Annotated in this window: 109 protein-coding genes (2 of these 109 only partly in view); 58 read left to right on the forward strand and 51 right to left on the reverse strand. The window is 60.2% G+C overall.

The window, feature by feature from the left end; translation table 11 throughout:
* Both FY152_22805 and FY152_22810 read right to left on the reverse strand, forming a co-directional pair.
* On the reverse strand, positions 1-216 hold the 5' portion of the coding sequence (locus FY152_22805; protein ID UXS34923.1) for an IS110 family transposase. Its footprint begins 720 nt before the window's first position; only the first 216 of its 936 coding nucleotides appear in the window; it begins with the start codon at positions 214-216; the stop codon falls past the left edge of the window.
* Positions 217-458: 242 nt separating this feature from the next.
* Positions 459-1352 (reverse strand): LysR family transcriptional regulator, encoded by an 894-nt coding sequence (locus tag FY152_22810; GenBank protein ID UXS34924.1) that lies wholly within the window; start codon positions 1350-1352, stop codon positions 459-461.
* 536 nt (positions 1353-1888) lie between these two features.
* On the opposite strand from FY152_22810, the gene FY152_22815 reads away from it, so the two are divergent.
* From FY152_22815 to FY152_22850, 8 genes are all read left to right on the forward strand, one after another.
* A complete protein-coding gene (locus tag FY152_22815) occupies positions 1889-3022 on the forward strand; it encodes a type III PLP-dependent enzyme (GenBank protein UXS34925.1) in 1134 nt (377 codons plus the stop codon).
* A gap of 248 nt (positions 3023-3270) precedes the next feature.
* The gene (locus tag FY152_22820; protein ID UXS34926.1) at positions 3271-3840 is read left to right on the forward strand and encodes an N-acetyltransferase; all 570 of its coding nucleotides are present in this window, start codon (positions 3271-3273) and stop codon (positions 3838-3840) included.
* 203 nt (positions 3841-4043) lie between these two features.
* Positions 4044-5285, forward strand: coding sequence for an MFS transporter (locus tag FY152_22825; protein ID UXS34927.1), 1242 nt, complete (start codon positions 4044-4046; stop codon positions 5283-5285).
* A 94-nt stretch (positions 5286-5379) separates the two neighbouring features.
* Positions 5380-5781 (forward strand): winged helix-turn-helix transcriptional regulator, encoded by a 402-nt coding sequence (locus FY152_22830; GenBank protein ID UXS34928.1) that lies wholly within the window; start codon positions 5380-5382, stop codon positions 5779-5781.
* 90 nt (positions 5782-5871) lie between these two features.
* Positions 5872-7167 (forward strand): MFS transporter, encoded by a 1296-nt coding sequence (locus FY152_22835; protein UXS34929.1) that lies wholly within the window; start codon positions 5872-5874, stop codon positions 7165-7167.
* A 322-nt stretch (positions 7168-7489) separates the two neighbouring features.
* Positions 7490-8188, forward strand: a complete 699-nt coding sequence (locus tag FY152_22840) for an OmpW family protein (protein ID UXS34930.1) — start codon at positions 7490-7492, stop codon at positions 8186-8188.
* Positions 8189-8392: 204 nt separating this feature from the next.
* Positions 8393-8836 carry a hypothetical protein gene (locus tag FY152_22845; protein UXS34931.1) on the forward strand — a complete coding sequence of 148 codons (444 nt, stop codon included), beginning with the start codon at positions 8393-8395 and terminating at the stop codon, positions 8834-8836.
* Between the two features lie 228 nt (positions 8837-9064).
* Positions 9065-10171 (forward strand): acyltransferase, encoded by a 1107-nt coding sequence (locus FY152_22850; GenBank protein UXS34932.1) that lies wholly within the window; start codon positions 9065-9067, stop codon positions 10169-10171.
* Between the two features lie 47 nt (positions 10172-10218).
* Here the strand turns inward: FY152_22850 and FY152_22855 are convergent, their stop codons facing one another.
* The 4 genes from FY152_22855 to ugpB all read right to left on the reverse strand — a co-directional run bounded on the left by FY152_22855 (position 10219) and on the right by ugpB (position 14402).
* Positions 10219-11280 (reverse strand): sn-glycerol-3-phosphate import ATP-binding protein UgpC, encoded by a 1062-nt coding sequence (locus FY152_22855; protein ID UXS34933.1) that lies wholly within the window; start codon positions 11278-11280, stop codon positions 10219-10221.
* On the reverse strand, positions 11280-12128 hold the full coding sequence (ugpE, locus tag FY152_22860) for a sn-glycerol-3-phosphate ABC transporter permease UgpE (GenBank protein UXS34934.1): 849 nt from the start codon (positions 12126-12128) through the stop codon (positions 11280-11282). The genes FY152_22855 and ugpE overlap by 1 nt, the downstream gene beginning before the upstream one ends.
* 10 nt (positions 12129-12138) lie before the next feature.
* Positions 12139-13020: a sn-glycerol-3-phosphate ABC transporter permease UgpA gene (gene ugpA, locus FY152_22865; GenBank protein UXS34935.1), complete on the reverse strand. Its 882-nt coding sequence runs from the start codon at positions 13018-13020 to the stop codon at positions 12139-12141.
* A 71-nt stretch (positions 13021-13091) separates the two neighbouring features.
* Positions 13092-14402, reverse strand: coding sequence for a sn-glycerol-3-phosphate ABC transporter substrate-binding protein UgpB (gene ugpB, locus FY152_22870; protein UXS34936.1), 1311 nt, complete (start codon positions 14400-14402; stop codon positions 13092-13094).
* Positions 14403-14876: 474 nt separating this feature from the next.
* Between ugpB and FY152_22875 the strand changes: the two genes are divergently transcribed.
* From FY152_22875 to FY152_22885, 3 genes are all read left to right on the forward strand, one after another.
* A complete protein-coding gene (locus tag FY152_22875) occupies positions 14877-15983 on the forward strand; it encodes a GTP-binding protein (GenBank protein UXS34937.1) in 1107 nt (368 codons plus the stop codon).
* On the forward strand, positions 15980-16255 hold the full coding sequence (locus FY152_22880; protein UXS34938.1) for a hypothetical protein: 276 nt from the start codon (positions 15980-15982) through the stop codon (positions 16253-16255). Before FY152_22875 ends, FY152_22880 begins: the two co-directional genes overlap by 4 nt.
* Before the next feature lie 97 nt (positions 16256-16352).
* Complete coding sequence (locus FY152_22885) at positions 16353-16790, forward strand: DedA family protein (protein ID UXS34939.1); 438 nt, start codon at positions 16353-16355, stop codon at positions 16788-16790.
* 197 nt (positions 16791-16987) lie between these two features.
* On the opposite strand, the gene FY152_22890 is transcribed toward FY152_22885, so the two are convergent.
* Positions 16988-18193 (reverse strand): GTP-binding protein, encoded by a 1206-nt coding sequence (locus FY152_22890; protein UXS34940.1) that lies wholly within the window; start codon positions 18191-18193, stop codon positions 16988-16990.
* A gap of 288 nt (positions 18194-18481) precedes the next feature.
* Here FY152_22890 and FY152_22895 point away from each other — a divergent pair, with 288 nt between their 5' ends.
* The 10 genes from FY152_22895 (at position 18482) to ugpC (FY152_22940) (ending at position 28202) form a co-directional block, all read left to right on the forward strand.
* Positions 18482-19309: a metal ABC transporter ATP-binding protein gene (locus FY152_22895; GenBank protein ID UXS34941.1), complete on the forward strand. Its 828-nt coding sequence runs from the start codon at positions 18482-18484 to the stop codon at positions 19307-19309.
* Complete coding sequence (locus FY152_22900; GenBank protein ID UXS34942.1) at positions 19302-20168, forward strand: metal ABC transporter permease; 867 nt, start codon at positions 19302-19304, stop codon at positions 20166-20168. Before FY152_22895 ends, FY152_22900 begins: the two co-directional genes overlap by 8 nt.
* A 29-nt stretch (positions 20169-20197) precedes the next feature.
* Positions 20198-21211, forward strand: coding sequence for a metal ABC transporter substrate-binding protein (locus tag FY152_22905; protein UXS34943.1), 1014 nt, complete (start codon positions 20198-20200; stop codon positions 21209-21211).
* Between the two features lie 117 nt (positions 21212-21328).
* Complete coding sequence (locus FY152_22910) at positions 21329-21802, forward strand: ribonuclease HI (protein UXS34944.1); 474 nt, start codon at positions 21329-21331, stop codon at positions 21800-21802.
* A 230-nt stretch (positions 21803-22032) separates the two neighbouring features.
* A complete protein-coding gene (locus FY152_22915) occupies positions 22033-22725 on the forward strand; it encodes a FadR family transcriptional regulator (GenBank protein UXS35164.1) in 693 nt (230 codons plus the stop codon).
* Positions 22722-23894 carry an aminotransferase class I/II-fold pyridoxal phosphate-dependent enzyme gene (locus tag FY152_22920; protein UXS34945.1) on the forward strand — a complete coding sequence of 391 codons (1173 nt, stop codon included), beginning with the start codon at positions 22722-22724 and terminating at the stop codon, positions 23892-23894. The genes FY152_22915 and FY152_22920 overlap by 4 nt, the downstream gene beginning before the upstream one ends.
* Before the next feature lie 38 nt (positions 23895-23932).
* Positions 23933-25192 carry a sugar ABC transporter substrate-binding protein gene (locus tag FY152_22925; protein UXS34946.1) on the forward strand — a complete coding sequence of 420 codons (1260 nt, stop codon included), beginning with the start codon at positions 23933-23935 and terminating at the stop codon, positions 25190-25192.
* A gap of 150 nt (positions 25193-25342) precedes the next feature.
* Positions 25343-26287, forward strand: a complete 945-nt coding sequence (locus FY152_22930) for a sugar ABC transporter permease (protein UXS34947.1) — start codon at positions 25343-25345, stop codon at positions 26285-26287.
* A 3-nt stretch (positions 26288-26290) separates the two neighbouring features.
* The gene (locus FY152_22935; GenBank protein ID UXS34948.1) at positions 26291-27121 is read left to right on the forward strand and encodes a carbohydrate ABC transporter permease; all 831 of its coding nucleotides are present in this window, start codon (positions 26291-26293) and stop codon (positions 27119-27121) included.
* 4 nt (positions 27122-27125) lie between these two features.
* Positions 27126-28202 (forward strand): sn-glycerol-3-phosphate ABC transporter ATP-binding protein UgpC, encoded by a 1077-nt coding sequence (gene ugpC / locus FY152_22940; protein ID UXS34949.1) that lies wholly within the window; start codon positions 27126-27128, stop codon positions 28200-28202.
* 436 nt (positions 28203-28638) lie between these two features.
* Here ugpC (FY152_22940) and FY152_22945 read toward each other — a convergent pair whose 3' ends face one another.
* The 5 genes from FY152_22945 to FY152_22965 form a co-directional block, all read right to left on the reverse strand.
* Complete coding sequence (locus FY152_22945; GenBank protein UXS34950.1) at positions 28639-29637, reverse strand: ABC transporter ATP-binding protein; 999 nt, start codon at positions 29635-29637, stop codon at positions 28639-28641.
* Positions 29638-29649: 12 nt separating this feature from the next.
* Positions 29650-30474 carry a carbohydrate ABC transporter permease gene (locus tag FY152_22950; protein UXS34951.1) on the reverse strand — a complete coding sequence of 275 codons (825 nt, stop codon included), beginning with the start codon at positions 30472-30474 and terminating at the stop codon, positions 29650-29652.
* Positions 30475-30486: 12 nt separating this feature from the next.
* Complete coding sequence (locus tag FY152_22955; protein ID UXS34952.1) at positions 30487-31359, reverse strand: sugar ABC transporter permease; 873 nt, start codon at positions 31357-31359, stop codon at positions 30487-30489.
* A 125-nt stretch (positions 31360-31484) separates the two neighbouring features.
* Positions 31485-32762, reverse strand: coding sequence for a D-tagatose-bisphosphate aldolase, class II, non-catalytic subunit (locus FY152_22960; protein UXS34953.1), 1278 nt, complete (start codon positions 32760-32762; stop codon positions 31485-31487).
* Positions 32759-33766: a sugar kinase gene (locus tag FY152_22965; protein UXS34954.1), complete on the reverse strand. Its 1008-nt coding sequence runs from the start codon at positions 33764-33766 to the stop codon at positions 32759-32761. Before FY152_22965 ends, FY152_22960 begins: the two co-directional genes overlap by 4 nt.
* 299 nt (positions 33767-34065) lie before the next feature.
* Between FY152_22965 and FY152_22970 the strand changes: the two genes are divergently transcribed.
* The 10 genes from FY152_22970 to FY152_23015 all read left to right on the forward strand — a co-directional run bounded on the left by FY152_22970 (position 34066) and on the right by FY152_23015 (position 44407).
* Positions 34066-35379, forward strand: a complete 1314-nt coding sequence (locus FY152_22970; GenBank protein UXS34955.1) for a sugar ABC transporter substrate-binding protein — start codon at positions 34066-34068, stop codon at positions 35377-35379.
* Positions 35380-35640: 261 nt separating this feature from the next.
* Positions 35641-36411 (forward strand): galactitol 2-dehydrogenase, encoded by a 771-nt coding sequence (locus FY152_22975; GenBank protein UXS34956.1) that lies wholly within the window; start codon positions 35641-35643, stop codon positions 36409-36411.
* Between the two features lie 16 nt (positions 36412-36427).
* Entirely contained in the window at positions 36428-37438 is a 1011-nt protein-coding gene (locus tag FY152_22980) for a D-altritol 5-dehydrogenase (protein UXS34957.1), read from the forward strand.
* 116 nt (positions 37439-37554) lie between these two features.
* Complete coding sequence (locus tag FY152_22985; GenBank protein ID UXS35165.1) at positions 37555-38568, forward strand: LacI family transcriptional regulator; 1014 nt, start codon at positions 37555-37557, stop codon at positions 38566-38568.
* A gap of 262 nt (positions 38569-38830) precedes the next feature.
* Positions 38831-40189 carry a flagellar biosynthesis protein FlgA gene (locus tag FY152_22990; protein ID UXS34958.1) on the forward strand — a complete coding sequence of 453 codons (1359 nt, stop codon included), beginning with the start codon at positions 38831-38833 and terminating at the stop codon, positions 40187-40189.
* A 17-nt stretch (positions 40190-40206) separates the two neighbouring features.
* A complete protein-coding gene (locus tag FY152_22995; protein ID UXS34959.1) occupies positions 40207-40509 on the forward strand; it encodes an antibiotic biosynthesis monooxygenase in 303 nt (100 codons plus the stop codon).
* Between the two features lie 12 nt (positions 40510-40521).
* Positions 40522-41424 carry an NAD(P)-dependent oxidoreductase gene (locus FY152_23000; GenBank protein UXS34960.1) on the forward strand — a complete coding sequence of 301 codons (903 nt, stop codon included), beginning with the start codon at positions 40522-40524 and terminating at the stop codon, positions 41422-41424.
* Positions 41425-41446: 22 nt separating this feature from the next.
* The gene (locus tag FY152_23005) at positions 41447-42442 is read left to right on the forward strand and encodes a DctP family TRAP transporter solute-binding subunit (protein ID UXS34961.1); all 996 of its coding nucleotides are present in this window, start codon (positions 41447-41449) and stop codon (positions 42440-42442) included.
* Between the two features lie 129 nt (positions 42443-42571).
* Entirely contained in the window at positions 42572-43123 is a 552-nt protein-coding gene (locus FY152_23010) for a TRAP transporter small permease (GenBank protein UXS34962.1), read from the forward strand.
* A gap of 3 nt (positions 43124-43126) precedes the next feature.
* A complete protein-coding gene (locus tag FY152_23015; protein ID UXS34963.1) occupies positions 43127-44407 on the forward strand; it encodes a TRAP transporter large permease in 1281 nt (426 codons plus the stop codon).
* A 24-nt stretch (positions 44408-44431) separates the two neighbouring features.
* On the opposite strand, the gene FY152_23020 is transcribed toward FY152_23015, so the two are convergent.
* Positions 44432-45328: a LysR family transcriptional regulator gene (locus tag FY152_23020; protein ID UXS34964.1), complete on the reverse strand. Its 897-nt coding sequence runs from the start codon at positions 45326-45328 to the stop codon at positions 44432-44434.
* Positions 45329-45413: 85 nt separating this feature from the next.
* Entirely contained in the window at positions 45414-46616 is a 1203-nt protein-coding gene (locus tag FY152_23025) for an MFS transporter (GenBank protein UXS34965.1), read from the reverse strand.
* Positions 46617-46739: 123 nt separating this feature from the next.
* On the opposite strand from FY152_23025, the gene FY152_23030 reads away from it, so the two are divergent.
* Entirely contained in the window at positions 46740-47594 is an 855-nt protein-coding gene (locus FY152_23030; GenBank protein ID UXS34966.1) for an AraC family transcriptional regulator, read from the forward strand.
* Here the strand turns inward: FY152_23030 and FY152_23035 are convergent.
* Positions 47591-48481: a helix-turn-helix domain-containing protein gene (locus tag FY152_23035; GenBank protein ID UXS34967.1), complete on the reverse strand. Its 891-nt coding sequence runs from the start codon at positions 48479-48481 to the stop codon at positions 47591-47593. The two genes, FY152_23030 and FY152_23035, sit on opposite strands and share 4 nt — an antisense overlap.
* Positions 48482-48573: 92 nt before the next feature.
* Between FY152_23035 and FY152_23040 the strand changes: the two genes are divergently transcribed.
* From FY152_23040 to FY152_23065, 6 genes are all read left to right on the forward strand, one after another.
* Positions 48574-49845, forward strand: coding sequence for a sugar ABC transporter substrate-binding protein (locus FY152_23040; GenBank protein ID UXS34968.1), 1272 nt, complete (start codon positions 48574-48576; stop codon positions 49843-49845).
* 514 nt (positions 49846-50359) lie between these two features.
* Entirely contained in the window at positions 50360-51220 is an 861-nt protein-coding gene (locus FY152_23045) for a sugar ABC transporter permease (GenBank protein ID UXS34969.1), read from the forward strand.
* A complete protein-coding gene (locus FY152_23050) occupies positions 51217-52053 on the forward strand; it encodes a carbohydrate ABC transporter permease (GenBank protein ID UXS34970.1) in 837 nt (278 codons plus the stop codon). Before FY152_23045 ends, FY152_23050 begins: the two co-directional genes overlap by 4 nt.
* 10 nt (positions 52054-52063) lie before the next feature.
* Entirely contained in the window at positions 52064-53149 is a 1086-nt protein-coding gene (gene ugpC, locus FY152_23055) for a sn-glycerol-3-phosphate ABC transporter ATP-binding protein UgpC (protein ID UXS34971.1), read from the forward strand.
* 45 nt (positions 53150-53194) lie between these two features.
* A complete protein-coding gene (locus FY152_23060; protein ID UXS34972.1) occupies positions 53195-55198 on the forward strand; it encodes a Gfo/Idh/MocA family oxidoreductase in 2004 nt (667 codons plus the stop codon).
* A 316-nt stretch (positions 55199-55514) separates the two neighbouring features.
* On the forward strand, positions 55515-56747 hold the full coding sequence (locus tag FY152_23065) for an aminopeptidase P family protein (protein ID UXS34973.1): 1233 nt from the start codon (positions 55515-55517) through the stop codon (positions 56745-56747).
* A gap of 10 nt (positions 56748-56757) precedes the next feature.
* Here FY152_23065 and FY152_23070 read toward each other — a convergent pair whose 3' ends face one another.
* The 3 genes from FY152_23070 to FY152_23080 form a co-directional block, all read right to left on the reverse strand.
* Positions 56758-57075 (reverse strand): cupin domain-containing protein, encoded by a 318-nt coding sequence (locus FY152_23070; protein ID UXS34974.1) that lies wholly within the window; start codon positions 57073-57075, stop codon positions 56758-56760.
* A gap of 41 nt (positions 57076-57116) precedes the next feature.
* Positions 57117-57854 carry a FadR family transcriptional regulator gene (locus tag FY152_23075; GenBank protein UXS34975.1) on the reverse strand — a complete coding sequence of 246 codons (738 nt, stop codon included), beginning with the start codon at positions 57852-57854 and terminating at the stop codon, positions 57117-57119.
* 134 nt (positions 57855-57988) lie between these two features.
* Positions 57989-58786, reverse strand: a complete 798-nt coding sequence (locus tag FY152_23080; protein ID UXS34976.1) for an NAD(P)-dependent oxidoreductase — start codon at positions 58784-58786, stop codon at positions 57989-57991.
* Between the two features lie 175 nt (positions 58787-58961).
* On the opposite strand from FY152_23080, the gene kduI reads away from it, so the two are divergent.
* From kduI to FY152_23125, 9 genes are all read left to right on the forward strand, one after another.
* Positions 58962-59786, forward strand: a complete 825-nt coding sequence (gene kduI, locus FY152_23085) for a 5-dehydro-4-deoxy-D-glucuronate isomerase (GenBank protein UXS34977.1) — start codon at positions 58962-58964, stop codon at positions 59784-59786.
* A complete protein-coding gene (kduD, locus tag FY152_23090; protein ID UXS34978.1) occupies positions 59783-60526 on the forward strand; it encodes a 2-dehydro-3-deoxy-D-gluconate 5-dehydrogenase KduD in 744 nt (247 codons plus the stop codon). The genes kduI and kduD overlap by 4 nt, the downstream gene beginning before the upstream one ends.
* A 113-nt stretch (positions 60527-60639) precedes the next feature.
* A complete protein-coding gene (gene kdgD, locus FY152_23095; GenBank protein ID UXS34979.1) occupies positions 60640-61551 on the forward strand; it encodes a 5-dehydro-4-deoxyglucarate dehydratase in 912 nt (303 codons plus the stop codon).
* A 35-nt stretch (positions 61552-61586) separates the two neighbouring features.
* The gene (locus FY152_23100; GenBank protein UXS34980.1) at positions 61587-62723 is read left to right on the forward strand and encodes a mandelate racemase/muconate lactonizing enzyme family protein; all 1137 of its coding nucleotides are present in this window, start codon (positions 61587-61589) and stop codon (positions 62721-62723) included.
* Positions 62720-63598, forward strand: coding sequence for an amidohydrolase family protein (locus FY152_23105; GenBank protein ID UXS34981.1), 879 nt, complete (start codon positions 62720-62722; stop codon positions 63596-63598). Before FY152_23100 ends, FY152_23105 begins: the two co-directional genes overlap by 4 nt.
* Positions 63599-63740: 142 nt before the next feature.
* Complete coding sequence (locus FY152_23110) at positions 63741-64718, forward strand: TRAP transporter substrate-binding protein (protein ID UXS34982.1); 978 nt, start codon at positions 63741-63743, stop codon at positions 64716-64718.
* A gap of 79 nt (positions 64719-64797) precedes the next feature.
* Positions 64798-65319, forward strand: coding sequence for a TRAP transporter small permease (locus FY152_23115; protein UXS34983.1), 522 nt, complete (start codon positions 64798-64800; stop codon positions 65317-65319).
* Positions 65320-66600: a TRAP transporter large permease gene (locus FY152_23120; protein ID UXS34984.1), complete on the forward strand. Its 1281-nt coding sequence runs from the start codon at positions 65320-65322 to the stop codon at positions 66598-66600.
* 110 nt (positions 66601-66710) lie between these two features.
* A complete protein-coding gene (locus FY152_23125) occupies positions 66711-67805 on the forward strand; it encodes a di-trans,poly-cis-decaprenylcistransferase (protein ID UXS34985.1) in 1095 nt (364 codons plus the stop codon).
* A gap of 215 nt (positions 67806-68020) precedes the next feature.
* Here the strand turns inward: FY152_23125 and FY152_23130 are convergent, their stop codons facing one another.
* The 5 genes from FY152_23130 to FY152_23150 all read right to left on the reverse strand — a co-directional run bounded on the left by FY152_23130 (position 68021) and on the right by FY152_23150 (position 74246).
* Positions 68021-70459, reverse strand: a complete 2439-nt coding sequence (locus FY152_23130; GenBank protein UXS35166.1) for a TonB-dependent receptor — start codon at positions 70457-70459, stop codon at positions 68021-68023.
* 148 nt (positions 70460-70607) lie between these two features.
* Complete coding sequence (locus FY152_23135; protein UXS34986.1) at positions 70608-71558, reverse strand: DUF4880 domain-containing protein; 951 nt, start codon at positions 71556-71558, stop codon at positions 70608-70610.
* Entirely contained in the window at positions 71555-72079 is a 525-nt protein-coding gene (locus tag FY152_23140) for an RNA polymerase sigma factor (protein UXS34987.1), read from the reverse strand. Before FY152_23140 ends, FY152_23135 begins: the two co-directional genes overlap by 4 nt.
* A 143-nt stretch (positions 72080-72222) precedes the next feature.
* Entirely contained in the window at positions 72223-73488 is a 1266-nt protein-coding gene (locus tag FY152_23145; protein ID UXS34988.1) for a HAMP domain-containing protein, read from the reverse strand.
* Positions 73485-74246, reverse strand: coding sequence for a response regulator transcription factor (locus tag FY152_23150; protein ID UXS35167.1), 762 nt, complete (start codon positions 74244-74246; stop codon positions 73485-73487). Before FY152_23150 ends, FY152_23145 begins: the two co-directional genes overlap by 4 nt.
* Before the next feature lie 173 nt (positions 74247-74419).
* Between FY152_23150 and FY152_23155 the strand changes: the two genes are divergently transcribed.
* From FY152_23155 to macB, 4 genes are all read left to right on the forward strand, one after another.
* Positions 74420-75010, forward strand: coding sequence for a hypothetical protein (locus tag FY152_23155; protein ID UXS34989.1), 591 nt, complete (start codon positions 74420-74422; stop codon positions 75008-75010).
* Positions 75011-75137: 127 nt separating this feature from the next.
* The gene (locus tag FY152_23160; GenBank protein UXS34990.1) at positions 75138-75383 is read left to right on the forward strand and encodes a hypothetical protein; all 246 of its coding nucleotides are present in this window, start codon (positions 75138-75140) and stop codon (positions 75381-75383) included.
* A 1-nt stretch (position 75384) separates the two neighbouring features.
* A complete protein-coding gene (locus FY152_23165; GenBank protein ID UXS34991.1) occupies positions 75385-76608 on the forward strand; it encodes an efflux RND transporter periplasmic adaptor subunit in 1224 nt (407 codons plus the stop codon).
* Between the two features lie 3 nt (positions 76609-76611).
* A complete protein-coding gene (macB, locus tag FY152_23170) occupies positions 76612-78570 on the forward strand; it encodes a MacB family efflux pump subunit (protein ID UXS34992.1) in 1959 nt (652 codons plus the stop codon).
* Between the two features lie 16 nt (positions 78571-78586).
* Here the strand turns inward: macB and FY152_23175 are convergent, their stop codons facing one another.
* Complete coding sequence (locus FY152_23175) at positions 78587-78823, reverse strand: acyl carrier protein (protein ID UXS34993.1); 237 nt, start codon at positions 78821-78823, stop codon at positions 78587-78589.
* 311 nt (positions 78824-79134) lie between these two features.
* Between FY152_23175 and FY152_23180 the strand changes: the two genes are divergently transcribed.
* Complete coding sequence (locus tag FY152_23180; protein UXS34994.1) at positions 79135-80232, forward strand: acyltransferase; 1098 nt, start codon at positions 79135-79137, stop codon at positions 80230-80232.
* A gap of 279 nt (positions 80233-80511) precedes the next feature.
* Here the strand turns inward: FY152_23180 and FY152_23185 are convergent, their stop codons facing one another.
* From FY152_23185 to FY152_23240, 12 genes are all read right to left on the reverse strand, one after another.
* On the reverse strand, positions 80512-80820 hold the full coding sequence (locus FY152_23185; GenBank protein UXS34995.1) for a hypothetical protein: 309 nt from the start codon (positions 80818-80820) through the stop codon (positions 80512-80514).
* Between the two features lie 12 nt (positions 80821-80832).
* Positions 80833-81075: a hypothetical protein gene (locus FY152_23190; protein UXS35168.1), complete on the reverse strand. Its 243-nt coding sequence runs from the start codon at positions 81073-81075 to the stop codon at positions 80833-80835.
* Positions 81076-81925: 850 nt separating this feature from the next.
* On the reverse strand, positions 81926-82204 hold the full coding sequence (locus tag FY152_23195; protein UXS34996.1) for a hypothetical protein: 279 nt from the start codon (positions 82202-82204) through the stop codon (positions 81926-81928).
* Positions 82205-82351: 147 nt separating this feature from the next.
* Complete coding sequence (locus tag FY152_23200; GenBank protein UXS34997.1) at positions 82352-82567, reverse strand: hypothetical protein; 216 nt, start codon at positions 82565-82567, stop codon at positions 82352-82354.
* A 35-nt stretch (positions 82568-82602) separates the two neighbouring features.
* Complete coding sequence (gene rpsU, locus FY152_23205; GenBank protein UXS34998.1) at positions 82603-82839, reverse strand: 30S ribosomal protein S21; 237 nt, start codon at positions 82837-82839, stop codon at positions 82603-82605.
* 27 nt (positions 82840-82866) lie between these two features.
* On the reverse strand, positions 82867-83154 hold the full coding sequence (locus tag FY152_23210) for a cold-shock protein (GenBank protein UXS34999.1): 288 nt from the start codon (positions 83152-83154) through the stop codon (positions 82867-82869).
* Between the two features lie 109 nt (positions 83155-83263).
* Entirely contained in the window at positions 83264-83473 is a 210-nt protein-coding gene (locus FY152_23215) for a cold-shock protein (GenBank protein ID UXS35000.1), read from the reverse strand.
* Between the two features lie 775 nt (positions 83474-84248).
* Entirely contained in the window at positions 84249-85484 is a 1236-nt protein-coding gene (locus tag FY152_23220) for a Gfo/Idh/MocA family oxidoreductase (GenBank protein ID UXS35001.1), read from the reverse strand.
* 19 nt (positions 85485-85503) lie between these two features.
* The gene (locus FY152_23225; protein UXS35002.1) at positions 85504-86325 is read right to left on the reverse strand and encodes a sugar phosphate isomerase/epimerase; all 822 of its coding nucleotides are present in this window, start codon (positions 86323-86325) and stop codon (positions 85504-85506) included.
* A 27-nt stretch (positions 86326-86352) separates the two neighbouring features.
* Positions 86353-87516: a dihydrodipicolinate synthase family protein gene (locus FY152_23230; protein UXS35003.1), complete on the reverse strand. Its 1164-nt coding sequence runs from the start codon at positions 87514-87516 to the stop codon at positions 86353-86355.
* Between the two features lie 10 nt (positions 87517-87526).
* Entirely contained in the window at positions 87527-88669 is a 1143-nt protein-coding gene (locus FY152_23235; GenBank protein ID UXS35004.1) for a Gfo/Idh/MocA family oxidoreductase, read from the reverse strand.
* 245 nt (positions 88670-88914) lie between these two features.
* Positions 88915-89613, reverse strand: coding sequence for a TetR/AcrR family transcriptional regulator (locus FY152_23240; protein ID UXS35005.1), 699 nt, complete (start codon positions 89611-89613; stop codon positions 88915-88917).
* A 118-nt stretch (positions 89614-89731) separates the two neighbouring features.
* Here FY152_23240 and FY152_23245 point away from each other — a divergent pair, with 118 nt between their 5' ends.
* The 4 genes from FY152_23245 to FY152_23260 all read left to right on the forward strand — a co-directional run bounded on the left by FY152_23245 (position 89732) and on the right by FY152_23260 (position 94011).
* Positions 89732-91021 carry a carbohydrate ABC transporter substrate-binding protein gene (locus tag FY152_23245; protein UXS35006.1) on the forward strand — a complete coding sequence of 430 codons (1290 nt, stop codon included), beginning with the start codon at positions 89732-89734 and terminating at the stop codon, positions 91019-91021.
* Between the two features lie 6 nt (positions 91022-91027).
* Positions 91028-91981 (forward strand): sugar ABC transporter permease, encoded by a 954-nt coding sequence (locus FY152_23250; GenBank protein ID UXS35007.1) that lies wholly within the window; start codon positions 91028-91030, stop codon positions 91979-91981.
* Positions 91974-92849 carry a carbohydrate ABC transporter permease gene (locus tag FY152_23255; protein UXS35008.1) on the forward strand — a complete coding sequence of 292 codons (876 nt, stop codon included), beginning with the start codon at positions 91974-91976 and terminating at the stop codon, positions 92847-92849. Before FY152_23250 ends, FY152_23255 begins: the two co-directional genes overlap by 8 nt.
* 88 nt (positions 92850-92937) lie before the next feature.
* The gene (locus tag FY152_23260; protein ID UXS35009.1) at positions 92938-94011 is read left to right on the forward strand and encodes an ABC transporter ATP-binding protein; all 1074 of its coding nucleotides are present in this window, start codon (positions 92938-92940) and stop codon (positions 94009-94011) included.
* Positions 94012-94053: 42 nt separating this feature from the next.
* Here the strand turns inward: FY152_23260 and FY152_23265 are convergent, their stop codons facing one another.
* From FY152_23265 to FY152_23290, 6 genes are all read right to left on the reverse strand, one after another.
* A complete protein-coding gene (locus tag FY152_23265) occupies positions 94054-94533 on the reverse strand; it encodes a hypothetical protein (GenBank protein UXS35010.1) in 480 nt (159 codons plus the stop codon).
* Entirely contained in the window at positions 94530-94790 is a 261-nt protein-coding gene (locus FY152_23270; GenBank protein UXS35011.1) for a DUF4160 domain-containing protein, read from the reverse strand. Before FY152_23270 ends, FY152_23265 begins: the two co-directional genes overlap by 4 nt.
* 99 nt (positions 94791-94889) lie before the next feature.
* Positions 94890-95666 carry a sugar phosphate isomerase/epimerase gene (locus FY152_23275; GenBank protein UXS35012.1) on the reverse strand — a complete coding sequence of 259 codons (777 nt, stop codon included), beginning with the start codon at positions 95664-95666 and terminating at the stop codon, positions 94890-94892.
* A complete protein-coding gene (locus FY152_23280; protein UXS35013.1) occupies positions 95663-96679 on the reverse strand; it encodes a hydroxyacid dehydrogenase in 1017 nt (338 codons plus the stop codon). Before FY152_23280 ends, FY152_23275 begins: the two co-directional genes overlap by 4 nt.
* Positions 96676-98553 carry a DUF2264 domain-containing protein gene (locus FY152_23285; GenBank protein UXS35014.1) on the reverse strand — a complete coding sequence of 626 codons (1878 nt, stop codon included), beginning with the start codon at positions 98551-98553 and terminating at the stop codon, positions 96676-96678. Before FY152_23285 ends, FY152_23280 begins: the two co-directional genes overlap by 4 nt.
* The gene (locus FY152_23290; GenBank protein UXS35015.1) at positions 98546-99610 is read right to left on the reverse strand and encodes a LacI family transcriptional regulator; all 1065 of its coding nucleotides are present in this window, start codon (positions 99608-99610) and stop codon (positions 98546-98548) included. Before FY152_23290 ends, FY152_23285 begins: the two co-directional genes overlap by 8 nt.
* A 112-nt stretch (positions 99611-99722) precedes the next feature.
* On the opposite strand from FY152_23290, the gene FY152_23295 reads away from it, so the two are divergent.
* Positions 99723-101015, forward strand: a complete 1293-nt coding sequence (locus FY152_23295) for a carbohydrate ABC transporter substrate-binding protein (protein UXS35016.1) — start codon at positions 99723-99725, stop codon at positions 101013-101015.
* Positions 101016-101087: 72 nt separating this feature from the next.
* Here the strand turns inward: FY152_23295 and FY152_23300 are convergent, their stop codons facing one another.
* The 9 genes from FY152_23300 to FY152_23340 all read right to left on the reverse strand — a co-directional run bounded on the left by FY152_23300 (position 101088) and on the right by FY152_23340 (position 112571).
* Positions 101088-103748 (reverse strand): AAA family ATPase, encoded by a 2661-nt coding sequence (locus tag FY152_23300; GenBank protein UXS35169.1) that lies wholly within the window; start codon positions 103746-103748, stop codon positions 101088-101090.
* A gap of 174 nt (positions 103749-103922) precedes the next feature.
* Positions 103923-105011, reverse strand: a complete 1089-nt coding sequence (locus FY152_23305; protein ID UXS35017.1) for a DUF917 domain-containing protein — start codon at positions 105009-105011, stop codon at positions 103923-103925.
* A 1-nt stretch (position 105012) separates the two neighbouring features.
* Complete coding sequence (locus tag FY152_23310; protein UXS35018.1) at positions 105013-106101, reverse strand: DUF917 domain-containing protein; 1089 nt, start codon at positions 106099-106101, stop codon at positions 105013-105015.
* Positions 106102-106111: 10 nt separating this feature from the next.
* A complete protein-coding gene (locus tag FY152_23315) occupies positions 106112-107653 on the reverse strand; it encodes a hydantoinase/oxoprolinase family protein (GenBank protein UXS35019.1) in 1542 nt (513 codons plus the stop codon).
* A 96-nt stretch (positions 107654-107749) separates the two neighbouring features.
* Entirely contained in the window at positions 107750-108808 is a 1059-nt protein-coding gene (locus tag FY152_23320; GenBank protein ID UXS35020.1) for an ABC transporter ATP-binding protein, read from the reverse strand.
* Positions 108809-108879: 71 nt separating this feature from the next.
* Complete coding sequence (locus FY152_23325) at positions 108880-109989, reverse strand: extracellular solute-binding protein (GenBank protein ID UXS35021.1); 1110 nt, start codon at positions 109987-109989, stop codon at positions 108880-108882.
* Positions 109990-110047: 58 nt separating this feature from the next.
* On the reverse strand, positions 110048-110851 hold the full coding sequence (locus FY152_23330; protein UXS35022.1) for an ABC transporter permease: 804 nt from the start codon (positions 110849-110851) through the stop codon (positions 110048-110050).
* On the reverse strand, positions 110851-111789 hold the full coding sequence (locus FY152_23335) for an ABC transporter permease (GenBank protein UXS35023.1): 939 nt from the start codon (positions 111787-111789) through the stop codon (positions 110851-110853). Before FY152_23335 ends, FY152_23330 begins: the two co-directional genes overlap by 1 nt.
* A 14-nt stretch (positions 111790-111803) precedes the next feature.
* On the reverse strand, positions 111804-112571 hold the full coding sequence (locus tag FY152_23340; GenBank protein UXS35024.1) for a hydrogenase expression protein HupH: 768 nt from the start codon (positions 112569-112571) through the stop codon (positions 111804-111806).
* 393 nt (positions 112572-112964) lie between these two features.
* Here FY152_23340 and FY152_23345 point away from each other — a divergent pair, with 393 nt between their 5' ends.
* Positions 112965-113839 carry the 5' portion of a nitroreductase family protein gene (locus tag FY152_23345; GenBank protein ID UXS35025.1) on the forward strand. It continues 133 nt past the right edge of the window, so only the first 875 of its 1008 coding nucleotides appear in the window; its start codon is at positions 112965-112967; its stop codon lies off the right edge, out of view.

Here is a 113839-nt window from a genome sequence, read left to right on the forward strand (position 1 = left end):
CTCAAGGCCTTCGGCATGAAGACCATCGGCCAGCCTGCTTTCATAACCGCCCGAGGCTTCGAGACCGATGGCGACCGGCCCCAGTCCCCTAAGGCGCCGGGCCAGCTGCGTGATCTCGTCCGGTGACGAGCCGCAACGAAAGCTTTTACCGGCGGGATGGGATATGGATGTCGAAGTACTGCTTGGAAACGTCGATGCCGACGACGGCGATATCATGTATCATGGCCTTGCTCCCAGGCTTGTGGTGCGGGCAAAAGCCCGATCAACCGTTCGGGGTCAAAGGGAGCAGGCAGGGCCTTGCTTGACCTCGGCTGTTTAAACCAGCCCGAAAAAACGGCCGCCTGCCTGCATCAGCCGGGCTTGCGCTGCCAGGCTGATGCATCCAGTAAACCACAAATCGTCCACACAAGCCCGAGGATGACGGAGGTGAGGGCTGTCTGTGGCCAACGCCCGCGTCCTCACCCATTCTTCCTGAACCACGCCGAGAGATAATCCACGAAGCTGCGCACCTTGGCGGGCAGGTAGCGGCGATGCGGATAGACCGCGTAAATACCGCGATCCTTGGAAATATAGTCATCGAACAGCGTCACCAGCTCGCCGGACTGGATATAGGGCCTGGCGATGAAATCCGGCACGAGCGCAATGCCGAGCCCGGCGCGGGCGGCGCGCAGCGTCGCCTGCGGGCTGTTGACCTCAATTGGCCCGCTGATGGCGACCGAGTTCGAGCCGCCATCCGGCTCGAGATAACGCACCGTATTGTGGAAGCGGGTGTTGGTGTCGATGATGAAGGGAACGCGGGAGAAATCCTGCGGCCCGTCAAGCGGTCCATGCTGGGCCACAAAATCCGCCGTCGCCACCGCATAGACCCGGAAATCGGAAAGCTTGCGGGCGATGAGGCCCGAATCTTCCAGCCGCGTGATTCGAACCGCAAGGTCGAAACCTTCCTCGATCAGATCGACGAATCGGTCCTCGGCGACGATTTCGAGCGACAGTTCCGGATTTTCCTTGGCGAAATCGATCAGGCTCTGACCGACATCGGCGTCGATGAAGGTGCGGGGAACCGAAATCCGGAGCTTGCCTTTCAGATCCGCATTCTTCTCACGCACCAGATCGGCAAGGTTGTCGATCTCCTTCAAAATGTCGGATGCGGTGCGGTAATAAGTGTGTCCGGCCTCCGTCAGGGAAAATTGCCGGGTTGTGCGATTGAGAAGCAATGCGCCGAGATCATCTTCCAGTTCCCGCACATATTTGGACAAAAGCGCCTTGGAACGCCCGGTCTTGCGCGCAGCGGCGGAAAAACCTTCCGCTTCGACAACATCGATAAAGGCGCGGATGCGGGTGAGCGTGTCCATGGGAATCCTCCGGTTCGTTCCATATAATTGAACGCTGGGGGCTGACTGTTCAACCCTAAATTCGCTGCCGAAAAAATCCGCGATTTGATGAAAAAATCCTCTTGATTATGACTGCGAATATTCTTATTTCACGGGCTGCCCAAAGTCGCACGTGCCCATGTGTGTCCGCCGATTCCTCGATGTGGTGAGGATTTAGGTAAGGTACCTGGAACTAACCCCTCCAGTCGCTATTCCGGCCAACCGGGAAATGCGAGGACATATGAAGCAACGACGGTGCGGGCCTTTCTGGTTCTCTGCCGGCTTTCCATCAGCCGGGGTACTGAAGAGGCACACCATCATTGCCTGAAGTGCGGTCGGGTCAATCCCTCCAATCGATGGCAGACAAAGCCGAATGATGCTCTGGCAGGGCGTCGTTCACATTCGCGCCTTGAGCGTATGCTATTGAATCTGCGCCTCCACCGGCTGATTCGTCTGCATATCTCGAGCGTCCTTTGTCCTCCGGATTTTCCGGAGCCGGTTTTATAGGGAATATATCGATGACGACTGCACGCATTCTCGACTTCATCAAGACCCGACGTCCCGAAGGCCCTTGCCTTGTGGTTGATCTCGACGTCGTGCGCGACAATTTCAACGCGTTCCGGCACTCCCTGCCGAACAGCGCGATCTATTATGCCGTGAAGGCAAACCCGGCTCCCGAAATCCTGAAGCTGCTCGCTTCGCTCGGCTCCAACTTCGATTGCGCCTCCGTGGCTGAAATCCAGATGGCGCTCGATGCCGGTGCAACTGCTGACCGCATCTCCTTCGGCAACACCATCAAGAAGGAACGCGATGTTGCGCGCGCCCATGCGCTCGGCATCGATCTTTTCGCCGTGGACAGCCATGAGGAAGTCGAGAAGGTTGCCCGTGCAGCTCCCGGCGCGCGCGTCTTCTGCCGCGTGCTGACGGATGGCGAAGGCGCCGAATGGCCGCTGTCGCGCAAGTTCGGCTGCGTGCCGCAGATGGCTGTCGATGTTCTGGTCTATGCACATCAGCTGGGTCTCGAATCCTACGGCGTGTCGTTCCATGTCGGTTCGCAGATGATGAATCTCGACGCATGGGATGCGGCGCTGGCCGATGCAAAGCGGGTCTTTGCTTCGCTCTCCAAGCAGGGCATCCACCTGCAGATGGTCAATATGGGCGGCGGTTTCCCGACCAAGTACCTGCGTGACGTTCCGGCTGCCGAAGAATACGGTCAGGCAATCGACGCGGCGCTGCGCAAGCACTTCGGTAACCAGATTCCGAAGACGATCATCGAGCCGGGCCGCGGCATGGTTGGCAATGCGGGCGTCATCAAGGCGGAAGTCGTTCTCGTCTCGAAGAAGTCCGACAATGACAACCACCGCTGGGTGTTCCTCGACATCGGCAAGTTCGGCGGTCTCGCCGAGACGATGGACGAGGCGATCCGTTACCCGATCCGCACCGAGCGCGATCAGGACGAGATGCAGCCCTGCGTTCTGGCCGGTCCGACCTGCGACAGCGCCGACGTGCTGTATGAAAAGAACATGTACCCGCTGCCGGTCTCTCTGACCATCGGTGACGAAGTTCTGATCGAAGGCACGGGCGCCTATACGACGACCTATTCGGCGGTTGCCTTTAACGGCTTCGAGCCGCTGAAAGCCTACGTCATCTAAAGCATCCGACCGAAAAGCGTAGTGCGTTTTCGGGAAATCCGATGCTTCGATAAAAGTCCGAGCGCCGTCCGCTGAAAAGGGCGGCGTCTCGACCAAGCTTCCGTTCCGGCCCTGCCGATTGTGCTGTTGCGCAAATCCCTGCTTGCTGCTCCTCTTCCAGCCGAGGAAAGCGTGTCGGCGGGCCGGAACGGCTCCACCATTTTTCATCAAGGGCCGCGTGTGGGCGGTTGTGTGACGGGAGGCCAAGAATGGCCGCTCTTTTGAATTCGGTACGGGCATTTTTCACACCGCAGACATTTCATGTCGATCAGGAAAATCCGGGCGATGTCGTTGCCCGTGAGAACCTGCTGGACCGCGCCATGGGCGCCGGCCGCCGCCGCAAGTCTTCCGAGAAGCTGCGCGCTGGCCGCGTTCCGGCCGAAGGCCTGGCGCTGGTCGCCCGTGATGAGGATGGCCATGTCATCGGCACGGTGCGCCTGTGGAATGTCGAAGCCGGCATTTCGCGCGAAGGCCGCGTCGTCGAAGCGCTGCTGCTCGGTCCGCTGGCCGTCGACGCCGCCCATGAGGGCAAGGGCATCGGCTCGGCACTGATGCGTGCAGCGATCTCCGAAGCCACAAAGCGCGGCCACGGCGCCATTCTTCTGGTTGGTGACGCCCCCTATTACGAGCGTTTCGGCTTCTTCGCCGAAAAGGCCCAGCACCTGATCATGCCCGGCCCGTTCGAGCGCAGCCGTTTCCTGGCGCTGGAACTGAAGGCTGGCTGGCTGGAAGGCGCTGCCGGCCTTCTGGTGGCAAGCGGGCGCAGGCTCTCGGCCTGAGACGAACAGTTCCGGCGGTCCGGCCCGTTTCTATGCCGGGACCGGACCGCCGGAAATTCTGTTTCCGCAAAATAGTCTTTCATGCAAAGCTGCGATATCGGATTGGGTGCCGGTTTGCAGGGCAGGCGATATCGTAAAGCCTGCCCGTTTTCTGCGTCAGCCTGTATGTGCTCCGGTGTGATTTTCAGCAGCGGGGTTCAGGCATGCAGGCAACTCTTCTTCGGGTAAACCGCGACTACCGCCTTCTTTTCTCCGCCAGTGCCGTATCCAATCTTGCCGATGGCATATCCATGGTGGCGATACCCTGGCTTGCCACGCTGCTGACGAGCGATCCGCTGCTGATCTCCATGATTGCGGTGGCGCAGCGGATGCCCTGGCTGCTCTTTGCGCTTCCCGTTGGCGTCTGGACGGATCGGAGCGACCGACGCCTGCTGATGGTGCGGGCCGATCTGGCCCGGCTGGCGCTGATGATCTGCGCCGTTGCCATGATCTCCGCCACCACGGCGCTTCCTCGAGCGGCGGATGCCGGTATGACGGGGATTTTTTCGCTGGCGGTGATCGCTTTCCTGCTTGGCTGCGCCGAGGTTGTTCGGGACAATGCGGCGCAGACGATCCTGCCGTCGCTGGTTGCCCCCGGTGATCTCGAACATGCCAACGGCCAGATGTGGAGCGCGGAACAGGTTACGGGCCAGTTCATCGGCCCGCCACTGGCCGGCCTTTTGATTACCGCCGGTATCGCCTTTCCCTTCGGTCTGGATGCCGGGTTTTATGCGGCATCCGCCCTGCTGATCTGGTTGATCGTGCTGCCGCCGCGCAGGCCGTCCGGCACCTTTGCCTTCTGGCCCGCATTGCGGGAGGGGCTTGGCTGGATGCGGCATAACAGGATGATCCTGCGGCTTGCCCTCATGCTGGGCATTATCAATGCCGTCTTCATCGGCGGAATGACGATCCTTGTCCTTTATGCGCAGGAGGTGCTTCAGCTGTCGGCGGCGGCCTATGGTGTTTTGCTGACCTGTGGTGCTGCCGGCGGCGTTCTCGGTGGGCTGGCCTCACCCTGGCTTGCCCGCCGGTTGGGCGCGCGGAAAAGCCTTGTTCTGGCGCTCTGCACCTTCGCGCTGTTCAATCTGGTGCTTGGCCTGTCCGGCTCCGTGCCGCTTGTGGCGGTGGGCCTGTTTTTCGAGGCCGCAGCCGGCATGCTCTGGAATGTGGTGACGGTCAGCTACAGGCAAAGGCTCATTCCGGATGAGCTGCTCGGCCGCGTCAATTCGGTTTACCGGTTTTTCGGCTGGGGCGCGATGTCGTTCGGTGCGCTTGCCGCAGGTTTGCTCGTCACCCTTGCCGAGCCCGCGCTTGGCCGTATCGCCGCGCTCCATCTGCCCTATCTGGTCGGGGCGGCGATTTGCACGGCTCTGGCATTATATGGTTTCTTCCGGCTGCGCTTTTGAAACATGGCGTCTCAACCGCCATTTCGCGATCATGGGCAAATAGGTGCCTGATGTCTCTTGCCTCAGATGAATTGCGGGTATATACCCGAAACAAATGTCAAACGATAGCTGCCACTGCATCCTGTTGCGCAAAGCATCCCGCAAGGTCTCGTCCTATTATGACGAGGCCCTGGCGCCGCTTGGCGTCAATATCGGCCAGTTCAGCCTGTTGCGGAATATCAACCGCATGGCGCCGGTGTCGCTGACGGATCTTGCCGCGCGGGTGGAACTGGATCGCTCCACCGTCGGCCGCAATACAAAGGTGCTGGCCCGCATGGGGCTGGTGGCCATCGGCCATGGTGAGGATCAGCGTGAAGCGATGCTGACCGTGACGGAGGAGGGCCATGCGATCTTGAAGGCTGGGGCGCCGCTCTGGGACGGTGTGCAGGATGAGATCGAGGCCCGGCTTGGGCCGGAAAAAACCGCGCAATTGCAGGAACTGCTCGCAGCCCTGTAGTTTTTTGATGATGAAGCGGGTATCTGCCCGCAAAATAGGGTATATACCCGTAAAATTTCGGCCACAGGCCGCTGGAAAGGGATTTTGAACATGCTCTCCACACGCCTCGCCAGCTGGATGGCCGACAGAAATATACATTATGGCTGGCTTGTTGCCGCAACCACCTTTCTGACCATGCTGGCAACCGCCGGGGCGATGGGATCGGCGGGGGTGATGATCCAGCCGCTACATCAGGAATTCGGCTGGGATATCGCCGATATTTCGTCGGCTATGGCGGTGAGGCTTGTGCTTTTCGGATTGCTTGGGCCTTTCGCCGCCGCCTTCATGAACCATTTCGGCATTCGCCAGGTGGTGTCGACGGCGCTTGCCCTGATCATGGGCGGCATCGTCGCCTCGTTTTTCATGACTGAGGTGTGGCAGTTGCTGCTGCTCTGGGGCGTGGTTATCGGCGTCGGCACCGGCATGACCGCGCTGGTGCTGGGCGCAACCGTGGCATCGCGCTGGTTTTCCAAACGCCGGGGACTGGTGATCGGTCTGATGACGGCCAGCAACGCGACCGGCCAGCTGGTTTTTCTGCCGTTGCTCGCGGCCTTGACAGAGGCTTATGGCTGGCGCACCGCCCTGACACTGTCTGTTGCGGTGATTGCTTCTGCCATGGTTCTCGTGCTGCTTTTGATGCGAGACCATCCCGCCGATGTCGGCCTGCCCGCCTATGGCGAGACGGTGGTGGCAAAGTCGCCGCAGCAGGACCACAAGTTCCTTGCAACGCTGGCATCCCCGCTTGTGACGTTGAAGAGCGTGTCCGGTAACCCGGTGTTCTGGGTGTTGTTCGGCACTTTCTTCGTCTGCGGGCTTTCGACCAACGGCCTTATCCAGACACACTGGATTTCCATCTGCGGTGATTTCGGCATGGCGGCGGTTACGGCGGCGGGCACGCTGGCGGTAATCGGCATTTTCGATTTCTTCGGCACCATATTCGCCGGCTGGCTTTCCGACCGTTTCGATAATCGCTTCCTGCTCTTCTGGTTTTATGGGCTGCGTGGTCTGTCTCTGATCTATCTTTCCTTCTCGGGTTTCAGCTTCGTGGAGCTTTCGGTCTTCGCCGTGTTCTACGGGCTGGACTGGGTTGCGACCGTGCCGCCGACAGTGAAGCTTGCCGCCGAGAATTTCGGTCGCGAAAAGGCGGGGCTGGTGTTCGGCTGGGTGTTTGCAGGCCACCAGCTGGGGGCGGCTACCGCCGCCTTCGGCGCCGGTTTCTTCAAGAGCGACTTCGATACCTACATGCCCGCGCTCCAGATTGCCGGCCTGATGTGCATGATCGCGGCTGTCTCGGTGCTGCTTCTTAAAAAACCGGGTTCTGCCACTTTGGTGCCGCAGGCAGCCTGAAGGCTAAGCCACACAAGCAAGGGGGCCTGTATTCGCAGGCCCTCTTCGTATTTTCCGGCCGCCGGCGGCAATCCAGATTACCGGCGGTAATCGCGATATTGACCATTGTCATGGCTGTTCGTTGCGCAATTGTCACAATGCACGCCGGCTCGCCGTTCTGGCTCGCCATTGGCCTTTCGGTTTGATCCATCTCAATCCGTTTGCTTCTCCCTTCGCGATAGTGGCCCCAAGCGGTTGCGGCAAGCGAGGATTCGCGAAGGCCCGCCGTCATCAGCCGGTTTCCCGGGCTTGCCCGGCTGCGGCGCGCTATAGGAGAGATGGAATGACGAACAGGAACATAAAAACCGCCTTGCTTGCCAGTGTCGCGGTTGGCGTCGCGGCCACATTGATGTCGGCCAATGTGATGGCTGCCGATCTTGCAGCGGCAGCACCGGCACCCACCGCCGAAGAGGCGATTGCAGCGGCAAGCCCATGGATGCTGCGCGTGCGCGGCCTTGGCGTCATCACCCATGACAGCGGCAGCGTTGACGGTGTGCCGGGTGCGGGCCTGTCCTATTCGGACACCGTGATCCCCGAACTCGACATCAGCTATTTCTTCACCGAAAACTTTGCCGCCGAGCTTATCCTTGGTACCACCTATGCCAAGATCAATGGCGAAGGTGTGCTGGCCGGCACGCCTGTGGGCAAGACGTGGCTGCTGCCGCCGACGCTGACCCTGCAATATCACTTTACCGACTTCGGCGCCTTCAAGCCCTATATCGGCGCGGGTGTGAACTACTCGCTGTTCTACAATCAGTCGGAAAAGCCCGGTTTCAGCAATCTCGACGTCAAGAACAAGCTCGGCGCGGCCGTGCAGGTGGGCTTCGACTATATGCTGGACGAGCATTGGGGCGTGAACTTTGACGTGAAGAAAATCTTCCTGAAGACCGACTGGACGGCGGAACTCGGCGGCACGCCGATCAGCGGCAAGGCGAAGCTCGATCCATGGCTGATCGGCGCGGGTATCACCTATCGCTTCTGATTGCGGGGGCGGGCGCTCCCTTTGACGGGCGGCGCTTTCTAAGCTATAGGGACGGCCACGGGCAAAGAGCCCCGGCCGTCCGCAGGCGCTTGCGCCCCTGGTGAAGCTCTTTCTTTAATAACGGTCATCCCATGTTTTGCATGTCGTCGATGGCAACGCGGACCCCCTTCGGAATAGTCGGCATGCGCATGTTGGAGAACCGTTATGAACGTGTCCAAACCGCTTCCCGCACTTGAAGGGCTGAAAGAGCAGGCAAAGGGCCTGCGCGCCGCCCTTGAAGGTGAGGGGCAGGCAATCACCCATTCGAAGGCGCTGGAACTCATCGCCGCGCAATATGGCTTCCGCGACTGGAATACCCTGCACGCCGCAGCCGGTAACCGCCCCGCCTTCAACCCCTATCTTCTGGGGTCGCGTGTGGAAGGGTTTTACCTCGGCCAGCCCTTCGTGGCTTCGGTGCTGGGCGTGCAGGCGCTTGGCGGCGATCCCGAACGCTACCGGCTGACCCTGCATCTCGATGATCCCGTGGATGTGGTGAGTTTCGAAAGCTTTTCCGCTTTCCGGCAGCGCGTTCACTGCAACGTCGATACGTCCGGACGCACGGTGGAGAAAACCTCCAACGGCCGGCCGCAGGTGGAGCTCGTCTGGTAGGGGAGCGGGCAGAGTTTCTTGCCGTCACCTCTAAAACAGCGCACCAGATTGTTGGCGTCGTCGCGCCGCGTTCCGATTCAGGGTCGGAATGCGGTGTGCCGCAGCTGTTCGGGAGCGAAGGCCGACAAAGAGAGCATGCCCTGTTGCAATTCCTGCTTGGGCGGCAGTATAATCAAGTCTACATTGTTGAATATTGTATTTTTATAACAAATTTTGAATGAGGTATTGATGAGCGCGGAGCGCAATCCCGGGCGTTGGATTTACGTTGATTCCATTCGAGGCATAGCGGCCCTGGCGGTGATATACATTCATATTGCCGAGGTTGCCTATAAGAACAGATTTTCGACCTATGCGGTCGAGCATTATCTGTTTTACTTTTTTTCGGAATACTTCGATCTCGGCAAGATCGCCGTCGTTATGTTCTTTGCCGTTTCCGGGTTTGTTATTCCCTTTTCCTTGCTGAAGGCAAACAAGGCGCCCTTGCGCAGCTTTGCGATTTCGCGATTTTTCAGGCTCTACCCCGCTTACTGGGGGTCGATGGTCCTTGCTCTGTTGATTATCCCGCTGGTGCGCGGAGATGTCTTCACGCTTGGCCAGATCATCGCCAATGGGACGATGCTGCAACAGTTTATGGGGCAGCAAAATATTCTCGGCGTCTATTGGACGCTGCAGATAGAAATCCTGTTTTATGTCGTCAGCGCCATGCTGTTCTATGTCAGGCTCCTCCATAAGCCGGAGGCGGCAGCGGGTGCTGTGGTGTTCTTCCTGCTCTGCGCCGTCGCCATGGGGGCGGCGCGGTATGGTACGGGCATCAAATTGCCGGTCGCCATTCCGCTTGGACTGACCGTCATGTTCTGGGGATTGTTGTGGCGTCACGGCGCGGGTGAAGAGGCTGGCGCGCATATGCGGCGGCTCATCCTTGCCACATCCCTCCTCATCATCTTCACCGTGCCTGTCGTCAGCCTTCTGAGCTATAATGTGGATATGGGGTTCGGTGAGACCTGGTACCGTTATACGATTGCCTATTATGCGGGAATGGCGCTGTTTGCGCTCTTCACGACAAAGCTTCGTATCACGCACCCGGTTTTCGTCTGGCTCGGCGCGATAAGCTATTCCGTGTATCTGCTTGGCCCGGTCGCCCAGCCGATCGTGGAATATGTTCTTCCCTATCGGCAGCTGGCTCCCTATCCCGTTCACGTCACCATCATCCTGACCTTCGCCCTGACGGTGATCATGGCTTATGTGAGCTACAGGTTCATCGAGCTGCCGTCACAAAAGCTCGGGAAGAAACTCGCCTCACGCCAGCCCGCTCAAGTGGCGATATCATCGGCATGAATGCACCGGCATTGCCGCAGGATGCAGCTATGCCGGTGCGCTCGGTTTCAAATCCGTTTGCCTGACGCGTCGAACAGATGGAAATCCTTTGCCTGGGCGGCGATCCGCAGCGTTTCGCCGATGCGCAGCTGCGAGCGACCGTGAACGCGGAAGACGATGGTGGTGCCATCGGCGAAGGAGCCGTGTACATAGCTTTCCGCCCCTACCAGTTCCACGGCATCCACCTGCACGGTGCCGGTGAAGGCGGCGTCGGCCGGGGCTTCGGTGGCAAGCGTGATGTCTTCCGGGCGAATGCCGAGCGTGGCGACGGTCTGCGGTAGTGCTGTAACACCGTTCACCGACCAGCCGGTAGAGCCATTGGACGAGGCCGTGCCGTGCGCCAGAAGGTTCATGGAGGGCGAACCGATGAAGGTGGCGACGAAGGTGGTCGCCGGCTTCTCATAAAGCTCGATCGGCGTACCCATCTGCTCGATGCGGCCGGCGTTCAGCACCACCAGCCGATCGGCGAGCGTCATGGCCTCCATCTGGTCATGGGTCACATAAACGCTGGTGGTGGCGAGCGAACGTTGCAGGCGGCGGATTTCCACCCGCATCTGCACGCGCAGCTTGGCGTCGAGGTTGGAGAGCGGCTCATCGAACAGGAAGGCGGCCGGCTTGCGCACAATGGCGCGGCCCATGGCTACGCGCTGGCGCTGGCCGCCGGAAAGCTGGCGCGGCTTGCGCTCCAGGAACTGCTCTATCTCCAGCGCCTTGGCCGCCTCGGTGATGCGCCGCTCGATCTCTTCCTTCGGCGTGTTGCGGTTCTTCAGGCCATAAGCAAGGTTCTGGCGCACCGTCATATGCGGATAAAGCGCATAGTTCTGGAACACCATGGCGATGTCGCGGTCGGAGGGTTCCAGATCGTTGACGACACGGTCGCCGATGATGATCTGGCCGCCGGATATGCCTTCCAGCCCGGCGATCATGCGCAGCAGGGTGGATTTTCCGCAGCCGGAGGGGCCGACGAGCACGATCATTTCGCCGTCGGCGATGTCCATCGACACGCCCTTGATGGCCTCGACATTGCCGCCATAAACCTTGCGGACGTCTTTCAGCGCAATTTTTGCCATTACTTTTCGGTCTCCACCAAACCTTTGACGAACCAGCGCTGCATCAGCACCACAACGATAATCGGGGGGATGATGGCGAGGATCGCCGTCACCATCACATAATTCCAGGGCGTCGAAGCGTCGGTGAAATCCACCATGCGCTTGAGGCCGATGATGATCGTGTTCATCTTGGCGTCGTTGGTCACGAGCAGCGGCCAGAGATACTGGGTCCAGCCATAGATGAACAGGATCACGAATAGGGCGGCGATATTGGTTCTCGACAGCGGCAACAGAATATCGCGCATGAAGCGGAACGGCCCTGCATTGTCGATACGCGCCGCCTCGACCAGTTCACCGGGAATGGTCAGGAAGAACTGCCGGAACAGGAAGGTTGCCGTGGCCGACGCCATCAGCGGCAGCGTCAGTCCCGCATAGGTGTCGATCAACCCAAGATCGACGATGACCTTGTAGGTGGGCAGGATACGCACTTCTACCGGCAGCATGAGCGTGATGAAGATCATCCAGAAAAAGCCCATGCGGAAAGGGAAGCGGAAGAAAACGATGGCGAAGGCCGACAGGAACGAAATGACGATCTTGCCGATGGCGATGGCGAGCGCCACGACGAAGCTGTTGAACAGCAGCCGCTCGAGGCTGACGCCCACCACTCTTTCGACACCGCCGACCATGGCCTCGGTGTAATTGGCGCTGAGATGATCGCCGGGCAGGAGCGACATGGGCGGGCGGATGATATCCGTCGACGTCATCGAGGAGGCGACGAAGGTGTAATAGATCGGGAAGGCCACAACGATGATGCCGAGAATGAGCATCAGATGGGCGACCATGCGGGCGACCGGGCGATTTTCAATCATTGTGAAATCCTCAGCCGTAATGCACGCGCTTCTCGACGAAGCGGAACTGGAAGGCGGTGAGCGCAATGACGATCACCATCAGGATGACCGATTGCGCGGCGGAAGAGCCGAGGTTCAGGTTCACGAAGCCATCATTATAGACCTTGTAGACCAGCGTTTCCGTCGCCTTGGCGGGGCCGCCGCCGGTAACGGCATGGATGATGCCGAAGGTATCGAAGAAGGCGTAAACCGTGTTGACGACCAGAAGGAAGAAGGTTGTCGGCGCCAGCAGCGGGAAAACGATGGTCCAGAAGCGCCGCGAACCGCGCGCGCCGTCAATGGAGGCCGCCTCCAGCAATGATTTCGGAATTGCCTGCAAGCCTGCGACAAAGAACAGGAAATTATAGCTGATCTGCTTCCACGCAGCGGCGGCGACCACCAGCAGCATGGCCTGATTACCGTCAAGCAGCGGGTCCCACATGATGCCGTTGCGGCGCAGGATATAAGAGAAGGTGCCCATGGCGGGGTTGAACATGAACAGCCACAACATGCCGGCGACGGCAGGCGCCACGGCATAGGGCATGATCATCATGGTGCGGTAAAAGCCCTTGCCGCGCACCACCCGGTCCGCCGCCGTTGCCAGAAGCAGCGCCAGCCCCATGGAGACGAGTGCGGTCAGCACACTGAAGATGACCGTGACCTGTAGCGAGTTCAGATAGCTCTCATCCGACAGCACGGCCGAAAAATTGGCCAGCCCGACGAAATTGCTGCTCAGCCCGAAGGCGTCCTCGCGCATGGTCGACTGGTAGAGCGCCTGGCTTGCGGGCCAGAAGAAAAAGACCACCGTGAGGATGATCTGCGGTGCGACCAGCAGATAAGGCAGGATCTTGTTGGGGAATACGACGCTTTGCACGGCGATCTCCTGATGAGATGGAAACGCCGCCCGCACCCTTTTTTGAGAATGCGGGCGGTGGCAGGGATCGTTTAGTTGCCGGCGGCCTGCTTGATGGCGGCGTCACCACGCTCCACGATCTTGTCGAGGGCGGCTTTCGCATCCTGCTTGCCGGCCAGCATCGCCTCGAACTCTTCGTTCATGATGTCGCGCACCTGCGGCAGGTTTACGAGGCGCACGCCCTTGGAGTTTTCTGTCGGCGGCTTGCCCATCATCTGTAGCAGCGGCGTTTCGCGAGCAGGGTTCTTGTCGTAGAAGCCGGATTTCTTGGTTTCCTCATAGGCCGCGATCGTTACCGGCATGTAGCCGGAGACCTGATGCAGGCGAGACTGGATCTTGGTCTGCGAGAGGAAATGGAAGAATTCGGCAACACCCTTATATTCAGCATCGCTCTTGCCGCCGAATACCCAGAGGCTGGCACCGCCGGGAATGGTGTTCTGCGGGCCATGACCCTCATAATAGGGCAGCTGGCCGATGCCGTAATTCATGCCGGTCTTGACGATATCGCCAAGGCCGCCGGAGGATTCGGTCAGGATGCCGCATTCGCCGGACATGAACAGCTGCTTGGCTTCCGAAGTGCGTCCGCCATAACGGAAGGTGCCGTCTTTCGCGAGATCGGCAATGGCCTGGAAGTGTTCGACGAAGAGCGGCGCGTTGACCGCAAGCTTCACATCCGTGCCGCCGAGGCCGTTTTCATTGCTGCCATAGGAGACGTTGTTCCAGGCGGCGAAGTTTTCGGTCTGGATCCATGTAAGCCAGGTGGAGGTGAACCCGCACTGCGCGGCACCGCTGGTCTTGATCTTCTTGGCGGCTTCGAAAACTTCCGGCCAGGTCTTCGGCGGGTTGGCCGGGTCAAGGCCTGCCTTCTGGAAGGTGTCCTTGTTGTAATAGAGGATCGGCGAGGATGAATTGTAAGGGAAGGACAGCATGGTGCCGTCCGGCTTGGAATAATAGGCGACGATGCCGGCCAGATATTCATCCTTGTTGAAGGTGTAGCCACCTTCCTTCAGCACATCCGCCACTGGCTTGATGGCACCGGCGGCACCCATCATCACGCCGGAACCGGCGTCGAATACCTGAATGATGGCCGGCGGCTGCTTGGCGCGGAATGCGGCGATGCCGGCATTCAGCGTTTCCGGATAGGTGCCCTTGAACACGGGCGTGATCTTGTAGTCTTTCTGGCTTTCGTTGAACTCTTTCGCAAGCGCGTCCACGACTTCGTTATTGGCGCCGGTCATGGCGTGCCACCACTGGATCTCCGTCGCAGCGAAAGCATTCGATGTGACAAAAAACGAAAGCGCGGATGCCGCAGCGAGGCGGTAGCTGAGTTTTTTCAAGGTCATTCCTCCCGTTTTAAAAACAGTAAAAGATACAGCCCCTTATTCCAGCCTATCCTCCTCGACATGGCTGTGGGCGACCCTTTCTGTATTAGCGGCCTGATTTAAAGCGAACTCTAACGAAAATGCAATAGAACGTGGAACGATTAAAACGAAAGTGAACGAAACGGTTTTATTATTCCATTTTTTGGGCGCTTTGGTTTTTTCGTATGCTTGTGGGCATGGTGTGTCACAGGGCAAGGGGATTGGTTCCTTAATGCCAGGGTCGAGTTTTCTCCTGAAACTCAGGCGCTCCCCCGTTCCTCTGCCTGCGGTGTGAAACCAGCCAGCCCAACTCCGTCGCTGAAAGGCGTCTTCGCGCCACACCGGGCCGGCGACGACAAAAGCACGTAAAATCTTTCTCGGGCATGTTGATATGTTATTACATAACATAGTAAGCCATCATAAGGTTTGCTGGCTGAAGGTGTGGATGTGTTCGGAATGAAACGAAAGAAGGCGGATGCGCTCAAGAGTGATTCGGCCATCATGCAATCCGCAGGAACGGTACCCGTCACCCTGCTCACAGGGTTTCTCGGGGCGGGCAAGACCACGCTTCTGAACGAGCTTCTGAACGAACCGGCCATGCGCGATGCCGCCGTCATCGTCAACGAATTCGGTTCGGTGCCCATTGATCACGGCCTGGTCCGCACGGGTTCGGAACGATATTTCAGGACCACGACGGGCTGCATCTGCTGCACCGCCACCAGCGATATCCGAACCTCGCTTTACGAGTTGCATCAGGCCTTTCTGGAGGGGGTGATGCCGGAAATATCGCGGGTCGTCATCGAAACCACCGGCCTTGCCGATCCGGCGCCGATCATCAACAGCCTCATTGCCGGCGGCACGCCCGCTATCGGCCTGCGCGACCACGTCGTTGCCCGGCACTTTCATCTCTCTGGCGTCGTCACGGCCTTTGACGTCACTTCGGGCCGAATGATGCTCGACAGTTTCATCGAGGGCTGGAAACAGCTCGCCTTCGCCGACCATATCGTTCTGACCAAAACCGATCTTGCCGATGCGACGGCGATGCAGCGAGAGAGCCTCTCCGATCTCAATCCCGCGGCGCGTTTTCATGATCGCAATGCAGGTGATTTCAATCTGCCGTCGCTTTTTGCGCCAGCGGATTATTCATTGCGCGGCAAGCCGGAGGATGTGCCGGGGTGGCTGGCAGCGGACAGGCTGAGCCTGCATGCCGGCCATGGGCACGATATCAACCGGCACGGCGTCGGGGTTGAAGCGTTCGATCTGACATTCGACGGGGCTTTCGATCCGCAGGCGATCGTCACCTTTCTTGAGCTGGTCACCAGCAATGTTCACTCCGGTCTCCTGCGGCTCAAGGGAATTTTTGGCGCGACGGATGATCCTGAGCGCCCGGTGGTCGCGCACGCCGTGCAGCACCGGCTTTATCCCCTGACCCGGCTGGCCGGCTGGCCGGACAGCAATCGCTCAACCCGCATTGTCCTGATCGGCATGGATATGCCGCAGCAGCCTATCCGCGATCTTTTCGACACATTGGCCTCGCAGGCGAGGCGAAAGGTTTCCCGATGACGGCAACAAATCCGCTTTCCCGTAGCGGCTCCGCGATCGTCGCGCAGGCCCGGCTTCTGAAACGATGGACGCGGGAACTGCTTCACCTCTCGGCGGATGACATCGTTTCCGTCAGCGAGCTTTCCTGTGCGCTGCCGGATTGCCCGCCCAAAGAAACCGTGATCCTCGTTCTGTCCCCATCCGGCGAAAACCGGCAATTGTCTGTTCACAAGGCGCTAATGGATGTCGCATTTGACGATATTATCCACGCCGTCGCCGCCAAACCGCGCTAAAGCCGGATGCGGCCAGCGCCACCGTGCTTGACGGCAGCCGCCGTCATCCGGCACTTGGGCGGCGATGACAGGATTCGCAGGTGATGAAGGGTAAGGCATGGCCGATCTTGCAGTATATGCGGGCTTGTTTCTGACGGCTTTTGTTGCGGCGACCATCCTGCCCATGCAGTCGGAGGCGGCGCTTGCGGGGCTTATTCTCTTGAAAGCCCAGCCGGTCTGGCTACTGGTTGCGGTGGCCAGCGCCGGTAATGTCGCCGGCTCCTTTGCCAATTGGCTGCTGGGCCGGGGTATCGAGCGCTTTCGGCACAGGCGCTGGTTTCCCGTCGGCGAAGCGGCGCTGCAAAGGGCGCAGAACTGGTACAGGCGTTACGGCAAATGGTCTCTTCTTTTAAGCTGGGCGCCGCTGATCGGCGATCCGCTGACGGTTGCCGCCGGCATCATGAAGGAACCGCTGCCGGTCTTCCTGCTGCTGGTCACCATCGCCAAGGTCGGGCGTTATCTCGTTCTGACGCTGGTGACGCTGAATTTTCTTTGAGGATTGTCGCTGTGTTGCAGCTATTTCTTCTCCCCGCCGGGGAGAAGATGGCCCGAAGGGTCAGATGAGGGGGCCAGCTCTCCGGATGCCACCGGCCTTGCCCCCTCAACCCGCTGCCGCGACCTTCTCCCCGGCGGGGAGAAGGCGAAAACCGAACCCGCTCGTCCGATAAGCGGCTGTCGTGCAGTGAGGGCCGATCAAGCCGCCTGCCTGTCCCAGCTGGCGAAGGGATCGGGCAGGTGCCGCCAAGCATCCGGCGTGAAGGCCTCGGTGTCGATCAGGCAGGCATCGAGCTGGGCACGGATGCGTGCTTCGCTCATCGGATCGGAACCGATGAAGACGATCTCCTGCCGGCGGTCGCCGAAGACCGGGTCGATATAGGGTTTCATCATGTCGAGGAACTGCTTTTCGCGCGGCCATTGTTCCTTCGGCACGGCGGACCACCACAAGCCCATCCTGCCGGTACGCACCAATGCGCCGGCCTGGCTGATCTCGCCGACATAACGTGGCCGCGTCGCCAGCCAGAAAAAGCCCTTGGCGCGCACCACGCCGGGCCAGGCGCGATCGATGAAGCGCTGGAACAGCACCGGGTCGAATGGTTTTTTGGCGCGATAGACAAAGGAGCGAATGCCGTATTCCTCGGTTTCGGGAATGTGATCCTTGAAACCGTGCAATTCCTTGAACCACAAAGGGTGTTCTTCGGCCCTGGCGAAATCGAAACGCCCCGTGCCCAGAACCTCCTTCAGCTCCACTTTGCCGAAATCGGCTTCAATCAGTTTCGCATCCGGGTTCAGCCCGACAATGATCTTGCGGGCGGCGTCTCGCTGTTCCGGTGTGGCGGTGCCCATCTTGTTGAGAACGACGACATCGGCAAATTCGATCTGTTCCACCAGAAGGTCGACGATGGTGCGGTTGTCGCCATCACCTGCCGTTTCGCCCCGGTCGGCCAGAAAGTCGGAGGAACCATAGTCGTTGAGAAGGTTGGCGGCATCCACCACCGTCACCATCGTATCCAGCCGCGCAACATCGGAAAGGCTGCGGCCGTTCTCATCGCGGAAATCGAAGGTTGCGGCGACCGGAAGCGGCTCGGCAATGCCGGTGGATTCGATCAGCAGATAATCGAAACGGCCCTGTTCGGCCAGCGCCCGCACCTCCGTCAAGAGGTCGTCGCGCAGCGTGCAACAGATGCAGCCATTGGTCATTTCCACCAATTGCTCCTCGGTGCGCGAAAGATTGGCGCCGCCATCGCGCACCAGTGCGGCGTCGATATTGATCTCGCTCATGTCATTGACGATCAGCGCGACCCGCAGACCATCGCGATTGGCGAGAATATGGTTGAGAAGCGTTGTCTTGCCGGCGCCGAGAAAGCCGGAAAGCACGGTGACGGGAAGTTTTTTCGACATGAAGACCTCGTTTGTCGGCACGGGTTGCGGGGACGTTCAGGCGGCCCCGGCAGGCGGTTTGGGAGCGACTGGGCATCGCCACAGTGCTTCTCTTATGTAACGTAATAACATTACATGCGTGCCGTGTGTCAACTGGCTGCCGAAAAATTGCGTGTCGGGTGGAGTTGGCTCGGCGGCGCGCGCCGACCTTTCATAAAGTTAATGTTATTTCATTACGTATTCGTTTGACGAATGTAATAACATTACATATCAAGAGCCATCAAATGACATCCTGCCCCGGAGGGATCGATGAGCGATCCGTGCCTTGTTTTCAAAAATCTGACGCTTGGATATGCCGGCCGCGCGGCGGTGCATCATCTGGATGGCGATATCGCCAGGGGATCGCTCACTGCGGTCGTCGGCGCCAATGGCTCGGGAAAATCGACGCTGATGAAGGGCATTGCCGGCATTCTGAAGCCGCTCGGCGGCGAGTGCCGGGTGAGTTCAGGCGTTTCCGTCGCTTATCTGCCGCAGCAATCGGAACTCGACCGGTCCTTTCCGGCGCAGGTGCGGGATCTCGTCGCGCTGGGCCTCTGGCCGAAGCGCGGCCTGCTCGGCCGCCACCGTGCCGCGGATCGGGCGGCAATGGGCCATGTGCTGGAAGCGGTGGGGCTTTCCGGTTTTGAAAAACGCAATATCGACTCGCTTTCCGGCGGCCAGATGCAGCGCGCTTTGTTCGCCCGCGCCATGTTGCAGGATGCGCAGCTGATCCTGCTGGATGAACCCTTCAACGCCGTTGATGAGCGCACCGTGTCTGACCTGCTGGTTCTGATCAAGGCTTGGGTCGCGGAGGGGCGGACCGTTCTGGCCGTTCTTCATGACCATCAACTGGTCCGGCAGCATTTTCCCCAGACCCTGTTCCTTGCACGAAAGCTCGTTGGACTTGGTCCAACGGCCGATGTGCTGAAGGCGGACAATATCCGGCAGGCGCGGCATTTCCACGAGGCGTGGGAGGAAAATGCGCCCTGGTGCGAACCGGTCGAGACGCCGGCAGCCAGCTTGCTCCACACAAGTCCACCGGTGCCGCCAGCCCGTTCTCACGCCCATTCCCACGCGAATTCGAATAGCCATGGCTGATATCTTCATCGAACCCTTCATCCAATATGCCTTCATGCAGCGGGCGCTGGCGGGAGCCTTGATTCTGGCCATCAGTTGCGGGCCGGTCGGGGTGTTTCTGATGCTGCGCCGCATGAGCCTGACGGGTGACGCCATGGCCCATGCCATCCTGCCGGGGGCGGCTGTCGGCTTTCTGTTCTATGGCCTGGAAATTCTGCCGATGACCATCGGCGGGCTGGTTGTCGGCCTTCTGGTGGCGCTGGGCGCGGGTGCTGTTTCGCGCTTCACCATCCAGAAGGAAGATGCCTCGCTTGCCGCCTTTTATCTGATTTCGCTGGCGCTCGGCGTGCTGCTCGTCTCGTGGCGCGGCTCCAGCGTCGATCTCATGCATGTGCTGTTCGGCACGGTTCTGGCGCTGAACAACGAGGCGCTCGGCCTGATCGGCGGCATCTGCATTGCCACGCTGCTGGTGATGACGGTGTTCTGGCGGGCGCTTTTGGCGGAATGCCTTGATCCGCTGTTCCTGCGCTCGGTCAGCAACTGGGGCAGTCCGGTGCATTTTCTCTTCCTCGCCATCGTCGTGCTCAATCTGGTCGGTGGCTTTCAGGCGCTCGGAACCCTGCTTTCGGTGGGCCTTATGATGCTGCCCGCCGCAGCCAGCCGCTTCTGGTCCAACCGCGTCGCGCCCATGTGCTTCATTTCGATCGGCATCGGCATGGTGTCCTGCTTTGCCGGCCTGCTTCTGTCCTATCACGCGTCGCTGCCATCCGGCCCGGCGATCATCCTTTCCGCGGGCGTCATTTATGCGCTCTCCATCCTCGTCGGCACGCGCGGCGTGCTCAGCGATCTTCTCGGTTCCGGCCGCCACAGAACGGCCTGAAAACAGCGTCTGAAAAAGGAGAACCATTCATGTTCAAAACCTTCCGTCTGGCCACCTGCGCCAGCCTTCTTTCCCTCTCCCCGGTCCTGATGGCGCAGGCCTCCGCCGCCGAACTCAAGGTCGTGGCCAGCTTCTCGATCATCGCCGATTTCGCGAAAAACGTTGGCGGCGACCGCGTCGAGATCACCACGCTGGTCGGGCCGGATGGCGACGCCCATGTCTATGAGCCGCGCCCGGCCGATGCCGTCGCCGTCAGCAAGGCGGATGTGGTGCTGGTCAACGGTCTGGAATTCGAAGGCTTCCTGAAGCGGCTGATCGACACCAGCGGCACCAAGGCGCCGGTGGTGGAACTGACCAAGGGCGTGGAACCGCTGAAGCTTTCCGACGAGCCGGCCGGTCACGCCCATCCGGAGGCAGAAGAAGAGGAAGCTCACGACCACAAGGCAGAGGAGGCGGGCCACAAGCACGAATCGGCTGAGGCGCATGACCATGAGGGGCACCACCATCATGGCGAGTTCGATCCGCATGCCTGGCAGTCGATCAAGAATGCGGAAATCTACGTGAAGAACATTGCCGGTGCCTTTTGCGAGGTCGACAAGGCGGGTTGCGCCACTTACACCGCCAATTCGGAAGCCTATGTCGCCAAGCTCACCGCTCTGAACGAGAAGGTGAAGACCGAGATTGCCGCCATTCCGCCGGAGAAACGCGTCATCATCACCTCGCATGATGCCTTCGGTTATTTCGAGCATGCCTATGGTCTCGAATTCCTGGCGCCGGAAGGCGTTTCGACGGAATCGGAAGCATCGGCGGCCGATGTCGCCAAGCTGGTCGACCAGATCAAGCACGACAAGGCCTCGGCCATCTTCGTCGAAAACATCACCAACAAGCGGCTGATCGACCAGATTGCCAGTGAAACCGGTCTGAAGGTCGGCGGTACGCTTTATTCCGACGCGCTTTCCACGGCCGACGGCCCGGCCGCGACCTATATCGACATGATCAACCACAATATCGATACGATCAAGGCGGCTGTCCTCAGTCAGTGATTTTCGTTCATTCATCGTGAGTTAGGGGAGGGTGGCTTGCGCCGCCCTCTCTGCTTTTCGTGGTAATGCAATAGCGCTCCTTTAGCGATTTTCATATCGGTGCTACAAAGCCCCCTCATGTCCGATGCCCTTCAAATCTTCACCGACGGTTCCTTCGATGATGCCTCCCGATCCGGAGGATGGGCGTTCGTCGTTCATGAGGGAGGCGACCAAGTCCATTCCGCTTCAGGCAGGACTGCCGGATCATCGAACAATATGTTCGAGGTCCTCGCCGTCCTCAACGCACTATCTTGGATCGCCGCCGAGGCGCCAACGCGGGCAGTCACACTCTGGACGGATTCCGTTCACGTCATCGAAGGCTGCCATCGATATAGGGCGATCTGGCGCAACAACGGCTGGAAGCGGATCACGCCCAACCAGCGCTCCCGCCGAAGACCGATCCCCGATAGGGAAATCTGGCAGCAGCTCGACAGCCTGCTGGAGCGGCATCCCCAAGTGGTTGTAGAATGGTGCAAAGGGCATTCCGGCACTGTCGGCAACGAGCATGCCGATGCTTTGGCGCGTGGAGTTTCCTCCGCGACGGTGACTTAGCCGGCGGCCGGCAGTCGCCGTGATTCGGCGCATCAATCTCTTCACTTCAGCCATCCCCGGTCTCGACCTTTTTCCGTATCGAGCGGTTGCGCCGGTACTCTTTCGCGACTCCAACCGAATGGTGTGCACGCCCGGCCGCCTTGCCGGTTGACAATCGCCATTCCGTTTGAAATGGTAAGATGTCAGACCAATTTAGAGGATGCGTCTTGGACAGGTCCAGCCGGGAACTCATGCAGCCAATTCCGCCGAGCGACCGCGTGCGCCAGGTCGAGGCCGCGCTTTCCGACTATGTGGAGCGGGCAGGGCTGAAGGCGGGAGATCGGCTGCCGGCCGAGCGGGAACTGATGGCGGCGCTGGGCGTCGGTCGCTCCACTATCCGTGAAGTCATTCGCAAGTTTCAGGCGCTCGGCGTTATCGACAGCCGCAAAGGCAGCGGCAATTATCTGCTGAAGCCGATTTCCGCCGCCACCGTGCATATGCCGATTTCCATCGATGCCGAAAGCCTGCGTGATGCGCTGCTGATGACGCTGGAGGTACGGCGCGGCATCGAAGTGGAGGCCTCCATGGCCGCCGCCCGCCGGCGCACGCCGGAGGATATCGCCATCATGGAAACGCGGCTCGATGAGATGGAGCGGGTGCATCTGGCCGAAGGCACCTCCGGTAAAGCCGACCTTGCCTTCCATCTGTCGATTTATGACGCCACCCACAATACGCTGTTCAAGCAGCTTCTGGAGCAGATGCGCGAAGGTTTCGAACGTTTCTGGTCGAAACCCTTCGACCGTCCGGATTTCGCCGGCCGCTCCTTCCCCTTTCACCGCACGCTGTTCAACGCCATCGCCGCCGGCGATGCGGCCGGTGCGCGTGAAGAAACACTGAAAATCCTCGCTGTCGTCGAGGAGGATATCAAGGACATGTCGAAATGAACCATGGCAACGATCTCTTCGATCCCGCCTCATTTATCGTTGCGCATGACGAGGCCCACGCCTTCGAGGCCGTGGTGCCGCCCATCGTGCAGACCTCGCTTTTCACCTTTTCCAGCTATGACGAAATGGTCTCCACCTATCGCGGCGAAAAGGTGCGGCCGGTCTATACGCGCGGGCTTAACCCCACCGTGCGGCTGTTCGAGGAGATGCTGGCGAAGCTGGAAGGTGCCGAAGATGCGCTCGGTTTTGCAAGCGGCATGTCGGCCATTTCCTCCACCGTGCTGTCTTTCGTGTCGCCGGGCGACCGGATCGTCGCCGTGCGCCATGTCTATCCCGATGCATTCCGCCTGTTCGGCACTTTCATGCAGCGCATGAATATCGAGGTGACCTATGTCGACGGCCGCGATGAGGCGGCGGTTGAAAAGGCGATGCCGGGTGCAAAGCTGTTTTACATGGAAAGCCCGACGAGCTGGGTGATGGAAGCCCACGATGTCGGCGCGCTGGCCGCCATCGCCAAGCGGCATGGCGCGGTCACCGTCATCGACAATTCCTGGGCAAGCCCGGTCTTCCAGCAGCCGATCTCGCTCGGCGTCGACCTCGTCGTGCATTCGGCCTCGAAATATCTGGGCGGCCATAGCGATGTGGTCTCCGGCGTGGTGGCCGGTTCGAAGGCGATGATCGACCGCATCCGGGCGGAAACCTATCCCTATCTCGGCGGCAAGATGTCGCCTTTCGATGCCTGGCTGCTCATTCGCGGGCTTCGCACGCTGCCGCTGCGCATGAAGGCGCATCAGGCCTCGGCGCTTGAGATCGCAACCCGCCTGCAGGCGCTGGATGTGGTGGAGAAGGTCTGCCATCCGGGGCTGGCGAACCGCCTGCCGCCCGGCCTTAACGGCACGTCGGGCCTGTTTTCCTTCATCTTCAAGGAAGGGGTGGATGTGCGCGCTTTTGCCGACCGCCTCAAGCTTTTCAAACTGGGTGTTTCCTGGGGCGGGCATGAAAGCCTCATCGTCCCGGGCGAAGTGGTGCTCGAACAGAAGGCGCAGCCGAACTCCGCCCATACCTTCGGCATCAGCGCACGTTCGGTGCGCCTGCATGTCGGGCTGGAGGGTACGGAAGCGCTCTGGAACGATCTCGAACCCGCGATCAAGGCGGCCACCGCCGCCTGACGCATTTTTAAACTGACCACAAAAAAGGGGAGAACGACATGAAAAAACTGGTAACGGCAGCAATCTTCACCGCCCTGATGACCGGAACGGCGCTGGCGGACACGACCTTGAAGCTGGTCGAGGTCATCACAAGTCCCGAGCGGACGGAAACGCTGAAAGGCATCGTCTCTAAATTCGAGGCCGCCAATCCCGGCACCAAGGTGGAAATCATCTCCCTGCCGTGGAGCGAAGCCTTCCAGAAATTCGCCACCATGGTCTCGGCCGGCGATGTGCCTGACGTGATGGAAATGCCCGACACATGGCTGTCGCTTTATGCCAATAACGGCATGCTGGAGAGCCTTGAGCCCTATCTTGCCAAATGGGAGCACACCGCGGGCCTGAGCGAGCGCACGCTCGAACTCGGCCGCGATGTCAAGGACACGGCCTATATGCTGCCTTACGGCTTCTATCTCCGCGCCATGTTCTACAACAAGAAACTGCTGGAACAGGCAGGCGTGAAGGAGCCGCCGAAGACACTCGAGGAATTTGCCGATGCCTCCAAGAAGGTCGCAGCCCTTCCCGGCAAATCTGGCTACTGCCTGCGCGGCGGCCCGGGCGGCCTTAACGGCTGGGTCATGTTCGGCGCATCCATGGCCGGTTCGAACGAGTTCTTCACCAAGGACGGCACCTCCACCTTCGACAGCCCCGGCTGGGTGAAGGGCCTGACCTATGTGATCGATCTCTACAAGAACGGTTATGCGCCGAAGGACAGCGTCAACTGGGGCTTCAACGAAATCGTCGCGGGCTTCTATTCCGGCACTTGCGCCTTCCTCGATCAGGACCCGGATGCGCTGATCGCCATTGCCCAGCGCATGAAGCCGGAAGATTTCGGCGTCATGACCATGCCCAAGGGACCTGACGGCAAGACCTTCCCGACGATTGGTTTCGCCGGCTGGTCGATGATGTCGAAATCCGAAAACAAGGACCTTTCCTGGAAGCTGATCGAGACGCTTGAAGGGCCGGAAGGCAATATCGAGTGGAACAAGAAGACCGGTGCGCTGCCGGTGCACAAGTCAGCGGAGAAGGACCCCTTCTATGCCAGCGAGCAGTTCAAGGGTTGGTTCGATGAACTGGCCGACAAGAACGCCGTGCCGACGACGATGCCGACCTATCTTGAGGAATTCGCCTTCTTCAAGGATTCGCTTGTGATCAAGACATCGCAGGAAGCGCTGCTCGGCGACATCACGCCGGAAGACCTTGCCAAGCAATGGGCTGATTACATGACCAAGGCGCAGCAGAAGTTCCTGACGTCCAAGTAACGACATTGACCGGCTGCGCGGGCGCAAATGCCCGTGCGGCGGTCTTGCCGGCCTTCGCTGCGACAGGCCTTTTCATAGAAATTTTTCGGATCGGTAAGCCGAGAGGCTGGAAAACCCGTCCGTTCCGTCGTCCGATCAGGGAGCGATACAATGTCCTATGCCCATGGCGCCGGGCCGGTGGCCGCGCGCAAACCGGCTGGCAAGCCTGCGATGCGGCGGTTTGCCGATTGGGCCGAACCCTGGCTTTACAGCGCGCCGGTGCTGGTGCTCATCGTCGCCGTCATGCTGGTGCCGCTGGTGCTTGGCCTCTCCTATGCCTTTCGCGATGTTCAGCTACTCAATCCGTTTTCCGGCGGTTTCGTTGGCCTCAAACATCTGGAGGCTCTGTCGCAGGATGCGGCCTTTTACCGGGCGCTGAAAAATACGCTGTGGTGGACAGGTGCTTCGGTTTTCCTGCAATTCTTCTTCGGCCTCATTCTGGCGCTGCTGCTGGATAAGCCCTTTGCGGGCAGGGGGCTGGCGCAGGCGCTGGTGTTCCTGCCATGGGCCGTGCCGACCTTCCTTGCCGGTCTCAACTGGGCCTGGCTGTTCAACCCGGTCATCGGGCCGCTGCCGCACTGGATGGTCTCGCTCGGGCTGTTATCCGCACCCAACAATATCCTCGCCGATCCGCAGCTTGCCATGTGGGGGCCCATCATCGCTAATGTCTGGTGGGGCATTCCCTTCTTTGCCATCACTTTGCTTGCCGCACTTCAGGCCATCCCGCGCGATCTTTATGAGGCGGCGGAAATTGACGGGGCGAACCCGCTGCAGCGCTTCACCTCCATCACCCTGCCGTTTCTGGCGCCCACCATCGCCATCACCATCTTGCTGCGCACCGTCTGGATCGCCAATTTCGCCGATCTCATCATCGTCATGACCAATGGCGGGCCGGCGGACCGCACGCAGATCGTCGCCAGCTACATCTTCACGCAGGCCTTCCGGCGTCTGGATTTCGGTTATGCCTCGGCCATTGCGCTGGTGCTGCTGGTGCTGCTGCTTGCCTATTCCATGCTGATCGTGCTGCTGCGCCAGCGCCTGATCGAGAAGGACTGACCGATGACCTCAAGGATATTTCTCACCCTTGCCCATCGTCTGGCGATCCTTGCCTATATCGCCTTTGCACTGTTCCCACTGTTCTGGCTGCTCAAGGTGTCCGTGACGCCGAATGATCTGCTCTATAGCGAAGGTGTGAGGATGTGGCCATCGCGGGCGACATGGGATCATTATCGTTTCGTCATAGAAAACAGTGCCTTCCCGACGTTTTTTAAGAACAGCGTCATCGTCGCGGGCTCCACGGCAATTGCCGTAACGATACTTTCTTCGCTCTCGGGTTACGCGCTGTCACGCTTCCGTTTCAAGGGCAAATACTGGATCGTGGCGTTAATGCTGATCACCCAGATGTTTCCGCTGGTCATGCTGGTCGCGCCGATCTTCAAGATGCTGTCGCCGCTCGGCCTCACCAACAGCCTGACGGGTCTGGTCATCGTCTACACCGCCTTCAACGTGCCTTTCGCCACCTTCCTCATGCAGTCATTCTTCGATGGCATTCCGAAGGATCTGGAAGAGGCGGCGATGATTGACGGGGCGAGCCGGTTTACGGCCTTCCGCCAGATCATCCTGCCGCTGACGCTGCCGGGCATTGCCGCGACGCTCGGTTTCGTCTTCACCGCCGCGTGGAGCGAGCTTCTGTTTGCGCTGATGCTGATTTCCGGCAACCAGAGTGCCACTTTCCCGGTTGGCCTTCTGACCTTCGTTTCGAAATTCTCCGTCGATTTCGGGCAGATGATGGCGGCGGGCGTTCTGGCGCTCATTCCGGCCTGCCTCTTCTTCCTGCTCATTCAACGTTATCTCGTGCAGGGCCTGACGGCCGGCGCGGTGAAAGGATAATCCCATGGCTTCCATCGAGCTGAAGAATGTCGGCAAGACCTATGGCGACCTCGCCGTGCTGCATGGCGTCGATCTTGATATCAGGGATGGCGAGTTCATCGTCCTTGTCGGCCCATCCGGCTGCGGAAAATCGACGCTGCTGCGCATGATCGCAGGTCTTGAAGAGATAACATCCGGCGACCTGTCCATCGATGGCGAACGCGTCAATGATCGCCGGCCGAAGGATCGCGATATCGCCATGGTGTTCCAGTCCTATGCGCTCTATCCGCATATGAGCGTCGCCGATAATATGAGCTATAGCCTGCGCCTGCGCCGCCGCCCGAAGGAAACCATCGCGGCGGCGGTGGCCGGTGCTTCCGCGAAACTTGGCCTCGATCCCTATCTCGCCCGCCGCCCGAAGGCGCTCTCCGGCGGCCAGCGTCAGCGCGTCGCCATGGGCCGCGCCATCGTGCGCCAGCCCAAGGCCTTTCTATTCGACGAGCCGCTATCCAACCTCGATGCCCGGCTGCGCGAGCAGATGCGGGCCGAGATCAAACGCATGCATGCCGATCTTGGCGCAACCTCGGTCTACGTCACCCATGACCAGATCGAGGCGATGACACTTGCCTCACGCATCGTCGCCATGAATGCCGGGCATGTGCAGCAGATCGGCGCGCCGCTCGATCTTTATGATCGCCCGGCCAATCTTTTCGTCGCCGGTTTCATCGGTTCGCCCGGCATGAATTTTCTCGAAGGGAGACTCGTGCAGGAGAATGGCGGCAGCTTCGTCGTGCTGGGTGACGGCACGCGCCTTGCGCTTGGCCGGGAAATGGACCTCGCCGATGGCGAGCTGGTCACGCTCGGCATCCGCCCGGAACATGTGACCGTTGCGCCGGCTGAAAGCGGTGTGGAAGCGACTGTCGATCTGGTCGAGCCAACCGGCCTTGGCGTCATCCTGCACCTCACCGTGCATGGATTGCCCTTCAAGCTGTTTTCGTCAGACCGGGCATTGTTGCAGCCGGGCAAATCCCTGCGGGTCGGCTTCCCGCGGGAAAGGCTGCATGTCTTCGACAGGAATGGCGTGAGGGTCGGGGAGGCGTGAGGTTTGGCATAGTACTCGGCGGGAGGGTTTCCTGTGCCGTTGTATGCCCCCTCCGTCATTTTGGCTAAAGCCGGAGCGACGGAAAGCTGGAAACGTTGAGAACCTTCGCAAACGTGCCAACCGTGGCATCAGATTGCCCTTCGGTCGTCTATTGTGGAGGCTCCGGCTGGATGTGAGCTTTCACAGGATTTTTCGTTCACGCGGACCCGCAGGCGCGTGGGGCTTACCCCCCTCTGCCCTGCCGGGCATCTCCCCCTCAAGGGGGAGATCGGCAAGATGCTTTCTCGCCGCGTCATTCTCAAACATCGAGATGGGCGAGACCTCGCCGCAGGTCGATCTCCCCCCTTGAGGGGGAGATGCCCGGCAGGGCAGAGGGGGGTAAGCTCCACGCGCCTGCGGGTCCGCTGTGAATGAAAAACCTTGTGAAAGCCAGCACCTAGATCGCCACACCCTTCTCATCAAACCTGTGGATCTTTGTCTCATCCGGGGTGATGAAGACGGTATCGCCATGCCTGCATTCGAACTCGCCGTCCGTGCGGGCAGTGATCGGGCCGATGCCTGACACCTCGAGATGCAGGAAGGTATCCGATCCGAGATGTTCGGCAACCGTGACCTTGCCCTGCCACAGCCCGCTTTCCTTCGACAGCAGCAGATGCTCCGGCCGCACACCGGCGGTGGTGGCGTTCTTGCTGCGGGCGTAATCGCCGGTCACCAGGTTCATGCGCGGTGAGCCGATGAAGCCGGCGACGAAGAGGTTGGCGGGGGAGCGGTAAAGCTCCATCGGTGAGCCGACCTGCTCGATATTGCCGCGGTTGAGGACGACGATCTTGTCAGCCATGGTCATGGCTTCCACCTGGTCGTGGGTGACGTAGATCATCGTCGTCTTCAGCGTGTTGTGCAGCTCGGAGATTTCCAGCCGCATGGTGCCGCGCAGCGCCGCATCGAGGTTGGAAAGCGGCTCGTCGAACAGGAAGGCTTTCGGTTCGCGCACGATGGCGCGGCCGATGGCGACGCGCTGGCGCTGGCCGCCCGACAGCTGCGAGGGCCGGCGTTCGAGATAATCGGTGAGGTTCAGCACCCGGGCGGCATCTTCGACCTTTTTATCGATCACCGCCTTGTCGAGCTTGGCCATCTTCAGCGGGAAGGCGATGTTGTTCCTGACACTCATATGCGGATAAAGCGCATAGGACTGGAACACCATGGCAAGGCCACGCTCGGCCGGGGCCTTTTCGGTGACATCCTTGCCGTCGATGGCGATCTTGCCGCCGGAGACGTCTTCCAGCCCGGCGATGAGGCGCAAAAGCGTGGACTTGCCGCAGCCCGACGGGCCGACGAAGACGACGAATTCACCGTCGTTGATATCAAGATCGATCGACGGGATGACTTTCGCCTCACCGAAGAGCTTGGACACGTTCTGAAGGGAAATGCTGCCCATGTTTGTCGTTCCTTATTTCACGGCGCCGAAGGTCAGGCCACGCACGAGTTGTTTCTGCGAGAACCAGCCGATGACGAGAATGGGGGCGATCGCCATCATCGAGGCGGCCGAGAGTTTTGCCCAGAACAGCCCCTGCGGCGAGGAGAAGGAGGCGATGAAGGCCGTCAGCGGGGCCGCATTGGTGGTCGTCAGCCGGATGGTCCAGAAGGCTTCGTTCCAGGCGAGAATGACGTTGAGGAGCAGCGTCGAGGCAATGCCCGGCACCGCCATCGGCGTCAGCACATGCACGATCTCGTTCCACAGCGATGCGCCATCCATGCGGGCGGCTTCCAGAATCTCGCCGGGGATTTCCCGGAAGTAGGTGTAGAGCATCCAGATGACGATCGGCAGGTTGATGAAGGTGAGCATGATGGTCAGCCCGATGCGGGTATCGAGCAGGCCGGCATTGCGGAAGATCAGATAGATCGGCACCAGCACGGCGACGGCCGGCATCATCTTGGTGGAGAGCATCCACATCAAAATGTCCTTGGTGCGTTTGGTCGGCGAGAACGCCATGGCCCAGGCGGCGGGAATGGCGATGATCAACGCAATGATCGTCGAGCCGAGCGACAGCACCACCGAGTTCATGAACGGCTTGAAGTAATCGCGCTGGGTCTGCACCGTCACGTAATTCTCAAGCGTGCCCGAGGGAATGAGGCTGAAGCCGGCGATTGCCTCCGGCTCGGTCTTGATCGAGGTGAGGAAGGCATAGAGGATCGGGAAGAACAGCAGCAGCGCCACGGCCCAGGCCGCGATGGAGAAGCCGATCTTCGCACGTGTGGTTGTCTTGCGGGCCATGATGTTTCCCCTTTACCGGTCGAGGTTCTTGCCGACGGCGCGCATCAGGAAGATGGCGACGATATTGGCGAGGATGACGGCGATGATGCCGCCGGCCGAAGCGCCGCCGACGTCGTAACCGAGAAGCGCGGTGCGATAGATGAGGAAGGCGAGGTTGGTGGAGGCATAACCCGGTCCGCCATTGGTGGTGACGAGGATTTCCGCGTAAACGCCGAGCAGGAAGATCGTCTGGATGAGAATGACGACGGTGATGGCGCGCGACAGATGCGGCAGCGTCAGATAGATGAAGCGGTTGACGAAGTTGGCGCCATCCATCTCGGCGGCTTCCTTCTGCTCGCCATCGAGCGACTGCAGGGCGGTCAAGAGGATCAGCGTCGCAAAGGGCAGCCATTGCCAGGCGACGATGATGATGATGGAGAGCAGCGGAAACTGCGCAAACCAGTCGACCGGCTGCAGGCCGAAGAAGCGGGAGAGATCGGCAAGCACGCCGTAACCGGGATGCATGATCATGTTCTTCCACACCAATGCGGCCACCGGCGGCATGACGAAGAAGGGCGAGATGATCATGATGCGGACGATGCCCTGGCCGAAAATGTCATTGTCGAGCAAGAGCGCAATGGCGATACCGCCGATGACGGTGATCGCAAGCACGCCGCCGACGATCAAAAGCGTGTTCCAGATCGACTGGAAAAAGGCCGGGTCGGTGTAGAAATACTGGTAATTGAACAGGCCCGCAAAGCTGACATTGGCCGGGTTGAGGAGATTGTAGTTCTGGAACGAGAACCACAGCGTCATCGCCAGAGGCACGATCATCCACACCAGCAACAGCAGCACCGATGGCGCAAGCATCACCCGCGCAAGACCGCTCGTGTTTCGGGTTGCCATTAGTCGTCCTCCCTCACGGATATAGTTATAAGTTTGAGCGGGACTTCAGATGAAAAGCCGCTCGCACTTCCCCCATTTCGCTCCGGCGGCCTCTGCCGCAGGGGCATCCGGATTTATGATTGCCGTCAGTGGCGGCCTTCGCCCGTCGCCGCGTGATAGGTCGCCAGAACCTGATCCACAGCCGCGATCAAAATCTCTTCCGCGTCCTCGCCCGCAACTGTCGCGAGCGGCAATTCTCCGAGATACTGGCGCAGCAGGGTTTCGGGAATTGTCTTCCCATCCAGCGCCTTATGCAAGGCGGAAACGGCCTGCAACGCTTCCGGCCGCGTCCAGTAATAGCGGATGCGGTCGCTGTAACTATAGTGACGCTGCAATCGCAGCGTGATGTCGTCGCCATGGTAATGGCCCTGCCAGTCGCCCGGCGCGCTCAACATCAGTTTTTCCATGGTCCGTGCCAGCGGACGGTCGCCATAGGTGCCGACCATTTCGGATGCGATCATATCAAGCGCATAAAGCGCTTCCCGGTAAGCGAAGGTGAGGCCCGGACCGACTTTGAGGATCGGATATCCGTCGCGCACCAGTGCGGCAAGGGCAAGCTCGGTCTGGTAATCGGTGGAATGGGCCTCGAACACCAGCTGCGGTTCGCCGTCCAGAACGGCGCTCAGCGCTTCCGCGGCCTGCGGATCATAAGCGACGACATTGTCGCTGCCGAATTCCACGCCCGGCTGCACGACGAAAGCGATCACCCGTTCGAAGGCTTGCGAAAGACCGTGCTGCGCGAATATCTCGCGGTGAAGGTCGATGGTGTTGCGCGCCGCCTGCGGCTGCGTCGGCGCAACCGTGTCGAGCACATGGTCGGCACCGCCAGGCACCGGCACTTCGGTGCCGAGAATATAAAGCGGTTTGGGCAGGCCGGCATCGGTGGCCGCCTTTTCGGCAACGGCGGCAAGTTTGGCGGCGCGGTTGGCGATGGTGACGTCATCCAGCGCCGCCGGCTCACCGGCACAGCCCATCGATGCATCAAGGTGAATCTTGCGAAAACCCGATGCCACATAGGCTTCGACCATGGCGGCGGCTTTTGTCAGCGCCTCTTCGGCCTTCTCCCTGCGCCAGGGGTTGGGGCCGAGATGATCGCCGCCGAAAATCAGGAGTTCGCCGGACAGTCCTTCTTCCGCCGCGATGCTGTTGACGAAGGCAACAAAATCACGGGGCGTCATGCCGGTATAACCGCCGAGATGGTTGACCTGATTGCAGGTCGCCTCGATCAGCACGGCTGTCTTGCTGGTGGCGGCGCGGCGGATCGCGGCGCGCAGGACGACGGGGTGGGCCGAACAGACGGACGTGATGCCCGCGGGTTTGCCGGCGCGGCGGGCGGCGGCGAGATTCTCCAGAATGGCGGTCATAGGACTTCCTCCGACAATTGCGCGGCCATGAAGGCATCGAGTTCGGCAAGGCTGGCAGCGCCCTCCATCGGGCCGCGCCTGATGACGTTGTGGGCACCCGATGCATTGGCGTAAGCGAGCGCTTTTGCCGGGTGCATGCCGAGGCGGCGGCAGGTGAGGTAGGTTGCGCCGAAACAGTCACCGGCACCGGTCGGGTCGATTTCCTCCACCTTCAGGCCGGGGGCGTCGATGCGCCCATGGGCGCGGCTGAAATGGCTTGCGCCTTTCGCGCCGCGTTTCAGCACGATTTCGCCGACACCGGAGGCGAGCAGCTTTTCTATTGCCGCTTCCTCATCGTCCAGACCGGAAGCGGCCTGAAGTTCTTCGCCTGACGGCAGCAGGAGATCGGTGACGGCAAGCAGATCGTCGATCAGCCTGCGGCCTTCGTCACCCTGCGCCAGTTCCTTGCGGATGTTCGGATCGAAAGACACCGAACCGCCACGTGCCCTGACATGTCCGATCGCCGCCAGAATGATGTCGCCAATGCCGGCAATCGCGAAGGCCGATCCCATGACGTGCACATGGCCGGCTTTTTCGATGAGCGCTTGCGCTTCATCGGTCATCTGCGTTTCGCTGGCCGCCGAATGGGCGATGTTGAAAACGAAGTCGCGCGCGCCATTCTCGCGATAGCGCACGAAGGCGCTGCCGGTCGGGCGATCTGGAATAGTAGCGATTGCCGAGACATCGACGCCGTCGCGGCGCAGTCTTTCGACATTGAGGCGGCCGAAATCGTCGTCACCGACTGCGGCAATGATGCCGGCGGTTCCGCCGCACCGCGCCACCTGATCGATGAAGATGGCCGGTGCGCCGCTCGGGAAAGGGCCGATCAGCGTTTGCGGCTCGAGAAAGCCATTTCCCACCGTCGTCGCCATGATCTCCACGAGGATTTCGCCGGCCGTGATGGTCGGGCCCTGTGTCTGCGGCGCCAGTGTAGATGCCTGCCTCATCGTCTCCTCCATAAGCATGTGCCGTCCTGCCGGGCAGGTGCATTTTTGGTCTGCTGCTTTTCCGGATATCAGTTAAAGTTTACGCGCGTCAATATGTTAATGGATGGAATTTCTGCTGCGATGCAGCAAGAAAAATGCGCGAAATAATAAATTATGAGGCGAATATACTGGTGTAAACAAGGATTTATACAGGTTTCAGGCGGTTTGGCTGCGCGATGATTTATTTTTGGATGTTGACAATGGATACAATTTCGCGAGATAAAAAATTTACGCATGTATTGTTATGCGTGGACATCCGTAAAGGAGGAGCGGGTATCATGAGCAAATTCATTGGAATTCTGTCGTCGTCTGTGGTTGGAGCCGGGCTTCTCGCCGGGCTGGCGCAGGCGGAAGAGATCAACATCGCCACCGTCAACAATGGCGACATGATCATCATGCAGAAGCTTTCCAGCGCTTGGGAGAAGGAAACAGGCAACAAGATCAACTGGATCGTGCTGGAAGAGAATGTTCTGCGCGAACGCGTCACCACCGATATCGCCACCAATGGCGGCCAGTTCGACATCATGACCATTGGCGGTTACGAAGCGCCGATCTGGGGCAAGCAGGGCTGGCTGGCGCCCGTCGATGATCTCGGCGACGATTATGACTATGCCGATCTGCTCGACCCGATCAAAAAGGGCCTGACGGTGGACGGCAAGCTTTACGCCGTGCCGTTCTACACCGAAAGCTCGTTCACGCTTTACCGCAAGGATCTGTTCGACGCCGCCGGCCTGAAGATGCCGGACAATCCGACCTACGACCAGATCAAGGATTTCGCCGCCAAGCTGACCGACAAGTCGAAACAGCAATATGGCATATGCCTGCGCGGCAAGCCGGGCTGGGGCGAAAACATGGCCTTCCTCGGCACCATGATCAACACCTATGGCGGCCGCTGGTTCGACATGGACTGGAAACCGCAGCTGACGAGCGAGCCGTGGAAAAAGGCGATTGCGGATTATGTGGCGCTGATGACCTCCTACGGCCCGCCCGGTGCGGCCGCCAACGGCTTCAACGAAAACCAGACGCTGTTTTCATCCGGCCGTTGCGCCATGTGGATCGACGCCACCTCGGCGGCGGGCCGCGTTTATGACCCCAAACAGAGCCAGGTTGCCGACAAGACCGCGTTTACGCGTGCTCCGGTGGAGGCAACGCCGAACGGTTCGAGCTGGTCGTGGTCCTGGAACCTCGCCATTCCAAACAGCACGAAGAAGCTTGAAACCGCCAAGTCCTTCGTCAAATGGGCGACTTCGAAGTCCTATGTGAAGACGGTTGGTGAAAGCGAAGGCTGGGTGGCTGTGCCGCCGGGCACGCGCAAATCCACCTATGAGCTGCCGGAATACAAGAAGGCGGCGCCTTTCGCGGATACGGTGCTGAAGGCGATCATGTCTGCCGATCCGTCCAAGCCGACCAAGGATCCGGTGCCCTATACCGGCGTGCAGTTCGTCGCCATACCGGAGTTCCAGTCCATCGGTACGGTTGTCGGCCAGCAGATCGCAGCCGCCCTTTCCGGCCAGCAGACCGTCGATGCGGCGCTCGAAGGCGCGCAGAAACAGGTCGAACGTGACATGACCCGCGCGGGCTACATCAAGTAGCCGCGTCCTCCCGGCGTGCCGCCCGTTCGCCTTTTGGTGGCGGGCGGCATGGGTGGGGATGGAGGGCCAGTTCTTCCCTCATTCCTGTACTTGTCACAGGAATCCAGTCAGCCCAAGTCTTTGGGCTGGAAGGACTCTCTCGCCGCGCAGACGCGCGTCGGCTGGATTCCTGTGACAAGCACAGGAATGAGGCGAGTGGGAAAAGCATCTAACAATAAACGAGCATGGCCAGATTACTTACCATGCATCACGGAGATCGACATGAGATTGAAGAACAAGGTCGCGCTGATCACCGGCGCCGCCCGCGGCATCGGCCTTGGTTTCGCGCAGGCTTTTGCCGATGAAGGTGCGAAGGTGATTATCGCCGATATTGATATTGCCCGCGCGACAGCCGCTGCTGCCACCATCGGCCCTGCAGCCAAGGCGGTGAAGCTGGATGTGACCGATCTTTCCGAGATCGATGCCGTGGTGAAGGCGGTGGATGAGGAGTTCGGCGGTATCGACATTCTCGTCAACAATGCCGCGATCTTCGACATGGCGCCGATCAATGGCATTACCGAACAAAGTTATGAGCGGGTCTTCGACATCAATCTCAAGGGACCGCTTTTCATGATGAAGGCGGTTTCCAATGTGATGATCGAGCGGGCGCGCGGCGGCAAGATCATCAATATGGCCAGCCAGGCTGGCCGTCGTGGCGAGGCGCTCGTCACGCTTTATTGCGCTTCCAAGGCGGCGATCATTTCCGCCACGCAGTCGGCGGCGCTGGCGCTCGTCAAGCACGGCATCAATGTCAACGCCATTGCGCCGGGCGTGGTGGATGGTGAGCATTGGGAAGTGGTCGATGCGGAATTCGCCAAATGGGAAGGCCTGAAGCCGGGAGAGAAGAAGGCGGCAGTGGCGAAATCCGTGCCGATCGGCCGTTTTGCGACGCCTGACGACATCAAGGGGCTGGCGGTTTTCCTCGCCTCTTCCGACAGCGACTATATTCTCGCCCAGACATATAATGTCGACGGCGGCAACTGGATGAGCTGAAAAGCCGGAGATGACCATGCATGCCATTCAATTCGTCGAGAAGGGACAGGCCGTTCTGGTGGAAGTTCCCGTTGCCGATCTGCCGCCGGGCCACGCGCTCGTGCGGGTCAAGGCTTCGGGGCTTTGCCACACCGATATCGATGTGCTCCACGCGCGTTACGGCGACGGCGCCTTTCCGGTCATTCCGGGGCATGAATATGCCGGTGAAGTCGCAGCCGTGGCCGCCGATGTGACGGGCATAAAGACAGGTGACCGGGTGGTGGTCGATCCCAATCTGCCGTGTGGCACCTGCCCGAGTTGCAGGAAGGGGCTGACCAATCTTTGCAGCACGCTGAAGGCCTATGGCGTTTCCCATAATGGCGGTTTCGCGGAATTCAGCGTCGTACACGCCGATCACCTGCATGGCATCGGTTCCATGCCCTATCACGTCGCGGCGCTGGCCGAACCGCTCGCCTGCGTCGTCAACGGCATGCAGAGCGGGGGTATCGGCGAGAACGGAACGGTGGCTGAAAATGCGCTGGTTTTTGGCGCCGGTCCCATCGGCCTGCTGCTTGCCCTGTCGCTGAAAGCGCGCGGCATCGAGACGGTGACGATTGCCGATATCAACGAAAGCAGGCTGGCTTTTGCCGAAGGTCTCGGGCTTAAAGTGGCGGTTTCCGGTTCGGAAGCGCTGCTGCGGCAACAGAAGTCTTTCGATGTCGTGGCAGATGCGACGGGTATCGCACCCGTTGCGGAAGCGATGATCCCGCTGGTTGCCGATGGTGGCACGGCGCTGTTCTTCGGCGTCTGCGCGCCGGATGCCCGCATTTCGGTTGCGCCCTTCGAAATCTTCAGGCGTCAACTCAAGCTTGTCGGTTCGCATTCGCTGAACCGCAACATACCGCAGGCGCTCGCCATTCTGGAAACGGATGGCGATGTCATGGCGCGGCTCGTGTCGCACCGGCTGCCGCTTTCGGAAATGCTGCCGTTCTTTACGAAGAAACCATCCGATCCGGCCACCATGAAAGTGCAATTTGCAGCCGAATGATCGTTTGGTGGTTGATAACCGCAGTCGACCGGCTTTTCGTGCGAAGGCCGGTCGATATAAAGTACCACATGTAATAGTTCATGGGGGCAAGCACTTTGGCCAAATCTATCAGGACGATGGAAGAGTTTTCGGAATTCGTCGGCCTTTCGCGCCCGACTGTTTCGAAATACTTCAATGATCCGGCCTCGGTCCGCAAGAAGACCCGGGACGCCATCGAGGATGCGCTGAAGAAATCGGGTTTCCGGCCCAATATTTTCGCCGTCAATCTCAACCGCCGCCGTTCCAATATCATCGGCATCATCATCCCGAATTCCACCGATCCATTCTATATGGCGCTGACGAGTCGCATCGAGCTCATCGCCAACGAGGCGGGGTTCCTTGCCTTCGTGCTGTCATCGGATGGCAAGGCGGAAATCGAAGACCGCGCCATCCGCACCTTCAAGTCGATGAATGTCGCGGGCGCGATCATCGCGCCTCTCGGCGTCAAATCCCATCGTGCCACGCTGGAGCAGCTCGCGGCCAGCATTCCGATCGTTTATGTCGATTCGCCGCTCGACGAGACCTCGGCCTTTGTTGGCACCGACAACCGGCAGAGCGTCGGGCTGATGGTGGATTATCTCTGCCGCTCGGGCGAGCCGCCCTGTTTCTTCGACATGCCGCAGGTCAATACCAATGCCGCCACCCGCCGCACCGCTTATGAGGAGGCCATGCGGCGCCTTGGTTTCGAGCCGCAGGTGATCAACGTTCCGGATATTGTCACCTGGGATTTCGAGCGTTTCGCTTTCGATGAGGCGGGCCGGTTGCTGGAAGGGGCGGGGTCTATGCCCTCGCGCACCATTCTGTGCGCCAATGATCGTATCGCCTTCGGTGTCATCGCCGCCGCCTTCCAGAAGGGCATCAGGGTCGGCCATGGTGCGGATTACGACCTCAGGGTCGCCGGCCATGACGATCATCCGCTGTCGCGTTACGCCTGCCCGCCGATTACCACGGTGGCGCAGAACTATAACGAGATCGGCAGGCTGTCGATCGAGCTTCTGTTGCAGAAGCTGGACGAGGAGGCGGATGACACGACGCGGATGCGCGAGCGCATCCTTCTCAGCGCCGATCTGATGTTGCGCAAATCGGCCTGATGATTTGTTAGATAAGCTAAACAAAAAATCTGATTTTCTAAATAGAACTAATATTTGAACGCTCCTACTCTGTTTTCAAGGTTGCTTTGGGAGGCGACCGCGAGAGCCGGCGCAAAGGCGTGCCGGTATCCGGGAGGAACGTTGGATCGTCATGCCGTCCGTGCCGCGAGGGATAAGCCTTCGCTGCCTCGGTGTCGCATGGCCTTCGCCGGGCTGACTGGACATTCTCGCCAGCAATTTCCCCAGCGAAGGATGTCAAAACATGAATCTCTATTCTCTTCTGTCAGCGCGTGCAGCCGGTGGCAAACCTGTGCGGGTTGGTCTCATCGGTGCCGGCAAGTTCGGCTCCATGGTGCTGGCGCAGGCGCAGCGCATCGCCGGTTTCCACATGGTCGCCGTAGCAGACCTCAATGTCGGCAAGGCAAGGGAATCGTTTGACCGCGTCGGCTGGCCGAAGGAGCGTTACGACGCGACGAGCTGCGCCGATGCGCTGAAGAGCGGCAAGACCTATGTGACCGACGATGTGAACGAGCTTTTCGCCTGCGACGAGATCGAATGCGTGATCGAAGCGACCGGCCATCCGCTGGCCGGCGCGCGCCATGCACTGGGCGCCATCGAGCACAACAAGCACGTCGTCATGGTCAATGTCGAAGCCGATGTGATGGTCGGGCCGATCCTTGCTGAAAAGGCGCGGGCCAAGGGCCTGATCTATTCCATGGCTTACGGCGACCAGCCGGCGCTGATCTGCGAGCTGGTGGACTGGGCGCGCGCCACCGGCTTCGAGGTCGTTTCCGCCGGCAAGGGCATGAATTTCGAGCCGCGTTACCGTTATTCGACGCCGGACACGGTCTGGGGTTATTTCGGCTGGACGGACGAGGAAGTGGCCAAGGGCGACTTCAATCCGAAAATGTACAATTCCTTCACCGACGGCACCAAGGCGGCCATCGAAATGGCGGCCGTCGCCAACGGCACGGGACTGGATTGCCCGGATGACGGTCTGGCCTTCCCGCCGGCCGGCCTGCACGATCTCGCCCGTGTCTTCCGCCCGGCTGCCGATGGCGGCCGTATGTCGCGCTCCGGTCTGGTCGATATTGCCGCAAGCCAGGAGCCGGATGGACGCGAGGTGTTCAACAACATCCGTTACGGTGTTTTCGTCACCTTCAAGGCGCATAATGAATATGCCCGGGCCTGCTTCAAGCAATATGGCCTGCTGACCGACCCCTCCGGCTGGTACGCCTCCATGTGGCGTCCGTTCCACATCATCGGCCTCGAAACCTCGATCAGCGTGCTTTCCGCCGTGCTGCGCAATGAGGCGACCGGTTGCTCGAAAGAATTTCGCGGCGATGCCGTCGCCACGGCGAAGAAGGACATGCAGCCGGGCGAGATGCTGGACGGCGAGGGCGGTTACGCGGTCTGGGCAAACGCCATTCCGGCCACCCGCAGCCTTGATATGAAGGCGCTGCCGATCGGCCTTGCCCATAATGTCAAGCTGAAGCGCGCCATCAAGAAGGACCAGATCGTCAGCTTCGACGATGTGGAACTGGTGAACGACCTCGATGTCGTGAAGCTGCGTCAGGACATGGAAAACCGCTTCCGTCCGCAAAAAGACGCAGCCGCGTAATGGACGGAGAACGGGACATGTCGAATGGAGCTTTCGTGGTGATCGCGGAATTTCGGGTGAAGCCTGACGCGATGGATGCCTTTCTCGACGCCGCGCGCGATGACGCCAAGCATTCGGTTCAGGATGAACCGGGCTGCCGGCAATTCGACGTGGTGCGGCCGGAAACGGGGAACAATGTGGTGTTTTACGAGGTCTATGACGACAGGCAGGCTTTCGACGATCATCTCAAAACACCGCATCTCGACCGGTTTCGGGAAGCATTTCCCGCCCTTATCGAAGAAGAACTGCCGGTGCGTTTCCTGAACCGGCAATGGCTCTGAAGGATGGAAATGATGGCAGATATTCGCCGGATCGCCGTTATCGGAACGGGTATCATGGGCGCCCCCATGGCGGGGCGTCTGGCGGAGGCCGGATTTTCCGTCAAGGTCTGGAACCGCAGCGCTGAAAAAGCTGCGGTTCTGGCTGACAAGGGCGTGCTGGCGGCGGCAACGGCAGCCGAGGCCGCGTCTGAAGCGGATGCCGTGCTCTGCATGCTGAGTTCCGGGCCGGTCTGCAACGAGGTTCTGCTCGGCCCATCGGGTGTCGTTTCAGCCATGAAGCCCGGCGCGGTGCTGCTGGTCATGAGTTCCATTCCCGTCGAGACCGCAATGGAACAGGCGGAGACAGCCAGGGCATGCGGGGTCAGATATGTCGATGCGCCCGTATCCGGCGGCGAAAAGGGAGCTATCGAAGGAACGCTCGCCATCATGGCCGGCGGCGAACAGCAGGATGTGGATGCGCTGCGGCCACTCCTCAATTGCCTCGGCCGCGTCACCCATGTCGGTCCGGTGGGCTGCGGTTGTCTGGCCAAGCTCGCCAACCAGCTGATCGTCGCCTCGACAATATGCGCCGTCGCCGAAGCTCTGACCCTCGTGGAAGAGGGGGGAGCGGACCCGGCGCAGGTGCGCCACGCCCTGCTTGGCGGCTTTGCCGATTCCACCGTCTTCCGTCAGCACGGAAAACGCATGGTGGAAGGCGATTTCCGTCCCGGCGGGCCGGCGAAATATCAGGTGAAGGATACGTCCACGGCGCTGGCCTTCGCCAGAAGCCGGGGCCTCAGACTACCGGTCGGCGAGGAGGTTGACCGGCTGTTCCGCTCCATGGTCGAGCATGGCGCGGGTGAGCTTGATCACAGCGGTGTGATCCTTGAAATTAAGCGCATGAATGCGTTCGGAGGAACGCTCGAAACTGTTTGAGATACAACAAAGGGAGGAACACATGAAAATTTCGAAACTTTACGGGCTGGCTCTCGCCGCCACCATGCTGGTCGCATCCATCGCGCAGGCCGAAACGCTGACGCTTTCGACGCCGGATGCCGACAATTCCGAAATCACGCTCGCCGCCAACAAATTTGCCGAGATCGTTTCGAAAAAGACCGACGGCAAACTCAAGATCAAGGTATTCCCGAACGGCACGCTGTATGGCGGCGACCCTTCGGCGGGCGTCAAGCAGCTGGCCGGCGGTTCGCTGGACATGCTTTTGAATTCGACCTCGCTTTACGCGACCTTCAATCCCAAGTTCACGGCCATCGCCATTCCCTACCAGTTCCGTGATATCGACCAGCTCCGGGTCTATCTCGACAGCGATCTCGGCAAGGAACTGTCAGGCGATCTGAGCAAGATCGGCATTCTCGGGCTCGATCTCTGGTCGCGGCCGCTGCGCCAGATCACCAATTCGAAGGCGCCGATCAAGTCGCCGGCCGATCTTAAGGGCATGAAGCTGCGCGTGCCGAACAATCCGCTCTGGGTCGAATTCTTCGGCGCCATGGGTGCGGCTCCGACGCCGATGGCCTTTGCCGAGGTCTATAATGCTCTCCAGCTCAAGGTCGTCGACGGACAGGAAAATCCGGTCAACGTGCCGGTTAGCGCCAAGCTTTACGAAGTGCAGAAGTATCTGACGATCAGCAATCACATTGCTGACGCCTGGGTGCTGGGCATGAACCCGACCCGCTTCGAAGGTCTCGATGAGAACTTCAAGACCGCGCTGAAGGAAGCAGCCACCGAGACCGAAGCCTGGAAGGCGCAGAACGACGCTGCCGATATCGACAAGTCGCTCGAAACGCTGAAGAAGAACGGCATGGAGGTGAACACGCTGACCGACGACGAACGCAAGGCTTTCGTGGCGGTGGCGGCCGGCCTTTCGGCGAAGTTCTCCGCGCTGGTGAAAGATCAGGCTTTCTTCGACAAGACGCAGGCTTTTCTCAAGACGAACTGACGTTTTCGCAAAGGGAAGGCCGGATTTTTATCCGGCCTTCCCCAACGTCAGGCAAGGTTATCTTGCCGTTAGGGCAGGGTGGCATTCGTTTTACCGGATATCCGGTTTCAGCAGTGGAAGGGTATTGTCATGAACGATACGAAACCTTCGGTGCTCGGCACCATCGTTAAACTCATCGCCGATGTGGCCGCAGGGGCAGCCTGTGCCGGCATTCTCATCGTCGTTCTTCTTCAGGTCATCGGCCGCCTTGCCGGCAGCCCGCTTCCCTGGACCGAGGAGGCGACGCGTTTCCTCTTTATCTGGATGGTGTTTCTCGGCCTCGCCGCGGGCTTCCGCACCGTTGAAAGCGCCCGTGTCGTGGTGTTTCTGGTGCTGTTTCACCGCTTCTTCCGGCGGCTGGCGGTGCCGATCTATGTCGGTTCCTCGGTGTTCTTTTTCGGCATGATGGGCTGGACGGGTCTGACCCTGGTGCGCCAGCAGATCATGATGAATGAGACCGCCGCCACGCTGCCGATCCCCATGTGGACCATCGGCATTGTGTTGCCGGTTTCCGCCATCATCGCCGTGCTGGCCATCATCGAATCGCTGCGCAGCCGCCGGGAGCTCATCGCGCTTCCCGAGCTTGGCCTGCCGGCGGACGAGATCGCCCATGCCGATATCTCCATTTCAGCAGGACATTGAGCCATGTCGGTCTTTCTTCTCATCGCCTTTTTCGGTCTCAGCATGCTTGGCGTGCCGCTTGCCATTGCGCTGGCGCTCGCCAGTGTCGGCACGCTGTGGCTCTTCACCTCCATGCCCATGGACCTGCTGTCGCAGACGATGTTCTCGTCGATGAACTCCTTTCTTCTTGTCGCCGTGCCGCTGTTCATTCTGGTCGGCACGGTCATGGAGCGGGGGCGGGTGGCGGAGCGGATCTTCGATTTCGCCGAGGCCATGGTCGGCTGGCTTCCCGGCGGGCTTGGCCACGTCAATGTCATCTCGTCGGTGATCTTTTCCGGTGTCTCCGGCTCCTCCGTCGCCGATATCGCCTCGGTCGGCGCCATCGAGATCAAGGCCATGGAGCGCCACGGTTTTCCGAAGGGTTATGCCGTCGGCATGACGCTTTGCACCTCCACGCTCTCCTCGATCATTCCGCCGTCGATCCTGATCGTGATTGCCGGTTCCATCGCCAACGTGTCGATCGGCACGCTGCTGATCGCGGGTCTGGTGCCCGGCCTCTTCATCGCCTTTGCCTTCCTCGTCTTCAACCACTTCTATTCGGTGCATTACGGTTACAATCCGCCGACACCGTTCAATTTCCGTCTGGTGGTCGTCACGGGTCTGCGCGCCATCCTGCCGATGCTGACACCGCTGATCCTCATCATCGGCATTGCCAGCGGCCTGTTCACGCCAACGGAAGCCGCAGCCATCGCGGTGGTTTACGTAGCGGTGCTCGGCGTCATCGTTTACCGCACTCTGCCGGTACGCGAACTGCCGGAAATATTGATCTCGACCGCGCGCATTTCCGGCACCATCCTGTTCATCGCCGCCACCTCGCAGCTCGCCGCCTGGGTCTTCACCTTCGATGGTCTGCCCGAACAGGTGGCCGAGCTTTTGAAGGCCATGAACCTCGGCCCCATGACCGGCATGCTCGTCATCTTCGTGTTCCTGCTCATCATCGGCATCTTCATGGAAGCGATCCCTGCGATGTTCATCCTCATTCCGGTGCTGATGCCGCCGGTGGAGGCGCTGGGCATCGATCCGATCCATTTCCTGATCGTGACTGTCATGACGCTGACACTCGGGCTGGTGACGCCGCCGGTGGGGGTCTGCCTGTTTGCCGCAGCACAGGTGGCGAATATGAAGATCGAGGATGTCATTCGCGGTTCGCTGGCGCCGATGACGGTGCTGACACTCGCCATCTTCGCGCTGGTGCTTTTCCCGGTGCTGACGCTCGGGCCAATCAGGCTGATGGGGCTTTATTGACGCGAAAACGGATTGCCTGAAACATCAGACAACTCGACGGGCACGCCACTCGTCGCGTTGTTTTCGCATCCACTCCAGAAACAGCGTCACCTTTCTCTGCCGCAGATGGGAATGCGGGCAGACGATCCATTGGGTGACGAGCTTGATGCGCGGCGCGTCCGTCACGGCCGGCACCAGCATCTTGTCCTGCAGCTCCCGCTCCATCATCAAGGTGCTTTCCAGCGCCACGCCAATGCCGAGAACGGCGGCATCGATGGCCATGTGGCTGCGGTCGAACAGGACCCGCCGCCAGCGCTTTTCTGCTGTGACACCGGCCAGAGGGAACCAGTGGTTCCATTGCGCCTGCGCCTTGACCGAATGGATCAGCCGCTGGTTCTGCAATTCCTCGGGCAGAAATTTACCGGCACCCTGATAATTCGGCGAACAGACCGGCAGGAACTCCTCCTCCACCAGCCCTTCCACGAAGAGGCCCGGCCAGCGGCCATCGCCATGGCGCAGCTCTATATCGACAAGCTCCTGCGAAAAATCGGTGGGCTCGTTGGTGCCATCGAGGCGCACTTCCAGTTCCGGGTGTTCCTCCAGAAACGAGCCGAGACGCGGCAGCAGCCATTTGTTGGAGATGGTCGGCGTCGCCCGGATCGTCAGCGTGGTGACCGAGCGGAAGCCGCGAATACTGTCGGTGGCGTCTGCTATCTGCTCGATCTGGGCGGTGATCATCGAGAAATAGCGCTCGCCGGCTTCCGTTAATGTCACCTTGCGGCCGGTTCGCGCCATCAGGGTCGTGCCGAGCTGGCCTTCCAGCAGCTGGATCTGCTGGGAAACGGCCGATGGTGTGACGCTCAGTTCCTCCGCCGCCCGGGAAATGCTGCCCGCCCTTGCCGCGGCGTGGAAAACGAGGATCGATTTTATCGGGATCTGCATGGGTAGGGCTTTGCTCAACGGAATACGGCGGTCACCTGAGTATCACAGGTGACCGCCGTGTTGAAAAGCGTTGAGCGCGAGGCTTTTAGCGGTGGCTCGGCAGTTTCGGCAGGAACACCGTGAGCAGGCCGAGCAGCGGCATGTAGGAGCAGATGCGGTAGACGAATTCGATGCCTTCCTTATCCGCATAAACACCCAGAACCGCAGCGCCGATGCCGCCGAAACCGAAGGCGAAACCGAAGAACATGCCGGCGATGAGGCCGACGCGGCCAGGCACCAGTTCCTGCGCGAACACGACGATTGCCGAGAAGGCGGAGGAGAACACGAATCCGATGACGACGACGAGAATGGCCGTCCAGAACAGGTTCGCATAGGGCAGCAGCAGCGCGAAGGGAATGACGCCGAGGATCGAGAACCAGATGACGACGCGCGAGCCGAAACGGTCGCCGATCGGGCCGCCGAAGAATACGCCCAGTGCCGAAGCGCCGAGGAAGAGGAACAGCAGAACCTGCGCGTCCTGAACACCAAGACCGAACTTGTCGATGGTGTAGAAGGTGAAGTAGCTGGACAGGCTGGCGAGATAGGCATTCTTGGTGGCGGTCAGAACCACCAGCACCAGAAGCGTCATGATCACCGTGCCACGGGCAAGGGGAAGGGTGCGGCTGGCCGGGGCCTTGCCGACGGTTGCGCGGCGGTGGCGGGTGTACCAGACGCCAACCCATGACAGCACGCCGAAGCCGAGGAGCGCGATCAGCGAGAACCAGCTGAGGCTGGACTGGCCGAGCGGGATGACGATGAAGGCGGCGAGCAGCGGGCCGATGGCCGTGCCGGTATTGCCGCCCACCTGGAAGAATGACTGGGCCAGACCATGGCGGCCGCCGGATGCGAGACGCGCCACGCGCGAGGCTTCCGGATGGAAGATCGCCGAACCGATGCCGATGAGGCAGGCGCCGATCACCAGAACCTCGAAACTATGGGCAAAAGCAAGCGTGATGAGGCCGGCGCAGGTGGACAGCATGGCGACGGGCAGGGAAAACGGCATCGGCCAGCGATCCGTCACCATGCCGACGACCGGCTGCAGCAGCGATGCGGTGACCTGAAAGGCGAAGGTAAGCAGGCCGATCTGCATGAAATCGAGCGCGTAATTCGCCTTCAGCAGCGGATAAAGCGACGTCAGCAGCGATTGCATAATGTCGTTCAGCATGTGGCAGAAGCTGGCGGCTGCGATGATCGAAAACGCCGTGCGTTGCGGATTGAAGCTGTTGCTGGCGCTGGTAACAGTGGCCATGATGAAGTCCTCTTCGGTTCCCGGCGGAAGACGGGAAACATGTCTTTATTTCTTCCCGCTTTTATTCATATTGTTTCTGGCCTGCATTTGTGTTCTGGACGATTTTCTTTGTGAGTGGGCCAAATGGCAAAAATCAAATCGCGGCAGCCTTCTGGACTGACGCATGACGAGCATGAGCGCAGTCTGAAATTGATCGACGGCACCAATGAGCCGGTGCTGGCGCTTTGCCGCGTTTATCCCACCGGGCACCGCACGCCGCCCCATAGCCATAGCCGCGTGCAGATCTGGTGCGCCCGTCAGGGTGTCGTGCTGGTCAGCACTGCGGATGGTCGCTGGATGATACCGCCCGGCCACGGGCTGCTCATCCCCGCCGGGCTGCAACATGAGGCCGAGACCATTTCCACGGTGGAGATGCACTCGATCTATGTTCACCCGGAGCTTTTCCATGCCGGTGCGCCAAGGGTGGTGGAAATAACCGATCTTGCCTCCAGCCTGATTGCGGAGCTGCTGGCCGAGGAGCACCAGCCCTCGGCATTCCACCGGCAGGGCCTTGTGCGGGCGCTGTTGCTGGATGAGGTCAACCGCCTGCCGGAACGGCCGCTCGGACTGCCTTTTCCAAATAATCAGCGTCTGGCGGCGCTGTGCCGTGATTTCCTGAAAAAGCCGGTGGCCCGGGTGGAGATCGACGACTGGGCGGCGGCCATGGGCATCAGCCGCCGCTCGTTTACGCGGCTGTTCCGCAAGGAACTGGGGTTGAGTTTCGTCACCTGGCGCCAGCAGGCCTGTATCTTTGCCTCCCTGCCGAGACTGGCGGCCGGCGAAGCGGTGACGAATGTGGCGCTGGATGCCGGTTATGAAAACATACCGGCTTTCACCACCATGTTCCGGCGAATGCTGGGCAGTTCACCAAGGGCCTATCGGCAGGCGGCGCGGCAGCGCAGCGCAGCTTTTTCCGATTTCGAAGAGATCGAAGGTTAAGCCGCAGTCGCCCGCATGTCGCGGCGGAAATCGGAAGGTGACATGCCGGCGATCTGCCGAAATGCCTTGTTGAAGGCGCTGACAGAACCGAAGCCGCTTTCCATGGCGATCTGCAGGATATTGTCCTTGCCGGTCATCAGCATCGCCTGCGCGCGGGAAAGCCGGAGCAGGGTCAGATATTTGATCAGCGTCATGCCGGTGGATTTGCGAAACAGGTTCATCGCATATTTCGGATGCAGCGATGCGGCGCGGGCAATCTCCGTCGCGTCGATATCGTCGAGAAAATTGGCGGCGATGAAGTCGCACATGCGCACCACGCCGATGGAGGGCGCCATGCCCTCGTCATCCTCCCTGCGTTTGCCATTGGCGGCGGATGATATGACGGAGTAGGGTTCAAGGAACATCCGCTCGACCCTGAGCAGCAATTCCTCCACCGCGTGCTGGGCTTTCGCCTGTTCGCCCGAAGTGACGTAACGAAACCAGCGGCCGAAGTTTTCCGCATCTGCCCGGTCGGTCTCAGCGCTCACCATCGTAGCACCACCCATCAGCAGGCTGGAGACGGTGGCGGGCAGCCGCATGCGGAAGAAGTGCACCAGCGGCAGATGCGCGCCGGCGTAAAAGGAATCGTCGGAGGAGTGGTCCATCTGGTGCGGCTGGCCACCCCAGAAGATGCACATCTGGCCGGCATCGAGCGTCAGGTCGTGATCGCCCATGCGATAATGTACCGATCCCGACATCACGTAATTCACTTCCACCTGCGCGTGCCAGTGAGGCCTGAGCATGATGGGCGGATGATTGTGAAAAAGCTGCAGCGTCGTCGGCATGCCTTCGATGCTGCTTGCACCCGGCTGGTAGAAGGCTCTTTCAGCAATCTTACTTTCCGCCAAATCGATGTTCCCTTTTTACGAGACAGATTTCCTGCCGCCGCTAATGTGCCCATGTTCGCTGAAGAACGGCAATTGAAAAAGGGAGGTTTTCAATGTGCTTGAAATTTCTTGGCGCGTCTACGGCCATGCTGCTTCTCGCGGCCCCGGCTTTCGCGCAAACAGAAACCGTCACCATCTGGAGCTGGAACGTCGCGGCTTCCGCGCTGAAATCCACGGTAGAGGGCTTCAACAAGCAGAATCCGGATATCAAGATCGTCGTTGAAGACCTTGGAAACAATCAGGTTTTTGACAAGACGCTGGCTGCCTGCGCGGCCGGGGGCGATGGTCTTCCGGATATCGTCACCATTGAAAATTTCGAAGCGGAACTGTTCTGGAGCCGTTTCCCCGATTGTTTCGCCAATCTGACCGAGCTTGGCTATACGCCTGAGAAACAGGCGCTTTTCCCTGATTTCAAGCGCACGGAGCTGGAGGTTGACGGTGTCGCCTATGCGGTTCCGTGGGATTCCGGTCCGGTGGCGGTATTTTATCGCCGCGACTTCTATGAGAAGGCAGGCGTCGATCCGGCCACCATCAAAAGCTGGGATGATTTCATCGCCGCCGGCAAGAAGGTCATGGCCGCCAATCCCGGCACCGTGATGGCGCAGGCCGATTTCAACGGCGATAGCGAATGGTTTCGCATGATCGCCAATGAGCAGGGATGCGGTTACTTTTCGACCGATGGCCAGAACATCACCATCAACCAGCCTGCCTGTGTCGCGACCCTTGAAAAGGTCAAGCAAATGAAGGACGCCGGCATCATCACGGCGGCGATCTGGGATGAGAAAATCCAGGCCAATACCGCCGGCAAGGCCGCCAGCCAGATGTATGGCGCCTGGTATGAAGGCACGGTTCGTTCCGGCTCTCCTGATCTTTCCGGCAAATGGGGCGTCTATCTGATGCCGAGCCTGACGGCGGATGGTCCGCATGCGGCCAATCTCGGCGGTTCGTCGCTGGCGATCAGCTCGACGTCTCAGCACAAGGAAGCGGCGTGGAAATATATCGATTACGCGCTGACCACCAATGAAGGCCAGGTGACGATGCTGAAATCCTTCGGCCTCGTTCCCTCACTGCTTTCCGCCATCGATGATCCCTTCGTCAAGGAAAAGCAGGCCTATTGGGGCGGGCAGGCGGTGTGGACCGATATTCTCGCCACACTGCCGAAGATCGTGCCGAGCCGTGGCACGGCGTTCCAGTCGGATGCGGATGCGATCTACAAGGCGACGCAGACGAAATATTTCGCCGGCGGTTATCCCGATGCGAAAGCAGCGCTTGATGATGCGGCCAAGCAGATCGAAACGGCCACGGGTTTGCCAGTCGCGGAGTAAGCCGGCGGCTGTTTATGAACCGAACGGGTGCCACAAGCTTCTTCTCCCCGCCGGGGAGAAGTCCGCGGCAGCGGGATGAGGGGCGACGGTAGCGATATCCGGAGAGCTTGCCCCCTCATCCGACCCTTCGGGCCACCTTCTCCCCCTTGGGGAGAAGAAATATGCCGCACCGTTTTGCGACGGCACTTCCCCAGAAGCGGGGCCGGGCTTGCCGCAAAGCAGATCGAAACGGCGACGGGGCTGCCCGTCGCGGAGTAAGCCAGCGGTTAGAACCGGGCGGGTGCCACGAATTTCTTCTCCCCGAGGGGGAGAAGTCCGCGGCAGCGGGATGAGGGGGCGAGGGTAGCGATATCCGGAGAGCTAGCCCCCTCATCCGACCCTTCGGGCCACCTTCTCCCCCTCGGGGAGAAGAAATAGGCCGCACCGTTTTGCAAAGGCATTCCCCACATAGGGGCGCGCTCTTTCTGAAGCTTTTCCATTTATCCGGCCCGTCGTCCGGCATATGGAGGTCGTCATGCCGTCCAGGAACAGGATCGCTTATGCGTTCCTTGCGCCCTATCTCCTGATTTTCGCCACCTTCTGGGTCTGGCCGATCATCAGCTCGTTCATGCTGTCGTTCCAGAATACCCGCATCAACCCATGGCGGTTTGCGCCCTCCATGAATTGGGGGCGGCTCGTTTCCGATCCGGCCTTTTATAATGCGCTTTATAATACGCTGATCATTCTGGTCATTCAGGTGCCCGTGATGATCGCGCTCGCCACTGTCATGGCGGTGCTGTTGAATTCGCCGCTCCTTAAGGCGCGGCCGCTTTATCGTTTTGCCTTTTTTGCGCCTGTCGTCGTTGGCGAGGTGGCCTATGCGGCGGTGTTTCGGCTGATGTTCAGCGCCGATTTCGGCATCATCAACAAGCTCATCACCTCCGTCGGCCTTTCGCCCATCTCGTGGTTCGACAATGCCAATGCGGCCATGGCGCTGGTCATCATTGCCGTGACATGGCGCTGGGCGGGGTATAACGCCATCATCATTCTCGCCGGGCTGCAATCGATCCCCGGCGACGTCTATGAAGCGGCGACGCTGGACAAGGTGAGCAAGCGGCAGCAGTTCTTCCACATCACCCTGCCGCTCCTCAAACCCATCATCCTGTTCTGCGTCGTGCTCTCGGTCATCGGCACCATGCAGCTGTTTGCCGAACCCTTCCTCATCACCAACAGGGGCGGGCCGGGCGGCGGCACGGAGACGCTGGGGCTGTTCCTTTACCGGCAGGGCTTCACTTCGCTCAATTTCGGTTACGCCTCGGCCATTGCCTACACCATGGCGGCGCTCGCCATCGCCATTTCACTCCTCAATCTCTGGGTCGGGAGGGAGCCGAAATGAGATCGAAATCGAGATCGCTTTTCTGGCAGAAGATCGCGCTGCATGCGGCGCTGACACCGCTTGCCATCATCTGGCTGTTTCCGCTGTGGATGATGTTCGTGTTCTCGACAATGCCGGATTACGGCATTTTCAGCCCGGATATCGTGCTGGTGCCCTCCACCAACTTCATCGAGAATTTCAATAATCTGCAGGCGGATACCAATTTCCTGCGGGCCATGTTCATCTCGATCACCGTCGCCGTCATTTACACCGTGCTTTCGGTGTTCCTGACGTCGATGGCCGGCTGGGCGCTGGCGCGTTACCGCTTTGCCGGACGCGGGGTGGTGATCGCCATCATTCTTGGCACCATCACTTTGCCTTTTGCCGTCGTCGTCATTCCGCAATTCATCATGGTGGCGCGGGAGTTCAAGCTCGCCAACACCTGGGTGGCGCTGATCGTGCCGCCGCTGTTCAACTCGCTCGGCGTTCTGTTCATGCGGCAATCCTTCTCGATGATGCCGACCGAGCTTTTCGACGCGGCACGGGTGGAGGGCGTCAAGGAGTGGCAGATATTCCTGCGCATCGCCCTGCCATTGGCGCGGCCCACCATGGCGGCGCTGTCGATCATTCTCTTCCTGGCCTCGTGGAACAATTACCTCTGGCCGCTTCTCATCAATTCCCGCCCAGGAATGATGACCGCACCCGTGGCGCTTGGCACCCTCATCGGGCTCACCAAAGTGTCATGGGGCGGCATCATGGCCGGCGCGGTGCTGCTCACCGCACCCATCCTCGTGGTTTTCGTGGCTTTGCAGCGCCACTTCATCGCCGGCATTTCCGCCGGGGCAGTCAAGTAAGGGGGGCCGCATGGCGGAACTTTCGCTCAACAACGTGGTCAAGCGTTACGGCGCGCTGGAAGTGATCCATGGCGCAAATCTCGAGGTGAAAGACGGGGAATTCGTCGTTTTCGTCGGCCCCTCCGGCTGCGGCAAGTCCACGCTTCTCAGAATGATCGCCGGGCTGGAAGATATTTCCGGCGGCGATATCGTGATCGGCGGCAAGACGGTCAGCGATGCCGATCCGGCCGATCGCGGCATCGCCATGGTGTTCCAGTCCTATGCGCTTTATCCGCATATGACGGTGGCGGAAAACCTCTCCTTCGGCCTTAGAATGAACGGCAACCCGAAGGCCGATACGCAAAAGCGGGTCAACCGCGCCGCCGAAATCCTGCAGATCAACGAGTTGATGGAGCGCCGGCCGAAACAGCTTTCCGGCGGCCAGCGCCAGCGTGTGGCCATCGGCCGCGCCATCGTGCGCGAACCGCAGGTGTTCCTGTTCGACGAGCCGCTATCGAACCTCGATGCGGAATTGCGGGTGCAGATGCGCGTGGAAATCTCGCGCCTGCACAAGCAGCTCGGTACCACGATGATCTATGTGACGCATGACCAGACCGAGGCGATGACGCTGGCCGACAAGATCGTTGTGTTGCGGGCGGGCAATATCGAACAGGTCGGCGCGCCGCTCGATCTTTACGACGACCCCGCCAATCGCTTCGTTGCCGGTTTCGTCGGTTCGCCGAAGATGAATTTTCTGGAAGCCACCATCGTCGGCAGCAGCGCGGAGGGCGTTACGCTCTCGCTCGACAGCGACCCTGCGGTGCGGCTGAGCCTGCCGGTCACGGCCGGTTTGAACGAGGGAGCACGGGTCTCGCTCGGCATCCGGCCCGAACATTTTGCCGATGCGGGCGCGGGCGATGCCGATCTCACCGTTCATGTCGATGTCGCCGAACATCTCGGCAATACCAGCTACGTCTATGCCCGAACCGAAGGCGGCGAGCAGCTTATCATCGAGCGGCCGGAATCGCGCGATGTCGGCAATCGCGACCGGCTGACGGTCGGCCTTTCCGCCCGCAGGGCTTTCCTTTTCGACAGCAGGGGCGACCGCCTGCGCTGAACCCTTTCCAAAGCACCCAAGACTGATATGAAGGACGAGGATTTCATGACGACCGAACAACCGATCCGCTGGGGCATCATCGGCCCGGGCACCATTGCCAGAACTTTTGCCGATGGTATCGCCCATTCCCGCACCGGCAGGTTAGAGGCCATCGCCACCCGCAATCCGGACAAGCCCGGCCTTGCCGAGGCCTTCGCCGGTGCGCGCATCATCCATGGGTACGATGCGCTGCTTGCCGATCCCGATATCGACGCCGTCTATATCGCCACACCCCATACCGGCCATGCCGAATGGGCGATCAAGGCAATCCGGGCGGGTAAAAACGTGCTGGTGGAAAAGCCCATCGCGCTTTCCGCCTATGATGCCGACGCCATTTTCCACGAGGCGAAAAAGGCCGGCGTCTTCGCGGGCGAAGCCTATATGTACCGCCTGCACCCGCAGACGGCGAAACTGCTGGAACTGGTCAAGAGTCGTGCGGTGGGCGATATCCGCATCATCCGCTCCAGCTTCGGTTTCAACATGGGCGCGTTCCGGGCCGACCACCGGCTTTTCGCCAATGAAACCGCGGGCGGCGGCATTCTCGATGTCGGCGGTTATCCGGTTTCCATGGTGCGGATGATTGCCGGTGCCGTGGAGGGCAAACCTTTTGCCGAGCCGGAAAAGGTGGCGGGCGTCGCCCATCTCGGCCAGTCGGGCGTCGATGAATGGGCCTCGGCGGTGCTGAAATTCTCAAACGGCATCGTCGCCGAAGTCTCATGCTCGATCATGGCGGCGCAGGACAATGTGCTGCGCATCATCGGCTCGGAAGGGCGCATAGAAGTCAAGGACTTCTGGTTCGCCGCCGGCCACAAGGGCGGCACCGGGCGGATCGATATCATCAGGGGCGACAAGGTGGAAACCATCGAGCTGCCGGAGGATCGCTGGCTTTATTCCTTCGAGGTCGACGCGGCCGGTGAGGCAATCCGCCAGGGTAAAAAGGAATTCGATGCACCCGGCATGGCCTGGGCCGATAGTCTCGGCAACTTGCGTGTCATGGACCAGTGGCGGGCTTCCGTCGGACTGGAATACAGCGTCGAAAAGGCGACATCGCGCATCGGAAATATCGCCGGTGGCAAGGTCGTTGCCGGAAATTCGGTTCCGAAGCGACAGATACCGGGCCTTGCCAAGCCGGCATCCGTGGTCGCGCTCGGTTTCGAATTCTTCCCCAATTTCGCCTCCGCATCCCTGACGCTGGATGCCTTTTACGAGGCGGGCGGCAATCTCTTCGATACGGCTTATGTTTATGGTGCAGGAAAGACCGAGGCGATTTTCGGTGACTGGCACACCAGCCGCAACGTGCCGCGCGAAGAGATCGTGCTGATCGGCAAGGGCGCACATTCGCCGCTCTGCTATCCTGACATGATCGCAAAGCAGCTCGATCAGTCGCTTGAGCGGCTGAAGACGGATTATGTCGATGCCTATTTCATGCATCGCGATAATCTTGACGTGCCGGTTGGCGAATTTGTCGATGCCATGGATGCCGAGGTCCGGCGCGGGCGCATTCGCGGCATTTTCGGCGGTTCCAACTGGACGCGCGAGCGCATGGATGAGGCGGCCGCCTATGCTGCGAAGAACGGCAAGCAGGCTCCGGCCGCGCTTTCCAACAATTTCTCGCTGGCGGAAATGCTCGATCCCATCTGGGCGGGCTGCGTCGCGGCATCGGACGACGAGTGGAAGGAATGGCTGCAATCACGCCAGATTCCCAATTTCGCCTGGTCCAGTCAGGGACGTGGATTTTTCACGGACAGGGCAGGGCGCGAAAAGCATGACGATGAGGAAATCGTCCGTGTCTGGTATTCCGACCGCAATTTCGTCCGCCGCGACCGGGCAATCGAGCTTGCGCAGAAACTCGGCCGCCACCCGATCCATATCGCGCTCGCTTATGTCATCGCCCAGCCTTTCCCGGTCATTCCGCTGATCGGGCCGCGCACGATTGCGGAGCTGGAGGACAGTCTTTCGGCGCTGGATATCAGGCTGACGGCCGAGCAGGTGAAGTGGCTGGAGGCGTGAAAGACAATGAGGCGGCGGATTTATCCGCCGTCCCATGATATTGGGCAAAAGGTTGCGGCTTGTTTCTTCTCCCCGCCGGGGAGAAGATGCCCCGAAGGGGTAGATGAGGGGGCTAGCTCTCCATATATCTCGACCCTTGCCCCCTCATCCCGCTGCCGCGGACTTCTCCCCGCCGGGGAGAAGAAACAAGGGGCATCCGCTCGCTCCAACTGACGAATCTCAGGATGGAGACATCATCTTCCACCTTCTTTCCTCTCCCGGTGACTGCTAAAGCGTAGGTTCATAAACCTGCAGCCAAACAATCACCGGGGTTCCCATGAGCGATATCGACCGAAGCCGTGCCCAGCAGCTGATGCGGGAAGCGGGCATCGACGCGCTGGTGCTTTTCCAGCCCGAAGGCTTCCGTTATGCGGTCGGCGCCCATGCCGGTGTCGCGACCATGTGGGGCAGGGCCGGTTCGGCAATTGCGCTGGTGCCGGCCGATGCCGGGGCGCGGCTTACCGCTGTCGTCAGCGATCATGCCGCCCTGCTTGTGAGAAAGGCCGCGCCGGAGATCGATCTGCGCTGCCATCGCATCTGGATCGATATGGTCGATCTGTCGGGCGTCGAAACCATCACGCAGGTGGACGATGCCTATCGCCGCAACAATTCCGGTGGTCCGAGGCCGGAGACGTTCGATCGTACTGCCTGTTTCGGCCTGCTGGCTGACCTGCTGCGGGAGCGTGGGCTGTCGGCGGCGCGCATTGGCGCAGACCTCGAATTCATGCCCGCCGCCGATTTTCTGGCGCTGCGTCAGGCGCTGCCCGATGTCGACTGGGTTGACGGATCGGCCGTGCTACGCCGTCTGCGCGCCGTGAAATCCGAGCGTGAGATCGAGCTTCTACGAAGCGCGGCAGCGGCGGCGGAGGCCGGGCTGGTCGCGATGGCCGCTGCCGTCAGGCCAGGTGCGGCGCTCGGCGGGCTTTCCGCCGCCTGGAAGGCCGGCGCACAGGCCCATGCCGCGAAATCCGGGTTTTCGCTGAGCGGCCATTGGGATTACATATCCGTCGGACCCGCTTTGTCGGATATGGCGGCGGTTGTCACGCCGGGTGCGCTCATCAAGGCCGATGTCGGCACGCTGGTCGACGGTTATTCATCGGATGGCGCGCGGAGTTTCTCGTGGGGGCCGGTCTCGCCGCTGGCCGCCGATGTTTTCAGCGCACTTGAAGCGGCCTTTGCCTGTGGGCTGGAAGCGATTCGTCCCGGCAATACATTCGGTGCTGTGCACGCCGCCATGCTGGCCTCGATGCGCAGGCAAGGTTTCAGCGAATATTATCGCGGCCATTTCGGCCATTCCGTCGGCGGTGGCGTGGGTATCGAGGAATGGCCGTTCTTTTCCCATGACAATCCGGAAATCATTCTTCCCGGCATGGTCGTGGCGCTTGAAGCTCCGTTTTATGGCGAAGGGCTGGGGGCGCTGATGATCGAGGACCAGTTCCTCGTCACCTCGGCAGGGACAGAGTGCATGAACAGCTTGCCACGCACCCTGCGGGATTTGTCTCTAGACTGATTACCGTCCCTCAGAGGAAATCGTCGCGGCGCGGGGTGAAGCAGTCGATCAGCTCCCCCTCTTCCAGACACAGGCAGCCGTGCTCGATATGGCCGGGAACGACGAGACTGTCGCCTTTCTGCAGGTCGTAGGCCTCTCCGTCGCGGTAAAAGCGGAAGCTGCCGCTGGCGACATAGGTGGATTGCACATGCGGGTGGCTGTGCAGCTTGCCTTCCGCACCGGTCTTGAAGCGGAACGAAACAACCATCAGTTCGGGCGCTTCGGACAGCACGGTGCGTTCAACGCCATCGTCGGGTGAAACGGTCGGGAATGTCGGAAGCTGCTGCATGTCGTTCTCCTCGGTCTTGCAATATGGATATGCGGGAAATTTCAGCGTGGTGCGCGCAGCATGGCGCGATACCGCGTCTGGCTGCTTTTCAGGTGATGGCGCATGGCGTTTCTGGCCGCCTCTTCGTCACCATCCTGTATCGCAATCAGGATTGCTTCATGCTCGCCGACAAGCCGGTTGAGATCGGCGGGCGAAAGCACGGTTTCCGTGCCGTTCTCAGCAACGGCGCGGCGCGGAATGAGGGTGGGGCCAAGCACCTGCAGAAACTCGCTGAAGCGCGGATTGTTGGTCGCCTCGGCCACAGCGAGGTGGAAGGCGAAATCGGCCTCCGCCGTCGGCACTCCCCTGGCGGCACTGGCGCGAAAGGCATCGAAAGCTTCGATGATCTTTTCCTCCTGTGCCGGGGAGCGGCGAACGGCTGCAAGACCGGCGGCATCCCCCTCGACGGCGGTGCGCAATTCCAGCATTTCGATCAGTGACGAGACCCGGGCAAGATCGACATTATGGAAGGGCCGCCGCTCGACAGGTGCAGGCTCCAGCACGAAGACACCGGCACCCTGGCGCGGTTCGACCAGACCGTCGGAGCGCAGCGAGGCGATCGCCTCACGCACCACGGTACGGCTGACGCCGAATTCCTGGGTCAGCTGCGCTTCGGAAGGCAGGCGCTCGCCCGTCTTGTAACGGCCCTTGGCGATCTGGCCGCGCAGTTCCTCCGAAACCTTGACCACAAGCGTCCTTGCTTGCGGAGCTGCCGGTTCGGAGGTCGTTGCTTTTATCATTTTCATCGCCGTTCTAAAAAAGGGTGCAGGTTTGCGCCCGGTATTCCTCGATACGTTATTCGCGGCCCGGCTTGCAATCCCGCTGAACGCGCAGGAAAGGCCGGTTGTCGCGCCTGTTGGCCTCACATGGCATTTCAGTTCGCCTTGAAGATCGGGTTGTCGATGAAAACGCCGCCCTGAAACCGTGCCACCGCATCGTTCGGGTCCGGTTGCGGCATTGTCTCGGCAATGTGCTGCCGGAAGGTCTCGGCATTGTCCTTCGGTTTCCAGCCAAGCCATCCGAGGTGCGAATTGTCCCACCAGCCCGCATCATTGGCCGATGCACCCCAGACGACCGGGCAGCCGAGCACGGGCGCGCGGAAAACCGCATCGATCAGCGATACGAAGTCATCCTGCGAAAACCAGGTCGACAACATGCGGTGGTTTTGCGGTTCCGCCGTGCAGGAGCCGATGCGGACCAGCGCCGTCTCCTGGCCGAATTTTTCGAAATACATACGGGCGAGGCTTTCACCGAAACATTTGGACACGCCGTAAAGACCGTCCGGCCGGAAAGGAACGTCCGGGCCGAGCCGCTCGGTCTGGGAATAATAACCGATCGTGTGGTTGGAACTGGCGAAGACGATGCGCGGCTGGCCGTGGGCGCGGGCGGCTTCATAGAGATTATAGAGCCCGATGATATTGCCCTGAAGGATCTGCTCGAAAGGCCGCTCCACCGATATGCCGCCAAGATGGACGATGCCGTCACAATCGGCCACCATCGCATCGACGGCCCCGGCGTCGGCGAGATCGCATTGCACGCATTCTTCGTTCGGCCCGGCCGGATCGAGCGGCGCGAGATCGGCAAGGCGCAATATCTCGGCCATCGGTGCGAGGCGCTTGCGCATGACGCGGCCGAGCTGGCCTGCCGCACCGGTAACAAGAAGCCGTTTCATTGCAATTCTCCTAAACGAATGGACTGCGGATCAACGAAGCTGCGGAAAATCCGCATCCAGCCTCACCGGCGTGGTCGAGATATCTCAGCACCTCTTGACCTTATCATACAGATCGTACAAAAAGCGGATAACATATATTATGTCCTATGCGCAACAATCATGAAGGATGAGTTTGATGCTGACCGTCGAAACAAGGCAGGCCGTCAACCCGGAATTTGCTAAAACGCTCGATACCGAAGGGCTTCGCAAGCATTTCCTCGCCAGCGACATGTTCCGTTCCGGTGAAATCAGACTGATCTATACCCATTACGACCGTTTCGTCATGGGCGGCGCGGTGCCGAACGGCGCGCCGCTGACGCTGGACAAGGTAGAAGAAACGAAGACGCCGTCTTTTCTTGACCGGCGCGAGATGGGCATCGTCAATATCGGCGAGACCGGCACCGTCAGCGCCGGCGGGCAGAGCTACACGCTCAATCGTGGCGACGTGCTTTATCTCGGCGCGGGCAGCGGTGCCGTTACTTTCGACGGGGCAGGTCGATTCTACATCACGTCGTGCCCGGCCCATCGCAGCCTGCCGGCAAAGCTCGTCAGCCTTGCCGACAGCAAGGAGGTCAAGCTCGGCGCAACGGAGACTTCCAACAAGCGCACCATCAACCAGTTCATCCATCCGCTTGTCATGGAAAGCTGCCAGCTGGTGCTGGGTTATACGACGCTGGAGGATGGCTCCGTCTGGAATACCATCCCTTCCCATATTCATGATCGCCGCATGGAGGCCTATCTCTATTTCGGCATGGATGAGAAATCCCGTGTTCTGCACCTGATGGGTGAGCCGCAGGAAACCCGGCATCTGTTCATCTCGAATGAAGAGGGTGCGGTTTCGCCGCCGTGGTCGATCCATTCCGGCGCCGGCATCGGCTCCTACACCTTCATCTGGGCGATGGCGGGAGACAATGTCGACTATACCGACATGGACTTCATCCAGCCGGGGGGTCTGAAATGAAAAATCCCTTTTCGCTTCAAGGGCGTAAGGCATTGGTGACGGGCGCAAATACGGGGCTCGGCCAGGCAATCGCCATCGGCCTTGCCGCCGCCGGTGCGGAAGTGGTCTGCGCTGCGCGCCGTGCGCCCGACGAAACGCTGGAACTGATTGCGAAGAATGGCGGCAAGGCCAGCGCGCTCACGATCGACTTTGCCGATCCCTTGGCGGCGAAGGACAGCTTTGCCAATGCCGGTCTGGATATTCTCGTCAACAATGCCGGCATTATCCGCCGTGCCGATTCCGTCGAGTTTTCCGAACTCGACTGGGACGAGGTGATGGACGTCAATCTCAAGGCGCTGTTTTTCACCACGCAGGCTTTCGCGAAAGAGCTGCTGGCGAAAGGTCGCTCCGGCAAGGTGGTCAATATCGCCTCGCTCCTGTCGTTTCAGGGTGGCATCCGCGTGCCCTCCTACACGGCGGCGAAACATGGCGTGGCCGGTCTCACCAAGCTTCTGGCGAATGAATGGGCCGCAAAGGGCATCAACGTGAATGCCATCGCGCCGGGTTACATCGAAACCAACAATACCGAGGCGCTGCGCGCGGATGTGGCCCGCAACAAGGCCATTCTCGAGCGTATCCCGGCTGGCCGATGGGGGCATTCCGAAGATATTGCCGGGGCGGCGGTTTTCCTCGCATCGCCGGCGGCGGATTATGTGCATGGCGCCATTTTGAATGTGGATGGCGGCTGGCTGGCGCGCTGATCCGCGCCAGTTTCGAAAATTCATCATATAACTTGTATGATGACTTATTGACAAGTATACGGCAAGCGGTTTAGGTGGCTTTCAGTCAGTGAACTTGCAGAGGAATTTCGTCCATGAACCCTGAACAAATCAAGGCGGCGCTCGGCTCCGGCCTGCTCTCCTTCCCGGTCACCCATTTTGATTCCGAGGGCCGTTTTGCGGCCGATAGCTACAGGGCGCATGTCGAATGGCTCGCCGGATACAAGGCGCCGGTGCTGTTTGCCGCTGGCGGCACGGGCGAGTTCTTCTCGCTGAAGCCGGATGAAATCCCCACCATCGTTTCCGCTGCCAAGGAAGTGGCCGGTGAAACGGCAATCGTTTCCGGCTGCGGCTACGGCACCGAGGTTGCGGTCGATATCGCCCGTTCCGTCGAAAAGGTCGGTGCTGACGGCATCCTGCTTCTGCCGCATTACCTCATCGATGCGCCGCAGGAAGGCCTCTACGCGCATATCAAAAAGGTCTGCCAGTCGGTCGGTATCGGCGTCATGGTTTATAACCGCGACAATTCGGTGCTCCAGGCGGATACGCTGGCGCGTCTTTGCGATGAATGCCCGAACCTTGTCGGCTTCAAGGATGGCACCGGCGATATCGGTCTCGTTCGCCAGATCACCGCCAAGATGGGTGACCGCCTGATGTATCTCGGCGGCATGCCGACGGCGGAACTGTTTGCCGAAGCCTATCTCGGCGCCGGCTTCACCACCTATTCCTCTGCCGTCTTCAACTTCGTGCCGGGTCTTGCCAACGAATTCTACGCGGCGCTGCGTGCCGGCGAGCGCGCCACCTGCGAACGTATTCTCGTTGACTTCTTCTATCCGTTCATGGCGATCCGCAACCGCGCCAAGGGTTACGCCGTCTCCGCCATCAAGGCGGGTGTTCGCCTGCAGGGCTTTGATGCCGGCCCGGTGCGTGCGCCGTTGAAGGATTTGACCAATGAGGAAATCGGCATGCTCGATGCCCTGATCGGCACGCATAAGCGTAAGGTCTGATACGGGCCTGATCCGGGCAAAACGGGAGGGGAGCGATGAAGATAACAGCGGTGCGCACGCATCTGCTCGAACATCGGCTGGACACGCCGTTTGAAAGCGCCTCCATGCGCTTTGACCGGCGTGCCCATATTCTGGTGGAAATCGAATGCGATGACGGAACCGTCGGCTGGGGCGAATGCCTCGGTCCGGCCAGACCGAACGCCGCCGTGGTTCAGGCCTATTCCGGCTGGCTCATCGGCCAGGACCCGCGCCAGACCGAAAAGATCTGGGCCGTGCTTTATAACGCCCTGCGTGATCAGGGTCAGCGCGGCCTCAGCCTCACCGCTTTGTCCGGCATCGATATCGCGCTCTGGGATATCAAGGGCAAGCATTACGGCGCTTCCGTTTCGATGTTGCTGGGCGGACGTTGGCGCGAAAGCGTCCGCGCCTATGCCACCGGCAGCTTCAAGCGCGACGGTGTAGACCGTGTCTCCGACAATGCCGCTGAGATGGCGGAACGTCGGGCAGACGGTTTCCACGCCTGCAAGATCAAGATCGGTTTCGGCATTGAGGAGGATCTTCGCGTCATCGCCGCCGTGCGTGAGGCGATCGGGCCGGATATGCGGCTGATGATCGATGCCAATCATGGTTATACCGTCACGGAAGCCATCACGCTTGGCAACCGTGCGGCTGACTATGGTATCGACTGGTTCGAGGAGCCGGTGGTTCCCGAACAGCTTGATGCCTATGCCCGCGTTCGGGCAGGACAGCCTATTCCGGTTGCGGGCGGCGAGACCTGGCATGGGCGTTATGGCATGTGGCAGGCGCTTTCCGCCGGTGCGGTGGATATTCTCCAGCCCGACCTCTGCGGCTGCGGCGGTTTTTCCGAAACGCAGAAGATTGCCACGCTCGCAACACTCCACGGCGTGCGCATTGTACCGCATGTCTGGGGCACCGGTGTGCAGATTGCCGCCGCCCTGCAATTCATGGCGGCGATGACGCCCGATCCGGTGCGGGTCAACCCCATCGAGCCGATCATGGAATTCGACCGCACGCCCAATCCCTTCCGCCAGGCCGTGCTGAAACAGCCGATCGAGGCGGTGAACGGCGTTGTCGCCATTCCCAATGGCCCAGGCCTCGGCATCGAGATCAATCGCGATGCGCTTACCGAATTCAGGATGCCTGACGCATGAGCGAGCTTGAACGCCAGCTGACCGGTACCCCGCCGAAGCCATCCTTTCCGAAGGGGGCTGTGGACACGCAGATGCATCTCTATCTGCCGGGATATCCCGCCTTGCCGGGCGGGCCGGGCCTGCCGCCGGGCTCGCTTCCCGGGCCTGCCGAGTACCGACAGCTGATGCAATGGCTTGGCATAGACCGCGTCATCATCACCCAGGGCAATGCCCATCAGCGTGACAATGCCAATACGCTTGCCTGTGTTGTCGAGATGGGCGAGGCCGCGCGTGCGGTGGTGATCATCGATGCCGGCACGACGGAAAAGGACATGGAGCAACTGGCGGCCGCTGGCGCTGTCGGCGCGCGTATCATGGATCTGCCGGGCGGTGCCGTGAACCTTTCCGAACTGGAAGCGGTGGACGAGCGTGCTCATGCGGCTGACTGGATGGTTGCGGTGCAGTTCGACGGCAATACGCTGCTCGATCATCTGCCGCGCCTTGAGACAATCCGCTCGCGCTGGGTGTTCGACCACCATGGCAAGTTCTTCAGGGGGATTAAAACCGATGGCCCGGAAATGGCCGCGCTTCTGAAACTCATCGATCGCGGCAATCTCTGGTTCAAATTCGCCGGGGTGTATGAAAGTTCGCGTGAGAGCTGGCCCTATGAGGATGTTGCCGCCTTTTCGCGCGTAGTCGCGGCCCATGCGCCGGAGCGCATCATCTGGGGCACCAACTGGCCGCATAATTCCATCCGCGAGACTGCGGCCTATCCGGACGATGCCCGCCTTGCGGAGCTGGTTCTTGGCTGGCTGCCGGATAAGGCGGCGCGCCAGCGCGCGCTGGTGGATAACCCCGAGGTCCTGTTCAAGCTGCCGCCATTCGTGGCGGCATAGTGTCAATCCGGGATGGTTGGGAAAGGGAGGTCCCATCGTCCTTGTCAAGTGAAAGGTCTTTGCATGCCGGCCCGGATGGGCGTGAAAATTCGGTCCTATAGCCTGGAGGGGCTGGACCGTTGTTACAACGGAGGAGGAAGACATGAAAAAGATTGCAAGCATGATGTGCGTCGCGATGGGGATCGCGCTCGCGGGCGTTTCCGCCAAGGCGCAGGAAATCACCCTGCGTTCTGCAGACATCCATCCCGACGGTTATCCGACGGTCGAAGCCGTGAAATATATGGGCGAGCTCCTGTCTGAGCGGTCCAATGGCCGCATCAAGATACAGGTCATGAACAATTCGGTTCTCGGCGGTGAGAAAGACACCATCGAGCAGACCCGTTTCGGCGTCATTGACATGAATCGCGTCAATGCCGCGCCCTTCAACAATCTGGTGAAGGAAACCACCGTCCTCGGCCTGCCTTTCCTGTTCCGTTCGACGGAGCACATGCACAATACCGTTGACGGCCCGATCGGCGACGAGGTTCTCGCGGCCTTTGAACCGCACGGCCTTGTCGGTCTTGCCTTTTATGATTCCGGCGCGCGTTCCTTCTACACCACCAAAAAGCCCATCGAAAAACTGGCTGATCTTAAGGGCCTGAAAATCCGTGTGCAGCAATCGGATCTGTGGATTTCGATGATGCAGGCCTTCGGCGCCAACCCGACGCCGATGCCGATGGGCGAGGTTTATTCCTCGCTTGAAACCGGCGTTGTCGACGGTGCGGAAAACAACTGGCCGTCTTACGAATCCGCCCGCCATTACGAAGTCGCGAAAAACTACTCCCTGACGGAGCATTCGCTGAACCCGGAAATCCTCGTCATTTCCAAGGTCTCCTATGACAAGCTCTCGCCGGAAGACCAGAAGCTGCTGCGTCAGGCGGCCAAGGATTCCGTTGGCAAGATGCGCGAACTCTGGAGCGCCCGCGAAAAGGCCTCGGAAGAAAAGGTGCGCGCCGGTGGCGTCAACGTCATCAAGGTCAACAAGGAGGAGTTCGCGGCGGCGATGGGTCCGGTCTACGACAAGTTCGTGACCGATCCGAAGATGAAGGACCTTCTGGAACGGGTCAAAGCGGTGAAGTGACATTGAGGGAAACCGGCTCTGGCAACAGGGCCGGTTTTCTTTTGCAGCCGTCTTGTTTGAAGGAGGAGGAGGAAGGCAAATGCGAAACTTCATGCGGGCGGTTCGCCCATTTCTCGGCGCACTCAGCCATGCGTCGCTCTATATTGCCGGTATCGGCATGGTCGCCATGACGCTTATCGTCGGCTGGCAGGTCTTTGCCCGTTATATCCTGAATGATTCACCCAGCTGGTCGGAACCGCTGTCGCTTCACCTCATGTCATGGTTCATCATGCTGGGGGCCGCAGTCGGTGTGCGGGAGAGCGTGCATCTGGGGCTGGATATTCTGCGTTACTTGATGCCGCCGCGCATACAGAAGGGAATGGACCTGACCAGCCTTGCCCTGATCTTTTTCTTCGGTGTCGGCATGGCCTGGTACGGAACATCGCTTTCCATCGGGACATGGACGGCAACGGTCCCGGTTCTCGGCTGGCCGGGCGGCACGGATTTCTTCCCGCTCGTGGGGGGTGGTTTCCTCATTGCGCTGTTTGCGGCCGAACGTTTTGTCGATCTCGCCATCGGCGAGGAGATCGCGGCGGATATTCTCGTGCAGGAGGCCGCGTAAATGGCTTACACCATCCTCTTCGGTGTCTTCACCCTTCTGATGCTGATCGGCACGCCGATCGCCTTCTGCCTTGGCATCGCTTCTTTCGTTACCGTGCTTTATCTCGGCCTGCCGCCCATCGTGGTGTTCCAGCAGATGAATTCCGGCATGAACGTGTTTGCGATGATGGCGATCCCGTTTTTCATCTTCGCCGGTGACCTGATGGTGCGCGGCGGTATCGCCCATCGACTCATCCGTTTCGCGGCCGGTCTTGTCGGCCATCTGCGCGGCGGTCTCGGGCAGGTCAATATCGTCGCCTCGACGCTGTTCGGCGGTATTTCCGGTTCGGCTGTGGCGGATGCATCCGCCGTCGGCGGGTTGATGATCCCGCAAATGGCCAAGCGCGGTTATGACAGGGACTATGCCGTCAATGTCACCGTCAATGCCGCCATCATCGCACTGATGATCCCGCCATCGCACAATATGATCCTTTATTCGATCGCGGCGGGCGGCAATGTCTCGGTGGCCGATCTCTTCACCGCCGGCATCATTCCGGGCCTCCTGCTTGCCGCAGCCCTGATGGTCACCGCCTATATCGTTGCGCGGCGCAAGGGTTATCCCTCCGAGCCATTCCCCGGCTTTTCCAAGCTGATGTATTACCTTCTGGCGTCGTTCCCCGGCATCCTGCTGATCGGCATCATCTTCGGCGGCGTGCGTTCGGGCATCTTCACCGCAACGGAAAGCTCCTGCATCGCCGTTCTCTATGCCTTCCTCGTCGCCATGCTGGTCTATCGCGAACTCAACTGGAGCGGTTTCGTGGAAGCGGTGATGGGAGCGGTGCGGACGACGGCCATGGTTTTGCTTGTCATCGGCACGGCGGCATCCTTCGGCTGGCTGATGGCGTTCCTGCAGGTGCAGACGCTGATGATCGCGACAATCAGCGCGATTTCGGACAATCCGATCATCGTGCTGCTGGTCATCAACGTCATTCTGCTGCTGCTCGGCACCTTCATGGACATGGCGCCGATGGTCATCATTTCAACGCCGGTGCTTTTGCCTGTCGTGAAGGCCTTCGGCATCGACCCGGTGCATTTCGGCGTCGTCATGATCCTCAATGCCGGTATCGGTCTCAACACGCCACCGGTCGGAACGGTGCTCTTTGTCGGATGCGCGGTCGGCGGCATATCGATCAGGGAAGCGATGCGGACGATCTGGCCGTTCTTTGGAGCAAGCATCGCGGTGCTGCTTGCCGTGACCTATATCCCGTCACTTTCGCTTTGGTTGCCGTCGCTCTTCCGGTGAGTGCAACGGGATCTTCAAAAACAGGCCTCGCCATTCCGGCGGGGCCATGATGCATGGGGTCCGGCGCAGGCAGACCCATTTCATCTGTCAGAAATTTATTGAGAAAACCCATGAAAGCCACTGATTATTTTGACCAATTCTCCATTCTCTATAAGCCCTACAAGGGCGGTAGCTGGTGTTATGAGGATGGATGTGTCTATCGGGGGCTACAGCTCTTATTCGAGGCCAGTGGCGATGAGCGCTGGCGTCACCACCTCCATCGGCTGGCCGACGCCCAGATATCGGCGGATGGAACGCTCACCGGCTACAAACCGTCAGAATATAATATCGATCATATTCTGGCCGGCCGCATTCTCTTTCCCCTTGCCGCGGAAACGGGTGACGCGCGTTACCTTGCCGCGGCGGATCATCTGGCGGGCCAACTCCGCACCCATCCGCGCATTGCTGCCGGCAATTATTGGCACAAGCAGCGTTATCCGCATCAGGTCTGGCTGGACGGGCTTTATATGGGGCTGCCCTTCCAGATCGAATATGCGCAGGCGACGGGTCGCACCGAGCTGATCGACGATGCCCTGCGGCAGTTTTCATCCGCACTTTCGCTCACCGCAGATGCCCGCGGGCTTTACGTCCATGGTTATGACGAGAGCCGCAGCCAGCGCTGGGCTGACCCCTCGACCGGCCAGTCGCCCGCCATCTGGGCGCGTGCCGTCGGCTGGCTTGCCATGGCGCTGGTCGATGCATTGGTCATTCTGCCCGAGGATGGCGCGACAGCACCGCTTCGCGAGCGTGCACGTCTGCTTCTGGCCGGCATTGTTGCGCGGCAGACGGAAGCCGGTCTCTGGATGCAGGTGCTCGACAATTCAACCCTTGCCGGAAATTACGAGGAAACCTCCGCGTCGGCCATGTTCGCCTACGCTCTGCTGCGTGCTGCCCGGCTGGGACTTTTGCAGGGCGAGGAGGCCGATGCCGCCGTTTCGGCGGGCCGCCGCGCGCTTAAGGCGCTGCTGGAGACGCGGCTCAAGGTGGACGAAGAGGGCATCACCCGCCTTACCGGCATCGTCCACGTCGCGGGGCTCGGCGGCTTCGAGGGCAAATATCGCGACGGCTCGCCGGGATATTATCTGACCGAGCCGGTGGTGTCCGATGATGCCAAGGGTGTGGGGCCGCTGATGATGGCCTATGCCGAGGGGCTTCTTCTGAGATGATAGTGGGGTGAGGGCCTAAGCGGTCTCCACTGAGTAGTGCAAAGCCCTAGTCACTCTCGACGTCATCCTCGGGCTTGACCCGAGGATCTACTGTCGCCCGATCAATGGATCCTTGGGTCAAGCCCGAGGATGACAGAGGGTGAGGGCAGGTTTGGATGCCCTTTATCGATGTTCGGGACAGAAAGCTCCGCCCCGCTGACTCAGTCATCTTCCGCTCAGAACTTGCGGCTGATCGACAGCTTGAAATTGCGCCCCGGCATGGCGGCAATGCGGTCGCTGAGATAGGGGAAGTAATATTTGTCGAACAGGTTGTCGACCGAGGCGTGCACTTCCAGCCCTGCCATCAAGCCTTCCTTCGGCGTCCAGTCGACGGCAATGCCGTGGACGGCGTAGCCGGGGCTTTCGGGTCGGGCATAGGTGGCGCCGCCCTGGTTGGCGGGCGTATTTTCCTGCGCGGCGACAAATTGTCCGTTCCAGCTCAGCGCCAGATCCCAGTCAGGCAGCTTGTAACCCAGCTGGAGATTGGCGGTGAACGGGGAAAGATCGTTCGCATAGGTATCTGGACCATAGACATTGTTGATGGCGCCGTTACGCGAGCCGTTCATCCAGGAAAGGCCGAGATTTCCAAAGATGTGGTCGGAATCGTAGCTTGCCGAAACGTCGAGGCCGTAAATCTTGTAGGAAGGGGTATTCCAGTAAAACGGCACGTTCTTGACACCGGCAAGGTTGGCGGTGCCGAAGCGGCGCGTGATGGGATTGGTGACATTGTTATAAAAGCCGCCGATCGAGGCCGTCAGGCTGTCGCCTTTCAGGAACACCTCGTCGAATTGCTGCGAGACGCCGACGTTGAAATTGTTGTTGCGCTCCACTTTCAGATTGCGCGACGTTCCCGATGCCGTGGTTGCCAGGCTTTGGCTTGAATAAAGCTCGTCGATAACGGGCGCGCGCATGGCATAAGCCCAGTCGGCGAAAAAGGTGGTGCCCGGAACCGCTTCCCAGCGCATGCTGAGCGCCGGCGTCGCGCCGCTATGGGAGACGGCGGAATAATCGTGCCCGGCTGCCGGAGTGTTAAAGCGCGGCGCCGCATTTGGAACGCCCTCGGAGCGGACATGGTCGAACCTGATGCCGGGTGTCACCTTGAAGGTGTCCGTCAGGCTGATTTCGTCCCGGAAAAAGGCCGATATGGTTTCCTGCGTGCCTTCCGGTTTGATCCATGATGCATAGTAGCCATAATTATATTGCGCACTGGTGCGGTTGGCGATGTCGTACATCCACGAGTCCCGGTCGTGGCGCATATATTGCACGCCATAATTGGCGACGTGGGACAATCCGCCCAGTTCGAAATTGGAGGTGTTCTCCGCTTCCAGCTTGAAGTCGGTATATTTCGTATCGTCCTGCATGCCGCCCAGCGATCCGCTGGGCACGAAACCCGGAATGGTCGGGCGGGTCATGTCGAGGCTGGTGGCGGAGAAGCTCGCCATCGCCTTGAAATTCACGAGATCGCTGTCGCCATCATAGGAATATTTCAGCGTCGAGGAGAAGTCCTCCATGTCACGCCAGGCAAGCGCCCTGAGCCGCGCCAGATCGTAACCATAGGTCTTGATGGTGTAGGCGGTGAGACCCAGATCGCCGCGATTGGCGGCAAGCGGGCCGTAATCGGCGGATTTGCCGTAGATGACTGAGGCGCGCAGCTCGTGGCCGTCATAGGCAGCGCCGGCATTGGCGGAAAAGGAGGTGATCTTGTCGTTTGAGGCGTCATAGACCTGTCCGCCGCCGACGCGCACATTGTCGCTCTTGCGCCAGATCACCGAGGCAAGCCCGTCATAGGTCACGGGGCCGCCGAAATCCGATTTGCCGTAAATGGCCGCCGATCCGAGCTGCTGCCTGTTGGCCGACTGATAGCTCGTCTTGCCCCAGGCGCCGAAGGTCTGTCCCGGTTTCAGCATGTCGGAGGCCGTCTTGCTTTCCATGATGACGGTGCCGCCGAAACCACCATTGCCATAACGAACGGATGTCGCGCCTTTCTGGATTTCCACGCGTTTGAGAAGTTCCGGATCGATGAAGACCGTGCCCTGATCGTAGCGCTCGAAGTTCTTCGGGGCGCCGTCGAGCAGAAGTCGCACGTCGGACTGGCGGGCGAAGCCGCGAATGGCGGTGGATTGGCCCTGCAATCGCACGCCGCCGCTGGAACTCACACCGGGCGTTTTCTGGAGAAGTTGCGGCAGGGAGGTGGCTTGCGCCGCCTCGATGGTAGCCTGATCGATCTCGACAACGCTAGGCGCGTCGCCGTTGAACACACGTCCACCCTTGAGCGTGATCGGCTCGAGAAGTGTCCCGTCGCCGTTTCCGGCCGTTGTGGCCGCCCGGCTCGCCATTTCCATCCGGACGGTTTTTTCACCGATGAACTGATAACGGATGCCGGTTCCGGAAAGCAGTCGCTCCAGCGCCTCAGCCGGGGTCATGGTGCCCGAAACAGGGGCGCTTTTGAGGCCCCTTGCAACGGAAGCGTCATAGACCATCTGCAGGCCGGACTGGCTGGCGAGACGATTGAGCGCGGTCGCCATATTGCCGGCGGGCAGATTGATCGCGATCCTCTGCGTTTGCTGTGCCAGAGCCGATACGGGAATGGCTGCCACCGCTGCACTCGCAAGCAAAACGGACAATAGCGAAATGCGGGTCCTGTGGCGGAAAGTCGGTTCTGGTCTTGTCATGGCGGGCACCTCTCCGGGGCAGCAAATAGTGTTCTGCTCCACGAACGAACGGCCCTTCGTTTCAGGGACACCCTCACCAAAAAAAATTCATTCAATAAAGAACCGTCAGATAGGGACCGGCCCTGACGGCGCCGATTTCAAGGGCGGCAGCCAGATCGGCGAGAGCGGCGCTCGGATTGGAAAGATCGAAATTGCCCGACAGCCGTTTTTTCCGAAGGCTCTCCCGGGTCACGACGATGCGGCCGGGGAGATAACGCTCAAAGGTTTCCACCACCTCGGCAAGCGGCTTGTCCTCGAAGATGAAGCGGCCGTTGCGCCAGGCGGCGATGGAGGCGGGATCGACGGTCTCGATGCTGCCCATCTTGCCGTCGGAGGCATAATCCACGCGCTGGTTTTCATTCAGCCGGCCGCTCTGGCCTCGCTTGCCTGTCTCCACGGAGACGCTGTGTTCCAGCACCGTCACGCTCGTCGCCTCGCTGCGCATATCCACGTCGAAGGCGGTGCCGAGCGCAGTGGTCGTGCCGCCCGCCGCCTCGACTGAAAAGGGCCTCGCCGCATCGGGCGCGACTTCAATGAAGATTTCCCCGCGCAGCAGCAAGACGCGCCGCTCCTTTGCGGAGAAACGCAGCGCGATGGCGGAATGTGCGTTCAGGGTAATGGTCGAACCGTCCGGCGTGGTGACGACCTGCCGTTCCGCCGTGCCGGACATATGGTCGGCACGCAGACGCATGGGCATATCCGCCAGATAAAAGCCGGCAAGCAGCGAGACGCCGGCAATTGCCGCTGCTGCCGCCTTGCCTTTGCCGCCGCCGCGCTTGCGTGTCGCCTTCATCAGAAACGCCTGGTCGCCCGCGAGAAGAGCACCGGCGTCGCCCATCAGACATCGGACACGCTCATAGGCCTTTGCATGCTTCTCATCCGCAGCCAGCCAGGCGTCGAGATCCGCCGCAAGTGCCGCGTCGTCCGGTCTTTCACGCTTATGCAGAAACCAGTCGACAGCTTCCTCGCGCAGCATGGAGGCGTTTTTTGCAAGCCCGGTCACAGCGTTTCCTCCAGGCATTCCAGGCAATGGAGATAGGCTTTGCGAAGATGGCGGTCGACCATGTTCTTGCTGATGCCGCTTCTCTCGGCGATCTCGAGCGAATTCAGATTTCCGATGCTGCTGGCAAGAAAGACCTGCCGGCGCTGCAACGACATGCCCATCACGGCGCGTCGCAATACCTTCAGCCGATGCTCCCTGTCGGCGAGGCTGTCCGCATCGCTGACGGGTTGCGGAGCGGCAAGCGCTTCCTCCATGCTGCCGGAAAACAGCCTGCGCTCGAATTGTTCGCGACGAAGGCGATCAATGCCGAGATTGGCGCAGGCGCGGATCAGGAAGGCGCGGATGAGCGAGGTATTTTCGGGAAGCCGGGGTTTACCGGTCAAGCGCAGATAAAGATCGTGGACGATCTCCTGCGAGATGGCGGTGGTGTGCCCACGCCGGTTCATGGCCTTGCACAACTCGTCATAATAGAGCTGTACGGCATCATCGATGAGTGCGCGTGACGTGGGCTTGCTCCACATGCGGCGGGTTCCCGGTCGGAAGGATTGAGCGATCCCGGGCTCAATAGGTGAAAAATCACCCGAAGGCAAGAAACATGACTAATTTTATCATGTATTTTGCCGTCAATAAAAGCGCTATGGCCGGTGCATGGTGCCGGCCTTTATCAGGTGGCCGCTCTGGCGAAGATCACCGTCTGGATCAGGCCCTGTTTCTTGTGATTTGCGATGGTGATCGTGCCGCCGAAACGCTCGATGATTTCCTTGGCAATGGCAAGGCCCAGCCCGACGCCGGGGATCGATTTGCGCCGCGCGAGGTCCACCCGGAAGAAGGGTTCGAAAACCCGGCCGATCAGCTCCTGCGGAATGCCGGGGCCTTCATCACGGATCGTCACGACGATCTCGTTTTCATCTTCGGTCAGGTCAATATGTGCCTTTTTCCCATGGGTGACGGCGTTGAGCACGAGGTTGCGCAAGGCCCTTTTGAGCGCGAGCGGCGCAGCCTTGATCGTCATGGCCGTCTCCGGCGCGGTAAAGTCAAGCGCACCGGCATGGCCGAGATCGGAAAGGTCCCTGACGATTTCGCCAAGCAGCGCGCCGATATCGATTGTCTGGACGGTATCCTGGTTCACCTCCTCGCGCACCAGCATGATGGCGCTGTCGGCGATAGCGTCCAGTTCTTCCAGGTCCGCCAGCCATTTGGCCCGCTCCTCGTCGCTTTCGATGAATTCTGCCCTCAGCCGCATGCGGGTCATCGGCGTTCTGAGATCATGGCCGGCGGCGGCGACAAGGCGCATCCGGCTTTCCATCGCCGCCTTCAGGCGCGTGGCGAGTTCGTTCAGCGCCCGTGCCGTGGCGCGGATTTCGCCCGGTCCTGTTTCCGGCAGGCGTGGCAACGAACCATCCGGCCCGATGCTGGCCGCCGCATTTTCCAGCATGTCGAGCGGCCGGGTAATCTTGCTGGCGGCAAAGATCGAAACCGCAGCACTGCCGAGAATGATGAGACCAATCCACATGCCGAAGACCTTCCAGCCGCCGGGTGGCGGACCAATATGTGGAATTTCCGCGACCAGCCATCCGCCTTTTTCAAGCGCGATGGCCGCGACCGGCGCGGGGTTTCCCGGCATGCGAACGACGATTGCGGCGCGGGGTTCTCCGACACGGGTGAGCGCCTTTTCCAGAAACTCCGAAAGCATGCCGTCCGGGTCACCTGTCGGCGGCCGTTGTTCGATGCGAAAATAGCCGGGTTGTTGCAGGGTCGGGTCGCGCTCGGCCATCGTCACGGCAAAGGCAAGACTGCGCGCCAGGGGCTCGATGGTGGCGTCGGGCGGCGGCGGCCGCAATGTCCGGTCGGCCACCACGGTCGCAAGTGCGATGACCGCAATAATGGAGGCAATCAGGAGGGCCGCGATGCGGTTGCGGAGCGAGTTCATCGCTGCACCGGCAGGGTTCTGACCTGCACCGTCATCTGGTAACCGCCATTGCGCACCGTCTTGAAGATCGGGGTGTCAGTGTCGGCGTCCAGCTTTTTGCGCAACCGGCTCATCAGCACGTCGATGGAGCGGTCGAAAGGTCCCCGGTCCTTGCCCTGCGTCAGGTCCAGAAGCTGGTCGCGGGAGAGAAGCCGGCCGGGCCTGTCCAGAAAGACTTTCAGCAGATCGAATTCCGCTCCGGTCAGCTCGATCTTCCCGCCGCCGGCACGGATGACGGAGCGCTGCTCCGGATCGGCGGTAAACTGCGCAAAACCATAGGCGGGAGATGCGGTGCGCGGAGCCTCCTGCGGTGTCGCACGGCGCAGCACCGCCTTGATGCGCGCTGTCAGTTCGCGTGGGTTGAAGGGTTTACCGAGATAGTCGTCGGCGCCGATTTCCAGCCCGACGATCCGGTCCACATCTTCCTTGAGCGCGGTCAAAAGAATGACCGGCGTGCGCGGTCGGCGTCCCTGCAGGTCGCGGCAGATATCGAGGCCCGAGCCATCCGGCAACATCACGTCGAGCACGATGAGATCGGGATCGGAGCTTGCGATCTTTTCCTCGAATTCGCGCCTGTCGGCGGCCATAGAGACGCGAAATCCCTGCGAGCCGAGATATTTCGCCAGCAATGTGCGTATTTCCGGATCGTCATCAACGATCAATACATGTGTAACCGAAACCGTCGTCATATCGTCCAACCTTTTGATGCCACTATACATAAGCGGCGCAGGGACGCGGCGGTTTTTTTGCAACGAAAGCTTTCTGGGGCCGGTCTGGCAACATTCGGTTACAAATAGGCCCGCTGCGGAAGACGATCAGAAACATTCGGACCAAAGCCGGAAACCCGGCGCTCCTATCGTCCTTTCATGTTGGAAAACGGAAGGAAGGTAAGATGAGAAACTCGCTACTGGCCACCGCCGTCATCGCGACAGCAATTCTGGGTGGTTCCGCTGCCTCGCAGGCCGAGGAGCAGAATGCGCCGGCACCACAGGCAGCCGGGCAGGCCACGCCGCCCGCCGGCGCTGATCTCGGCCCCGATCGCGCGCCGCCGCCCCATATCGGTAGAATGCCGCGGCCTGGTGTTCTGGGACTGGCAACGAAACTTTCGGCAGCCGAAATCTATCTCGGGGTCACGCCGGAACAGCTCGGCCCGTGGCGGGCCTATGCCACGGCGCTGATCGATCTCGTTTCGCCCGGTGCGGATCGCAATCCGCCACCGCCGCAGGGTGCGGAACCGCGTCTTGCCGGCGAGGAACTGGCCGGCATCATGGTGAAGAAGGCTGAGCAGGCGAAGGCATTGCAGGATGCGGTGGCTGCGCTGAAGCCGAAACTTTCACCGCAGCAGGTGCTGAAACTGGCCGAACTCGAGCGCGCCTTGATGCCACCACCTCCGCCTCCGCACCATGGGCCCGGGCAGGACGGTCGTTTCGGACCGCCGCAAGGCGGCAGAATGCCGCCGGTTCCGCAGGCAGAGCGGGGCTGACGCCACCATTCGCAGTTTCCTCCTTTAATCTGCCCCCCAGTAGAGGAGGAAATCAGCCGGCAACGGCTGTAGCCGGGGGATCGCACGCCTGCGATCCCCCGCGTGATTTTCAAGCGGGAAGACGATGATGAGATATTTCTATGTGGTGCTGGCAACGGTCTTCGGCCTGAGCTTCGTCTGGTCGGTCGCCCTGGCCAAAGAACGGGCGGTGGAAACGCCGACGGTGAAATCGCGGCAGGAGGAAAAGCGGCAACATTCCGTCTGCAAGATGGAACAGCGTGAGAAGACGGGCTCCAGGCTTCTTCGTAACACCTGCCGCAAGGATGCCGTGGAAAAGCCGCTGGCGCCCATAACCGGCCGGACAGGACGTTAAAATGAAAACGGCTCGGAAGGCAGGCGTTTTGCTGGCGATTACGGCCCTGGCTGCAGGCGGGTTCTGGCTGTCCTCGCAATATACGCGTGCGGCCACGCCCGGCTACATCACCGCTCCGGTGACACGCGGGGATATAGAGCAGACGGTTCTGGCAACCGGAACGCTGAAGCCCGTTCGGCTCGTCGCCGTCGGCGCGCAGGCTTCCGGCCGCATTACCGCGGTCAGGGTCGCGCTGGGAGACACGGTCAAGGCGGGCGATCTCGTCGCCGAGATCGATTCCGTCACCCAGACGAACAGCCTGCGGACCGCGCAGGCGGCGCTTGCCAATGTGAAGGCGCAGCGGGTGGAGAAACAGGCAACCCTTGTTCTCAACCGCCAGAGCCTTGCCCGCCAGCAGGAAATGGTTTCCAAGAATGCCGCCTCCCGCGCCGATTTCGAAAGCGCCACCGCGGCACTCGCCGTCACCGAGGCGCAGATACAATCCATCGACGCCCAGATCGAGGAGGCGCAGGTCGCGGTTGAAACCGCCGAGGCCAATCTTGGCTATACGAAGATCACCGCGCCCATCGAAGGCACGGTTCTTTCGATCGTCAGCCAGGAGGGGCAGACCGTCAATGCCACGCAATCCGCACCGACCATCGTGATCCTTGGCCAGCTGGACCGGATGACGGTGCGTACGGAGATTTCCGAAGCGGATGTGACGCGGGTGAAGCCGGATCTTCCGGTCTATTTCACGGTGCTCGGCGAGCCGCAGCAGCGTTACGATGCGACGCTTTCCTCGATAGAGCCGGCGCCTGAATCGGTGCGCAGCGATTCCAGCTTCAGTTCCTCGACCTCCTCCACATCGACCACATCGTCTTCCAGCACCTCATCGTCGGAGGCGATCTATTATAATGGCGTGTTCGAGGTGCCCAATCCGGAAGGCAAGCTGCGCACCTACATGACGGCGGAGGTTCATATCCTTCTCGGTGAAGCGAAGGACGTTCTGACAGTTCCCGCCGCAGCCCTCGGTAACGTGGACGCAAACGGCGATTATTCGGTGCGCGTGGTGGCTGCGGATAGCAGGATTTCCGAGCGCAAGGTCAAGGTCGGACTGAACAACAAGGTTACGGCTGAAATTCGCTCCGGCCTTGCCGAGAACGAGCGCGTTGTGACCGGCGAGCGTTCCGCCGACATCGCCACGAACGCCATGCCGGGGCCCGGCGGGCCGCCGATGGGGCTTTGAACCATGGCTGATCCCTTGATCACTCTCAAATCCGTGCGGCGGGACTATCCCTCCGGTGAAGGCACGATCAGCGTGCTGAAGAACATCGACCTCACCATCGAGGCCGGCGAGATGGTGGCGATCGTCGGCGCGTCCGGTTCCGGCAAGTCGACGCTGATGAATATTCTCGGCTGCCTCGACCGGCCGACCTCGGGAAGCTACAGCATCAGGGGCCGGGAAACGGCGCATCTCGATGCCGATGAATTGTCGGCGCTCCGACGCGAAAATCTCGGCTTCATCTTCCAGCGTTACCATCTGCTGGCCGAATTGACAGCGCTCGGCAATGTCGAGATACCGGCGATCTATGCCGGCAAGTCGCAGGGTGAGCGCAGGAGCAATGCCGCAAGGCTGCTCGGCCGCCTTGGCATGGCGGAACGCCTCGATCACCGTCCCGGCCAGCTTTCCGGTGGCCAGCAGCAGCGTGTCTCCATCGCCCGCGCCCTCATGAACGATGCCGAGGTCATCCTTGCCGATGAGCCGACCGGCGCGCTCGACAGCGCGAGCGGCGACGAGGTGCTGCGCATTCTCGACGAGCTGCATGCCGAAGGCCGCACCGTCATCATCGTCACCCATGACATGTCGATTGCCAGACGCGCGGGGCGGATCATCGAAATAAGCGACGGCGCCATCGTTTCGGACCGGAAGGCGGATGCATTGGCGATATTGCCGGAGGAGGCTAGATCCGCCGCCGTTTCCGGCCGGGCTTCAAGTTTATCTGGCGTCGTTTCCTCGCTGCGGGAAGCCTTGCTCATGGCGCTTCTGTCGATGCGGGCGCACAAGCTGCGCACTTTCCTGACCATGCTCGGCATCATCATCGGCATCGCCTCGGTCATCAGCGTCGTGGCGCTGGGGCAGGGGTCGCAGCAGCGCGTGCTGCAGAATATTTCAAGCCTCGGCACCAACACGCTTGAAATCTTCGCGGGCAAGGATTTCGGCGACATCAGGTCGGGCAAGATCACCACGCTGGTCGTCTCCGATGCCGATGCGCTCGCCAAGCAATCCTATGTCGCGGCGGTTACGCCGACGGTGTCGACCTCCAGCACGGTGCGTTTCGGTGCGAAGGAAGCGAATGCGCTCGTCAACGGTGTCAGCGAGCGTTATTTCGTCGCCAAGGGCACCAAGCTGTCGCAGGGCCGCTTCTTCGACGCGGCAAGCGTCGCGCAGAAGGCGCAGGAGGTGGTGATCGACGAAAATACCCGCAAATCGCTGTTTGCGGATTTCAGCGGCAGTCCCGTTGGCCAGGTCATCCTCATCGGCAAGGTGCCGGCCCGCATCGTGGGCGTTACACAGGCGCAGCAGGGCGGTTTCGGTTCAAGCCAGAACCTGTCGCTGTATCTGCCCTATACCGCCGTCCAGTCGCGTTTCCTCGGCAGCCTGTCGCTGCGCAGCATCACCGTGCAGGTGAGCGACGATACCGATGCCGCCATTGCCGAACAGGCGGTGACCGCGCTCCTGACCCAGCGGCACGGCACGCGGGATTTCTACATTCTTAATACCGATGATATTCGCCAGACGATTACCAGCACCACGCAGACCCTGACGCTCCTGATCGCGGCGATTGCGGTGATTTCGCTTCTGGTGGGCGGCATCGGGGTGATGAACATCATGCTCGTTTCCGTCTCCGAGCGCGTGTCGGAAATTGGCGTGCGCATGGCGGTGGGCGCGCGGCGCGCCGATATTCTGCGGCAGTTCCTGATCGAGGCGGTGCTGGTCTGCATCATCGGCGGCACTCTCGGAGTGCTGAGCAGTCTCGGTTTCGGCCTGCTCTTTTCCGCCTTCAGCGGCAATTTCGCAATGGTCTATTCCACGACGCCCATTGTTGCCGCCTTCGTCTGTTCGACGCTGATCGGCGTTGTTTTCGGTTACCTGCCGGCGCGCAACGCCTCTAAACTCGATCCCGTTGCGGCACTGTCGGCGGGGTAATGCCCGCCGCTTTCCTTCACGCCTTGTTTTTTTCGATGAAGCGGATGGCGTCGCCGACTGTCAGGATCGTATTGGCGGCGGAATCGGGAATTTCCACGCCGAATTCTTCCTCAATTTCCATGACGACCTGAACGACTTCGAGGGAATCGGCACCGAGATCGTCAGCAAAATTGGCCTCTTCGACAACCGTGGCGGGATCTGCACCCAGCTGGTCGACGATGATTTTTTTGATACGGTCTGCGATGGTGGACATGGTGGGACTCCGCGAAAGTTGCTTGCCGCCGAACTACCCGATTCCTATTTGCGCCGAAGTTTCCCGCAAAAACCGAAGCCGGTTTTCCAATGGGCGTGGTGCATAGAGTCATAAGGTCAAAACATCGATGACATCCGGACGTAGCACGCCTTTGGCAGCGGCGAAAGAGCGTCGGATATCGGTAAATGCCCTGTCTAAATATGGGGCGTTTGGCGCGTTGACCAGTTTGTGACTGGAAGCGATGAACCGCTGCGGGTTAAAGCTCGTTTTCGTGGAAGAATATTGTTCAGTCCCGTCGAGCATCAACGCCAATGGCCCACTCATCCCCGGAACGCTTCATATTGCTGGATGGCATCAGGGGTGTGGCTGCCCTCTTCATCGTGCATCGCCATGCCGAGGCATTGTTCGGGAAAAGCACGGCGTCGAGTTATCTTGCGGTGGACCTGTTCTTCGCACTCAGCGGTTTCGTGCTGGCGCATGCCTATAGCATGAAACTGCGCGAGCGGACGATAACGCCCGGCTTTTTCATGAAGGCGCGCCTTGCCCGGCTCTACCCGCTCTATGGGCTGGCCCTGGCCCTGATGGCGGCCTATTTCATCTGTCTTTATATTCTGGGCCTGCCGACGCCGATCGACGATCTTCATCGCCTTATTGATCCCGGCGAATTGGCCTTCGCTCTGGTCACGGGGCTGCTGTTTCTTCCCGCACCCTTCACGCTGACACTGAACGGGGCATTGTTTCTCGTCAGCCCGGCATGGTCGCTATTCAACGAGCTGGTGGTGAATGCGGTTTATGCCCGTTGGGGTATCAGGGCGACGACGAAACAGACAATCATGATACTGGCCTTGAGCGCCATTGTGCTTACGGTCGCGGCGGCCGAATTCGGCCGGCTGCATGCGGGTTTTCGCTGGAACGAAATGTATGCCGGCATGGGACGGGTGTTCTTTTCGTTTTTTGCAGGTGTGCTGATTTACCGGTTTCGCAATCGCTTGCCGGAATTGAAACCAATCCGGGCCGTGCTTTGCCTTGCGCTGGTCTGCGTCGTCCTCGCTGTCCCGGTCTCGCGTGAGCTGCGGCCGTTTTTCGATCTCACGATCGTTCTGTTCGTCTGGCCGCTACTGTTGTTCGTGGCCAGCAAGACGGTTCCGGGCCGTTGGACCGGCGTGCTGTCAGGATTTCTCGGAACGGCGTCCTATGCGGTTTATGTGCTGCATATTCCGCTTCTGGCCTGGACGGAATTTCTGGTCCCGGGTGTCCACGGCGAAAATATCGCCTTGCCAGCCGGTATCGTTTTCCTGATCGCAACCACGTTTCTCTCATGGTACCTGACGGTCCATTACGATCAGCCGCTCCAGAAATGGTTGAAGACACGCCTGAAAAAGCGCGCCGAGATCAGGCAGCCAGTGTAGCGGTAAGTGGCGAAGCTCAATAATGGGCGAAGATCGGAGCCGTCAGGACAAAGGCCGCGACGAGGCTGATGATCGTCAGTTTTGCGGCGCGCATGCGGCGCATTCTACGGCCGCTCCAGTCATACGTCATACTCACCCTCCACGCAGACGCAACCCCCGGGACATGATGTCCTGTCGATTTAGTGTCTCCTGATATATCCAATTTGCCAAGCCGTTATTTTCATCGGTGATTTTGATGGTTATTAAATCTGGTGGACTGGGCTAATTGTCGGCGGAGCCTCAGGGGAAAAGCCGAATGAGTTGATTATCTTTCAGTTTCAGTCGGCTGCCCTCGTCAGAGGAGATGCAGCTTTCAATGTTTCGGCGCAAATCTTCGGGAACAACAGGGCCTCCGGCCTTCAACAGCTTATCGCCCATCGAAAAGAGAATGCCGAACTGGGCTTCGCATTCTGATGAGGTCATCAGCTGCGGCAGCGCCGAAACAACGTTCGGCGCAACAATTTTATCGGTATCGTACAGGGTGACGAGATACCATGTCAGGAACAGCCCAAGCCAAAGGCCGGTGCTGACCATGATGTATTCACGCATCTGTGGTCTCCCTTAATGCCGGTAAAGCAGTGGGAGGCCCTGGATTGCATAACGGGGGAGCGGTTTCCATGGTTTGATCCGGTCGTGCTTCTGGATGCCGAACAGGAAACGCATTTCTTTCGTCAGTTCCACAGGATCGGTCAGGCCGTCCTGATACAATTCGATTATCTTGCGGGCTGCCCTGGTGTGAAGTTTCTCGTCATTATCCTCGTCACGGCAATTGAAGCCGACATTTTCGAGGACCGATTGAAGCATTTTGAGATCCTGAGAAGAGATCAGGCAGCTATGGGATGCGGAAGACATTGAATCCTCCTTTCTTGTGAGATCAGAAAAGCCGGAGCGTCGCGCGTTCCTTTAAAAGGCTGCACGGGGACGCTCCAACATTTTGAAACGATGCCGGCACGGTTCGTGACCGATGCCGGTTTTCGGGCCGATGCCTTCGGCGTGCCCTGATAAATTACAAGGGCGGCCGGTCCATCGAAAGCATGTGTAAAACGGGCCTGGAAGCGGCAATCAGCCTCAAGACGGCAACGCCCTTTAAAATTGCCGCCAATAAAAGGTGCGCTCTTTGCACGGAATACGCAAGTTAATTCCGTCGTCAGCGGTGGTATTGAGCAGGTTTCGGTACGGCCTTTAAAGACAACAAAAAAGGCCGGGGCAATATTGCACCGACCTTCCTCATATCGCTCTTAACACCAGTGCCAGTACATCCGTGGTCAAAAGTCCAGAGCGACTAAAACAACTGCGAACGACAATTTCATTTGCGCTCACCAGCAGCTGCTACATTCTTTATATAGACGGGCAATGTGGCCAAAACAAGTCCGTATACGAGGAGATGTTTCGTCGCCGGCACCTGTCAGCGACCGGCTTCGACCTTGCCCTATTTCTTTTTGCCATCCGCTGTCGTGGCGTTTGCGAACTTGACCTGCGAACCCGCTGGCGCTGCTGCTGCGGCCTTGGTCTTGTCCTTCTTCGGCTTGCGGATTTCCTTGTTGCTGCGTACTTGACCCTTGGCCATGGTGTCCTCCTCATATTGAACTGTTATTGGATGCGGTCCGTGCATTGATCGCTCGCCGCAGACCGATTGCGGCAAGCGGCTTTATCGTCACGGGGAAGGTGGTCCAGACAGTGGATTTTTCTCCACGGCCGGGTTGGTCAGGCGGATACGCCCTGCAGAGAGGAGGCTTCGCGCCATGCGGGTCTGACGGCTGAAATCCGGAAAGGCCGAAAAGCCTGTAGATTCTCCGTGATAGTAGTCCACGCGCTCAGCCGTTTCTTCGGCCTTGCCCAGGAGAAGAGGCAACGAGGCGTTTTCCCGGTAGCCCGCGCCACCGGTGCGGACGAGGTTGCGTGAGAGGCTTGATGAATAAAACTCGGAAGACATCTCATCCTTCTCTCGTTCGGGGCGAGGACACTCAGCCCTCAATCATCAGCGTCGTTCAGCGGATTGCTGACCACGCGAAGCCTGCGCCTGTTATGTATCAGGTTCAAGAAGTTTCTGCGGTCGGCCACGTCAAAAAACGCAGCCGGATCATTTTTTCGCGGAGGGCTTTTTCGGGCGTGCGGGCACAGGGGCGACGATGGTCGCTTCCTGTGCTTCGCGAAGCTGGCGAAGGCGTTCCGTCTTGCGGGCGCGCTGGGCGGACTCGGCATTGATAATCTGCTTTGCCGCGCTGTCCGTCAGCGATGCCTTGTCCTGCGCGGATAATTTGCCGGGTTTGAAAAAGGCTTCTTTTGTCGCAGCCATTGGCATTCTCCTTTGCGCAAGCGCTGTTTTGACGGTTAGCGGGCGCGGGCGACCTTCTTGGGGGAGGGAAGCAGTCCCTCGCGCTGCAATTTCTTCTTCGCCATCTTGCGGTGGCGGCGCACGGCTTCAGCTTCCTCACGGATGCGCTTTTCCGAAGGCTTTTCGTAGGATTCACGCGCGCGCATTTCGCGGAAGATACCTTCGCGCTGCATTCTCTTCTTCAGGACGCGAAGGGCCTGTTCAACATTGTTATCTCGGACGAGTACCTGCAAAATATCTCCTTAACGCAGCCACCGCTGCTATTTTCTGATCTTGATCGTATTGGTGTTGATCCAGCTCGATCCCGGCGCACGGGGTGCTGAATTCTCCACATCTCGGGCCCGCGATGACGAGGAAGCCGCATCAATTTCGTCGAGCGCTATATTCCGTTCGAAATTCTCGTGCTGGAAACGCACCCTGAACCGAACCAGGCCCTGTGTTTCCGGCAGAACCGCTATGATCCGGCCGGCGCCGCTTGGCTGGCTGGCGCCAAGGACGCCTGCCTTCAAAACGATCGCATCGCCAGATCGGTATAGATTTTTGCGCATGAGGGCCTCCCATGGCCAAAAAACAAAAGGCCGGGCTTAACCCGACCTCTCACAATCACTCGAACCTGCAGCCAGTACATCCGTGGTCTGCGGGGTCAAATGACAAATATCAAGCTGCCTGAAGGTTATCGGCGGAGCTCTTGCCGGACTTGCGGTCCTGGACGATATCGTAGGTGATCTTCTGACCGTCGTTCAGCGAACGCATGCCTGCGCGCTCAACAGCAGAGATGTGAACGAAAACGTCCGTGCCGCCGTTGTCAGGCTGAATGAAGCCGAAGCCCTTGGTGGCGTTGAACCACTTTACAGTACCAGTGTTCATAACGATTTCCTTTCGTAGCAATCGTTGTGGTTCCCGCGATACCTTGCGGGATTAGATCGATTATTTGAGAGGAAATCCGACGGGAACATAAGTGTCCCAGGAGCGACGTCACAAGCAATGGTCGATCTGGTGAATATAGGCTCAATTTTTGATTTTGCAATGGGCCCGGTGCAGGAAATGCCCCAGTCCACGACGATCCTCCACATAAACCATTGTTCCAGCGGTATTTTTCACGGTTTTCCGCGTTCTCGCCATCTCTACCTTCCATCAGCCTGCGCCGGGAGAAATGTCCTTGGCGTTGTCCTCCGGCAGGCTACCCGCTCCCGGCGTCTTGTCATAATCAGTCAATGACGGCTTGGCGTGCGGGCCGGCTGGCGGAATATCATTTGCTTTCGACGGTCCCTTGTCCTTGGTTTTCAGCTTTTTTTTCTGCTTCGTCATGGAGCGTTCTCCTTCAGCCGTGAAAACGCGCGAAAAGAGGACGAGGTTCCATGGTCGCGCCGGCTGCGGCGCGGTTCTCGCCGTCAGCGGCGGGAACGCGGTTTTTTCTCCTGCCTGTTCATGTCGCGGCCTACCCATTTGAAGAAAAGGATAAGGCTGGCGCCGATGATGATGAGCGGAACGAGTGATTGAAGACTGGACATGGTTAACTCTTTCTTCCCCCGGCCGTCACCTTAGCGGGAGGGAAGAAGCGCGTAATCTGTGGAATGTCGTCCGTTCTTTTGGCAGTTGCGGCGCGCGGGCCAGAATCGGATGGGCCGCACGCCGCAAATCTCTAGAGGGGCAGGGATTTCACCGCCGCCGCGCCGCCTTCGCGGGCGCTTTTCAGCGCCGCGACACCCGTCAGGACCGACATGGCGCCGGCGCGTGAACCGGCCCTCTGGCGCAGACGGTCATTCGAGCCGGGTTTGAAGATCATGTCGCGCATGCGGTTATCGCCGCCATAATGGCCGCCCGGCTCATGCGGCACCCAGATATGCTCGACCCCGCCGCCGAAGCTTTTGACCAGCAGGATTTCATCGGCCGGCGGTTCCGTCCATGGCTGCTTTTCATATTGGCGCATCTCGATGCGGCCCTTGTGGCCGTTAAAGGCGATGTGATGGCCCTCGATCGGCATATAGGTGTTGAGTGAATAGGATACCTGCACGCCGCTCGCATAACGGATCGAGGCGCTCATCGTATCGGGGATATCGATCTCCTCGCGGAAGACGCAGGCATCGCGCATATAACCGTCAATGCTCGAAGGATCCTCGTAAAGCGCATCGAGGAAAGGATCGGCGCCGAGATCCATGAAATAATCGCACTCATCCTTGTGCGGACAGGTGCGACAGCGCGTTCCACGGAACGGACCGTTCTTGCCATAATGCAGCAATTGTCCGAACCCCTTTACCTCGACGGGGTCGGAATCCAGATACCAGTTCAGAAGATCGAAATGATGGGTCGCCTTGTGCACGAAGAGGCTGCCGGAATGTTCGGTGAAGGCGTGCCAGCGGCGGAAATAATCTGCGCCGTGGTGATTATCCAGATACCAGTGGAAGTCGACGGAGGTAACGGTGCCGATTGCGCCGTCGTCTATCAGCTCCTTGATGCGTGCCGCCGTCGGCGAAAAACGGTAATTGAAGGAAACATCGACGCGGCGGCCGCTTTTGGCTTCCGCCGCGCGGATGCGGTCGATCTTTTCCGGGGTGGTGGTCATCGGCTTTTCACTGATGACATCGGCGCCGCCTTCGAGCGCCCGGATGATGATGTCGTCATGGGTGTCATCAGGTGTACAGACGATTACCAGTTCCGGGCGTTGCTCCACCATCATCCGGTCGAAATCATCGTAAAGCGGTGCGCTCGATCCCATCATGGCGCGGGCGCGCTCGGCGCGCATCAGGTTCAGGTCGCAAATGCCGACCAGCTCGACATAATCGCTCCAGCCAGCCAGAAGCTCGCGGCCCCACATGGTGGTGCCGCGATTGCCGGTGCCGACCAGCGCATAGCGTTTGCGTTTCACCCTTTCAGGCATTGTCTCTCTCCCGGATATCTCAACAAACAGTCTTGAAACGCTCGACCACTGTGGCGAGAACCTCGTCCATCGGCCGCGCCTGCCAGCGATGCGAAAAGATTTCCACTTCCTGCGGGCCGTGGAAGCCGGCGGCCTCGATCATGGCGCGAAATGCCTTCAGGTCAATCACGCCGTCGCCCATCATGCCGCGATCGTTGAGCGGATCGGTGGTCGGCACCAGCCAGTCGCAGATGTGGTGGGCGAGAATTTGCCCGTTCCTGCCGGCGCGCGCCACCTGTTCCTCCAGTTCCGGATCCCACCAGACATGGTAGACATCGATGGCGACGCCGGTTCCAGACCCCAGCCGGTCGCAGAGATCGAGCGATTGCTTCAGCGTGTTGAAGCAGGCGCGGTCGGCGGCATAAAAGGGATGCAGCGGCTCGATGGCGAGCGGTACGCCGGCGGCCCGCGCATAGGGAAGAAGTTCGGCCATGCCGTCTTCCACCATCTGCCGTGCGCCTTTCAGGTCACGCGAGCCGGCGGGCAGGCCGCCCACAACAAGCACGAGGCAGTCTGCCTTCATGGCGGCGGCCTCATCGACGGCGCGTTTATTGTCTTCTATGGCCCGGCGGCGGCCTTCCGCATCGGGTGCGGGGAAAAAGCCGCCACGGCAATGACCGCTGAGGCGCAGGCCGTTCTGCTCGACGATGCGGGCGGCTTCCGTAAGACCAACGCCATGGACCTGCTCGCGCCAGGGCGAGATGACGGTGATGCCGTGGGCAAGGCAGGCATCGACGATGGCGCCGAAATCGCCGCCTTGCCGCACGGTGGCGAAATTGATGGAAAGGCCTTCAAGGCTCATATCGATATCTCCCCTAGTTCTGCTGCCTCAGCCAATGCCCCGGACCGAAAGAAACGCCTTCATGCGGTGCGTTGCGAGATCCGGTTCGGCGAGCACATTGGCCTTGTCCGCCAGCCGGAAAAGCTCGGCGAAATGCTGCGTGGAGCGGGTGCTTTCCTGCCCGCCGACCATGGTGAAATGGTCCTGCAACCCGTTGAGATAGGCGAGGAACACCACGCCGGTCTTGTAGAAGCGGGTCGGTGCCTTGAAGATATGGCGCGATAGCGCCACCGTCGGCTCGAGAATATCGAAAAACTCATTGTCCGCACCACGCTTCAGGCTGGCGAGCGCCTTGGATGCCGCCGGTGCGATGGCGTCGAAAATGCCGAGCAGCGCATCCGAATGGCCCTTCTCGTCACCGGCGATCAGTTCGGCATAGTTGAAATCGTCACCGGTATACATGCGAACGCCAGCGGGAAGGCGACGGCGCATGACGATTTCCTTTTCCTTGGAGAGAAGCGAAATCTTGATGCCGTCGATCTTGTCTGCATTCTCCTCGATCATGGCAAGGCAGGTTTCCATGGCCTGCATGTGGTCACCGGAACCCCAGTAACCCTCAAGCGCGGGATCGAACATCTCACCCAGCCAGTGGATCACCACTTTCTGGTCGGCATGGGAGAGAACCCGCGCATAGGCCTTGAGATAATCATCCGGGGAACGCGCCGCCGCAGCCAGTGCACGGCTCGCCATCAGGATCACGCGTCCGCCTTCTCCCTGAACAAAATCAAGCTGTTCGAGATAGGAGTCGATAATCTGGTTCAGGTCGTAACCGCCGCCATTCAGATGGTCGGTGCCGACGCCGCAGGCGATCAGCGCATCCTTGCGACTGGCCGCTTCCTTCAGCGAACGGGAAATCAGTTCCTGCGCCTGCGGCCATGCCAGCCCCATGCCGCGCTGGGCCGTATCCATGGCCTCGGCGACACCGAGGCCGAGATCCCAAAGGCGGTGACGGAAACGCAGCGTCGCGTCCCAGTCGATGGCGGGCGTCAGCCATGGGTCATTATCGGCAAGGGGATCGGCCACCACATGGGCGGCGGCGAAGGCGACGCGGTTGAAATCCGCCGCACTGCGTTTCTCAACCGCGACCGGCGTGCCTGATAGTCTGTAGACCTCGATGCTGCGGTCATCCTTCGGAAGCTTGAGTTCGCTCACGTCAGCCTCCTTACGAAATAGCGGGAACGTCGAGCCAGCGGCGTTCCTTCCACGATCTCAGCCCCAGCTCGGCCAGCTGCACGCCCTTTACGCCTTCGATCAGCCCGTAGGGCCACGGCTCGTTGTCCACCAGATGGCGGACGAACATTTCCCACTGCGCCTTGAAGCCATTGTCATAGACGACATTGTCCGGCACTTCCTGCCAGGTCCTGTAGAAATCGATAGTCTGCGGCTGGTCGGGGTTCCACACCGGTTTCGGTGTGTTGGTGCGGTGCTGGGTAAAGCATTTTGTCAGGCCCGCCACCGCCGAACCATGCGTGCCGTCCACCTGGAAGGTCACGAGATCGTCGCGGCGCACACGCACCGCCCATGAGGAGTTGATGTGGGCGATAGCACCGCCTTCCAGCTCGAAGGTGGCATAGGCCGCGTCGTCGGCATCCGCCTTATAGGCTTTGCCCTGCTCATCGAAACGTTCCGGAATATGGGTCGCGCCGAGGCAGCTCACCGATTTCACCGGGCCGAACAGATTGTCGAGCACATAACGCCAGTGGCACAGCATATCGAGAATGATGCCGCCGCCATCTTTCAGACGGTAGTTCCATGAGGGGCGCTGCGCCGGCTGCCAGTCGCCCTCGAAAACCCAGTAGCCGAATTCGCCACGCACCGAGAGGATTTTGCCGAAGAAGCCGCTGTCGCGCAGCATCGCCAGCTTGCGAAGGCCGGGCAGGAACAGCTTGTCCTGCACCACGCCGTGCTTGATGCCGGCGCTTTCGGCCAGCCGCGCAATCGCCAGCGCCTCTTCCATCGTGTCGGAAATCGGCTTTTCGCAATAAACGTTCTTGCCGGCCTTGATGGCTTTCTCCAGCAGGCTGCCGCGCATCTGCGTCGTGCCGGCATCGAAGAACAGCGTATCATCAGGGTTTGCCAATGCGGCGTCGATGTCGGTCGTCCAGCGCGCGACATTGTGCTTTTTCGCGATTTCCTCGATTTTCGCGCCGTTGCGGCCGACCAGAATGGGGTCGAGCATGACCCTCTCGCCGTTCTTCAAAAGCACGCCGCCCTGATCGCGAATGGCGAGAACGGAGCGTACGAGATGCTGGTTGTAACCCATGCGGCCGGTGATGCCGTGCATGATGACGCCGATACGTTTCATGAATTTCCTCCCAAGGCGGCCTCTTCCCGAAAGCCGCTTCCGTCAAACATGGCTATTTGTAACCATTTGGTTATTTGTGGTCGTGAAGGATGCGATCTGTCAAGGTGTTTTTGACAGGAAAAATTCGTGACCTGACGACGGTTGGGTTTTCGTGTTTCCGCCGCGCCGCAAAAGAAAACGACGCGCTTCGCGGGTGCGAATGGCGCGTCGTCGCTGTTGTTAAAGAGGAATTCGGTTTGGCCCGCTCAGACCGGCCGCACTGCAGCAAGCAGGGTATCGACGATATGCTGGCCCCAGCGCTCCAGTTCAGCGGGGTCGGTCAGGTCGCGCTGGAAGATCGTCGACAGCGTGAACCGGTTCGAAAGATAAAAAGCACCGAGCGAAGCGATGGTCAGATAGACGTCGATCGGATCGAGACCGTCGCGGAATTCACCCGCGTCGCTGCCGCGCCGCAGCACGTCCTCAAGCTCCGAAATGAAGTTCGAATGCATCGCCGTAATCGTCGGGGATTGCCTGAGATAGCGGGCTTTATTGAGGTTTTCCGTGGCCAGAATGCTGAGGAATTCCGGATGGTCGAGGAAGTAATGCCAGGTGAAAAGTGCAAGCTCGCGCAAGCCCTCCGAAGGGGCCTTGCGGGCCAGGTCAAGCCGTCTTTCGGTATGGCGGATATGGCGGTAGGCATCTTCCAGAACGGCGAGATAAAGCGCATCCTTGTCGCCGAAATAATGATAGATCATCCGCTTGTTGGTGCCGGCGCGCCGGGCGACGACATCGATTCGCGCCCCTGCCAGCCCCTTGGCGGCCACTTCGCGGCGGGCAGCTTCAAGGATGGCGGCGCGCGTTCTTTCCGGGTTTCGCACCTGTGTGGTGGCACGCTTGCGCTTGGGCGCAGGCGCTTTTTCCGGAGCCGGATCAGGCTGATGGTTTTTCGTCGTTTCTTCCATTTCATCACCCGCTTGACAATGTTGGCGATCAGTGTTCCCATGTAACCAATTAGTTATAAAACGGCAATAGTCGTTTACGCTCATCATCAATTTGGCAGTCAATAGGGAGGAGTTGCCAATGTCCGTGATGCTTCAGAGGAGAACTGTGCTTTCTGCGGGCCTTGCGGCCCTTTCACTTGCAACATTGGGGGGCGGTTCAGCGCAGGCTCAGGCTGCGCGGCTGCGTATGTTGTGGTGGGGGTCGCAGGAGCGCGCGGATCGTACCAACAAGGCCATATCGGCCTATAAGCAGGTCAAGCCCGATCTCGATATCGCCGGTGAATTCGCCGGCTGGAGCGATTATTGGCCGCGCCTTGCCACGCAGGTGGCGGGCCGCAATGCGCCTGACCTGATCCAGATGGATTATCGTTATATCTTCGAATATGGCCGCCGCGGTGCGCTGGCGCCGCTGGACGATTATATCGGCAAGGGCCTGAAGATCGAAGATTTCGGCAAGATGAACATCGATTCCGGCCGGGTCGACGGCAAGCTTTACGGCATCAATCTAGGGGTCAATTCCAGCGCTGTCTTCTTCGACAGGGCCGCCTGGGAAAAATCCGGTGCGACGCCGCCGTCGATCGGCCAGACCTGGGAGGAGTTTGCCGAAAACGCCGCCAAGCTCAGCAAGAACAAGCCGAAGCCCGGTTATTACGCGACGGCCGATGCCAGCGGTGTGGAGCCGAGTTTCGAAAACTGGCTGCGCCAGAACGGCAAATCGCTTTACACGCAGGATGGCGGCATTGGCTTCGATCCGACTGACGCGACCAAATGGTTCACCATGTGGGCGGATCTGCGCAAGAGCGGCGCCTGTGTGCCGGCCGATGTGCAGGCTCTGGACCAGCTCAATATCGAGACGAACCCGCTGACGACAGGCAAGGCGGCGACCGCCTTTGCCCATTCCAACCAGTTCGTGGGTTACCAGGCGCTCAACAAGTCAAAGCTGGCGATCAGCTCCTATCCGAAGAGCAAGAAGGGTGGTCCTTCCGGCCATTACCTGAAACCTTCGATGCTGATCAGCGTCGCCAATGGCAGCGCTGGCATCGAGCAGGCGGTGGGCTTCATCAACTTCCTCGTCGCCGAACCGCAGGGTGTCGATATTCTCGGTGTGGAACGCGGCGTTCCGGCATCGGAAGCCATGCGTAACCAGCTGAGCAACAAGCTCGATGCGGTCAGCAAGGTGATGGTGGAATACATTGCCGAAATCACCCCAGGCGTCGGCGATCTGCCGCCGGCACCACCTCCGGGCGCGGGCGAATTCGCCTTCGTCCTCAAGCGCACGGCGGAAGAAGTCGGCTTCGGGAAGATCACTCCGGATGCCGGTGGTGATCGGCTCGTCAAGGAATCTGAAACCGTTATTAAACGGAAGTGATGGCGTATGGCCTTTCGATCTGAAACACTCGTTGAGGAGAGCCGTGGCGCGGCTCTCCCGAAGCGGGGCGGCGTGAAGCGGATTTTCGACCGCAACATTCACGCCTACCTGTTTCTCCTGCCCTGGCTGATTGGCTTTTTTGGACTTACCCTCGGCCCGGCGCTGGCGTCGCTTTATCTGTCGTTCACCAATTACGACCTGTTGCAATCTCCTGACTGGGTGGGGGCGGCGAACTATGTGCGCATCGCCACCGATGACCCCAAATTTGCCGCCGCCATGCAGGTGACCTTCACCTATGTGCTGCTGTCGGTGCCGTTGAAGCTCATCTTCGCGCTTCTCGTCGCACTCGCCTTCAATCGCGGCATAAAGGCCCTGACGCTTTACCGGGCGATCTTCTATCTGCCGTCGCTGCTCGGCTCCAGCGTGGCGATCGCCGTTCTCTGGCGCCAGCTTTTCGCCTCGGACGGTCTCGTCAACATGATCCTGTGGCAGGCTTTCGGTTATGAAGGACCGAGCTGGATTTCCAATCCGGATTATTCGATCTACACGCTGGTCATCCTGTCCGTCTGGCAGTTCGGCTCGCCGATGATCATCTTCCTCGCAGGGTTGAGGCAAATCCCGCAGGACATGTATGAGGCGGCCGAAATCGACGGTGCGAGCAAGGTGCGGCAGTTCTTCCGCATTACCCTGCCGCTGTTGACGCCGGTGATCTTCTTCAATGCGGTGATCCAGACGATCGACGCCTTCAAGGCCTTCACGCCCGCCTTCATCATCTCCGAAGGCACCGGCGGTCCGATCAACTCGACGCTGTTCTATACGCTCTACCTCTATCAGGAAGCCTTCGGTTTCTTCCGCATGGGATATGCCTCGGCGCTTGCCTGGATATTGGTGATCATCATCTCGCTGTTTACGGCCTTCTCATTCCTCAGCGCGAAATACTGGGTGCATTACGATGACTGACGCTGTTACCGCTCCCCGGCCGGGACAAGGCCCGCAACGCACGCCGCTGAAATCGGTTTTGCTGCACACGGCCCTGATCATCGCTTCCTTTGCGATGCTCTATCCGATCCTGTGGATGATCTCGGGTTCGTTCCGCCCGCAGGACGAGCTGTTCGGCTCCTCCTCGCTCATTCCTTCGTCGGTCGATTTCGGCGGCTATATCCGTGGCTGGTCCGGGCTTCAGGTGAGTTTCGGGCAGTTCTTCTGGAACTCGTTCTTCATCTCGGTGCTCGCTACCATAGGAAACGTGGTCGGCTGCTCGCTCGCCGCCTTCGCTTTTGCCCGGCTGCGTTTCGGCGGGCGCAATTTCTGGTTTGCGCTGATGCTCGGCACCTTGATGCTGCCCTATCATGTCGTGCTGATCCCGCAATATATCCTGTTTCTGGAAATGGGCTGGGTGAACACGTCGCTGCCGCTGATCGTGCCGAAATATCTGGCGACGGATGCCTTCTTCATCTTCCTGATGGTGCAGTTCTTCCGCGGCATTCCGCGCGAGCTGGATGAAGCGGCTGTCATGGATGGCTGCTCGCCCTTCCGCATCTACTGGAAGATCATGCTGCCTTTGTCGCTGCCGGTGCTGGCCACGGCCGCCATCTTTTCCTTCATCTGGACCTGGGACGACTTCTTCGGTCCGCTGATCTATCTGAACGACATCAACACCTACACCGTGCAGCTCGGCCTCAGATCCTTCGTGGATTCCACCGGCAGCTCGGACTGGACCTCGCTTTTCGCCATGTCCAACCTGTCGCTGGTGCCGGTCTTCCTGTTCTTCCTGTTCTTCCAGCGGCTGCTGATCGAAGGCATCGCCACCACCGGAATGAAACGCTGAACGGGACCCGGATCGAGAACGAATTATATCAGACTATCAACACTGTCGCGGCCGCCCCCTGCGCGGCGCGACAGTCGGGAGAAACAGCATGGCAAGCAGTATTACGCTCGAAAAAATCGTCAAGCGGTTCGGCGCTTTTCCGGTCGTTCACGGTATCGATCTCAAGATCGAACCGGGCGAGTTCACCGTCTTCGTCGGCCCCTCGGGCTGCGGAAAATCCACGCTTCTGCGTATGATTGCGGGCCTGGAGGAAATCTCCGAGGGCGATCTTCGCATCGATGGCGAAAGGGTCAACGAAACAGCCGCCTCCAAGCGCGGCATCGCCATGGTCTTCCAGTCCTATGCGCTCTATCCGCATATGAGCGTCTACAAGAACCTCGCTTTCGGGCTGGAAACCGCGGGTTACAAAAAGCCGGAAGTCGAGGCGCGGGTACAGAAGGCCGCCGATATCCTGCAGATCGGCCCGCTGTTGCAGCGCAAGCCGAAGGCGCTTTCGGGCGGCCAGCGCCAGCGCGTCGCCATCGGCCGCGCCATCGTACGCGAGCCGAAAATCTTCCTGTTCGATGAGCCGCTTTCCAACCTCGATGCGGAATTGCGCGTGCAGATGCGTGTCGAAATCGCCAAGCTGCACCAGACGCTCGGCAGCACCATGATCTATGTGACGCATGACCAGGTGGAGGCCATGACCATGGCCGACAAGATCGTCGTGCTGCGCGACGGCCGTATCATGCAGGTCGGCCGCCCGCTTGATCTCTACAACAATCCCGCCAACCAGTTCGTCGCCGGTTTCATCGGCTCGCCGAAGATGAACTTCCTCTCCGCGAAAGTGGCGTCAGGCGACAGTTCCAACCGCACCATCGAGGTGGCCGGCCAGCGCATCGTGCTGGAAAAGCCGGTGGCGGCACAACAGGGCGAACCGCTCACCTTCGGCGTGCGCCCCGAACATGTGAACCCGCAGGCGCAATCCTCGCTTGGCGAAGCTTCGATTCAGCTCGTCGAACATCTCGGCGGTTCGACCGTGGTTTATACCAGCACACCCGACGGCCAGGCCGCCACCGTGCTCCTCGACGGCCAGCGTCAGATCCGTATCGGCGAGACCATTCCGTTTGCGTTCGATCTGGCGAAGACGCATCTGTTCGGAGCGGATGGGCGGCGGATATAGCCTGTTGCCCGTCGCGGTTGTGTGAACCGGTGCACGTCTGTCTCAAGCGGCGTGTTTCGGGCGTCCGGGACGGCGTGGCCGGAAATGCGCATGCATGAGAAGCGGGTCGCGCTGGGTGGCCCGCAGCAGCATCTTGACCGCGTGGCTTACGGGCGTGCCCGCACGATAGTTGTTCCACGTCCGTAAAGTGACGCCAAGAAAATCCGCCGCCTCATTATTGGAAAGGCCGATTTCCTCCTGCCATTTGCGCAGGTCCTCCACATCGAAGTCCCGCTGGTCCTCTGCGATCTGGTAGAGGTGATAGGCATCGATCGCCAAGTCGTCTCCGTGCCATTCCACAGTCGCACCATAATCGGCGACTGTCGCGGTCTTCCAGATATCTGTCGAACGGAGCGGATTGAGCAATTCTCCCCCGGTCGCTATCCATCCGGTCAGATCGGCGGTCGATTGGCTTCCGTCAACCCAGTCGATGGTGAGCGTGCAAGGCGGATTGGGCAGGATGGTTTTGACGCGTGGTGTCATGATTTCTCTCCCTTTCCTACAATGGGAAAACGCGGGTTCGTCCGATCCCATTCATCGGCAATCAGCTTCCCATTGGTTTTCGCCCATGTCAAAGCGTCGGCTTCTGCCTTGCGGGATAGCTTGCCGCGCAGGATTTCCAGAGTTTCGATGTCGACAAGAGCATCAGCGTCCGGTGTTATGATGTGAAAGTGCGGCGGCAAGTGATCGTTCGCATAGACGCGTATTATGATGTTCCCGATCTGAATTAATTTGCCCATGCCGCACCCACATCGTCAATAAAACATAGTGCATAAATTTCACTATGTGAAGAAGGGATGAAGCATATTTCTGGTAAGGGGGCAGGCAGAAGGTGAACGCTACGATCTATAAAGAACGTCCTTGAGCGTCACTGCATCTTCCGAGAACTGGCTGACATCGTCACCCCTAACGAATTCCAGCATCGCATAGCGCGCCTTCGTCCAGTCACTCTCCGGCAGGGCATCGATGCAGGCCCGCCAATAATCCGCACGCTCGCGAAGGGGCAGGCGGCTGGCGTCTTTGAGCCAGGCGAAGGCATGCAGGTGGCAGATGCGTGAGCCGAGCGCCGATATTTCCGCAAGTGCGTCCTCCAGCGGCAGGCCGGGGGCGGGTTGCCAGTAGAAAAAGAGGTTTGGTATCGGCAGGTCCTGCAGGAGTTGCAGGGACGAAGGCAGCGTATCTGTCAGGGAGTTGGGGTGATATTCCAGCCCGATTGTCATGCCATGGTCGTCCGCCCGGCGGGCGAGTGTCGCCAGCGCCTCTGTTGCTGCGCGGCGTTCTGCTGGGGAATAATCGGCAGATGGGCGTTTGCGGCTGCCGGGCCAGATGCGGATATGGCTGGTGCCCAGCGCTTTTGCGGTTTCCAGAGTGGCGGTCACATCCTCCGGTGCAAAATCCGGTGCGAAGATGTAGGAGCCATAGGAAGAAACGGTGAGGCCGGCTTTCGCCGTTCGCGCCGCCACGTCCCTCGCATTGTCGAGGTCGCCGGGCGGAACATGGATGTCGCCGCCCCATTCGATTGCCTTGATGCCATTTGCGGCGGCAAGCTCGATAACCGCCTGCGTCGGCATAGAGCGGAAGGTGACGGAGCAGAGGCCCGGCTCGAAAATTCTCATGCGATCAGTTCCAGATGTTCCGGCCGTATCTGCTGTTGCAATGGTTCTGCGCGGCAGAAACGCTCGATCTCGGCAATCGCCATGTTGCCAAGCCGTGCGCGCTCAAGGCCGACGGCACCGGCGATATGCGGTGTCAGAAACACATTCGGCAGGCTGTAGAAGGGTGAATTCTGCGGCGGCACTTCCGGATCGGTCACGTCGATGACGGCTTCGATGCGTCCGGTTTTCAGTTCCGCCAGAAGCGCTTCTTCATCCACCAGAGCGCCGCGCGCCGTGTTGATCAGGGTTGCGCCGTCCTTCATCCGGGCAAGCGCATCCGCGCCGATCATATGCCGGGTCTGCGGCAGGGATGGCGCATGCAGGGAAATCACGTCGCTCACCAACATCAGCTCATCGAGCGATACAAGGTGCACGCCGAGCTTCTGCGCTTCGGTCACGTTTAAAAAAGGGTCGAAAAGGACGAGATCGAGATCGAAGGGCTTCAGCAGATTGATCACCCGACGCCCGATACGCGACGCCCCGACAATGCCGACCGTGAGGCCGAGATTGCCGATGGCCTGCGATTGCAGGCGGTCGACATTGTCCCGCCCGCGGTCCTCCACATAGAGGCGACGGAAACCGAAGGTGCGCTTGCCGGAAAGCAGGATCATCGCCAGCGTGAACTCTGCGACCGGCTGCGCATTCGCTTCGGCTGCGCTGCACACCGTGACGCCACGTTCGAAAACCGCCTGCGACAGGAAATATTTCACCGTGCCGGCCGCATGCGAAATCAGCCTCAGCTCCGGCATCAGCGCCAGTTCGCGAGCGCCGATATCGGGACAACCCCAGCCGGTCAGAAGAATATCCGTGCGCGCCAGCTGTTCTTTCGCGGATGGATCGTGAAAGTCGCGGATGCAGCGGGTATCGAGAATTTCAACGCTCTGCGACAGCCTTTCGAGCGCCTGTGGCGTCAGCACATGCTGCGTCCGCTCCGGGTCCATGGCGAGGCTGAGACGCGCAAGCGGGCCTGTCATTGCGGTTCTCCCGCCGCCGCCATGCTGCTGACCGGGATGCCGTGTTCCGCAAACAGCCGGTCGAGCGCCTCGATATCGGGAAGTGCTGGAACAGCGGCCAGAGCGTTTTTGCTTTCGGTCCCGCTCAATCCCGCAAAGACGGCGCAGGCGAGCAGGGTTTCGCCCGCCGGAATGTCGCCCCGCAATTGCGGCACCGTGGTCTTGGCATAAACAAGGCTGGTATTGGGCAGCGCCTTCAGCGCCACGCCCTGGCGGGTTATGCCGGAGCCGAGATCGACGATGGCGGATATGTCGGTGCCGCAATCGGCCGTCGCCCGGCCGGGCGCTTCGCTCACGGCATCGCGGTCACCATCGTTGCGGTTGATCGCAAAACCGCCCTCGGTGACCGATAGGGGCCGCGCGGAGGTGATGCGGTGAAGCCTGACATGCCAGTCACCAGCCGCAACCAGCGTCGTTTCGACCGCCACATCCGGGAATGGTTTCCATGTCGCCCGCAGGCTTTCCCCGGCCAGCAGAACCTTTTCATTGGTTTCGCGCACCCGGTAATGCAGGCCGTCTTCGGAGAAGGCCAGCATATTGTCGAAACCATTGGTCTTGAAGCCGCGCTCGTCCACTTCCACGCCAAAACCGTAGCGGGAGGAATAGGCGAATTTCGCATATTTCTCCGGCCCGCCGCGCATCGACAGGTTTTCCTGCCCGCTGGAAAGCGCGGTGACGTTACCTTTGCCGCGCATCATCACCATGCCGGGATGAACGAGCGGCCGTGGTTTTTGCGATGTTTCGGGCCGCTTTTCTTCCGCCTGCCAGAAGGGATGGCTCTCAGGCAAAGCGAGCGGCAGGAAGGCCTTGAAGGCCCAATAGGGTGAGCCCGCCGAATTATAACTTTCCGACATGGTGAGCTGCGGATAGGCATAACCGATGGAAAGCACACCATCGCGGTCAGCGATCGGCTTTTTCGCCCACCAGCGCAGATGCTGCAGATACAGCCCCTTGATCTCGCCCCAGGGCAGCGCTTCCTCATCGGCAAAAGCAAGGCCGGCCCAGAAGCCGCCGCAGGCGAAACGGTAGGTCATGGAGCGGCCGAAGGCCAACGTGCCGCCATCCTCGTCGAACCAGCTGACGAAATCCTTTGCGAAGAGCCGGGCGCGTTCGCGGTAGCGCTCGGCGAAGGCATCGCCCGGCTTGCTGAGCTTCGCATAGATCAGGCCGTAAAAATGCATGGCGAAGGCAATGTAATGGTCGATGCGGCGGTAGTTTCCATCGCGATACCAGCCGTCGGCAATGTAAAACCCGTCCAGCTCCGTCTGGAATGTCTCCGTCAGGCTGCGGTCAAATTCGATGCCGAGATGATCGAGCGCCATGTCGACCATTATCCGGAAAAATTTCCAGTTATTGTCGGCATAGATACGTTCGCGCGCCGTCAATAGATAGCGGCGCACATTGCCTTTCTGTGCGTCGGACAGCGGTTCCCACAAATGTTGCGGGGCAAGCCGAAGTGCAAAGCCGAGGGCGGCGAGCTCCACCAGACGCTGGTCCTTCTGGCGCACGTCGCCCCAGTAATCGGGATGGGCGGGATCGGTGCCGTTGGCGATGCCCTTGGCCAGAAGCGGCCAATGAGCGAACGTATCGCCGCTGAGCGCCAGCGGCGCGATGCCCCAGAGCGGCCGTGCAAATCCTTCCAGATCGGCCGCCGCCCGGTCGAAATGTGCGGCGGTGCCGCTCAGCGTCACCCTTGCGCCGCTTTCGGAAAAATAGGGAAGCAGAGGTGCGAAACTGTCGTCCAGCGCCCGCCGCACGTCGGCGCGGGTCTTGAGCGGATTGCGGTTTAGCGGATTGAAACGGGTCATTGGATCATTATTTGCCGCATCATGCATTGCGTATCGCCTTTTCCATCTTCTTCGCCTGACCGGCCGTCTGTCCTTCCACCAGCTGCACACCCAGCTGAACCTGCCGGGCATTGGCCGAAGGTTCCGTCAGCCGGCGGCGCATCAGCTCCACCGCCTCGCGGGCGATCTCGCGGCGGTCGACCCGGATGGTGCTGAGCCGCGGTGTGGAGAGTTCGGCAAAGGGAAGGTCGTCGAAACCGATGATCGAAAGGTCGTCCGGTACGGCAAGACCAAGCTCCTGCGCCGCGCCAAGCGCGCCAAGCGCAATGGCGTCATTCATGCAGAAAATACCGGTCAGATCGGGGTTTTTGGCCAAAAGCTGACGAACCGCATCGCCGGCTTGCCCAAAACCGCTATCCGCCGTCGAAAGCAGAAATTCCTCATAGGTGGTTCCCTCGTCCTCCAGGATCGTATGCCGGAAGCCGCGCATGCGTTCTCTGATGGTGTGGCGGTGCTCCGGGCCGATATAGGCGACCTTGCGGTGGCCCAGTTCCAGCAGTCGCCGCGCCGCCATAGCGCCGCCGTAAAAATTGGAAGGCGAGACGCAATCCAGCATCATCGAGGGATCGGCGCTATTGACCAGAACCGGTTGCAGCACGCCCTGCGTGATGCGGTGAATGATCTCTTCTTCCGGATCAAGGCCAATGGCGAGAAGGCCATCAACCTCGCAGACCCGCTGCGTGAGGGCGTCATCGATCTGCTTCTGGTGCAGCAGCCGGATATCAAGCTCGAAACCATCCGTCTGGGAAAGGCTGCGCAGCATGTCGAAAATATCGTGATAAAAAGCGCCGATATCGCCGGTCGCCCTCTCGGCGGACATGAGGGCGAGAATTTTCTTGCCCTCCAGCGATACGCCGCCCGCCTGGCTCGTAACCGGCCTCAGTGGATAACCGAGTTCCGCCGCCACGCCCAGAACCTTGGTCTGTATCGATGCGCTGATGCCTTTTTCCCCGGCGAGGACCCGTGAGACGGTGCTGATGGAAACCCCTGCGCGCTGGGCGATATCCGACTGGCGCGGGCGGCTGATGTCGGGCGTATCGTTCATGTCGTCTCCTGCGCTTGCAAAAAATTCTATTATGATGCAAATATTGCAAATACGGAAAATTTGCAAGAATTTAAGTGATAAGTGAGAAATTTGCAAAACGCGGGAGGAGCAGATGCAAACTATCGATAGACGTGGATTTTTGGTGACGGCGGCGCTGGCCGGTCTTGGCGCGGCGGCGGGCGGTTTCCGCGCAATGGCGGCTGAAACCCGGCTTCGTTGCGTATGGTGGGGGTCGGCTGACCGCAACAAGCGTACCAATGAGGTGATCTCCCTTTATCAGAAGGCAGATCCGCAAACGGTGGTCAGTGGGGAGATGATCGCCGGTTCCGACTACTGGACCAAACTTGCGACATCCATGGCGGGACGCAACGTCGCCGATATCTTCCAGCTCGAGCCTTCCACCATTGCCGATTATTCCGGCCGTGGCGCCTGCATGGAGCTAGATCAGTTCGTCGGCTCGGCGCTCGATCTTTCCAGCTTCGGCAAAAGCGAGATCGATCTTTGCCGCATCGACGGCAAGCTTTACGGCGTCGGTCTCGGGCTGAATTCCTTCTGCATGATGTACGATGCCGAGACGCTGAAGGAAGCGGGCGTCTCCGTGCCGAAGGAGCAGATCACCTGGAAGGCGCTGGCGGAACTGGCGCGCGATTTCAAGAAGAACGCTCCGGCAAAACGAAACTACTGGGCTGTGCCCTATGGCGGGCGTTATCACTATGTCTTTGATGTCTGGCTGCGCCAGCGCGGCAAGCTCCTGTTCCAGGACGGCACCATCGGCTTCAACAAGGAAGACGCCAAGGAATGGTTCGCCTATTGGGAGGATCTGCGCGAAAACAAGCTCTGCGTCTCCGCCGATATCCAGACACGTGACGATAATACCATCGAATCCAACGCGCTGACCCTTGGCAATTCGGCAATCGGTTTTGCCTATTCCAACCAGCTCGTGGGTTACCAGGCGCTCAACAAGAAGACGCTGTCGATCGGCATGCTGCCGGGCGAGGGGGCGGGCAAGCCGACCGGGCATTATTACCGGCCGGGCCTCATCTGGTGCATTTCGTCCACCTCTACCAATCCGGAAGCGGCGGCGAAGTTCATCAACTTCTTCGTCAACGATCTGGATGCCGGCAAGGTTCTCGGTGTCGAGCGTGGCGTACCGCCAGCGAAGAAAGTGCGTGAAGCGGTGTTGCCGAGCCTCAACGAGACCGAACGCAAGACGGTGGATTACATCGAAAGCCTGTCCGGCAAGCTCGATCCCTATCCGGAGCCTGCCCCGATTGGCGCCAATGAGTTCGACCGTGGGGTGATGCGCCCCATCGCCGACTCGCTCGCTTTCGGCCGCGCCAGCGTGGACGAGGCGGCGCAAAACCTTGTCGACACCGGCACGCGGACCCTGCGCAAGCGCGGATGACGACGAGGGGGCACCGCACGCGGCGTCGAAACCGCGCGGCGGTGCCCCGATCCTGCCTTTTAAATGCAGGTCCTATTCGCGTTCGGTCAGCTTGAGATGTTTGCTGACGGAGACGGCCATTCCGCGTCGGCTGACACCGAGCTTGGCATAGATGTTCTTCAGATGGAATTTTACGGTTGCTTCCGAAAGGCCGAGATCGCGGGCCATTTCCTTGTTGCTTCGGCCTTCGGAGAGAAGTTTCAAAACGGTGGTTTCCCGGCCGCTCAGAAGGCCTGCGGCGTGTGCTGCGCCATCTTCGTTGCCGCCCAGCGGCACGATGGTGCGTGGCTGGCGGCCAAGACCGTGTCCGACAATGCGGCTCATGAATTCCACCGCATTCGGGCTGAACACCTTCAGCCCGAAGCGGCGCACGATGGCGCGCAACGTGGTGGCCAGTTCGTGGCCCTCATCGGTAAAGAGCTGCGTCGCTTCGTGAGCGCGGGCAAGGGCGATGGCCGATTGCAGATAGGCGAAGGCCTGCTGCTGGCGGCCGGTTTTCCATGACGCCTGCACCGCCATGATCTCGGCCAGCATGCGATGATAGGCGCGGCCGGACGCCTTGGCGGAAAGGATCAGGGCTTCAAGCGTTTGCAGTGCCTGTGGCGCCAGTCCCTGTGCAAGCGCCAGCCGGGCGGCTGCGATGTCAAAGTCATATGCCTCCCGCCACGTCCAGTTGTCGGGGCCGCCTGCCTCTTTGAGTGTTTCCACCCGCTCCATCGCCTGCGTTGCCGATTCGATCATGCCGGCCCTGACGAGCAGGTCGACACGCATGATGCCGGCGGCGGTCTTCAACCGGGGCAGGTCACGCTCCACAGCCACCTCTTCGGCCTTGTCGATTGCCGCGGCGGCGGCATCGAAGCCGCTGACCTGAAGGCGGCTGCGGGCCAGCAGCCAGAACAGCCGCATGAAGAGATCGACCCAGCTTTCGCCGCGGATCAGCGGCTCCACGCATTCCGTCAGCGTCTGCTCGACATGAAGCACCTCGCCCTGCTGATAGAGCACATCGGCCGTTGCAAGGCGCACGATGGCGAGCAGGTTTCGATCCGTCCAGTGCACCCGTTCCACCAGTTCCTCGGCTTCCCGGCAAAATTGCAGGGCCGCGGAAAATTCTCCGGTCAGCGTGCTGACGAGGCCAAGGTGGATGAGCATGAAGACCTGGGCATAGGGCGTTTTTTCCTCGCGGTAATAGCCGAGAGCCTTGAGCGCCGCCCGGCGTGCCTCTTCGAGGTCGCCCGTGCGGGTGTAAATGATACAGAGATGGTTGAAGAGCCAGGCTAGCTCCCATGTGGCATGTGGCGGCAGGGCAGCGGCCGCCCGTTCCAGCCTTTGCGCCTCGGCCACGCTCATGCGGCGATCTTCGTAAACATCGATCAGGCTGTCGATATGGTCGAGCACGCTGCGGTCGACGACGGCAAGTGCGGCAGCGGACCATTCGCCGTTTTCTTTCAGAATGTCGAGCCGCTCGCGCCCGGCCGCCGCATTGCCGCGCTTGGAGAGCACCACGGCATAACAGACCATCAGGCCCGGCGAGGCATGCAGGATTTCCGGTGGAAAATTATCGATCAGATGCTCGAGCACCTGATGTCCCGCCCTGAGGAAAATATCGACGCCGCCCGCCTTGCCGATAATTTCTTCCGCCATGTGGAAATCGCCGCTCTGGGCCGCGTGGGAAACCGCTCGTTCCAGATGGGCGCGCGTTGCGAACCAGACGGCGGCCTGTCGATGCAGCGCCTTTTTCTCCGCGTCCGAAACGAATGCGGTGTCCCGTTCCAGGCAGGTGCGCAGCACGGGGTGCAGCGAAAGCCAGCCGTTCGCCCCGTTTTCTATGATGGGATGCATGGCCTCCAGCATCGCCAGATCTTCCTCGGGCAGGCTGGGCAGACCGAGATCGGATGCAAGATCGAGGCGAAATTCCGAAAAGGGCGACAAACGGCGCAATGTGGACAAAAGCGCCGGAGAAAGCCGGTTGATGACGGTTTCACGGACGTAATCGGTCAGGTCGTGGTGGGTGCCGGCAAGGAGCACACGGCGCTCCTCTTCCGTCGGGTTGCCGGTGACGATGCCGGCGGCGAGCTGCGCCAGCGCCGGCCAGCCGCGGGTGATCTCCATCAAAGGATCGACAAGCGCCGACATTGCGCCGCGTGACAGAAGCCGCCGCAGTTCGGATCGTCCGAATTCGAGTTCCCGGGCGGTCACTTCCGCCAGCACGCCGCGCGCCTTCAGCCGGGCAAGCGGCAATTGCGCGGGAGAGCAGGAGGAGCAGGCGATGCGCAGCGTATCCGGCGCGGCAAGGATGAGCCGCTCCAGCAGCCGGTGCTGGCCGCCCGTGTCGATTTCGTCGATATTATCGATGAAGAGAATGGTGAGGCCATCACGCCGCGCCACGGCTTCCATGGCGTCCATCAGCGCGTCCTGCATGTCCGCCATTGCGGCAAGGCCGAGTGACTGACGCAATTCGCCGACGAACCGTTCAGGAGAGGCGATGCCCGAAGCGTTAAGCCAGGAGCAATGGGAAACCGCCGTTTCCCGCAGGCCCGGCAAGGTAAGCGTGCCGTCCACCAGCCGCTCATAGGCCGCTTTCATCAGGGCGGTCTTGCCGAAACCGGGCGGCGCGCGCAGCACGACGATCTGCCTTGAAAGCCCCGCTGCCAGCTTCGAAAGCAGGTAGGGTCGCTCGATGCCTGAAAAAAGCATGCGGGGCGGGCTGAAGCGCAGCCCGGCACCGGTAAAGGTTCTGACGGCATGCGACGGCTTTTCACGCAAGACACGGCTCGGCATCGGTCCTCTTTCGTCACTCAACGACCGGCCCCTGCCGGAGTGGCGTCCGGGAAGGGCGGGATATTATCAGTGCCCGATGCCGGGCATTCGTCAAGAGCCGAGTGGACGGTAGGCCTGCGTGAGGCCGAAGGCGCCGGGACCGAAGACAGCCAGCGCTTCCGGCGTGCGCATGATGGGCGGCACACGCACGGCAAGCACGTTCACACGCTGACCATAACGCAGCCTTTCTGTGGTGATGGCTTCGGCCGTATCGATGTCGAGCACGGTGATGAGATCGGGAACGATCGCCAGCACGCGTCCGCCTTCTTCCTCCGCCACGAGGTTTTCGTTCTGGATGCGGATTTTGACCTTCGGTTTCGAGGTGTCGAAGGGTTCGATGGTGGCGATCCCCACCGACCAGCCGTTTTCTTCCTTGCGGGCGACATCGCAGACCTTGCCGGAGGTGATGATTTCGGCATGGCCGTAATGCGTGCCCGCAAAAAAATCGACAAGCGCCGCGACCGCATCGAGATGCCCTGCGGCCGCCTCGCGCAGGGTCCGGCCAATGCCGATGGCGAGCGACATGGTTGCCGGCACCGAAACGCGTTTTGCCGTTTCGCCATCCATGCCGTAATTGACGATATAGGCCTGCCCGCCCATGCGGATGGTCACGCCACGGGCCAGCCACTCGGCCTTGGCGGCGTCTTCGGTCTCGATCAGCACGCGGTTGCCGCGTTCGTCGGCCACCGCCACCGGGCTTGCCGGCACGCCGTAGACGTTGAAGGTTTCCATTTCAAGCTGCGGGAAGGCGCGGCCCATGCCGTCCGCATCGATGACGGGCACGCGCTTTTTGGCCGCCAGCACGATGGGTATCATGGAATTGATGCCGCCCGCCTCGAAGGGAATGATGGCGCCGACATCGATGCCGGTGTGATCCTCATAGGTTTCAAGCGCAAGGTCACCCTCCTCGCCGGAGGGAATTTTTTCGATGAGGATGGTGGGCGCTCCCATCGCGCCGCAGGCGACGACGGCTGCGCCATCGGGCACCGCGTCGAGTGCGATCAGATCGACCGGCCCGTATTTTTCGATGGCAGCTTTGGCCAGAAGTTTGCCGATATAGGGATCGCCGCCGCCGCCGGTGCCGAGAACGGCCGCGCCGACGGCCAGATCGTCTATGTCCTGCTCCGTGATGATTGCCATGTCAGTCGATCTCCTCGATGGAGGTAAAGGGTTCCTTCAGGCCGAAGCAGGCCGGGCCGAACACGTCGAGCGCTTCCGGGGTGCGCATGATCTCGGGCACGGAGACGGCGACAACGGTGACGCGCTGGCCGTAGCGCAGGTTTTCGCTGGTGATTGGCTCGGCGGTTTCCGTGTTCATGATCGAGATCAGGTCCGGCACGATGGCTCTTACCCGGCCATCCTGCCTGGCGATCAGGTTCTCGTTCTGGATTTCGATTTCCATCTGCGAGGTGAATGGCGCGACGGCTTCGATGCGGGCGCGGCCGATGGTGAAACCGGCTTTGGTTTCGCGCATCACATCTACGATCTTTCCCTTGAAGATGACGCGACCGTAACGGTAAAGCGTGGATGGCAGGAAACCGAGAAGCGCCTCGATGGGATTGATGTGATCCTCCTGCGCCTTGCGTAACACCTTGCCGATGTGGATCGCCAGTGTCAGCGTATTGGGAATGGCCGTGCGCTTCACCTCCGCGCCGCTCATGGCATATTCCGCAATATAGGCGCAGCCGCCCATGCGAATGGCGACGGCGCGGGAGAGCCATTCCATCTGCCTGTTATCGACGGCTTCGATCAGCGCGCAATCGCCCCACTCGTTGCTCACCGCCATGGGGGAGCCGGATATGCCGTAAACGCCGAATGTCTCCATTTCCAGAAACGGAAAGGCGCGCCCCATGCCATCGGCATCGACGATGGGCAGACCGAGCCGGGCGCCGACGACCAGCGGAATGGTGGAATTGATGCCGCCTATCTCGATGGGCATGGTGTAGCCGGCTTTTTTGCCGAGCCGTTTCTCAAGGCGACGGAGCGAGAAGATGGCCTCTTCGCCGGACGGGATTTTCTCCACCAGCACGGTCGGCGCACCCATCATGGCTGTCGGGATGACGAGGCTGTCGTCCGGCAACTCGCTGGGGTCGATCAGCTCGACCTCGCAGCCTTCGTCCAGGCATTGCTGTACCATCATGCGCCCGACATAGGGATCGCCGCCGCCGCCGGTTCCGAGAAAAGCCGCGCCGACGGCAAGATCGGCAAGATGTTCGCGTGTGAGTTTCATCGCCATGTCCTCAACCGATCACCAGGTCGCCAACCGCCTTGACGCGGATGCGGGTGGCGCTGCCGGGCAGATAGGCAAGCGGCACTTCCTCGATATCCATGATCTTGACGGAGGCGGCTGCCGCCCCTGCCTTCACCGCGCGTTCCGAAGCTTCGGCCTTTGCGCTTGCCAGAACGGCGTCACGCGAGGTGCCTTCCAGCGAGAAGATGCGGTCAACCTCGCCGCCCACCTGCGCGATCGCCGCGCCGATGGCATTGGCGACGGAGGCGTTTTGTGGCCTCAGAACCTTCGATGCCGAAGGCAGATCGCGCGAGACCAGAATGGAGCCGCCGCCCACCAGAATGACGGGAAGCGGATCGGCGCTGGTCTTCATGCGATCCACGGCCTCATCGACCATGCGATGCATGGTTTCGAGCGCGTTTTCGATGGTTTGTGCAGGAATATGCGCAACGCGGGAGCGGTCGCCAATATCCTCCAGCCCGGCCGCCACCACGATATCCGTGGTTGTCAGCGTATCGCCGCCGAAAACCAGCGCCTTGCTGGTGATCTCGTAACCGACGGAATCGGGACCGATGCGCTTACCCTCGTCACGCACCAGCGAGCCGCCACCAAGCCCGATTGCCAGCACGTCCGGCATGCGGAAATTGGTGCGTACACCGCCAATATCGACGGCAACCGCCGATTCTCTGGGAAAACCGTGCACGAGCATGCCGACATCCGATGTCGTGCCGCCAATATCCACCACCATGGCTTCCTTGACACCGGCCAGCATCGCAGCGCCACGCATGGAATTGGTGGGACCGGAGGCGAAGGTAAGGACGGGATAACGCTCCACATAGTCGGGAGACATCAATGTTCCGTCGTTCTGGCTGATGAAAAAGGGCGCCTTGATGTCGAGCTCCTTCAGCGCGCTGCGGAAGGAGGAGACGACCTTGCGGGAAAGCTCGGCCAGCGAGGCATTCATGATCGAGGCGTTTTCACGCTCGAGGAAACCCACCCTGCCGATTTCGTGGCTGAGCGAGATGGCGATGTCGGGAACCGCATCGCGCAGGATTTCGGCGGCGCGAAGCTCCATTTCCGGCGTGACCGGCGAAAAAACCGAGGTGATGGCCGCCGTCTTCAGGCCGCGTTCGCGCACGGTGGCGGCAACCTCCATCAATCCCTTTTCGTCGAGAGGCGCGATGGTGCGCCCGTCGAATTCATGTCCGCCGCGCAGCATGAAGGTGTGGCGGCCAAGCGTGTCGGCAAGGTCCTTCGGCCAGTCGGTCAGCGGCGGCAGGCCCTTGGTGGCCGGCAGGCCGAGGCGGATGGCGGCGACTTCCAGCAGGCGCTTGCGCTCGACCACGGCATTGGTGAAATGGGTCGTGCCGATCATCACCGCCTGAATTTGCGAGACGGATACGCCCGTCATGCCCAGAAGCTTGTTCAGCACCGCCACGATGCCCGAGCCGACATCGGCCGTTGTCGGGCTTTTGCAGGCGCCGGTGACCGCTGCCCCATCCATAAGGGCGGCGTCGGTATTCGTGCCACCCACATCAATGCCAATACGCATGTCTTTCTCCTGTCGATTGACAAGGGAAGGGCGCCTGCGCGGCTGCTCACCGCACATTGCATCCTTTCCCGATTTTCTGGTTCCGGTGGCCGGGTCTCAGGCCACCAAGACTTCGGATCGTTCCGGGTCCCATGTCACGCCGATCGCCTGTCCGGGCGACAGCCTGGCGAGATGGGACTGGTTCTGCCGTTCGGCGACGATATCCTGCCCGCCGACCGAAAGATGGTAGCGGACAAGGGCGCCCTGATAGGTTTCCGAGACGACGGTTGCCGGAACGCCGGTGCCGGCCTCGCCGATGATGATGTTTTCCGGCCTGACGACGAGCTTGACGGCTTTGCCATCGGCAAAGTCTTCGGCGGGAACACGTGTCAACGCCACGGTGTCGCCGAAGCTGACCACCAGACTTTCGCCTTGGCGGCCCCTCACTGTGGCGTCGATGACATTCGACTGGCCGATGAAGGTGGTGACGAAAAGCGTCTTCGGCCTCTCGTAGATTTCCTGCGGCGTGCCCACCTGCTCAACTCTGGCTTTCTGCATCACGCCGATGCGGTCGGACATGGTGAGCGCCTCATCCTGATCGTGGGTCACGTAAACGGTGGTGATGCCGAGCTTCTTTTGCAGATCCTTGATCCAGTATTTCATTTCTTCCCGCAGCGATTTGTCGAGTGCCGAAAGCGGTTCATCGAGAAGCAGGATGCGCGGTTCGGTAACCAGCACGCGGGCAAGGGCCACACGCTGCTGCTCGCCACCGGAAAGCTGGCGCTGATAGCGGTTTTCATATCCCGCAAGGCCGACCTGGCGTAATGCGAAGGCGACGGAGCGGTCGATTTCTTCCCTGGATTTCTTTCGCAGCTTCAGACCGAAGGCGATGTTTTCGGCCACGTTCATATGCGGGAAAATCGCATAATTCTGGAAGACGATGCCGATGTCGCGCTTTTCGGGCGGCAGATAGGTGACGTCATCCGATCCGATCAGGATCTGCCCCGATGATGGGCGGATGAAGCCGGCGATCATGCGCAATGTCGTGGACTTGCCGCAGCCGGAAGGTCCCAGCAGCGAGAAGAATTCGCCCTGTTCTATATGCAGATCGATGCCCGCGACCGCGACATTGTCGCCATAGGATTTGACGAGGCTTTTCAGTTGAATATCCGACATCGGCTTCCGTTGTCCTTTCCCTCTGGGACGTGGCCGGCGGAACCGGCCACGACGTTCTGTGGGTGCGAGGGTCAGCCCGCGAAGATTTCGTTCACGGTCTCGACGATCTCGTCTTCGTTTTCGAGATAGGCTTTCCAGTCCGGCAGCCAGAAATCCTTGGTGGCGTCGGCGCTGTTGACGATGCCGGCCTTGACGAGATTATCCGGCAGGACGGCGTTGGAGACGGTGGGGCGCAGGTAGAATTCCTTGCCCATATTGGTCATGAAGGAGGGCTCCAGCGCCCGGTTGAGAAGCGCATAGGCAAGCTTCTTCTGCGTCGGCTCGGAATAGCGGCTGACCGTGTAGGTCTGGGTCAGGATCGGCTGCAGTTCCTTCCAGTACATGACGGCGAAGGGAGCGCCCTTGTCGCGGGCCTGCATGGGTTCGGCGTCGCTCTGCACCGCCATGACCACCTCGCCGCGATCCATCAGCGTCTGCATGTTGCCGGTGAAATCCGAAATCTTGGCGGGCATCAATTCCTTCATCGCCTTGTAACCGGCATCGAGATCGTACTGATCCTTGCCGAACAGCGAGCAGGCGACGAGGAAGAAGTCCATCTGCAGCGTGTTGGAGGTGATGTAGGTGCCGCGCTTGCCGGCGAATTCCGGCTTCCACATGTCCTTGAAGCTGGTCGGCGGCGGTGTGACGAGGTCGGTGCGATAGGCATGCACATACTGGTTGAAAGCCCAGGTGACGCCGACGCCGTTCGAGGTGGCAAATGGCCAGAGATTTTTGCCGTTTGGCACATTGGGAAGGATTTCGTCGATCGTATGGAAGAAATCGCCCGCCGCCGCCGTCTTGAACATTTCCGGCAGGTTCCAGTTGGTAATGTCGAGCGGCGGTTTCTTCGGCCCGTTGGCGACGAATTTGGGAAACCACGGCCAGGTGGAATCATATTCGATCTTGCAGTTGAAATCTTTCGCGAAGTCGGTCAGCAGATATTTATTGACCAGCTCGCCCCACGGGCCGCCCCATTCGCCTATCCGCAACACCGCCCCGCCGGCATCGAAGACGGAGCCGTCATAGGTCACGTCCTGCGAGAAGGCATGGTTGATGTTGAAGAGCGGCAGAGTTGCTGCTGCGGCGCCGATCTTGAGAAGTTTGCGGCGGTTGGGATCGAATGTCATTCCAGTCATGTCCATGTTCCCCTTGTTTTTTGAACCTATGGATGCGGGCATTCATTAAATGTCCGGCGGTGCTCTAGCCGCCGAAAACGCGCTTCAGATTGATGAGCCTGGACGTTGCCACCATCGACACGACGACGAGGAGGATGGCGAATATGCCTGCTGCCGCCGCGGTGGGTTCGAAGGCGTAACGCAGCGCCACATACATGGCCATTGGCAAGGTTTGCAGGTTTGGCGTCGAGAGGAAGAGCGTCACCTCGAACTGGCCAAAGGAAATGATGAAAGCGAAGATGGTGCCAGCCGAAATGGCCGGTGAAATGATCTTCAGCGTCACGAGCCGAAAGGCGGTGAAGGGAGAGGCCCCGAGCGACCGTGCCGCCTCTTCCAGGCTGCGGTCGAAGCCGACGAGGGCGGCGGTGACCGTGGCGATGACGAAGGGGCAGGTGACGATGACGTGGCCGATGATAAGCCCGGTCATGCTCCGTGCGAGCCCGATGCCGGTGGTGACATAGAACACATAGAGCGCAAGGCCAAGCACCACCCCCGGCAGGACGATGGGCATCATGAAGAAGGCGCGCAGCGGTGCGACAAGACGGCTCGACGACCGTGTCAGGAAAAGCGCCGCCATGGTGCCGAGCACCGTCGCAATCGCTGTCGAGATGCCGGCGACGAGGAAGGAAACGCCATAGGCCGAGAGAAAGGTCGGCGAGGTCAGGAAGGCATAGACCCAGCGCAGGGAAAAACCCTGCGGCGGAAAGGTCAGGTAGTCGCCGGCATTCAGGCCGGACAGGATGACGATGATGACGGGGACCAGCAAAACCGTCAGCGTCAGCACCGATAGAAGCCTGAAAACAAGCGGAATTGATGATTCCTCACGCATCAGCTGCGCCCTCCCGTGGTGCGCATGGCAGCGCGGTGATAGACGGCGATCGCCATCAGGCTGGTGACGAAGAGGACGATGGCGATGGCCGCACCGAACTGCCAGCGTCCGGTTTCCGCCACCTGCTGGTAGATGTGGATCGGCATGACCATGACCTTCCAGCCGCCCATCAGCGCCGGCACGACATAGGATGAAATGGCAAGTGCGAAGACCAGCAGCGTACCCGCCAGAATTCCCGGCATGGAAAGGGGCAGTACGATGGAGAAGAAGGCCTTCGCACGGGAAGCGCCAAGCGATCTGGCCGCTTCTTCCAGCGCAGGATGGATGGATTTGATGATGCCGATCAATGACAGGATCATGAAAGGCAGCGTGATCTGCACCAGCCCGACCACGACACCGAAGATGTTGTACATCAGCGGCAATGGCTCTGAAATAATGCCGATGCGGATGAGTGTGCTGTTGATGAGGCCGTTATCGCCCAGAAGCACCATCAGCCCATAAAGCCGGATGACCATGTCGAGCTGCATCGATGACAGGACCAGGATCATCAGCAGGGTGTTGCGGCCGGGGCTGACCGTCTTGGCGATGACATAGGCAAGCGGATATCCAAGCACCAGACAGACCAGCGCCACCATGGCGGCAATGCCGACGGAACGCAAAATGGCTTCGTAATAAATGGCGCGGGTGAAGATGCGCACGAAATTGTCGAAAGTGATCGCGCTTGAAAGAGTTATGACGCCCGCCACCGATTTGTTGAAGGCAAGGGCAAAAAGCGAAGCGGTGGGCACGACGAAAAAGGCGATGAAAAAAATCAGGGCCGGCAGCAGAAGCAGCCAGAAGCCAAGCCCCTCGCCGAAGCGTCTTCGCAGCGACGAAGCCTGAGAAAGAGGCAGGCCGTTCACCTGTTTGTCCGATGTCGTCATTGCGGATACCGCCATGTTGCCCGATCTCCTCATTCTGCCGCTTGCGGCAGCATGGCCCTGTGCAAGGCGTCGTAACCGATCAGTTCCTTTTCCGGCGGGGCCGGATAGGTCGTCTTGCTTTGCGAAAGGCCGGCGCGCACGAGACCGGCGGCAATCGACACCGCTGTCGGAATGGGATCGATGACGGGAACGTCGATGCCTTCGGCAAGCAGCCCGTCGCGCAGACCGGCGGCACATCCCATCAGGCCGGTGCAGCCGAAGATCAGCGCTTCCGCGCCGTCCTCCTCGACAGCCTTCCTGCCTTCCTCCACCAGCCGCCGGGCGGTGGCGACAAGATCCGCCTCGAGATCGAGGACGGGAATGTCGACGCTGCGCACCGAGGCCAGCTTGCTGGAAAGGCCGCATAGGGCGGCGGTATTTTCAAAAGACGGGATCAGGCGACGCATGACGGTGATGACCGAGAATTTATGTCCCAGCATGGATGCAACATGCATGCCGGTTTGGCATGGTCCGACAACGAGCATGCCGGAAATTTCCCGGGCCGGCCGCAGACCCGGATCGCCCATGCAGTCGATGATGACGGCATCGACGCCTTCGCGCTCGGCGCGCGCGACCTCAAGCAGGGTGCCGGGAACGGACATCGCCGCCTCGAACTCGCTTTCGATCGAACCCGGCCCTGTGGCTATCTCGGCATGGGAAAGGCTCACGCCGGGATATTCCAGCGCCTTGAGATCCGCCAGCTTGCGAAAGCCGCGCGTTACGATGGGGGACACGACACGAACATTGACGTTACGCATTCTCGATACCTCCTTCAAGCACCGCTACGACCGGCGTATGCGGGACAAATCCAAGCCTTGAACGTTGCGCATCCGACACTTCTGGGCGTCGGCTTCCTGCGCCGCTTGTTCCGATGCCTTACGGTGCATCGGCTTGCCGTCTGACGAAAGAGCTTTGGCGAATAGGGTCTTCGCTCTTTCGGGTGGGTAGTATGGCTGGCTTCAAAGCAAATTTCCTATCCGTTTGGATAGGTGTTGCTGCATAAAACAAATGCATTTCCGATGTTTGATTAAATATTGGACGAGAAAGGTCGCAAATTAAGGCAGTTTTGGCGTTTCGTGGCTGGTTTGACAGCGGGGCCGGCCATGGCGATGGTGTTTCCATCAAAGAGAGACTACTTCACGGAGGTTACAATGCCAGTCGCCAGGAGCGCGCCGGGCAGCGGCGGAGCTTTGTCGCGTTTGCAAAGCTTCATCACGCTTGTGCGGAATTTCGCCTATGATTTTCGTCGATACCGGGCCTCCAGTTTCATTGACGGTCCGCGCGAGCGACAAAATCTGGAGGCGCATATCAGGCTGTTGTCCCATATGCTGGAATATGGCCTGTCGCTCAGCGATCCTCGTGCAGGTTTCGGGATCGACAAGGTGCGTTTGCTGGCGGCGGAAGTTTCCCATTATATCGAAAGCTACGGTCCTGATGCGGCGACCGATAACGGGCTTGGCGTGCTTGCCGCTTATGTGGCCTATAATGCGGCCAATGGGGCGGATGTCCGGGAGGCGCAGAAACTTCTGGATGACCTGCTTGCATCCGATGCCGCGTCCTCTCCCTGTGTCGCCGGAAGCGAGGCGGTTTCGGCAAGGGCCATCCGTGCCGCGGCCTCGTGCGATTTCATGGGCTTCATGGCTGCTCGTCACAGTGTTCGTCAGTATGACCGTGCAAGGCCGGTTGAAGTGGAGCGGATCGAGCGGGCTGTCATGGCCGCCACGCAATCGCCTTCGAGCTGCAATCGCCAGACCACGAAAGTTCTTGCGTTTACGGACAAGGATTCTATCCGGCGCGTCCTCTCGCACCATCAGGGCAACCGCGGTTTCGGAGACCAGCTTGGTGGGGTCTTCGTCGTGACGGTCGATCTTAGAAACTGGAACACGATAGGGGAGCGAAATCAGGGCTGGGTGGATGGCGGAATGTTTGCCATGACGCTGGCGCTCGGGCTGCATGCGGAAGGTCTCGGCGCCTGCATGCTCAACTGGAGTGCGACAATGGAGGAGGATCGCGCCATGCGCGGGCT

It is taken from the genome of Agrobacterium tumefaciens (assembly GCA_025560025.1).
Lineage (GTDB): Bacteria > Pseudomonadota > Alphaproteobacteria > Rhizobiales > Rhizobiaceae > Agrobacterium.

What these genes read in the sequence shown, in the direction of transcription:
- FY152_22810 (UXS34924.1), bottom strand. Translation starts at nt 1,352, where the DNA reads ATGGACACGCTCACCCGCATCCGCGCCTTTATCGATGTTGTCGAAGCG.
- FY152_22815 (UXS34925.1), top strand. Translation starts at nt 1,889, where the DNA reads ATGACGACTGCACGCATTCTCGACTTCATCAAGACCCGACGTCCCGAA.
- FY152_22820 (UXS34926.1), top strand. Translation starts at nt 3,271, where the DNA reads ATGGCCGCTCTTTTGAATTCGGTACGGGCATTTTTCACACCGCAGACA.
- FY152_22825 (UXS34927.1), top strand. Translation starts at nt 4,044, where the DNA reads ATGCAGGCAACTCTTCTTCGGGTAAACCGCGACTACCGCCTTCTTTTC.
- FY152_22830 (UXS34928.1), top strand. Translation starts at nt 5,380, where the DNA reads ATGTCAAACGATAGCTGCCACTGCATCCTGTTGCGCAAAGCATCCCGC.
- FY152_22835 (UXS34929.1), top strand. Translation starts at nt 5,872, where the DNA reads ATGCTCTCCACACGCCTCGCCAGCTGGATGGCCGACAGAAATATACAT.
- FY152_22840 (UXS34930.1), top strand. Translation starts at nt 7,490, where the DNA reads ATGACGAACAGGAACATAAAAACCGCCTTGCTTGCCAGTGTCGCGGTT.
- FY152_22845 (UXS34931.1), top strand. Translation starts at nt 8,393, where the DNA reads ATGAACGTGTCCAAACCGCTTCCCGCACTTGAAGGGCTGAAAGAGCAG.
- FY152_22850 (UXS34932.1), top strand. Translation starts at nt 9,065, where the DNA reads ATGAGCGCGGAGCGCAATCCCGGGCGTTGGATTTACGTTGATTCCATT.
- FY152_22855 (UXS34933.1), bottom strand. Translation starts at nt 11,280, where the DNA reads ATGGCAAAAATTGCGCTGAAAGACGTCCGCAAGGTTTATGGCGGCAAT.
- ugpE (UXS34934.1), bottom strand. Translation starts at nt 12,128, where the DNA reads ATGATTGAAAATCGCCCGGTCGCCCGCATGGTCGCCCATCTGATGCTC.
- ugpB (UXS34936.1), bottom strand. Translation starts at nt 14,402, where the DNA reads ATGACCTTGAAAAAACTCAGCTACCGCCTCGCTGCGGCATCCGCGCTT.
- FY152_22875 (UXS34937.1), top strand. Translation starts at nt 14,877, where the DNA reads ATGAAACGAAAGAAGGCGGATGCGCTCAAGAGTGATTCGGCCATCATG.
- FY152_22880 (UXS34938.1), top strand. Translation starts at nt 15,980, where the DNA reads ATGACGGCAACAAATCCGCTTTCCCGTAGCGGCTCCGCGATCGTCGCG.
- FY152_22885 (UXS34939.1), top strand. Translation starts at nt 16,353, where the DNA reads ATGGCCGATCTTGCAGTATATGCGGGCTTGTTTCTGACGGCTTTTGTT.
- FY152_22890 (UXS34940.1), bottom strand. Translation starts at nt 18,193, where the DNA reads ATGTCGAAAAAACTTCCCGTCACCGTGCTTTCCGGCTTTCTCGGCGCC.
- FY152_22895 (UXS34941.1), top strand. Translation starts at nt 18,482, where the DNA reads ATGAGCGATCCGTGCCTTGTTTTCAAAAATCTGACGCTTGGATATGCC.
- FY152_22900 (UXS34942.1), top strand. Translation starts at nt 19,302, where the DNA reads ATGGCTGATATCTTCATCGAACCCTTCATCCAATATGCCTTCATGCAG.
- FY152_22905 (UXS34943.1), top strand. Translation starts at nt 20,198, where the DNA reads ATGTTCAAAACCTTCCGTCTGGCCACCTGCGCCAGCCTTCTTTCCCTC.
- FY152_22910 (UXS34944.1), top strand. Translation starts at nt 21,329, where the DNA reads ATGTCCGATGCCCTTCAAATCTTCACCGACGGTTCCTTCGATGATGCC.
- FY152_22915 (UXS35164.1), top strand. Translation starts at nt 22,033, where the DNA reads ATGCAGCCAATTCCGCCGAGCGACCGCGTGCGCCAGGTCGAGGCCGCG.
- FY152_22920 (UXS34945.1), top strand. Translation starts at nt 22,722, where the DNA reads ATGAACCATGGCAACGATCTCTTCGATCCCGCCTCATTTATCGTTGCG.
- FY152_22925 (UXS34946.1), top strand. Translation starts at nt 23,933, where the DNA reads ATGAAAAAACTGGTAACGGCAGCAATCTTCACCGCCCTGATGACCGGA.
- FY152_22930 (UXS34947.1), top strand. Translation starts at nt 25,343, where the DNA reads ATGTCCTATGCCCATGGCGCCGGGCCGGTGGCCGCGCGCAAACCGGCT.
- FY152_22935 (UXS34948.1), top strand. Translation starts at nt 26,291, where the DNA reads ATGACCTCAAGGATATTTCTCACCCTTGCCCATCGTCTGGCGATCCTT.
- ugpC (UXS34949.1), top strand. Translation starts at nt 27,126, where the DNA reads ATGGCTTCCATCGAGCTGAAGAATGTCGGCAAGACCTATGGCGACCTC.
- FY152_22945 (UXS34950.1), bottom strand. Translation starts at nt 29,637, where the DNA reads ATGGGCAGCATTTCCCTTCAGAACGTGTCCAAGCTCTTCGGTGAGGCG.
- FY152_22950 (UXS34951.1), bottom strand. Translation starts at nt 30,474, where the DNA reads ATGGCCCGCAAGACAACCACACGTGCGAAGATCGGCTTCTCCATCGCG.
- FY152_22955 (UXS34952.1), bottom strand. Translation starts at nt 31,359, where the DNA reads ATGGCAACCCGAAACACGAGCGGTCTTGCGCGGGTGATGCTTGCGCCA.
- FY152_22960 (UXS34953.1), bottom strand. Translation starts at nt 32,762, where the DNA reads ATGACCGCCATTCTGGAGAATCTCGCCGCCGCCCGCCGCGCCGGCAAA.
- FY152_22965 (UXS34954.1), bottom strand. Translation starts at nt 33,766, where the DNA reads ATGCTTATGGAGGAGACGATGAGGCAGGCATCTACACTGGCGCCGCAG.
- FY152_22970 (UXS34955.1), top strand. Translation starts at nt 34,066, where the DNA reads ATGAGCAAATTCATTGGAATTCTGTCGTCGTCTGTGGTTGGAGCCGGG.
- FY152_22975 (UXS34956.1), top strand. Translation starts at nt 35,641, where the DNA reads ATGAGATTGAAGAACAAGGTCGCGCTGATCACCGGCGCCGCCCGCGGC.
- FY152_22980 (UXS34957.1), top strand. Translation starts at nt 36,428, where the DNA reads ATGCATGCCATTCAATTCGTCGAGAAGGGACAGGCCGTTCTGGTGGAA.
- FY152_22985 (UXS35165.1), top strand. Translation starts at nt 37,555, where the DNA reads ATGGAAGAGTTTTCGGAATTCGTCGGCCTTTCGCGCCCGACTGTTTCG.
- FY152_22990 (UXS34958.1), top strand. Translation starts at nt 38,831, where the DNA reads ATGAATCTCTATTCTCTTCTGTCAGCGCGTGCAGCCGGTGGCAAACCT.
- FY152_22995 (UXS34959.1), top strand. Translation starts at nt 40,207, where the DNA reads ATGTCGAATGGAGCTTTCGTGGTGATCGCGGAATTTCGGGTGAAGCCT.
- FY152_23000 (UXS34960.1), top strand. Translation starts at nt 40,522, where the DNA reads ATGGCAGATATTCGCCGGATCGCCGTTATCGGAACGGGTATCATGGGC.
- FY152_23005 (UXS34961.1), top strand. Translation starts at nt 41,447, where the DNA reads ATGAAAATTTCGAAACTTTACGGGCTGGCTCTCGCCGCCACCATGCTG.
- FY152_23010 (UXS34962.1), top strand. Translation starts at nt 42,572, where the DNA reads ATGAACGATACGAAACCTTCGGTGCTCGGCACCATCGTTAAACTCATC.
- FY152_23015 (UXS34963.1), top strand. Translation starts at nt 43,127, where the DNA reads ATGTCGGTCTTTCTTCTCATCGCCTTTTTCGGTCTCAGCATGCTTGGC.
- FY152_23020 (UXS34964.1), bottom strand. Translation starts at nt 45,328, where the DNA reads ATGCAGATCCCGATAAAATCGATCCTCGTTTTCCACGCCGCGGCAAGG.
- FY152_23025 (UXS34965.1), bottom strand. Translation starts at nt 46,616, where the DNA reads ATGGCCACTGTTACCAGCGCCAGCAACAGCTTCAATCCGCAACGCACG.
- FY152_23030 (UXS34966.1), top strand. Translation starts at nt 46,740, where the DNA reads ATGGCAAAAATCAAATCGCGGCAGCCTTCTGGACTGACGCATGACGAG.
- FY152_23040 (UXS34968.1), top strand. Translation starts at nt 48,574, where the DNA reads ATGTGCTTGAAATTTCTTGGCGCGTCTACGGCCATGCTGCTTCTCGCG.
- FY152_23045 (UXS34969.1), top strand. Translation starts at nt 50,360, where the DNA reads ATGCCGTCCAGGAACAGGATCGCTTATGCGTTCCTTGCGCCCTATCTC.
- FY152_23050 (UXS34970.1), top strand. Translation starts at nt 51,217, where the DNA reads ATGAGATCGAAATCGAGATCGCTTTTCTGGCAGAAGATCGCGCTGCAT.
- ugpC (UXS34971.1), top strand. Translation starts at nt 52,064, where the DNA reads ATGGCGGAACTTTCGCTCAACAACGTGGTCAAGCGTTACGGCGCGCTG.
- FY152_23060 (UXS34972.1), top strand. Translation starts at nt 53,195, where the DNA reads ATGACGACCGAACAACCGATCCGCTGGGGCATCATCGGCCCGGGCACC.
- FY152_23065 (UXS34973.1), top strand. Translation starts at nt 55,515, where the DNA reads ATGAGCGATATCGACCGAAGCCGTGCCCAGCAGCTGATGCGGGAAGCG.
- FY152_23070 (UXS34974.1), bottom strand. Translation starts at nt 57,075, where the DNA reads ATGCAGCAGCTTCCGACATTCCCGACCGTTTCACCCGACGATGGCGTT.
- FY152_23075 (UXS34975.1), bottom strand. Translation starts at nt 57,854, where the DNA reads ATGATAAAAGCAACGACCTCCGAACCGGCAGCTCCGCAAGCAAGGACG.
- FY152_23080 (UXS34976.1), bottom strand. Translation starts at nt 58,786, where the DNA reads ATGAAACGGCTTCTTGTTACCGGTGCGGCAGGCCAGCTCGGCCGCGTC.
- kduI (UXS34977.1), top strand. Translation starts at nt 58,962, where the DNA reads ATGCTGACCGTCGAAACAAGGCAGGCCGTCAACCCGGAATTTGCTAAA.
- kduD (UXS34978.1), top strand. Translation starts at nt 59,783, where the DNA reads ATGAAAAATCCCTTTTCGCTTCAAGGGCGTAAGGCATTGGTGACGGGC.
- kdgD (UXS34979.1), top strand. Translation starts at nt 60,640, where the DNA reads ATGAACCCTGAACAAATCAAGGCGGCGCTCGGCTCCGGCCTGCTCTCC.
- FY152_23100 (UXS34980.1), top strand. Translation starts at nt 61,587, where the DNA reads ATGAAGATAACAGCGGTGCGCACGCATCTGCTCGAACATCGGCTGGAC.
- FY152_23105 (UXS34981.1), top strand. Translation starts at nt 62,720, where the DNA reads ATGAGCGAGCTTGAACGCCAGCTGACCGGTACCCCGCCGAAGCCATCC.
- FY152_23110 (UXS34982.1), top strand. Translation starts at nt 63,741, where the DNA reads ATGAAAAAGATTGCAAGCATGATGTGCGTCGCGATGGGGATCGCGCTC.
- FY152_23115 (UXS34983.1), top strand. Translation starts at nt 64,798, where the DNA reads ATGCGAAACTTCATGCGGGCGGTTCGCCCATTTCTCGGCGCACTCAGC.
- FY152_23120 (UXS34984.1), top strand. Translation starts at nt 65,320, where the DNA reads ATGGCTTACACCATCCTCTTCGGTGTCTTCACCCTTCTGATGCTGATC.
- FY152_23125 (UXS34985.1), top strand. Translation starts at nt 66,711, where the DNA reads ATGAAAGCCACTGATTATTTTGACCAATTCTCCATTCTCTATAAGCCC.
- FY152_23140 (UXS34987.1), bottom strand. Translation starts at nt 72,079, where the DNA reads ATGTGGAGCAAGCCCACGTCACGCGCACTCATCGATGATGCCGTACAG.
- FY152_23145 (UXS34988.1), bottom strand. Translation starts at nt 73,488, where the DNA reads ATGAACTCGCTCCGCAACCGCATCGCGGCCCTCCTGATTGCCTCCATT.
- FY152_23150 (UXS35167.1), bottom strand. Translation starts at nt 74,246, where the DNA reads ATGTATAGTGGCATCAAAAGGTTGGACGATATGACGACGGTTTCGGTT.
- FY152_23155 (UXS34989.1), top strand. Translation starts at nt 74,420, where the DNA reads ATGAGAAACTCGCTACTGGCCACCGCCGTCATCGCGACAGCAATTCTG.
- FY152_23160 (UXS34990.1), top strand. Translation starts at nt 75,138, where the DNA reads ATGAGATATTTCTATGTGGTGCTGGCAACGGTCTTCGGCCTGAGCTTC.
- FY152_23165 (UXS34991.1), top strand. Translation starts at nt 75,385, where the DNA reads ATGAAAACGGCTCGGAAGGCAGGCGTTTTGCTGGCGATTACGGCCCTG.
- macB (UXS34992.1), top strand. Translation starts at nt 76,612, where the DNA reads ATGGCTGATCCCTTGATCACTCTCAAATCCGTGCGGCGGGACTATCCC.
- FY152_23175 (UXS34993.1), bottom strand. Translation starts at nt 78,823, where the DNA reads ATGTCCACCATCGCAGACCGTATCAAAAAAATCATCGTCGACCAGCTG.
- FY152_23180 (UXS34994.1), top strand. Translation starts at nt 79,135, where the DNA reads ATGGCCCACTCATCCCCGGAACGCTTCATATTGCTGGATGGCATCAGG.
- FY152_23185 (UXS34995.1), bottom strand. Translation starts at nt 80,820, where the DNA reads ATGCGTGAATACATCATGGTCAGCACCGGCCTTTGGCTTGGGCTGTTC.
- FY152_23190 (UXS35168.1), bottom strand. Translation starts at nt 81,075, where the DNA reads ATGCTTCAATCGGTCCTCGAAAATGTCGGCTTCAATTGCCGTGACGAG.
- FY152_23195 (UXS34996.1), bottom strand. Translation starts at nt 82,204, where the DNA reads ATGTCTTCCGAGTTTTATTCATCAAGCCTCTCACGCAACCTCGTCCGC.
- FY152_23200 (UXS34997.1), bottom strand. Translation starts at nt 82,567, where the DNA reads ATGGCTGCGACAAAAGAAGCCTTTTTCAAACCCGGCAAATTATCCGCG.
- FY152_23210 (UXS34999.1), bottom strand. Translation starts at nt 83,154, where the DNA reads ATGCGCAAAAATCTATACCGATCTGGCGATGCGATCGTTTTGAAGGCA.
- FY152_23215 (UXS35000.1), bottom strand. Translation starts at nt 83,473, where the DNA reads ATGAACACTGGTACTGTAAAGTGGTTCAACGCCACCAAGGGCTTCGGC.
- FY152_23220 (UXS35001.1), bottom strand. Translation starts at nt 85,484, where the DNA reads ATGCCTGAAAGGGTGAAACGCAAACGCTATGCGCTGGTCGGCACCGGC.
- FY152_23225 (UXS35002.1), bottom strand. Translation starts at nt 86,325, where the DNA reads ATGAGCCTTGAAGGCCTTTCCATCAATTTCGCCACCGTGCGGCAAGGC.
- FY152_23235 (UXS35004.1), bottom strand. Translation starts at nt 88,669, where the DNA reads ATGAAACGTATCGGCGTCATCATGCACGGCATCACCGGCCGCATGGGT.
- FY152_23240 (UXS35005.1), bottom strand. Translation starts at nt 89,613, where the DNA reads ATGGAAGAAACGACGAAAAACCATCAGCCTGATCCGGCTCCGGAAAAA.
- FY152_23245 (UXS35006.1), top strand. Translation starts at nt 89,732, where the DNA reads ATGTCCGTGATGCTTCAGAGGAGAACTGTGCTTTCTGCGGGCCTTGCG.
- FY152_23250 (UXS35007.1), top strand. Translation starts at nt 91,028, where the DNA reads ATGGCCTTTCGATCTGAAACACTCGTTGAGGAGAGCCGTGGCGCGGCT.
- FY152_23255 (UXS35008.1), top strand. Translation starts at nt 91,974, where the DNA reads ATGACTGACGCTGTTACCGCTCCCCGGCCGGGACAAGGCCCGCAACGC.
- FY152_23260 (UXS35009.1), top strand. Translation starts at nt 92,938, where the DNA reads ATGGCAAGCAGTATTACGCTCGAAAAAATCGTCAAGCGGTTCGGCGCT.
- FY152_23265 (UXS35010.1), bottom strand. Translation starts at nt 94,533, where the DNA reads ATGACACCACGCGTCAAAACCATCCTGCCCAATCCGCCTTGCACGCTC.
- FY152_23270 (UXS35011.1), bottom strand. Translation starts at nt 94,790, where the DNA reads ATGGGCAAATTAATTCAGATCGGGAACATCATAATACGCGTCTATGCG.
- FY152_23275 (UXS35012.1), bottom strand. Translation starts at nt 95,666, where the DNA reads ATGAGAATTTTCGAGCCGGGCCTCTGCTCCGTCACCTTCCGCTCTATG.
- FY152_23280 (UXS35013.1), bottom strand. Translation starts at nt 96,679, where the DNA reads ATGACAGGCCCGCTTGCGCGTCTCAGCCTCGCCATGGACCCGGAGCGG.
- FY152_23285 (UXS35014.1), bottom strand. Translation starts at nt 98,553, where the DNA reads ATGCATGATGCGGCAAATAATGATCCAATGACCCGTTTCAATCCGCTA.
- FY152_23290 (UXS35015.1), bottom strand. Translation starts at nt 99,610, where the DNA reads ATGAACGATACGCCCGACATCAGCCGCCCGCGCCAGTCGGATATCGCC.
- FY152_23295 (UXS35016.1), top strand. Translation starts at nt 99,723, where the DNA reads ATGCAAACTATCGATAGACGTGGATTTTTGGTGACGGCGGCGCTGGCC.
- FY152_23300 (UXS35169.1), bottom strand. Translation starts at nt 103,748, where the DNA reads ATGCTTTTTTCAGGCATCGAGCGACCCTACCTGCTTTCGAAGCTGGCA.
- FY152_23305 (UXS35017.1), bottom strand. Translation starts at nt 105,011, where the DNA reads ATGGCAATCATCACGGAGCAGGACATAGACGATCTGGCCGTCGGCGCG.
- FY152_23310 (UXS35018.1), bottom strand. Translation starts at nt 106,101, where the DNA reads ATGAAACTCACACGCGAACATCTTGCCGATCTTGCCGTCGGCGCGGCT.
- FY152_23315 (UXS35019.1), bottom strand. Translation starts at nt 107,653, where the DNA reads ATGCGTATTGGCATTGATGTGGGTGGCACGAATACCGACGCCGCCCTT.
- FY152_23320 (UXS35020.1), bottom strand. Translation starts at nt 108,808, where the DNA reads ATGTCGGATATTCAACTGAAAAGCCTCGTCAAATCCTATGGCGACAAT.
- FY152_23325 (UXS35021.1), bottom strand. Translation starts at nt 109,989, where the DNA reads ATGGACATGACTGGAATGACATTCGATCCCAACCGCCGCAAACTTCTC.
- FY152_23330 (UXS35022.1), bottom strand. Translation starts at nt 110,851, where the DNA reads ATGCGTGAGGAATCATCAATTCCGCTTGTTTTCAGGCTTCTATCGGTG.
- FY152_23335 (UXS35023.1), bottom strand. Translation starts at nt 111,789, where the DNA reads ATGGCGGTATCCGCAATGACGACATCGGACAAACAGGTGAACGGCCTG.
- FY152_23340 (UXS35024.1), bottom strand. Translation starts at nt 112,571, where the DNA reads ATGCGTAACGTCAATGTTCGTGTCGTGTCCCCCATCGTAACGCGCGGC.